The 108,952-nt window shown below is 70.5% G+C and carries 116 protein-coding genes, 2 tRNA genes and 2 riboswitches (2 of these 120 only partly in view); of the genes, 33 read left to right on the top strand and 85 right to left on the bottom strand.

The window, feature by feature from the left end:
• The 4 genes from J2X36_RS11565 to J2X36_RS11550 all read left to right on the top strand — a co-directional run.
• Positions 1–219 carry the end of a HAMP domain-containing sensor histidine kinase gene (locus J2X36_RS11565; protein ID WP_310349807.1) on the top strand. 1,170 nt of this gene lie to the left of the window's left edge, so 219 of the gene's 1,389 nt are visible here — the last part of the coding sequence; the start codon falls outside the window, past its left edge; the stop codon is at positions 217–219.
• 161 nt (positions 220–380) lie between these two features.
• Positions 381–2,045, top strand: coding sequence for a Na/Pi cotransporter family protein (locus J2X36_RS11560; protein ID WP_310349805.1), 1,665 nt, complete (start codon positions 381–383; stop codon positions 2,043–2,045).
• A 169-nt stretch (positions 2,046–2,214) separates the two neighbouring features.
• Entirely contained in the window at positions 2,215–2,442 is a 228-nt protein-coding gene (locus J2X36_RS11555; protein WP_310349803.1) for a hypothetical protein, read from the top strand.
• A 173-nt stretch (positions 2,443–2,615) separates the two neighbouring features.
• Positions 2,616–2,948 carry a hypothetical protein gene (locus J2X36_RS11550; protein WP_310349801.1) on the top strand — a complete coding sequence of 111 codons (333 nt, stop codon included), beginning with the start codon at positions 2,616–2,618 and terminating at the stop codon, positions 2,946–2,948.
• On the opposite strand, the gene J2X36_RS11545 is transcribed toward J2X36_RS11550, so the two are convergent.
• The 4 genes from J2X36_RS11545 to J2X36_RS11530 all read right to left on the bottom strand — a co-directional run bounded on the left by J2X36_RS11545 (position 2,912) and on the right by J2X36_RS11530 (position 4,670).
• Positions 2,912–3,154 carry a hypothetical protein gene (locus J2X36_RS11545; RefSeq protein ID WP_310349799.1) on the bottom strand — a complete coding sequence of 81 codons (243 nt, stop codon included), beginning with the start codon at positions 3,152–3,154 and terminating at the stop codon, positions 2,912–2,914. The two genes, J2X36_RS11550 and J2X36_RS11545, sit on opposite strands and share 37 nt — an antisense overlap.
• A 145-nt stretch (positions 3,155–3,299) precedes the next feature.
• Positions 3,300–3,374, bottom strand: a tRNA-Gly gene (locus tag J2X36_RS11540).
• 119 nt (positions 3,375–3,493) lie between these two features.
• Complete coding sequence (locus tag J2X36_RS11535) at positions 3,494–3,964, bottom strand: NUDIX domain-containing protein (RefSeq protein WP_310349797.1); 471 nt, start codon at positions 3,962–3,964, stop codon at positions 3,494–3,496.
• A gap of 7 nt (positions 3,965–3,971) precedes the next feature.
• Positions 3,972–4,670 carry a fumarylacetoacetate hydrolase family protein gene (locus J2X36_RS11530; RefSeq protein ID WP_310349795.1) on the bottom strand — a complete coding sequence of 233 codons (699 nt, stop codon included), beginning with the start codon at positions 4,668–4,670 and terminating at the stop codon, positions 3,972–3,974.
• 165 nt (positions 4,671–4,835) lie between these two features.
• Here J2X36_RS11530 and J2X36_RS11525 point away from each other — a divergent pair, with 165 nt between their 5' ends.
• The 3 genes from J2X36_RS11525 to J2X36_RS11515 all read left to right on the top strand — a co-directional run bounded on the left by J2X36_RS11525 (position 4,836) and on the right by J2X36_RS11515 (position 8,192).
• Positions 4,836–6,302, top strand: coding sequence for an FAD-binding oxidoreductase (locus J2X36_RS11525; protein WP_310349844.1), 1,467 nt, complete (start codon positions 4,836–4,838; stop codon positions 6,300–6,302).
• 273 nt (positions 6,303–6,575) lie between these two features.
• The gene (locus tag J2X36_RS11520) at positions 6,576–6,869 is read left to right on the top strand and encodes a DUF2218 domain-containing protein (protein WP_132255744.1); all 294 of its coding nucleotides are present in this window, start codon (positions 6,576–6,578) and stop codon (positions 6,867–6,869) included.
• A gap of 60 nt (positions 6,870–6,929) precedes the next feature.
• The gene (locus J2X36_RS11515; protein WP_132255743.1) at positions 6,930–8,192 is read left to right on the top strand and encodes an aminopeptidase; all 1,263 of its coding nucleotides are present in this window, start codon (positions 6,930–6,932) and stop codon (positions 8,190–8,192) included.
• Between the two features lie 11 nt (positions 8,193–8,203).
• Here the strand turns inward: J2X36_RS11515 and J2X36_RS11510 are convergent, their stop codons facing one another.
• The 12 genes from J2X36_RS11510 to J2X36_RS11455 all read right to left on the bottom strand — a co-directional run bounded on the left by J2X36_RS11510 (position 8,204) and on the right by J2X36_RS11455 (position 16,822).
• The gene (locus J2X36_RS11510; RefSeq protein WP_310349791.1) at positions 8,204–8,962 is read right to left on the bottom strand and encodes a DUF1223 domain-containing protein; all 759 of its coding nucleotides are present in this window, start codon (positions 8,960–8,962) and stop codon (positions 8,204–8,206) included.
• 1 nt (position 8,963) lies between these two features.
• Entirely contained in the window at positions 8,964–9,989 is a 1,026-nt protein-coding gene (locus J2X36_RS11505; RefSeq protein WP_310349790.1) for a lipid A biosynthesis lauroyl acyltransferase, read from the bottom strand.
• A gap of 93 nt (positions 9,990–10,082) precedes the next feature.
• Positions 10,083–11,105, bottom strand: a complete 1,023-nt coding sequence (locus J2X36_RS11500) for a zinc-binding dehydrogenase (RefSeq protein ID WP_310349842.1) — start codon at positions 11,103–11,105, stop codon at positions 10,083–10,085.
• Positions 11,105–11,497 (bottom strand): type II toxin-antitoxin system PemK/MazF family toxin, encoded by a 393-nt coding sequence (locus J2X36_RS11495; protein ID WP_310349789.1) that lies wholly within the window; start codon positions 11,495–11,497, stop codon positions 11,105–11,107. The genes J2X36_RS11500 and J2X36_RS11495 overlap by 1 nt, the downstream gene beginning before the upstream one ends.
• Complete coding sequence (locus tag J2X36_RS11490; RefSeq protein WP_132255635.1) at positions 11,484–11,837, bottom strand: hypothetical protein; 354 nt, start codon at positions 11,835–11,837, stop codon at positions 11,484–11,486. The genes J2X36_RS11495 and J2X36_RS11490 overlap by 14 nt, the downstream gene beginning before the upstream one ends.
• A gap of 53 nt (positions 11,838–11,890) precedes the next feature.
• The gene (locus J2X36_RS11485; protein WP_132255634.1) at positions 11,891–12,175 is read right to left on the bottom strand and encodes an SH3 domain-containing protein; all 285 of its coding nucleotides are present in this window, start codon (positions 12,173–12,175) and stop codon (positions 11,891–11,893) included.
• Between the two features lie 8 nt (positions 12,176–12,183).
• Positions 12,184–12,978: an SDR family oxidoreductase gene (locus tag J2X36_RS11480; protein ID WP_310349785.1), complete on the bottom strand. Its 795-nt coding sequence runs from the start codon at positions 12,976–12,978 to the stop codon at positions 12,184–12,186.
• Positions 12,975–14,258 (bottom strand): beta-ketoacyl-ACP synthase, encoded by a 1,284-nt coding sequence (locus J2X36_RS11475; RefSeq protein WP_310349783.1) that lies wholly within the window; start codon positions 14,256–14,258, stop codon positions 12,975–12,977. Before J2X36_RS11475 ends, J2X36_RS11480 begins: the two co-directional genes overlap by 4 nt.
• A gap of 89 nt (positions 14,259–14,347) precedes the next feature.
• Positions 14,348–15,484, bottom strand: coding sequence for a beta-ketoacyl-ACP synthase (locus tag J2X36_RS11470; RefSeq protein WP_310349781.1), 1,137 nt, complete (start codon positions 15,482–15,484; stop codon positions 14,348–14,350).
• Positions 15,481–15,957 (bottom strand): 3-hydroxyacyl-ACP dehydratase FabZ family protein, encoded by a 477-nt coding sequence (locus J2X36_RS11465; RefSeq protein WP_132255630.1) that lies wholly within the window; start codon positions 15,955–15,957, stop codon positions 15,481–15,483. The genes J2X36_RS11470 and J2X36_RS11465 overlap by 4 nt, the downstream gene beginning before the upstream one ends.
• 41 nt (positions 15,958–15,998) lie before the next feature.
• Positions 15,999–16,310, bottom strand: a complete 312-nt coding sequence (locus J2X36_RS11460; protein ID WP_109895472.1) for an acyl carrier protein — start codon at positions 16,308–16,310, stop codon at positions 15,999–16,001.
• Positions 16,311–16,504: 194 nt separating this feature from the next.
• Positions 16,505–16,822, bottom strand: coding sequence for a hypothetical protein (locus J2X36_RS11455; RefSeq protein WP_310349780.1), 318 nt, complete (start codon positions 16,820–16,822; stop codon positions 16,505–16,507).
• A 369-nt stretch (positions 16,823–17,191) separates the two neighbouring features.
• On the opposite strand from J2X36_RS11455, the gene J2X36_RS11450 reads away from it, so the two are divergent.
• Positions 17,192–18,319, top strand: a complete 1,128-nt coding sequence (locus J2X36_RS11450) for an AI-2E family transporter (protein ID WP_310349778.1) — start codon at positions 17,192–17,194, stop codon at positions 18,317–18,319.
• A gap of 42 nt (positions 18,320–18,361) precedes the next feature.
• Here the strand turns inward: J2X36_RS11450 and J2X36_RS11445 are convergent, their stop codons facing one another.
• Both J2X36_RS11445 and acnA read right to left on the bottom strand, forming a co-directional pair.
• The gene (locus tag J2X36_RS11445; protein WP_310349776.1) at positions 18,362–19,054 is read right to left on the bottom strand and encodes a metal ABC transporter permease; all 693 of its coding nucleotides are present in this window, start codon (positions 19,052–19,054) and stop codon (positions 18,362–18,364) included.
• A gap of 208 nt (positions 19,055–19,262) precedes the next feature.
• Positions 19,263–21,962, bottom strand: a complete 2,700-nt coding sequence (gene acnA / locus J2X36_RS11440) for an aconitate hydratase AcnA (RefSeq protein ID WP_132255626.1) — start codon at positions 21,960–21,962, stop codon at positions 19,263–19,265.
• A 305-nt stretch (positions 21,963–22,267) separates the two neighbouring features.
• Here acnA and J2X36_RS11435 point away from each other — a divergent pair, with 305 nt between their 5' ends.
• The 7 genes from J2X36_RS11435 to J2X36_RS11405 are packed head-to-tail and all read left to right on the top strand — an operon-like array spanning position 22,268 to position 25,709.
• Entirely contained in the window at positions 22,268–22,492 is a 225-nt protein-coding gene (locus J2X36_RS11435) for a ribbon-helix-helix protein, CopG family (RefSeq protein ID WP_132255625.1), read from the top strand.
• Positions 22,476–22,745: a type II toxin-antitoxin system RelE/ParE family toxin gene (locus J2X36_RS11430; protein ID WP_132255624.1), complete on the top strand. Its 270-nt coding sequence runs from the start codon at positions 22,476–22,478 to the stop codon at positions 22,743–22,745. The genes J2X36_RS11435 and J2X36_RS11430 overlap by 17 nt, the downstream gene beginning before the upstream one ends.
• Positions 22,746–22,774: 29 nt before the next feature.
• Positions 22,775–23,410: a heme ABC exporter ATP-binding protein CcmA gene (gene ccmA / locus J2X36_RS11425; protein WP_132255623.1), complete on the top strand. Its 636-nt coding sequence runs from the start codon at positions 22,775–22,777 to the stop codon at positions 23,408–23,410.
• Entirely contained in the window at positions 23,407–24,075 is a 669-nt protein-coding gene (ccmB, locus tag J2X36_RS11420; protein ID WP_132255622.1) for a heme exporter protein CcmB, read from the top strand. Before ccmA ends, ccmB begins: the two co-directional genes overlap by 4 nt.
• A gap of 58 nt (positions 24,076–24,133) precedes the next feature.
• Positions 24,134–24,943 carry a heme ABC transporter permease gene (locus J2X36_RS11415; RefSeq protein WP_310349770.1) on the top strand — a complete coding sequence of 270 codons (810 nt, stop codon included), beginning with the start codon at positions 24,134–24,136 and terminating at the stop codon, positions 24,941–24,943.
• A gap of 8 nt (positions 24,944–24,951) precedes the next feature.
• The gene (ccmD, locus tag J2X36_RS11410; RefSeq protein WP_132255618.1) at positions 24,952–25,101 is read left to right on the top strand and encodes a heme exporter protein CcmD; all 150 of its coding nucleotides are present in this window, start codon (positions 24,952–24,954) and stop codon (positions 25,099–25,101) included.
• A complete protein-coding gene (locus J2X36_RS11405; protein WP_310349768.1) occupies positions 25,098–25,709 on the top strand; it encodes a DsbE family thiol:disulfide interchange protein in 612 nt (203 codons plus the stop codon). Before ccmD ends, J2X36_RS11405 begins: the two co-directional genes overlap by 4 nt.
• A 4-nt stretch (positions 25,710–25,713) precedes the next feature.
• Here J2X36_RS11405 and J2X36_RS11400 read toward each other — a convergent pair whose 3' ends face one another.
• Entirely contained in the window at positions 25,714–26,343 is a 630-nt protein-coding gene (locus J2X36_RS11400; RefSeq protein WP_132255616.1) for a septation protein A, read from the bottom strand.
• Between the two features lie 324 nt (positions 26,344–26,667).
• A complete protein-coding gene (gene ftsY, locus J2X36_RS11395; RefSeq protein ID WP_310349765.1) occupies positions 26,668–28,113 on the bottom strand; it encodes a signal recognition particle-docking protein FtsY in 1,446 nt (481 codons plus the stop codon).
• Positions 28,114–28,171: 58 nt separating this feature from the next.
• On the opposite strand from ftsY, the gene J2X36_RS11390 reads away from it, so the two are divergent.
• Complete coding sequence (locus tag J2X36_RS11390) at positions 28,172–28,861, top strand: RluA family pseudouridine synthase (RefSeq protein ID WP_310349764.1); 690 nt, start codon at positions 28,172–28,174, stop codon at positions 28,859–28,861.
• Between the two features lie 64 nt (positions 28,862–28,925).
• On the opposite strand, the gene mtaB is transcribed toward J2X36_RS11390, so the two are convergent.
• Positions 28,926–30,146 carry a tRNA (N(6)-L-threonylcarbamoyladenosine(37)-C(2))-methylthiotransferase MtaB gene (gene mtaB, locus J2X36_RS11385; protein WP_310349762.1) on the bottom strand — a complete coding sequence of 407 codons (1,221 nt, stop codon included), beginning with the start codon at positions 30,144–30,146 and terminating at the stop codon, positions 28,926–28,928.
• Positions 30,146–31,033, bottom strand: a complete 888-nt coding sequence (dapF, locus tag J2X36_RS11380; protein WP_310349760.1) for a diaminopimelate epimerase — start codon at positions 31,031–31,033, stop codon at positions 30,146–30,148. Before dapF ends, mtaB begins: the two co-directional genes overlap by 1 nt.
• 208 nt (positions 31,034–31,241) lie before the next feature.
• Here dapF and J2X36_RS11375 point away from each other — a divergent pair, with 208 nt between their 5' ends.
• From J2X36_RS11375 to trpS, 5 genes are all read left to right on the top strand, one after another.
• On the top strand, positions 31,242–31,997 hold the full coding sequence (locus J2X36_RS11375; RefSeq protein ID WP_207919286.1) for a GyrI-like domain-containing protein: 756 nt from the start codon (positions 31,242–31,244) through the stop codon (positions 31,995–31,997).
• A 67-nt stretch (positions 31,998–32,064) separates the two neighbouring features.
• Positions 32,065–32,304: a DUF1902 domain-containing protein gene (locus J2X36_RS11370; RefSeq protein WP_310349758.1), complete on the top strand. Its 240-nt coding sequence runs from the start codon at positions 32,065–32,067 to the stop codon at positions 32,302–32,304.
• Complete coding sequence (locus J2X36_RS11365) at positions 32,305–32,502, top strand: type II toxin-antitoxin system HicA family toxin (protein ID WP_310349756.1); 198 nt, start codon at positions 32,305–32,307, stop codon at positions 32,500–32,502.
• A gap of 47 nt (positions 32,503–32,549) precedes the next feature.
• Positions 32,550–33,314, top strand: coding sequence for a Fe-S cluster assembly protein HesB (gene nth, locus J2X36_RS11360; protein WP_310349755.1), 765 nt, complete (start codon positions 32,550–32,552; stop codon positions 33,312–33,314).
• Between the two features lie 119 nt (positions 33,315–33,433).
• Entirely contained in the window at positions 33,434–34,477 is a 1,044-nt protein-coding gene (gene trpS / locus J2X36_RS11355) for a tryptophan--tRNA ligase (protein WP_310349753.1), read from the top strand.
• Positions 34,478–34,567: 90 nt separating this feature from the next.
• Here the strand turns inward: trpS and J2X36_RS11350 are convergent, their stop codons facing one another.
• The 8 genes from J2X36_RS11350 to J2X36_RS11315 form a co-directional block, all read right to left on the bottom strand.
• The gene (locus J2X36_RS11350; protein WP_132256591.1) at positions 34,568–35,221 is read right to left on the bottom strand and encodes a pyridoxamine 5'-phosphate oxidase family protein; all 654 of its coding nucleotides are present in this window, start codon (positions 35,219–35,221) and stop codon (positions 34,568–34,570) included.
• 139 nt (positions 35,222–35,360) lie between these two features.
• The gene (locus J2X36_RS11345) at positions 35,361–36,557 is read right to left on the bottom strand and encodes an ATP-binding protein (RefSeq protein ID WP_132256594.1); all 1,197 of its coding nucleotides are present in this window, start codon (positions 36,555–36,557) and stop codon (positions 35,361–35,363) included.
• Positions 36,558–36,718: 161 nt separating this feature from the next.
• A complete protein-coding gene (gene ilvC / locus J2X36_RS11340; RefSeq protein WP_132256596.1) occupies positions 36,719–37,738 on the bottom strand; it encodes a ketol-acid reductoisomerase in 1,020 nt (339 codons plus the stop codon).
• Positions 37,739–37,894: 156 nt separating this feature from the next.
• On the bottom strand, positions 37,895–38,539 hold the full coding sequence (locus tag J2X36_RS11335) for a glutathione S-transferase (protein ID WP_310349750.1): 645 nt from the start codon (positions 38,537–38,539) through the stop codon (positions 37,895–37,897).
• Complete coding sequence (locus J2X36_RS11330) at positions 38,539–38,913, bottom strand: type II toxin-antitoxin system PemK/MazF family toxin (RefSeq protein WP_310349748.1); 375 nt, start codon at positions 38,911–38,913, stop codon at positions 38,539–38,541. Before J2X36_RS11330 ends, J2X36_RS11335 begins: the two co-directional genes overlap by 1 nt.
• Positions 38,906–39,193 (bottom strand): MazF family transcriptional regulator, encoded by a 288-nt coding sequence (locus tag J2X36_RS11325; protein WP_310349746.1) that lies wholly within the window; start codon positions 39,191–39,193, stop codon positions 38,906–38,908. Before J2X36_RS11325 ends, J2X36_RS11330 begins: the two co-directional genes overlap by 8 nt.
• 59 nt (positions 39,194–39,252) lie before the next feature.
• Positions 39,253–39,795, bottom strand: coding sequence for an acetolactate synthase small subunit (gene ilvN / locus J2X36_RS11320; RefSeq protein WP_132256794.1), 543 nt, complete (start codon positions 39,793–39,795; stop codon positions 39,253–39,255).
• A gap of 22 nt (positions 39,796–39,817) precedes the next feature.
• On the bottom strand, positions 39,818–41,593 hold the full coding sequence (locus J2X36_RS11315) for an acetolactate synthase 3 large subunit (RefSeq protein ID WP_132256791.1): 1,776 nt from the start codon (positions 41,591–41,593) through the stop codon (positions 39,818–39,820).
• Between the two features lie 369 nt (positions 41,594–41,962).
• Between J2X36_RS11315 and J2X36_RS11310 the strand changes: the two genes are divergently transcribed.
• The 8 genes from J2X36_RS11310 to J2X36_RS11275 are packed head-to-tail and all read left to right on the top strand — an operon-like array spanning position 41,963 to position 53,263.
• Positions 41,963–42,472, top strand: coding sequence for a chemotaxis protein CheW (locus J2X36_RS11310; protein ID WP_245516748.1), 510 nt, complete (start codon positions 41,963–41,965; stop codon positions 42,470–42,472).
• 5 nt (positions 42,473–42,477) lie between these two features.
• The gene (locus tag J2X36_RS11305) at positions 42,478–44,004 is read left to right on the top strand and encodes a protein-glutamate O-methyltransferase CheR (protein WP_310349742.1); all 1,527 of its coding nucleotides are present in this window, start codon (positions 42,478–42,480) and stop codon (positions 44,002–44,004) included.
• Positions 44,005–44,034: 30 nt separating this feature from the next.
• Positions 44,035–44,589 carry a chemotaxis protein CheW gene (locus tag J2X36_RS11300; protein ID WP_310349741.1) on the top strand — a complete coding sequence of 185 codons (555 nt, stop codon included), beginning with the start codon at positions 44,035–44,037 and terminating at the stop codon, positions 44,587–44,589.
• A 51-nt stretch (positions 44,590–44,640) separates the two neighbouring features.
• On the top strand, positions 44,641–46,308 hold the full coding sequence (locus tag J2X36_RS11295; RefSeq protein ID WP_310349740.1) for a methyl-accepting chemotaxis protein: 1,668 nt from the start codon (positions 44,641–44,643) through the stop codon (positions 46,306–46,308).
• Between the two features lie 16 nt (positions 46,309–46,324).
• Positions 46,325–48,622 (top strand): response regulator, encoded by a 2,298-nt coding sequence (locus J2X36_RS11290; RefSeq protein ID WP_310349739.1) that lies wholly within the window; start codon positions 46,325–46,327, stop codon positions 48,620–48,622.
• 35 nt (positions 48,623–48,657) lie between these two features.
• Positions 48,658–49,704 carry a chemotaxis-specific protein-glutamate methyltransferase CheB gene (gene cheB / locus J2X36_RS11285; protein WP_310349841.1) on the top strand — a complete coding sequence of 349 codons (1,047 nt, stop codon included), beginning with the start codon at positions 48,658–48,660 and terminating at the stop codon, positions 49,702–49,704.
• Positions 49,701–51,404: a response regulator gene (locus J2X36_RS11280; RefSeq protein ID WP_310349737.1), complete on the top strand. Its 1,704-nt coding sequence runs from the start codon at positions 49,701–49,703 to the stop codon at positions 51,402–51,404. The genes cheB and J2X36_RS11280 overlap by 4 nt, the downstream gene beginning before the upstream one ends.
• The gene (locus J2X36_RS11275) at positions 51,401–53,263 is read left to right on the top strand and encodes a response regulator (RefSeq protein ID WP_310349734.1); all 1,863 of its coding nucleotides are present in this window, start codon (positions 51,401–51,403) and stop codon (positions 53,261–53,263) included. The genes J2X36_RS11280 and J2X36_RS11275 overlap by 4 nt, the downstream gene beginning before the upstream one ends.
• Positions 53,264–53,292: 29 nt before the next feature.
• On the opposite strand, the gene J2X36_RS11270 is transcribed toward J2X36_RS11275, so the two are convergent.
• The 48 genes from J2X36_RS11270 to gcvT form a co-directional block, all read right to left on the bottom strand.
• The gene (locus tag J2X36_RS11270; RefSeq protein ID WP_165937929.1) at positions 53,293–53,442 is read right to left on the bottom strand and encodes a hypothetical protein; all 150 of its coding nucleotides are present in this window, start codon (positions 53,440–53,442) and stop codon (positions 53,293–53,295) included.
• Between the two features lie 131 nt (positions 53,443–53,573).
• A complete protein-coding gene (gene rplQ / locus J2X36_RS11265; protein WP_132255584.1) occupies positions 53,574–53,990 on the bottom strand; it encodes a 50S ribosomal protein L17 in 417 nt (138 codons plus the stop codon).
• A 160-nt stretch (positions 53,991–54,150) separates the two neighbouring features.
• Positions 54,151–55,188 (bottom strand): DNA-directed RNA polymerase subunit alpha, encoded by a 1,038-nt coding sequence (locus tag J2X36_RS11260; protein WP_405029772.1) that lies wholly within the window; start codon positions 55,186–55,188, stop codon positions 54,151–54,153.
• 79 nt (positions 55,189–55,267) lie between these two features.
• A complete protein-coding gene (locus J2X36_RS11255) occupies positions 55,268–56,143 on the bottom strand; it encodes an MBL fold metallo-hydrolase (protein ID WP_132255582.1) in 876 nt (291 codons plus the stop codon).
• 39 nt (positions 56,144–56,182) lie between these two features.
• A complete protein-coding gene (gene rpsK, locus J2X36_RS11250; protein ID WP_109895534.1) occupies positions 56,183–56,572 on the bottom strand; it encodes a 30S ribosomal protein S11 in 390 nt (129 codons plus the stop codon).
• 166 nt (positions 56,573–56,738) lie between these two features.
• Positions 56,739–57,107 carry a 30S ribosomal protein S13 gene (gene rpsM / locus J2X36_RS11245; RefSeq protein ID WP_132255581.1) on the bottom strand — a complete coding sequence of 123 codons (369 nt, stop codon included), beginning with the start codon at positions 57,105–57,107 and terminating at the stop codon, positions 56,739–56,741.
• A gap of 203 nt (positions 57,108–57,310) precedes the next feature.
• Positions 57,311–57,913, bottom strand: a complete 603-nt coding sequence (locus J2X36_RS11240; protein ID WP_310349723.1) for an adenylate kinase — start codon at positions 57,911–57,913, stop codon at positions 57,311–57,313.
• A 164-nt stretch (positions 57,914–58,077) separates the two neighbouring features.
• The gene (gene secY, locus J2X36_RS11235) at positions 58,078–59,424 is read right to left on the bottom strand and encodes a preprotein translocase subunit SecY (protein WP_132255579.1); all 1,347 of its coding nucleotides are present in this window, start codon (positions 59,422–59,424) and stop codon (positions 58,078–58,080) included.
• A gap of 138 nt (positions 59,425–59,562) precedes the next feature.
• The gene (gene rplO / locus J2X36_RS11230; RefSeq protein ID WP_132255578.1) at positions 59,563–60,063 is read right to left on the bottom strand and encodes a 50S ribosomal protein L15; all 501 of its coding nucleotides are present in this window, start codon (positions 60,061–60,063) and stop codon (positions 59,563–59,565) included.
• A 10-nt stretch (positions 60,064–60,073) separates the two neighbouring features.
• Positions 60,074–60,265 carry a 50S ribosomal protein L30 gene (gene rpmD, locus J2X36_RS11225; RefSeq protein WP_132255577.1) on the bottom strand — a complete coding sequence of 64 codons (192 nt, stop codon included), beginning with the start codon at positions 60,263–60,265 and terminating at the stop codon, positions 60,074–60,076.
• A 12-nt stretch (positions 60,266–60,277) separates the two neighbouring features.
• Positions 60,278–60,865 carry a 30S ribosomal protein S5 gene (gene rpsE, locus J2X36_RS11220; protein WP_132255576.1) on the bottom strand — a complete coding sequence of 196 codons (588 nt, stop codon included), beginning with the start codon at positions 60,863–60,865 and terminating at the stop codon, positions 60,278–60,280.
• A 93-nt stretch (positions 60,866–60,958) separates the two neighbouring features.
• Positions 60,959–61,321 carry a 50S ribosomal protein L18 gene (rplR, locus tag J2X36_RS11215; protein ID WP_132255575.1) on the bottom strand — a complete coding sequence of 121 codons (363 nt, stop codon included), beginning with the start codon at positions 61,319–61,321 and terminating at the stop codon, positions 60,959–60,961.
• Positions 61,322–61,333: 12 nt separating this feature from the next.
• Positions 61,334–61,867 carry a 50S ribosomal protein L6 gene (gene rplF / locus J2X36_RS11210; RefSeq protein ID WP_310349718.1) on the bottom strand — a complete coding sequence of 178 codons (534 nt, stop codon included), beginning with the start codon at positions 61,865–61,867 and terminating at the stop codon, positions 61,334–61,336.
• A gap of 22 nt (positions 61,868–61,889) precedes the next feature.
• Positions 61,890–62,285 carry a 30S ribosomal protein S8 gene (gene rpsH, locus J2X36_RS11205; RefSeq protein WP_132255573.1) on the bottom strand — a complete coding sequence of 132 codons (396 nt, stop codon included), beginning with the start codon at positions 62,283–62,285 and terminating at the stop codon, positions 61,890–61,892.
• Between the two features lie 13 nt (positions 62,286–62,298).
• A complete protein-coding gene (gene rpsN / locus J2X36_RS11200) occupies positions 62,299–62,604 on the bottom strand; it encodes a 30S ribosomal protein S14 (RefSeq protein ID WP_132255572.1) in 306 nt (101 codons plus the stop codon).
• 42 nt (positions 62,605–62,646) lie between these two features.
• Positions 62,647–63,213: a 50S ribosomal protein L5 gene (gene rplE / locus J2X36_RS11195; protein WP_310349713.1), complete on the bottom strand. Its 567-nt coding sequence runs from the start codon at positions 63,211–63,213 to the stop codon at positions 62,647–62,649.
• Positions 63,206–63,523 carry a 50S ribosomal protein L24 gene (gene rplX, locus J2X36_RS11190; RefSeq protein WP_109895556.1) on the bottom strand — a complete coding sequence of 106 codons (318 nt, stop codon included), beginning with the start codon at positions 63,521–63,523 and terminating at the stop codon, positions 63,206–63,208. The genes rplE and rplX overlap by 8 nt, the downstream gene beginning before the upstream one ends.
• On the bottom strand, positions 63,523–63,891 hold the full coding sequence (gene rplN / locus J2X36_RS11185; RefSeq protein ID WP_109895558.1) for a 50S ribosomal protein L14: 369 nt from the start codon (positions 63,889–63,891) through the stop codon (positions 63,523–63,525). Before rplN ends, rplX begins: the two co-directional genes overlap by 1 nt.
• 241 nt (positions 63,892–64,132) lie before the next feature.
• On the bottom strand, positions 64,133–64,384 hold the full coding sequence (gene rpsQ, locus J2X36_RS11180; RefSeq protein WP_132255570.1) for a 30S ribosomal protein S17: 252 nt from the start codon (positions 64,382–64,384) through the stop codon (positions 64,133–64,135).
• 10 nt (positions 64,385–64,394) lie between these two features.
• Positions 64,395–64,610: a 50S ribosomal protein L29 gene (gene rpmC, locus J2X36_RS11175; protein WP_109895562.1), complete on the bottom strand. Its 216-nt coding sequence runs from the start codon at positions 64,608–64,610 to the stop codon at positions 64,395–64,397.
• An 11-nt stretch (positions 64,611–64,621) separates the two neighbouring features.
• Entirely contained in the window at positions 64,622–65,035 is a 414-nt protein-coding gene (gene rplP, locus J2X36_RS11170; RefSeq protein ID WP_132255569.1) for a 50S ribosomal protein L16, read from the bottom strand.
• 38 nt (positions 65,036–65,073) lie between these two features.
• Entirely contained in the window at positions 65,074–65,820 is a 747-nt protein-coding gene (gene rpsC / locus J2X36_RS11165; protein WP_132255568.1) for a 30S ribosomal protein S3, read from the bottom strand.
• A 10-nt stretch (positions 65,821–65,830) separates the two neighbouring features.
• Entirely contained in the window at positions 65,831–66,217 is a 387-nt protein-coding gene (gene rplV, locus J2X36_RS11160; protein ID WP_109895568.1) for a 50S ribosomal protein L22, read from the bottom strand.
• A gap of 1 nt (position 66,218) precedes the next feature.
• Positions 66,219–66,497, bottom strand: a complete 279-nt coding sequence (rpsS, locus tag J2X36_RS11155; RefSeq protein ID WP_109895570.1) for a 30S ribosomal protein S19 — start codon at positions 66,495–66,497, stop codon at positions 66,219–66,221.
• Between the two features lie 5 nt (positions 66,498–66,502).
• The gene (rplB, locus tag J2X36_RS11150; protein ID WP_132255567.1) at positions 66,503–67,339 is read right to left on the bottom strand and encodes a 50S ribosomal protein L2; all 837 of its coding nucleotides are present in this window, start codon (positions 67,337–67,339) and stop codon (positions 66,503–66,505) included.
• Positions 67,340–67,366: 27 nt separating this feature from the next.
• Positions 67,367–67,663, bottom strand: a complete 297-nt coding sequence (locus J2X36_RS11145; RefSeq protein WP_132255566.1) for a 50S ribosomal protein L23 — start codon at positions 67,661–67,663, stop codon at positions 67,367–67,369.
• Entirely contained in the window at positions 67,660–68,280 is a 621-nt protein-coding gene (gene rplD, locus J2X36_RS11140; protein ID WP_310349692.1) for a 50S ribosomal protein L4, read from the bottom strand. Before rplD ends, J2X36_RS11145 begins: the two co-directional genes overlap by 4 nt.
• Complete coding sequence (gene rplC, locus J2X36_RS11135) at positions 68,280–69,005, bottom strand: 50S ribosomal protein L3 (RefSeq protein WP_132255565.1); 726 nt, start codon at positions 69,003–69,005, stop codon at positions 68,280–68,282. The genes rplD and rplC overlap by 1 nt, the downstream gene beginning before the upstream one ends.
• A 48-nt stretch (positions 69,006–69,053) precedes the next feature.
• Entirely contained in the window at positions 69,054–69,362 is a 309-nt protein-coding gene (gene rpsJ, locus J2X36_RS11130; protein WP_109895582.1) for a 30S ribosomal protein S10, read from the bottom strand.
• Between the two features lie 87 nt (positions 69,363–69,449).
• Positions 69,450–70,640 carry an elongation factor Tu gene (gene tuf, locus J2X36_RS11125; RefSeq protein ID WP_310349662.1) on the bottom strand — a complete coding sequence of 397 codons (1,191 nt, stop codon included), beginning with the start codon at positions 70,638–70,640 and terminating at the stop codon, positions 69,450–69,452.
• Positions 70,641–70,763: 123 nt separating this feature from the next.
• Positions 70,764–72,839, bottom strand: a complete 2,076-nt coding sequence (fusA, locus tag J2X36_RS11120; RefSeq protein WP_132255853.1) for an elongation factor G — start codon at positions 72,837–72,839, stop codon at positions 70,764–70,766.
• Between the two features lie 30 nt (positions 72,840–72,869).
• Positions 72,870–73,340, bottom strand: a complete 471-nt coding sequence (gene rpsG / locus J2X36_RS11115) for a 30S ribosomal protein S7 (protein WP_132255854.1) — start codon at positions 73,338–73,340, stop codon at positions 72,870–72,872.
• A 103-nt stretch (positions 73,341–73,443) separates the two neighbouring features.
• Complete coding sequence (gene rpsL, locus J2X36_RS11110) at positions 73,444–73,815, bottom strand: 30S ribosomal protein S12 (RefSeq protein WP_109895591.1); 372 nt, start codon at positions 73,813–73,815, stop codon at positions 73,444–73,446.
• A gap of 532 nt (positions 73,816–74,347) precedes the next feature.
• Positions 74,348–78,553, bottom strand: coding sequence for a DNA-directed RNA polymerase subunit beta' (gene rpoC, locus J2X36_RS11105; protein ID WP_132255855.1), 4,206 nt, complete (start codon positions 78,551–78,553; stop codon positions 74,348–74,350).
• A 218-nt stretch (positions 78,554–78,771) separates the two neighbouring features.
• Positions 78,772–82,899 (bottom strand): DNA-directed RNA polymerase subunit beta, encoded by a 4,128-nt coding sequence (gene rpoB / locus J2X36_RS11100; protein WP_310349674.1) that lies wholly within the window; start codon positions 82,897–82,899, stop codon positions 78,772–78,774.
• A gap of 247 nt (positions 82,900–83,146) precedes the next feature.
• Positions 83,147–83,524: a 50S ribosomal protein L7/L12 gene (gene rplL / locus J2X36_RS11095; RefSeq protein ID WP_132255857.1), complete on the bottom strand. Its 378-nt coding sequence runs from the start codon at positions 83,522–83,524 to the stop codon at positions 83,147–83,149.
• 60 nt (positions 83,525–83,584) lie between these two features.
• Positions 83,585–84,103, bottom strand: coding sequence for a 50S ribosomal protein L10 (gene rplJ / locus J2X36_RS11090; RefSeq protein WP_132255858.1), 519 nt, complete (start codon positions 84,101–84,103; stop codon positions 83,585–83,587).
• Positions 84,104–84,733: 630 nt separating this feature from the next.
• The gene (locus tag J2X36_RS11085; protein ID WP_132255859.1) at positions 84,734–86,362 is read right to left on the bottom strand and encodes a B12-binding domain-containing radical SAM protein; all 1,629 of its coding nucleotides are present in this window, start codon (positions 86,360–86,362) and stop codon (positions 84,734–84,736) included.
• A 223-nt stretch (positions 86,363–86,585) separates the two neighbouring features.
• Positions 86,586–87,284, bottom strand: a complete 699-nt coding sequence (rplA, locus tag J2X36_RS11080) for a 50S ribosomal protein L1 (protein ID WP_132255860.1) — start codon at positions 87,282–87,284, stop codon at positions 86,586–86,588.
• A gap of 12 nt (positions 87,285–87,296) precedes the next feature.
• Positions 87,297–87,746: a 50S ribosomal protein L11 gene (rplK, locus tag J2X36_RS11075; protein ID WP_109895603.1), complete on the bottom strand. Its 450-nt coding sequence runs from the start codon at positions 87,744–87,746 to the stop codon at positions 87,297–87,299.
• 150 nt (positions 87,747–87,896) lie between these two features.
• Positions 87,897–88,430 carry a transcription termination/antitermination protein NusG gene (gene nusG, locus J2X36_RS11070; RefSeq protein WP_109896990.1) on the bottom strand — a complete coding sequence of 178 codons (534 nt, stop codon included), beginning with the start codon at positions 88,428–88,430 and terminating at the stop codon, positions 87,897–87,899.
• Between the two features lie 65 nt (positions 88,431–88,495).
• Positions 88,496–88,792, bottom strand: a complete 297-nt coding sequence (gene secE / locus J2X36_RS11065) for a preprotein translocase subunit SecE (RefSeq protein WP_132255862.1) — start codon at positions 88,790–88,792, stop codon at positions 88,496–88,498.
• 173 nt (positions 88,793–88,965) lie between these two features.
• Positions 88,966–89,042, bottom strand: a tRNA-Trp gene (locus J2X36_RS11060).
• 65 nt (positions 89,043–89,107) lie between these two features.
• Positions 89,108–89,998 carry a DUF1444 family protein gene (locus tag J2X36_RS11055; RefSeq protein ID WP_310349665.1) on the bottom strand — a complete coding sequence of 297 codons (891 nt, stop codon included), beginning with the start codon at positions 89,996–89,998 and terminating at the stop codon, positions 89,108–89,110.
• 165 nt (positions 89,999–90,163) lie between these two features.
• A complete protein-coding gene (gene tuf, locus J2X36_RS11050) occupies positions 90,164–91,354 on the bottom strand; it encodes an elongation factor Tu (RefSeq protein ID WP_310349662.1) in 1,191 nt (396 codons plus the stop codon).
• Positions 91,355–91,519: 165 nt separating this feature from the next.
• The gene (gene gcvP, locus J2X36_RS11045) at positions 91,520–94,366 is read right to left on the bottom strand and encodes an aminomethyl-transferring glycine dehydrogenase (protein ID WP_310349659.1); all 2,847 of its coding nucleotides are present in this window, start codon (positions 94,364–94,366) and stop codon (positions 91,520–91,522) included.
• 45 nt (positions 94,367–94,411) lie between these two features.
• Positions 94,412–94,774, bottom strand: a complete 363-nt coding sequence (gene gcvH / locus J2X36_RS11040; RefSeq protein WP_310349657.1) for a glycine cleavage system protein GcvH — start codon at positions 94,772–94,774, stop codon at positions 94,412–94,414.
• Positions 94,775–94,799: 25 nt separating this feature from the next.
• On the bottom strand, positions 94,800–95,978 hold the full coding sequence (gcvT, locus tag J2X36_RS11035; protein ID WP_310349655.1) for a glycine cleavage system aminomethyltransferase GcvT: 1,179 nt from the start codon (positions 95,976–95,978) through the stop codon (positions 94,800–94,802).
• Between the two features lie 57 nt (positions 95,979–96,035).
• Positions 96,036–96,130, bottom strand: a riboswitch (glycine riboswitch).
• Between the two features lies 1 nt (position 96,131).
• Positions 96,132–96,231: riboswitch (glycine riboswitch) on the bottom strand.
• A 224-nt stretch (positions 96,232–96,455) separates the two neighbouring features.
• Here gcvT and J2X36_RS11030 point away from each other — a divergent pair.
• Positions 96,456–97,307, top strand: coding sequence for a porin family protein (locus J2X36_RS11030; protein ID WP_310349653.1), 852 nt, complete (start codon positions 96,456–96,458; stop codon positions 97,305–97,307).
• A gap of 127 nt (positions 97,308–97,434) precedes the next feature.
• Here J2X36_RS11030 and J2X36_RS11025 read toward each other — a convergent pair whose 3' ends face one another.
• The 3 genes from J2X36_RS11025 to J2X36_RS11015 all read right to left on the bottom strand — a co-directional run bounded on the left by J2X36_RS11025 (position 97,435) and on the right by J2X36_RS11015 (position 100,590).
• Positions 97,435–98,808, bottom strand: coding sequence for a TAXI family TRAP transporter solute-binding subunit (locus J2X36_RS11025; RefSeq protein ID WP_310349651.1), 1,374 nt, complete (start codon positions 98,806–98,808; stop codon positions 97,435–97,437).
• A gap of 474 nt (positions 98,809–99,282) precedes the next feature.
• Complete coding sequence (locus J2X36_RS11020) at positions 99,283–100,170, bottom strand: LysR family transcriptional regulator (RefSeq protein ID WP_310349648.1); 888 nt, start codon at positions 100,168–100,170, stop codon at positions 99,283–99,285.
• A 207-nt stretch (positions 100,171–100,377) separates the two neighbouring features.
• On the bottom strand, positions 100,378–100,590 hold the full coding sequence (locus tag J2X36_RS11015) for a tautomerase family protein (protein ID WP_132255134.1): 213 nt from the start codon (positions 100,588–100,590) through the stop codon (positions 100,378–100,380).
• A 167-nt stretch (positions 100,591–100,757) separates the two neighbouring features.
• Here J2X36_RS11015 and J2X36_RS11010 point away from each other — a divergent pair, with 167 nt between their 5' ends.
• Both J2X36_RS11010 and J2X36_RS11005 read left to right on the top strand, forming a co-directional pair.
• Positions 100,758–102,326, top strand: coding sequence for a winged helix-turn-helix domain-containing protein (locus tag J2X36_RS11010; protein ID WP_310349644.1), 1,569 nt, complete (start codon positions 100,758–100,760; stop codon positions 102,324–102,326).
• A 202-nt stretch (positions 102,327–102,528) separates the two neighbouring features.
• Positions 102,529–103,857: an alpha-amylase family protein gene (locus J2X36_RS11005; RefSeq protein WP_310349642.1), complete on the top strand. Its 1,329-nt coding sequence runs from the start codon at positions 102,529–102,531 to the stop codon at positions 103,855–103,857.
• Positions 103,858–103,904: 47 nt separating this feature from the next.
• On the opposite strand, the gene J2X36_RS11000 is transcribed toward J2X36_RS11005, so the two are convergent.
• From J2X36_RS11000 to J2X36_RS10985, 4 genes are all read right to left on the bottom strand, one after another.
• A complete protein-coding gene (locus J2X36_RS11000; RefSeq protein ID WP_310349639.1) occupies positions 103,905–104,846 on the bottom strand; it encodes an HlyD family secretion protein in 942 nt (313 codons plus the stop codon).
• Between the two features lie 61 nt (positions 104,847–104,907).
• Positions 104,908–105,117 (bottom strand): DUF1656 domain-containing protein, encoded by a 210-nt coding sequence (locus J2X36_RS10995; protein ID WP_310349637.1) that lies wholly within the window; start codon positions 105,115–105,117, stop codon positions 104,908–104,910.
• Positions 105,114–107,183, bottom strand: coding sequence for an FUSC family protein (locus J2X36_RS10990; protein ID WP_310349634.1), 2,070 nt, complete (start codon positions 107,181–107,183; stop codon positions 105,114–105,116). The genes J2X36_RS10995 and J2X36_RS10990 overlap by 4 nt, the downstream gene beginning before the upstream one ends.
• Positions 107,180–107,674, bottom strand: coding sequence for a MarR family transcriptional regulator (locus J2X36_RS10985; protein WP_310349631.1), 495 nt, complete (start codon positions 107,672–107,674; stop codon positions 107,180–107,182). The genes J2X36_RS10990 and J2X36_RS10985 overlap by 4 nt, the downstream gene beginning before the upstream one ends.
• A 217-nt stretch (positions 107,675–107,891) precedes the next feature.
• Here J2X36_RS10985 and J2X36_RS10980 point away from each other — a divergent pair, with 217 nt between their 5' ends.
• Positions 107,892–108,952, top strand: the 5' portion of a protein-coding gene (locus J2X36_RS10980) for an amidase family protein (protein WP_310349628.1). 487 nt of this gene lie beyond the right edge of the window; the window shows 1,061 of its 1,548 coding nt (coding positions 1–1,061); the start codon lies at positions 107,892–107,894; the stop codon falls past the right edge of the window.

The following is a 108,952-nucleotide window of genomic DNA, read 5'->3' as shown; positions in this document are numbered from 1 at the left end:
GCCGAGGTCGTCGTGCGGGTCGCCGATGACGGGCCGGGCCTCGACGGCGAGGCCGCGGAGGCCGTGCTGAAGCGGGGGCGGCGCCTCGACGAGAGCCAGCCCGGAAACGGCTTCGGGCTGCCCATCGCCCTGGAGCTCGCCGAGCTCTACGGCGGCTCCCTCGCGCTCGGCCCCTCCGACCTCGGCGGCCTCGAGGTGCGCCTCACCCTGCCGGCCTGACCGGGAGGCTCCCGGTTGCCGGGGCCGCACGGTTCGGTGCAAGCTGTGTTAGCTGGCTAATCAGCCGGCCCGGCCTCCTTCCGTCGCAGCGCGACGCGGGCGGGACCGGACGTCTCGGCTGCCGGGCGCCGCGCGCCCCGCTGAAGGGAGGGCGCTGACGCATGGGCGTCTCGTTCACGCTGATCGACCTCGCGGGCGCCATCGCGCTGCTCCTGTGGGGCACGCACATGGTGCAGACAGGCATCCAGCGCGCCTTCGGCGCGAATCTGCGCGCCATCCTCGGCAGCGCCCTGCGCAACCGCGCCTCGGCCTTCCTCGCCGGGATCGGCGTCACGGCGCTGCTCCAGAGCAGCACCGCGACCGGGCTGATGATCGCCGGCTTCGCGGCCGGCGGCCTGGTCGAGCTGGTGCCGGCGCTCGCGGTGATGCTCGGGGCGAATGTCGGCACGACCATCATCGTCCAGGCCCTCTCCTTCGACGTGGCCGCCCTCTCGCCCGCCCTCATCCTGCTCGGCGTGATGCTGTTCCGGCGCGATTCCAGCACGCGGGCGCACGACCTGGGGCGGGTCTTCATCGGCCTCGGGCTGATGCTGCTCGCCCTCCACCAGCTCCTCGCCCTGATGGAGGCCTACGAGGATGCGCCGGCCCTGCGCCTCCTCCTCAGGACCGTCTCCGCGACGCCCCTGCTCGACGTCTGCCTCGCCGCGGCCCTCACCTGGGCGGCCCATTCCAGCGTCGCGGTCGTGCTCCTCGTGATGTCCCTGGCGTCGAAGGGCGTCATCGCGCCGGACGCGGCCTTCGCCCTGGTGCTCGGCGCGAATCTCGGCACCGCGATCAACCCGGTGCTCGAAGGGCCCTCGGGCGACGATCCGGCCGCCAGGCGCCTGCCCATCGGCAATTTCCTGACCCGCGTGACGGGCGTCCTCGCGGCGCTCGCGGCGCTCCCCCTCGTCGGCCCGCTCCTGACGCGGCTCGAGCCCGACCCCGCCCGCGCGGTGGCCGACTTCCACACCCTGTTCAACCTGACGCTGGCGGCGGCCTTCCTGCCCCTGCTGACGCCCTACGCCGCCCTGCTCCGGCGCTGGCTGCCGCAGCGCGTCGACCCGGCCGATCCCGCGCGGCCGCTCTATCTCGACCCCGCCGCCCGGGAGACGCCGATCGTCGCCCTCGGGGCCGCCGCCCGCGAGGCCCTGCGCCTCGCCGACGTCCTCGGCGAGATGCTGAACGGCGCCCGGGCGGCGCTCGAGACGGGCGACCGGCGCCTCATCGCCGGGACGCGCCGCCTCGACGAGGTGCTCGACCACCTGAACACCGCCATCAAGGCCTATCTCACCTCCCTCGACCCCGACGAGCTCGGCGAGAGCGACCACCGGCGCCTCAACGAGATCCTGGCCTTCGCGATGAACCTCGAACAGGCCGGCGACATCGTCGACCGCAACCTGCTGCCGCATGCGAGCAAGAAGCTGAAGCGCGGGCTGAGCTTCGCGAAGGAGGATCAGGCCGAGGTGATCGCGCTCATCGAGCGCCTGTCGGTCAACCTGCGGACGGCCGCGTCGCTGTTCGTCACCACCGACCTGCGCACGGCCCGCCTCCTCGCGGACGAGAAGGTGGCCTTCCGGGACGCGGAGGCGCAGGCCACGACGCAGCATGTCGAGCGCCTGCGCGACGGGCGCCTCGAGGCCGCCCAGACCAGCGCGCTCCACCTCGACCTGCTGCGGGACATCAAGCTGATCAACTCCCACCTCGTCGCCGCCGCGGCCTACCCGATGCTGGAGCGGAGCGGCGAGTTGCTGCCGAGCCGGATCTCGCGCCAGGACGCGTCCTGAGGCCCCGGCGGCGGTTGATCGCGATCAACGCCGCAGGGGCGCGAAACGTGATCGCTCGCTGCATCCCGTCACTGCGCGGTGCAGCCCCGCCGGCGCCGCCGAAAGTCACGCACCGCGCCGGAACCTAACCCAGGTTAAGGCCGATTCCGTCACGACGCGGAGGCGTATCGTGATGCGAACCCAGCCGGACAGGACCCTCGTCAGCGCGCGCGAGCGCGTGCGCGCGGCCCGGCATTCCTGGAGCGACACCACCGAGCGTCTGGCGCGCTCGCGGGAACGGCTGGCCCAGTCCCAAGCCCTGCTGAAGAGGACCGAGCGGCCGTTCCCCAGCGGCACCGCCCGCGTCGTCGAAGCCGGGCATCCGGTCAGCCCCTCAGGACTTGATTTCGCAGGGTGACGGGCTCGTGACGGCGGGGGCCCGGAGCCCGAGCGGCCCGGGCGGGAGCGGTCGCGGGACCGGCTCCGCAGCCGAAGGGCTGCGCCGCGGCAGGATCATTCGGCAATCCGCTAGGGAGCATCTCGCAGAAAAGTGCGTTCCAAAAAAACGCAAACTCGACCTATGTACGGTCTATGACACTGCTCGTCGTCGCGCAGACGGATGGCCGCCCGATCCGCGAGGTCTTCGTGACCGTCGGGGACGCCCTCGCGCGGGCTCTGGAACTCAGCGACGCGCGCTGTGCCGTGCAGATCCGGGAGCCGGATGGCCGCCACTACGTGCCCGAGGAATTCGCCCGCAAATGGCAGGTTTCCTGGGCGAGCAGCCGGTCGGCGCGCGGAGACAAGCCGCCGCGGAATTCCGGTCCGGCTCCGGCCCTGGCACGGGGCGCCGCCCTCGGCGTGCCCGGCCTCTCGATCCGGACGCCGTTCTACGCGCCGGGCGTCCAGTCGATCTTCGGCCGCTGAGCCAGGATCCGGTCGAAGTACTCGGCCACGGCCTGCGCGCCGCCGGCGTGCATCATGGCGACCGGGTGCGCGAGATAGGCCCGCGCGAGATCGACGGGAATCTCACCGGCCTGGAGCGCGGCGAGCACCTCGTCGATGAAGGCGTCGTTGGCCTCGTTGAAGTCGTTCGAGAGCTTCTTGCGGTCGTTGAGCGCCTTGATGGGCATCCCGGATCTCCGACTGGGTTTGGCGTCCTTCCGGACCCTGAGGCATCGGGCACGAACGCGACGATGGACACGGACCGCGTACCGACCGGAAACGACTAAGGCCGCCCGAAGGCGGCCTTTAAGTCATTCGGTCGGTTGGGAAATTTGGAGCGGGCGAAGGGATTCGAACCCTCGACCCCAACCTTGGCAAGGTTGTGCTCTACCCCTGAGCTACACCCGCTCGCTGCCTGGCGCTTCGGAGCCGGTGGCCCCGGCGGCGCCGGACGGCGTCTCTAAACACCATTCCGCCGGGTGTTGCAAGCGCTGAGTTTCGCCGGCTTGGCGGAAAGCGCGGCCGCCTCACCAGAGGGCGGCGGGGGGCGTGCCGTCACGGATCTCGCCGAGCCGCGCGCGGGTCGCCCGCGTCGTGCCCTCGGGCAGCGCGTCGAGGGGGAAGAAGCCGCAGGCCGCGATCTCGCGGTCGGGCGCCTTCTCCCGCTCCACCGTGAAGGCGGGGGCGACGAAGAGGGCGACGTGGTCGCGCCCCGCGGCCGCCGCGTTCCGGTAGAGCCCGTGCAGGCGCAGGGCCACCGCCGGATCGGGCCGGATCTCGGCCTCCTCCCGGAACTCGCGCAGCATCGCGTCGAGCGCCGTCTCGCCCGGCTCGACGCCGCCGCCCGGCAGGTGCCAGCCCGCGATGTAGGTGTGGCGCACGAGGCAGACCCGGCCCGACGCGTCGATCGCCGCGCCGCGGACGCCGAGGGTCATGCCGCGGGTGGCGAGCGCACCGAGGTGGAACAGGCGCCGCAGGAGCGGCCGATCGAGGAGCATGCCGCCGTCAGACCACCCGGAGGGCGATCTCGCCGAGACCCTCGACGCTGGCCCGCATGGTCTGCCCGCGCTCGACCGCGCCGACGCCCGCCGGCGTGCCCGTGAAGATCAGGTCCCCCGGCTGCAGCTCGAAATAGGTGGAGAGCAGCGAGACCTGCTCGGCGACCGACCAGATCATCTCAGACAGGTTGCCGGACTGGCGCGGCGCGCCGTCGACCGAGAGGCCGATCAGACCCTGGTCCGGGTGGCCCACGATCTCGGCCCGGTGCAGGGGCCCCATCGGGGCGGAGGCGTCCGCCGCCTTGCCGAGGTCCCAGGGGCGGGCCATGCGCTTGGCCTCGTCCTGGAGGTCGCGCCGGGTCATGTCGAGGCCGATCGCGTAGCCGTAGACGTGGTCGAGGGCGCTCTCGACCGGAATGTCGCGACCGCCCTTCCCGATGGCGGCCACCATCTCGACCTCGAAATGATACTTGCCCGTGCGCGGCGGATAGGGGTGATCCGTCGGCTCCGGGCCGGCCGCCACCTGCACCGCGTCGGCGGGTTTCATGAAGAAGAAGGGCGGCTCGCGCTCGGGGTCGGCTCCCATCTCGCGGGCATGGGCCTCGTAGTTGCGGCCCACGCAGTAGAGGCGCCGCACCGGGAACTGGTCCTCGCTGCCGACGATCGGCAGGGTGATGCGCGGCGGGTTCGGGATGACGGAGAGCATGGACATCGCCTCGTGAGCTTCGGCCGGCCCCGCATGCCATCCTGCAAAGAGCCGGCCGTGCCGCTATCTAAGGCATCCTGCGCCGAAGTGTCCCGCTGCGGCGAGAAGATTGACGCGCCCCGGATCCGGGTCCGCATCGAGCCCGCCCCGGACGCCGCCGACGCCATGACCGAGCCCGCCCCCGCCCTCGCCGAACCTCCGGCCGACGCCCTCCTCGGCCGCCTGCGCGCGCGGCTCGGGACCCGGCACGTGCTGACGGAGGACGAGGACGTCGCGCCGCACCTCCGGGAAGCGCGCGGGCTCTATCGCGGCCGGGCGCTCGCCGTCCTGCGCCCGGCCGACACCGCCGAGGTCGCCTTCGCGGTCCGGGCCTGCGCCGAGGCCCGCGTGCCGGTCGTGGCCCAGGGCGGCAATACCGGGCTCGTCGGGGGCGGCGTGCCGCACGGGGGCGTCGTGCTCTCCCTGGCGCGCCTGTCCCGTATCCGCGACGTCGACCCCGTCAACGCGACGATGACCGTGGAGGCCGGCGCCATCCTCGCCGACGTGCAGGCGGCCGCCGAGGCGGCCGGGATGCTGTTCCCCCTCTCGCTCGCGGCGGAGGGGTCCTGCCGGATCGGCGGCAACCTCGCGACGAATGCCGGCGGCACGGCCGTGCTCGCCTACGGCAACGCCCGCGACCTCGTGCTCGGCCTCGAGGTGGTGCTGGCGGACGGGCGGGTCTGGAACGGGCTCAAGGCGCTGCGCAAGAACAACGCGGGCTACGACCTCAAGCACCTGTTCGTGGGCTCCGAGGGCACCCTCGGCATCATCACCGCGGCGGTGCTCAAGCTGTTTCCCCGCCCCGCCTCCCGGGCGGTCGGCTTCGTCGGCCTTGCCTCGCCGCGCGCGGCGCTCTCCCTGTTCGAGCGCCTGCGCCGTGCGGCCGGGCCGGACCTGACCGCCTTTGAGGTGATGCCGCGCTTCGGCCTCGCGATCGTGCTGCGCCACGTCCCGGGCGCGCAGCGCCCGCTCGCTGATGAGCACGACACCTACGCCCTCGTCGAGTTCGCGAGCCCGCGGCCCGAAGCCGACATGGCGGCCGAACTGGAGGCGGCCCTCGCGGCGGCGCTCGAGGAGGGCCTCGCCGAGGACGCGACGATCGGGACGAGCGAGGCGCGGAACGCCGCCCTCTGGCGCCTGCGCGAGAGCCTGCCCGAGGCGCAGACGCGCGAGGGCGGCTCGATCAAGCACGACGTCTCGGTGCCGCTCTCGAAGCTGCCCGAGTTCCTGGACCGGGCGGTGGCCGCCTGCTGCGCCGCGATGCCGGGCCTGCGCCCCTGCCCCTTCGGCCATTTCGGCGACGGCAACATCCATTTCAACCTCAGCCAGCCCGAGGGCATGGACAAGGCGGCCTTCCTCGCCGAATGGACCCGCTTCAACCGGATCGTTCACGATGTGGTGCGCGATCTCGACGGATCGATCGCCGCCGAGCACGGCGTCGGCCTGATCAAGCGCGACGAACTGCAGCATTACGGCGACCCGGTCGGCCTCGACCTGATGCGCCGTCTCAAGGGCGCCCTCGACCCACACGACATCCTCAACCCCGGCAAGGTCGTGGCGCTCTCGGACGACCCGCCTCCCGCCCTCCCCTGAGGGGGCCGCACGCTCCCGCCTTGGAGGAATGGGGGATTGTGCGATGCAACAATTCGGGTCAGGATCGCGTTCTGCATTGCGCCATGGCCGGGCTCGCACCCGGCGTCGGGGCGGTCGCGGATCGGAGCGGCGGGACCTTGCGTTATCGGACCCTTAACGGCTTCGGCGGGATTCTCGGGAGTGCGGTGCCGCGCCCGCGCGGCGCCCCGTCCGCCCGAACCGCGCCGCGCCTCCGCCGCTTCGCCCGACCGATCGAGACGAGGAGTTGAGACGATGCCCACCTCACAGGCCCGGGTTCCCACCGCGGAGGCGAGCCGTTACCTGCAGCAGCTCTGCCGGCACTGGAGCCATAAGTTCCCGGTCGAGAGCACGCCCTCCCACGGGCGGGTCCCCTTCGGCGAGGATCGCGTCTGCATCTTCGACGCGGAGCCCGACGCCCTGGTGATGCGCGTCGCCACCGCCGACCCGGGCGGGCTGACGCGCTTGGAGAACGTCGTCTCCGACCACCTCCTGCGCTTCGCCTTCCGCGAGCATCTGGGCGAGATCACCTGGTCGCGCGCCGCTTGATTCCGGCGCCCGCGCACCGATCTTGGCGCTCAGCGACGTGAGCGCGGCGGAGGGTAGCGGATGACGGTTCAGGCGCAGATCGGCCCGGCGGGCCTGCCCTTCGCGGAGCGGCTCGACCGGCTGGCCGAGGTCGCGGTCCGTGTCGGGCTCAACCTGCAGCCCGGCCAGGAACTCGTGATGACGGCGCCCCTCGACGCGGTGCCCCTCGCCCGGGCGATCACGGTCCAGGCCTACAAGGCCGGCGCCTCCCTCGTGACCACCCTTCTCGGCGACGACGCGGCGACGCTGGCCCGCTTCGCCCACGCCCCGGACGCCGCCTTCGACACGGCCGCGGGCTGGCTCTACGGCGGCATGGCGGAGGCCTTCCGCAACGGGGCCGCCCGCCTCGCCATCAGCGGCGACGATCCCTCGCTGCTCGCCGGACAGGATCCCGAGAAGGTGGCGCGCGCCAACCGGGCTCGCTCAAAGGCCTACGTGCCGGCCCTCGAACTCATCGCCAACTTCGCGACGAACTGGACGATCGTCTCGGCCGCGACCCCGGCCTGGGCCCGCACCGTCTTCCCCGACCTGCCGGAGGAGGCGGCGATCGCCCGCCTGTGGGACGCGATCTTCGCGGCCTCCCGCGTCGACGTGCCGGACCCGGTGGCGGCCTGGACGGCCCACAACGCGGATCTCGCCACCCGAACGGCGTGGCTGAACGGGCAGCGCTTCGCCGCGCTCCGCTTCCGCGGCCCCGGCACCGACCTGATTGTGGGCCTCGCCGACGACCACGAATGGTGCGGCGGCGCCTCGACCTCGCGCAGCGGCATCCTGTGCAACGCCAACATCCCGACCGAGGAGGTCTTCACCACGCCCCACCGGGCGCGGGTGGACGGCCATGTGGCCAGCACGAAACCCCTCTCCTACCAGGGCACCCTGATCGACGGCATCCGCGTGCGCTTCGAGGGCGGCCGGATCGTCGAGTCGACGGCCCGGACCGGCGCCGAGGTGCTCGCCCGGGTGCTCGACACCGACGAGGGCGCCGCCCGCCTCGGCGAGGTCGCCCTGGTGCCGGCGAGTTCCGCGATCTCGGCTTCCGGCCTCCTGTTCTACAACACCCTCTACGACGAGAACGCGGCGAGCCACATCGCGCTCGGCCAAGCCTACAGCAAGTGCTTCCGCGGCGGCGGCGCGAGCTTCAGCGAGGCGGACCTCGCCGAGCGCGGCGCCAACCGCTCCCTGATCCACATCGACTGGATGATCGGCTCGGCCGAGATCGACGTGGACGGCATCGCGCCGGACGGCCGCGCGGTGCCGGTGATGCGCCGGGGCGAGTGGGTCTAGGGCTTAGGCCCTCACAGCCCCGGCCCCTTCGCCGCGCCCCAGATCCGTCCCGGCTGCCCGCCCAGGGCCCCCTGGACGAGGATGGCGTAGCTGTCCGCCTCGCCGACCTGGATGGCCGAGCGGGGCGCCTCGAAGCGGGCGGCCTGGCCGGTCCAGGCGCCGAGGCGGTAGAGCCCGCGCACCACGTTCACGTAGGTCGCGACCCGGCCCCGGTTCTCGCCGCGCTCGACCGCCACGGCGCGGCTGCGCAGGAGGGGGACGAGCCAGACGTCGGCCCGGCCCGGCGGGTTCGGGTCGGCGCCGACCTCGACGACGATTCGGTCGCCCTGCTCCTCGGTGCGGACCGGCACCCGGAGGCCCCCCGCCCGCGTCTCCTGCATGATCGTCTCGATGCCGGCCCGGTTCGCCCCGGCGAGCGCGGCGCCGCCATTGATCACGAGGGCCGGGGTGTAGATCCGGACCTCGCCGTGGGCCGTGGCGTAGGCGCGCTGGCGGTCGGTGAAGAGGCTGTGGCCGAGCGTGTCCTTCCAGCCGAGGTAATCCCAGTAGGTCACGGGAAAGGTCAGGGCGAGGAGGCCGGGGCGGCGGGCGAGGTCGCCGAACAGGTGCTCGGCGGGCGGGCAGACGGCGCAGCCCTGGCTCGTGTAGAGTTCGAGGACGGCGCGGAGCGGCTCGGCGGCCGCCGGCAGGCAGCCCGCGAGCAGGCCCGGAATCAGGCTGGCCAGGAGCGCCGCGATCCGAGCACGCGGCCGGGTTGCATCCGACATCATCTCATGAGAGCGCGGGTGCGGAAGGCTGGGAAGTCACGTTGGCTTGAGCGGCGTCGCCCCCGGGGGCCGCCTCCGGCATGCCCCGCGGCTGCTTCGGCTTGGGCAGCATGGAGGGGCGCCAGCGCCGGTGCATCCAGAGCCACTGCCCCGGCTCCTCGCGCACCCATTCCTCCAGCACCCGGGTCATCGCCTGCATGGCGCCCTGCACGTCGATGGCGCCGCTCGCGTCGCGGGGCAGGTCGAGGGGCGGGGTCAGTTCCAGGCGGAAGCGTACGCCCTCCCGCCGCACCACGCGGGCCCCGTGGACCGGGCACTCGTAGTGCCGGGCGAGCTTGGCGAGCAGTGGGTTGACGAGGCAGGGCCGCCCGAAGAACTCCACCACCACGCCGCGGGTGAAGTGCTGGTCGATCAGCTGACCGAGATGGCCGCCCCGCTCCACCACGCCCTGCATGGCGAAGGCGGCGCCGGGGCCGGACGCGGCGAGGCCGCCCATCGTGGCGCGGCGCACCTCCTGAACGAGGCGGGCGGCGGCCGGGTTGTTCGGCGGCCGGAACACGGCGGTCGTCTCGAGCCCGAACTTCTGGGCGCAGATCGCGGGCAGTTCCCAGTTCGCGAGGTGCGAGGCGAAGACGAGGCCGGGCCGGCCATCGTCCCGCAGGGCGTAGAAATGGTCGATCCCCTCGACCTCCATCCGCTGCGTCGCCGGGTCGGCCGGGTCGTAGTCGAACAGCCGGTCGAGATGGGCGTATTCCGCGCCCGTGCGGCCGAGATTCTCCCAGGCGTCGCGGGCGATCCGCCGGAGCTCTGCCTCGTCGCGCCCGGGGAAGGCGGCGCGCAGGTTCGCCAGCGCCGTGCGGTGGGCGGGCAGCCGGGGGCCGATCAGCCGGAACAGCGCCCCGCCGATGGCGCTCGCCCGCTCCGGCCCGAGGGCGCGGGCGAGCAGGAAGAGCCCCCGGATCAGGGGGATCATGGCGAGCCCGGCCATCCGGGGCAGGTGCCGGTTCAGCATGAAGGCGAGGCGCAGCAACGGATCTCTCGTGGGGGCGGCGTCTCGGCAACGCGGGCGGGATGCGACCCGCTTAGAGGATTCCGGGCTGCAAGTGGAGTGGGGCTCGCCCGGTCACAAGGTCACGAGGATCTTGCCGAAGACCTTGCGCGATTCGAGCCGCTCTAGGCCCTGCCCGAAATCGGCGAGGGGGTAGACCGTGTCGATCACCGGCATGATCCCGTCGGCCATCTTGGAGAGCGACTCGCGGATGTTGCGGATCGAGCAGCCGAACGAGCCGGTGATGCGGTATTGCTGCTGGAAGAGCTGCATCAGGTTCATCGTGGTCGAGACGCCCGACGTCGAGCCGCAGGTCACGAGCCGGCCGCCGCGCTTCAGGCACAGGAGCGAGCCGTTCCAGGTGTCGGGGCCGACATGCTCGAACACGACGTCGACGCCCTTGCGCTTCGTCAGCCGCCGCACCTCGCCCTCGAAGCGCTCGGTCCGGTAGTTGACGACGTGGTCGGCCCCGAGCTCGGCGGCCTTCGCGCCCTTCTCGTCGTCGCCGACCGTCGTGAAGACGGTGCAGCCGATCGCCTTCGCCATCCTGATCGCGGCGGTGCCGATGCCGGAGCCGCCGGCATGGACGAGGATGCTCTCGCCGGGCTCCAGCCGCGCGTTGTCGAACAGCATGTGCTGCACCGTGCCGAAGGCGATCGGTGCGCAGGCGGCCTCGACGTGGCTCACGCCCGCCGGCACCTTGACGACGAGGCGGGCCGGCATCGTCACGAAGTCGCGGGCGAAGCCGTCGATGTGGAAGCCCATCACGCCGCCGACCTCCTCGCAGAGGTTGTCGCGGCCCTCCCGGCAGGCCCGGCAGCAGCCGCAGGTCTGCGCCCCATACATCACGACGGGCTCGCCCGCGGCGAAACCCTCCACGCCCTCGCCGATCTCCGCGATCTCGCCCGCGGCCTCGGCGCCGACGGTGAGCGGCAGCTTGCGCTTGGCGAAGGCCATGCCGCGAAAGCCCCAGACGTCGATGAAGTTGAGGCCGACCGCCCGGACCCGCACCCGGACCTCGCCGGGCCCCGGCGGTGGCGCATCCTCGACCTCGGTCAGGCGCAGGTCGCGGTCGCCGAAGAGCTGGAGGGCTTGCATCATCGTTCTTCCGGTTGCGCGCGCTCGGAGATGCCCCGAGCGACTGCCTCGGGGGCTCCGTACAGGATCGCGTCGAGGCGCGCACGCACGGCATCCCGGTCGGCCCCGCACAGGCGGCCGATCGGCCGGCCGATCTCGCCGAAGCCGAGCGTGAACAGCTTCCAGCGGACGACGGACCGGTGTTTCAGGCCCGCTGCCGCAAGATCGCTGATCGGATAGTCGCTCGGCCAGCGGCTCCCCGCGCCCGTGGTGATCATCGCCGCGATCAGGTGTCCGTGCGCGGCGTTGAACGCGCCGTCCGAGAGAACGAGGATCGGGCGCGGCTTGCGCTGGGGAATGTCGAGGAAGGGAAACAGGGCCGTCAGGACGTCGAAGCGGTCAAAGCTCATCATAGGCCGCCGCGTCCTCGGGACTGTTCCACTCGCTCAAGGTGGCGGAAAGGGACAGGAGATAGGGATCGACCGAGCCGGCTTCCGGCTCCACCGTGACCATCGCGCCGCGCCGCGCCACCAGGGTTCTCCAGAACGCCGCGTCGGCGGGTTCCGGCCGCACGCCCTCCGTCGGGCGCCCGTCGCGCCCATCGCGCATCTTGCGGAAACGGACGGGGCGGCCCTCGATGCGCAGGACGATCGCGTCGTCCGCCGGCAGGGTCCGGATCGTCCGCGCCAGTTCGGGGTCGCCCTCGATATGCCGGGCCCACAGCACATCGTCCCGGATGATCATCGTCGCCATCGCGCGGCCTCCGATCGATACCTACGCAGGGACGGGCCGGCCTTCAACATCCCTCACTCGGGTGCCAGATAGCGCCGCCGGGCCCAGCCCACGCTGCGGCCGAACTTGACGCGGCACCACGTGGTGCGGCTCGGCGTGTCGTTGGTGCAGCCGAAGCCGAGGAGACGGCGGCCGGCCGGGATCTCGCCGACGATCTCGGCGGCCGCGTCCGGCTCCGCGCGGATGCTCAGGGCCTCGCCGCGAGGCAGGCCGTCGACCCGGAACGGTTCCGGCTCGGCGCGGGCCGGCCCGGCAGCCAGCAGGGCGAGGGCGAGGGCCGGGAGGAGGCGGAGGCGCATCGTCGGTCTCAGGAGCGGTGCACGCCCATCATGGCGGTGAGCCCGCCGTCGACGGGCAGGACGGCGCCCGTGATATAGCCGGCCCCCTCCCCCATCAGGAAGGTCGCCAGTGCCGCAACCTCGGCGGGCTGCGCGAAGCGCCCGGCCGGGATCTGCCGCTCCATCCCCTCGCGGTGGGCGGCGTAGGGCGCCATCATGTCGGTGTCGATGAAGCCCGGCGCGATCACGTTGACGGTGACCCCGCGCTTGGCCGACTCGATCGCGAGCGTGCGGCAATACGAGATCAAGGCGCCCTTCGAGGCGGCATAGGCGGCGTTGCCGGCATTGGCCTGGAGCGCCGCCACCGAGCCGATCGCGACGATCCGGCCCCGGCGCACCCGGATCATGCCGCGCACCAGCGCCTTGGCGAGCCGCGTCAGCGACCAGAAATTGACCTGCATCGCGGCCTCGGCGCGGTCCTGCGCCAGCATCGCGGCGAGCGCGTCGGCCGATTGCCCGGCATTGTGGACGAGCCCGTGCCAGCTCTCGCCCTCGATCGCCTCGCAGAACGCGTCGAGGGCGGCGCGGTCCGAGAGGTCGAGGGCGTGGGCCGTGACGCGCCGGTCCGGGTGCGTGCGGCCGAGTTCGGAGAGAAGCGCCTCCGCCCTGTCGCCCGAGCTGCGGTAGGTGAAGGCGACGTCGTGGCCCGACGCCGCCAGCGCGCGCACGATCGCGGCGCCGAGCCCGGAGGCGCCGCCGGTGACGAGGACGCGGCCCGCTCCGCTCGCCCCGGCGCTCGGTCCGGTGCTCGGTCCGGTGCTCATGCGGGCTCCGAGCCGAGCACGAGGCAGGTGTTCTGCCCGCCGAAGCCGAAGGAGTTCGACAGCACCCGCTCCACCCGCGCGTCGCGGGCCTCGGCCACCACGTCCAGCGGAATGGCCGGGTCGGGCACCGCGTAGTTGATGGTCGGCGGGATGCGCCCGTTCCGGATCGTCAGCAGCGAGATCACCGCCTCGATGGCGCCCGCCGCCGTGAGCGTGTGGCCGATCATCGACTTGTTCGAGGAGATCGGCACGGCGCCCATGCGCTCGCCGAACACGGCCATGAGGCCCAGCGCCTCCATCTTGTCGTTCTCGGGCGTCGAGGTGCCGTGGGCGTTGATCGTGTCGATGCCGTCCGGCCCCACGCCCGCATCGTCGAGGGAGGCGCGGATCGCCGCGATGATCGGGGCGCCGTCCGGGCTCGAGCGGGTGCGGTGGAAGCCGTCCCCCTTCTCGCCGCAGCCGAGGACGTAGCCGAGGATCCGGGCGCCGCGGGCCTGGGCCGCCTCCGCATCCTCCAGCACGAGGGCGGCGGCGCCCTCGCCCATCACGAAGCCGTCGCGGTTCTTCGAGAAGGGCTTCGACGCCGCCTCCGGCACCGCGTTCTGGGTCGAGAGGGCGGAGAGGAGCGAGAAGCGGATCAGGGATTCGGGGTTCACCGAGCCGTCCGTGCCGATGCAGAGGGCGGCCGTCATCTCGCCCCGGCGGATCGCCTCGACGCCGAGCTGGATCGCGGTGGCACCCGACGAGCAGGCGGTCGAGAGCGAGATCGGCGAGCCCTTGGTGCCGAAGCGGTCCGCGATCCGGTCGGCCACGGTCCCGAAGATGAAGAGGTCGTGCCACGCGTCGAAGCGGCGGGTTGCGGCCGCCCGCTGCAGGCCCGCATAGGTCACCGCCTCGTTCCCGGCGCCGGCCTCGGCGAGCGCCTGCCGCTGCGGCCATTCCATCTCGACCGGCGGCACCGCGATGAAGAGCGCGCCCGGGAAATCGCCCGCGCGCCCGATTCCCGCCTGGGTGACCGCCTCCTCGGCGGCGGTGGCCGCGAAGCGCTCGGAGAGGGCGGGCGCCACCAGCGGGTCGGTGTCGAGGAAATCGACCGTGCCGGCGATGGTGGTGCGCAGGCCCTCGGTGGGGAACCGCGCGATCGCGTGGATGCCGGAGCGCCCGGCGGTCAGCGCCGCCCAGTTCTCGGCCTGGCCCTGCCCGAGGGAGGTGACGAGGCCGATGCCGGTGACGGCGACGAGGGGCCGGCCTCTCGCGTCGCGATGGGGGTGAGCTGTCATGGGGTCGTCTTACAGCAAGTCTCGCGCGTGAGTCTTGGGCGCCGGCATGGCCGCAGCGTGACAGGGAAGGCGTTGTTCCGGATGCGGTCCTACGCGGCCAGCACCCGCACGACGCCCTCGCCGCGCCGGTGGCCGACCGTGGTGACGGCGACCTCCGAGAGGCCCGTCTCGGCGACGAGGGCGGCGGCGAGCGCCGCGCCGAAGGGCGCCGCCACCTCGAGCCCGTGGCCGATCAGGTCGCCGAGCGCGGTCAGCGTCGCGCCGGGCGCGAGCTCCGCGAGCGCCGCCCGCTCCTCTGCGGTGATCGGCGCGACGCCCGTCGCCCCCGAGATCACGGCGCCCGCGCGCCCGATTCCTGCCCGGCCCCAGAGCGCGGCGAGGCTGCCGGCAAGGCTCCCGGGCTCGCGCCGGCTGCGGTCGCTCGCGACCGCGTCGATCCGGGCGAGCGCGCGGGCGCCCCGGGCGGCGGCGGAATCCTCCGCCTCCAGCACCAGGAAGGCGGCGCAGCTGCCGAGGATGAAGCCGTCCTCGCCCTGCCCGGTCCGCTCGAAGACGGGCCGGTAATCGGGCTTCCGCAGGAAGCCGCCCATCTCGTGGATGACCATCACGTCCGGCCGCTCGGCGCTGTAGGAGCCCCCGACCAGCATGGCGTCGATTTGGTTCGAGGCGATCCGCGCCTGCGCGATGCGCAGCGCATCGATGCCCGCCGCCTCCTCGCCCATGAAGGTGCGGGACGCCCCCGTGACGCCGTGCACGATGGCGATGTTGCCGGCCAGCAGGTTCGAGAGCTGCGCCAGGAACAGAGTCGGGCGCAGGTCGTTCTGCAGGCGCTCGTTGAGGTAGGCGCCCGGATCGGACGCCTCGCGCAGGCCCGTCAGGATCGCCCCGTCGACCGCGTAGTCGCGCTCGCCCCCGCCCGCCGCGACGACGAGGTGGAGGTTCTCCTTGAAGGACGCATCGCCCTTCACGCCCGCGGAATCGAGGGCGAGGCCCGCCGCGTAGACGCCGAGGCGCTGCCACGCCTCCATCTGGCGCTGGTCGGATTTCTTCGGGATCTGCCCGTCGAGCGTGAGGGCGGGCGCCGGGTGAACCGGGTAGGGCGCGAAGGTCTCGGCATCCGTGCGCGGGGGCGCGCCCGCGGCGAGCGCGTCGAGATGCGCCGCGAGCCCCTCGCCCGCGCAGGAGACGAGGCCGATGCCGGTGACGACGACGGCGCGCCCGCTCACGGCAGGGCTCCGGGCTCGGCCCCGATCGCGAGCCCGATCCGGCGCGCCCGCTCGCGCATCGGCGCGTCGAGGCCCGGGGGGAAGGGCATGGTGCGGAAGCGCAGCTCCGCGTCGGCCAGCGGCTTGCCCGCGTGGCGGATCGCGGCCTTCGTCACCGCGTAGCCCGAGCCGTCATGGACGAGGCTCGCCTCGATGCTGAGCTCGGCGCCCGGCCCCACGAAGGAGCGGAAGCGCGCCTTGTCGACCGCCATCAGGAAGGGCATCTGCGCGAAGTCGAGATGGGCGAGCACGAGGTAGCCGGAGGCCTGCGCCATGGTCTCCGTCAGCAGAACGCCCGGCACCAGCGGGTGGCCGGGGAAATGCCCCTCGAAGACGGGGCTCTCGTCGGGCACGCGGGCCAGAGCCTCGATCCGGCCCGCCTCGCGGTCGAGGTGCACGACGGAATCGATCATCTCGAAATATTCGAGGCGCATGGTCGCTTCGGATCGGCGGCGTCGGTGCGGGCGTCGGTGGATTAAGCCTTGGCGGCCTTCTCGGCGACCAGCGCGTCGATGCGGGCGCAGAGGTTCTTGAGGACGAAATACTCCTCGGCCGGCACCTTGCCCTCGTTGACCTCCTGGGTCCAGCGCTCCAGCGGCAGCTTGATGCCGAAGGCCTTGTCCACCGCGAAGGCGATGTCGAGGAAGGCCAGCGAATCGATGCCGAGATCGTCGATGGCGTGGCTCTCGGGGGTGATCTTGTCCCGCGGGATGTCGGCGGTGTCCGCGATGATGTCGGCAACCCGGTCGAAGGTCGCGCTCGTGGCGGTGATGGGCTGGTCAGACATGCGTTCTCGCCGTGTTCCTGAAGTCGTCGCCGGGCGGGAAGAGCCCTTCCCGCACCGGGCGCAGGCGACCCGGCGCCCCCCGGGACCATGCGCGCGTCGGCGGACCGCCGCGGGCGGTCCTCACGTTGGCGGCGACCTCTACACGAGGGGTCTCGGGCGGGCAACCGTGCCGGCTTCGGGGCCATGCCGCGGTCTCAGGCGCGGATGTCGGTGAAGAGACCCCTGGCCGGAGTCTCAAGCGTCCCCGTCAGCGAATCCTTGATCCGCGCCTTGATCGTGTCCTCGATCTTCCTGCGCTCCTCCGCCCCGAGGTTGCGCAGGCTCTCCTCCGTCAGCCCCATCTTGCCGAGGAGCGCGGCCCGCATGCGCTCGGCGGGCGTCATCTTCATCAGCTCGCGGAACGACTCGACGGCCGCGGCAGGCTCGCCGGCGGCCGCGCCGGTGCCTTTCCCCCGCGTCGGCGCGGCGAGCGCCCGCATCGTGGCTGTCGACCCGATCGATCCCACCGACATGCTGCCTTCCCCCCTCAGCGAGGGGAAAAGCACGGGCCGTGCAAGAGCCCCCGCCCAAGAAAACAGTCCTGATTTCCGTGGCTTGCCGGACCGTCGTCCCAGGCTCTCCTCCGCCGGCCCGGCAGACGCTGCCGGTTCCGCGTGTCGCGGTCGGCAGGTTCTGCCGGCTCCCGGGCGCCTCGGCCTCGACGCATCGGGCGCAGGTCCCCTCTCCCGTTCGGGAGTGGGACGCAGGTCTGTCCGGACAGGTCGCGCCCGCGCACGAAGTCCGGAGCGGCGGGATCCGCGGGGGCCATCCCGGCCTCGACGCCCTACATGGCTGCCCAGGAGCAGGCCCGGAGGCCGCGCCCAGCGGAGACCCCCTGTCCGATGGACCATCGCCCGACCCCGCTCCCGCAGCCCGCACCGCCCCCCGCTCCCGCCCCGGACCGCGCTGAAGAGACCCTCCGCTCGCAGGGTGCCGCCCGGATCGCCCTGGTGCTGGCGCTCTCGGCCCTCGGGCTCTGGATCCTGCACGCGTTCCTGCCGGCGCTCGTCTGGGCGGTGATCCTGGCGATCGCCCTCGGGCCCCTCTACCGCCGGGCCGAGCGGCGCTGGCCGCCGGGGCGGCACAACATCCTCCTGCCGGCGCTCGCGACGCTCCTCGTCGCCCTCGTCGTCCTCGCGCCCCTCGGCGTTCTCGGCGTGCAGGCGGCGCGGGAGGCGCACGACGCCCTCGATCTCGTGCGCTCGGCCGAGCGCACCGGCATCCCCGTGCCGGATGTCCTGCAGCGCCTGCCCTTCGGCGCGGCCCAGGCCACGCGCTGGTGGAGCGACACCCTGAGCCATCCGGAGGCGGGCTCCGAGATCCTGCACCGGCTCGACAACGCCTCGGTGATCGGCCTCTCGCGCAATCTCGGCCGCGAGGTCGTGCGCCGCAGCGTGCTGTTCGGCTTCACCCTGGTGGCCCTGTTCTTCCTGTTCCGGGACGGGCGGGCGCTGGCGGCCCAGGTGCTCACCGCCTGCAACCGCCTGTTCGGCCCCCGCGGCGAGCGGGTCGCCCGGCAGATGGTCGCCTCCGTGCACGGCACGGTGGACGGGCTCGTGCTGGTCGGGCTCGGCGAGGGCGTGCTCCTCGGGATCGTCTACGTCTTCGCCGGGGTTCCGCACCCGGTCCTGCTCGGGGCGCTCACCGCCGTGGCGGCGATGATCCCCTTCGGGGCGCCGCTCGTCTTCGGCCTCGCCTCCCTGCTCCTCGTCGCCAAGGGCGCGGTCGTCCCGGCGATCGTCGTCGCCGCCTCGGGCCTCGTCGTCACCTTCGTCGCCGACCATTTCGTGCGGCCCGCGCTGATCGGCGGCACGACGCAATTGCCCTTCCTCTGGGTGCTGCTGGGCATCCTCGGCGGCGTCGAGACCTTCGGCCTGCTCGGCCTGTTCCTCGGCCCCGCCGTGATGGCCGCGCTCGTGCTGCTGTGGCGGGACTTCACGGAGGGGCCGGCGCAGCGCCCGGTGGCGTGAGGGCGATCCCGGCGGCCGGCCCCGGCCGCCGGGAGGCCGGGATCACATCGGCGGGGTCAGGCCGTCCTTGCCGACCGCGACCAGCTTGCCGTCGAGCTTCCCCCCGTCCTTGGCCGCGACCACGAAGATCTTGGAGCCGGGCTTGAGGATCGCGGGGTCGGCCGGCTCGAAGGCGACGATCGGGGCCTGGGGCGGCACCACGATCTGCTTCGAGCCCTCCTTGTCGTAGGTCACCGTCAGCGTCCTCTCGCCGCCCGCGCCGCCACCGGCGCCGCCGCTCTTGGCGACCGTGCCGTTGGTCATGGCGCTCTTCACCTTCGGGGCGCCGGCTTGCTCCGCCTTCACGGTGCCGTTGGTCATGGCGCTCTTCACCTTGGCGTCGCCGGCGGCGGTGTGGTCGGTGATCGCGTCCCAGGCGTAGTGGCCCTCGCCCGTGCCGCGCATCGATTCGGGGAAGATCACGACCTCGAGCGCCGTCAGCGGATTCTCGCCCTTGGTGGCGGTGCCGATGAAGACGCCGTCCTTGACCGCGTCGAGGCTGGATTTCGCCACCCAGACGACCTTGGCGCCGCCGAGCTGCACGGTCTCCGTGCCGCCCTCGTTCGTCTTGACGGTGACCGTGCCGGCGTCGGCCGACTCGATCGTGCCGCGCACGCGCTGCAGCTCCGGGGCGGCCTGGGCGGCGCCGGTCAGCGCGAGGAGGCCCGCGAGGGCGGTGGTCGTGATGCGGTTCATGGCGATCTCCCGTGTTCGAGGTTCCGGGAGAGATGGGGCGGTGCCGGCCGGAGCCAAGATTGCGCCCAATTATTTGACGCGCCACATTGTTCGCGCAGGCCAGGACGATCCGGCAAGGCAGGGCTCGCGCGGCGGCCCCCCCTCAGGGCCGACAAAAAAGGCCCCTCCGTGCGGGAGGGGCCTCTCGATCACGTTTCTGCGAGTGCGCTCAGGCCGCGAGCGAGCGCAGGACGTAGGGAAGGATGCCGCCGTTGCGGAAGTATTCCAGCTCGTCGAGCGTATCGATCCGGCAGGTGAGCGGCACGTCCTGACGCGAGCCGTCGGCCGAGGTGATCTCGGCGACCAGGGTCTGGCGCGGCTTGAGCTCGCCCGCGAGTCCCTTGATCGTGACGGTCTCGTCGCCCTTGAGCCCGAGGGAGGCCCAGGAGGTGTCGCCCTGGAAGACGAGCGGCACCACGCCCATGCCGACGAGGTTCGAGCGATGGATGCGCTCGAAGCTCTCGGCGATCACGGCGCGCACCCCGAGGAGCTTCGTGCCCTTGGCCGCCCAGTCGCGGGACGAGCCGGTGCCGTATTCCTTGCCCGCGAAGACGACGAGCGGCGTGCCGGTCTCGGCGTATCGCTGCGCGGCGTCGTAGATGAACATCTTCTCGCCCGTGGGCTGCAGCAGCGTCCAGCCGCCCTCGACCACGTTGCCGCTCGCGTCCCGCACCATCTGGTTCTTGATGCGGATGTTGGCGAAGGTGCCCCGCATCATCACCTCGTGGTTGCCGCGGCGCGTGCCGTACTGGTTGAAGTCCTGCACGCGGACCTGGTGCTCCTGCAGGTAGGCGCCGGCGGGCGAGGCCGCGCGGATGTTGCCGGCGGGCGAGATGTGGTCCGTCGTGATCGAGTCGAGGAACAGGCCGAGGATGCGGGCCCCCTCGATGTCGGTGACGGGGGCCGGCACCTTCTGCATGCCCTCGAAATAGGGCGGGTTCTGCACGTAGGTGGAGCCCGAATCCCAGGCGAAGGTCTCGGCCTCGGTCACCTCGACGGCCTTCCAGTAATGGTCGCCGCCGAACACGTCGGCGTAGCGCGACTTGAACAGGGCCGAGCTGATGTTCTTCTCGATGAACGCCTGGACCTCGGACGACGAGGGCCAGATGTCGGCGAGGTAGACGGGCTTGCCGTCCGAGCCGGTGCCGAGCGGGTCCTTGGTGAGGTCGATCTGCATGGAGCCGGCGAGCGCGTAGGCGACGACGAGCGGCGGCGAGGCGAGGTAGTTCGCCCGGACATCCGGGTTCACCCGGCCCTCGAAGTTGCGGTTGCCCGAGAGCACGGCCGCGGCCACCACGTCGTTGTCGTTGATCGCCTTCGAGATCGGCGCGGGCAGCGGGCCCGAATTGCCGATGCAGGTGGTGCAGCCGAAGCCGACGAGGTTGAAGCCGAGGGCATCGAGCGGCTTCTGCAGGCCGGCGCTCTCCAGGTACTCGGCGACGACCTGGGAGCCGGGCGCCAGCGAGGTCTTCACCCAGGGTTTCGAGGTGAGGCCCTTGGCGACCGCGTTGCGAGCCAGGAGCCCCGCGCCGATCATCACGCTCGGGTTCGAGGTGTTGGTGCAGCTCGTGATCGCGGCGATCACCACGTCGCCGTGGCCGATGTCGAAGTTCGAGCCCTCGACCGGGTAGCGCTTGGCGATCTCGGCGGCCTTGCGGAACTCGGTCTCCATCGCGCCGGAAAAGCCCGTCTTGGCGGCGTCGAGCAGCACCCGGTCCTGCGGGCGCTTCGGCCCGGCGAGCGAGGGGCGCACGTCGCCCATGTCGAGGGCGAGCGTGTCGGTGAAGACGGGGTCCGGGGTCTGCGCGTCCCGCCACATCCCCTGCGCCTTGGCATAGGCCTCGACCAAGGCGATGCGCTCGTCCGAGCGGCCGGTGACGCGCAGGAAGTCGATCGTCTTCTGGTCGACGGGGAAGAAGCCGCAGGTGGCGCCATATTCGGGCGCCATGTTGGAGATCGTGGCGCGGTCGGCCACCGCCATGTCGTCGAGGCCGGGGCCGTAGAATTCCACGAACTTGCCGACGACGCCCTTCTTGCGCAGCATCTGCGTGACGGTGAGCACGAGGTCGGTCGCCGTGGTGCCCTCGGGCAGACGCCCCGAGAGCTTGAACCCGACGACCTCGGGGATCAGCATCGAGAGCGGCTGGCCGAGCATGGCGGCTTCCGCCTCGATGCCGCCGACGCCCCAGCCGAGGACGGCGAGGCCATTGACCATGGTCGTGTGCGAATCGGTGCCGACGAGGCTGTCCGGATAGGCGACCTCGGAGCCTCCCTCCGAGCGGGTCCACACGGTCTGCGACAGGTACTCGAGGTTCACCTGGTGGCAGATGCCGGTGCCGGGCGGCACGACGGAGAAATTGTCGAAGGCCGACTGGCCCCATTTCAGGAAGGTGTAGCGCTCGCCGTTGCGCTCGTATTCGAGCGCGACGTTGTCGGCCAGCGCCTTGGGCGTGCCGAACTCGTCCACGATCACCGAGTGGTCGATCACGAGGTCGACGGGCACCAGCGGGTTGATCTTCTGCGGGTCGCCGCCGAGCGCCACCATGGCGTCGCGCATGGCCGCCAGATCGACGACCGCCGGCACGCCGGTGAAGTCCTGCATCAGCACCCGCGACGGGCGGAAGGCGATCTCCGTCTCCTCCTTGCCGCGGTTGCCGAGCCACGCCACCGTGGCCTCGATGTCCGCCCGGCGGACCGAACGGTCGTCCTCGTAGCGGAGGAGGTTCTCGAGGAGCACCTTCATGGAGAAGGGCAGGGCCGCTGCGTCGGCGAGCCCGTTCTTCGAGGCCTCGGGAATGGAGTAGTAGGTGTAGGTCCTGCCCCCGACGTCGAGCGTCTGGCGGGACTTGAAGCTGTCGAGCGATGCCACGGCTAGTCTGATCCTCGCTGGCGTTTGTCGAACACGCGCAGGCATAACCTGCGCCACGAATCAGTGTTCGGCTGAACTCGCGCCGTTGCCGGCGCGCGCCGCCCCGGGGGTGCCCGGGCAGGATGATGCGCGAGGGGCGAATTGGACGCCCGATGGGTCGCGCGGCGCAGCCTGCGGCCCGTATAGAACAGTTCGAAACTCGCCGCTACGGGGCCTCGATGACAGTGGCGTGCAGGTGTCCGCGCTCGCGGCGGGGCGGTGGACGGAGCGTGGGCCGATCCCTATTCTGATGTGCGGAGATTCCCATGCTCGCCCTCGACCTGCCAGCCGACCTGGAACGGCGCCTCGATGCTCTCGCGCGGCGCACCGGGCTCAGCGCGAGCGAGCATGTCCGCGAGGCCCTGCGCGAGCACCTCGACAATCTCGACGACATCGAACTGGCCGAGCGCCGGCTCGGCGCCCTGCGCCGCGGTGAGAGCGGGACGACGTCCCTCGACGCGTTGATCGCGCGCTATGGCCTGGAAGATTGAATTCGATCGTTCGGCAGAGCGCGAACTCGACCGCCTCGGCCCCGACGCCGCACGGCGGATCCTGCGCTTCCTCCGCGATCGGGTCTCGCCACTCGACGATCCCCGTGCCATTGGCGAGGCGCTGAAAGGCGCCAAGCTCGGCAGCCTCTGGAAATATCGGGTCGGGGATTATCGCGTGATCGCCTCCATCGAGGACGGATGCCTGCGCATCGTGGTCTTGCGCGTCGGGCACCGCCGCGAGGTCTACCGTTGACCCGCCCGTCCTGAGATCGGGTCGATCCCGTGCGCCTCACCGTCACCGGCCTCGCCGTCCGCCGCTCCGGGCGCCGCATCTTCGCGGGCCTCTCCTTCGCCCTCGGCCCCGGCGAGGCGCTGATGGTCACGGGCCGCAACGGCGCCGGCAAGTCGACGCTACTCGCCGTCCTCGCCGGGCGCCTCAAGCCCGATGCCGGCGCGGTCCGGGCGGACGATGTCGGCGAGGCGAGCCTGCCCGAATGCCTGCACGTCGTCGGCCATCGGGACGGGCTGAAGAGCGCGCTGACGGCGGAGGAGAACCTCGCCTTCGCCCGCGACCTGCTCGGTGATCCGGCCCTGACGCCCGGCGCGGCGCTGGCGGAACTCGGCCTCGCCCACGCGCTGAAGCTGCCGGTCGCCTACCTCTCGGCGGGGCAGCGGCGGCGGGTGGCGCTCGCCCGGCTCCTCGTCTGCCGGAGGCCGCTCTGGCTCCTCGACGAGCCGACGGCCGCCCTCGACACGGCCTCGCAGGGCGTTCTCGCCGCGCTCATGGCCCGGCACCGGGCGGGCGGCGGCCTCGTCGTGGCGGCGACCCACCAGGCGCTCGGCCTCGCGGATGCGCGGGAATTGCGCATCGAGCGCCCGCCCCTGCCGGCCGAGGATTCGGCGGAGGCCTTCGCGTGATCCGCGCCTTCCGCGCCCTCGTCGCCCGCGACCTGACGCTCGCCGCCCGCGTCGGCGGCTCGGGCACGCTCTCCCTCGTCTTCTTCCTGATGATCGTGGCGCTGGTGCCCTTCGCGCTCGGGCCCGACCTCAACCTCCTGTCGCGGATCGGCCCCGCCATCCTCTGGCTCGCCGCGGTGCTCGCCACCCTGATCGGCCTCGACCGCCTGTTCCAGGCCGACGAGGAGGACGGCTCCCTCGACCTGATGACGGGGGCGCCCGCGCCCCTCGAACTCGTGGTGCTGGCCAAGGTCGCGGCGCATTGGCTGACCACGGGCCTGCCCCTGGCACTGGCCTCCCCCCTGTTCGGCCTGCTCGTGGCGCTCGACGGCACCGCCATGGCCGCGACCGCGCTCACCCTTCTCGTCGGCACCCCGGCGCTGACCTTCGTCGGCGCGGTCGGGGCGGCGCTCACCGCCTCGATCCGCCGCGGCGGCCTGATCCTCGCCGTGCTGGTCCTGCCGCTGATGATCCCGACCCTGATCTTCGGCGTCTCGGCCGCGCAGTCGGCGCTCGGTGGCACGGTGCCCTTCGCGACGCCGCTGACGATCCTCGCGGCCCTCAGCCTGATCGCGGCGGTGATCGGCACCTTCGCGGCGGCGGCGGCCCTGCGCTGGTCGGAGTGAGGGGATGCGCCCCTCCCCCGCATTGCCGCTGCACCGCACGCCGCGCTAAAGCGGGAGCATGTCGGCCTCGCCCTCGCTCTGGACCCGCCTGTCCAATCCCGGCCACTTCCTGCGCTGGTCGGGCGCCCTCATGCCCTGGCTCGTCGCGGTGTCGCTGCTGGCGCTCGGCCTCGGCCTCTCCCTGTCCTGGTTCGTGGCCCCGCCCGATTACCAGCAGGGCGAGACGGTGCGGATCATGTTCATCCACGTGCCCGCGGCTTGGCTCGGGGTGTTCTTCTACGGCTCCATGGCGCTCTCGGCCATCGGGACGCTGGTCTGGCGCCATCCGCTGGCCGACGTGGCGCAGCGGGCGGCCGCGCCCATCGGGGCAGCCTTCACCATCATCTGCCTCGTCACCGGCTCGCTGTGGGGCAAGCCGATGTGGGGCACCTACTGGGTCTGGGACGCGCGGCTCACCTCGATGCTCGTCCTGTTCCTGATCTATTGCGGCATCATCGCCCTCTGGCGCACGATGGAGGATCCGAACCGGGCCGCCCGTGCGGTGGCGATCCTGACGCTCGTCGGCGCCGTGAACCTGCCGATCATCAAGTTCTCCGTGAACTGGTGGTCGACGCTGCACCAGCCTGCCTCGATCCTGCGCATGGGCGGCTCGACCATCGACCCCTCGATGCTCTACCCGCTCCTGATCATGATCGCCGCCGCGACGCTCCTCGGCGTCACGCTCCACCTCTACGCGATGCGCACCGAGATCCTGCGGCGGCGGGTGCGCACGCTGACGATCCGCGAGGCCGAGCGACTCGATGCCGGCGCTCCCGCCCTCGTCCCGGGGCCGCCCGCCGGCGCCGCACCCCTCGGCCAGGCCCTGTGAGGGAGCCCATGCTCGGTCTCGGACCCCATGCCGACTTCATCCTCGGCGCCTACGCCTTCACCGGCCTCGTGATGGCCGGCCTCGTCCTCAACGCGATCCGGGACCGCCGGGCGCAGGAGCGCGCGCTCGCAGATCTGCAGCGCCGGGAGCGCCCGTGAGCGAGCCACACGCCTCCGCCCCGGAGCCGGTGCGCCGCTCCCTCCTCCTGATCGTACCGCTCGTCGCCTTCGCGGTGCTGGCGGGCCTGTTCTTCCTGCGCCTGCGCTCCGGGATCGACCCGGCCGCGATCCCGTCCGTGCTGATCGGCAAGCCGGTGCCGGCCTTCGAGCTTCCGGCGGTTCCGGGTCTCGAGGCCGACGGCAAGCCCGTGCCCGGCCTCTCCAGCGCCGACCTCAAGGGCGGCGTGACGCTCGTGAACTTCTGGGCCTCGTGGTGCGCGCCCTGTCAGGTCGAGCACCCGATGCTGATGCGGCTTGCCCGCGAGCCGGGCCTGCGCCTCGTCGGCATCGATTACAAGGATGCGCCGGAGAACGGCCGCCGCTTCCTCGCCCGGAACGGGGTGCCCTTCTCTCAGGTCGGGCTCGACGCGAGCGGGCGCGTCGGCATCGATTTCGGCGTCTACGGCGTGCCCGAGACCTTCATCGTGGGGCCGGACGGGATCATCCGCGACAAGCTCGTGGGCATCGTCACGCCGGAGAACCTGAACGGCGTCCTCGCCAAGATCCGGGCGGCGGCCCAGGCCGGCGGCCAGGCCGCGGCCCGCTGACGGATCAGGCGGCCTTCGCCGGATCCTCGGCGCGCCCGTCCTTGCGCTCGTGGCGGGCGAGCAGCGGCGTCTGGGCCAGCGCGAACAGGATGGTCAGCGGCATGATGCCGAAGACCTTGAAGCTGACCCAGAAATCCTCCGTCTGCGTGCGCCAGACGACCTCGTTGAGGGCTGCGAGCGCCAGGAAGAACAGCCCCCAGCGGAAGGTGAGCTTGCGCCAGCCCTCGTCGGTGAGCGCGAACACGCTGTCCAGCACCACCGAGAGCAGCGACTTGCCGAAGGCGAGGCCCCCGAGCAGCACGAGGCCGAACAGGGTGTTCACGATGGTGGGCTTGACCATGATGAAGGTCTTGTCCTGCAGCACCAGGGTCAGGCCGCCGAACACCACCACCACGACGCCCGAGACGAGGGGCATGATCGGCAGGCGCCGCACCAGCGCGTAGTGGATCGTGAGCGCGACCACGGTCGCCGCGATGAACAGGCCGGTGGCCGCGAACAGCTTCTGGTCGGCCGCCACGCCGAAGCGCTCCGCGTAGGCATTGCCGAGGAAGAACAGCACCAGCGGCCCGAGTTCGAGCGCGAGCTTCGGCAGCGGGGCGAGGTGGCGTTGCGGGGGGACGGATTCGATCTGCATCAACGGGTCCGGCTCACGTGGCGGGCGGAGTCCGGGAGCGGGTTTCCGGCGCCGCCGCGGACCCCGATGTAAGCTATGCCCCCGCCGTTTCCTACCGGAGCCGCCCCGACCATGACGATCCGGATCGACCGCGAGGAGACCGACGCCTGCTTGCGGACCTCGCGCGCCGCGCAGCCGACGCCTTCGCCCAGTATGGCAAGGGCCGCCATCCGGCGGCGCTCGATTTCGGCGATGGCTTCGCCTCTGCGCTCGCCCGTTCCCTCGAGGCGCCGCTCCTGTTCAAGGCGAGGATTTCGCCCGCACCGACGTGGCGCGAGCGGGCCTCTAAGCCTTCTCCAGCCCCGCGATCGCCCGCGCGAAGTCGCGCGCGGCGAAGGGCTCCAAATCCTCCACCCCCTCGCCGACGCCGATGAAATGCACCGGCAGGCCGAACTTCGCCGCGAGCGCCACGAGGATGCCGCCGCGTGCCGTGCCGTCGAGCTTCGTCATCACGAGGCCGCTGACGGGCGCCGCCTGCGAGAACAGCTCCACTTGGCTCAGCGCGTTCTGGCCGACCGTGGCGTCGAGGACGAGGAGCGTGGCGTGGGGAGCCTCGGCGTCGAGCTTGCGCATCACGCGCACGATCTTCTCCAGCTCTGCCATCAGGCCGGCCTTGTTCTGCAGGCGCCCGGCGGTGTCGATGAGGAGCACGTCGGTGCCCTGGCGCCTGGCTTCCTGCAATGCGTCGAAGGCGAGGCCCGCCGCGTCCGCCCCCTGCGCGCGGGTGACGACGGGCGTGCCCGTGCGCTCGCCCCAGACCTTCAGCTGCTCCACCGCCGCGGCGCGGAATGTGTCGCCGGCCGCGAGCATCACGCTGCGCCCCTCCGCCTTGAGCTTCAGGGCGAGCTTGCCGATCGTAGTGGTCTTGCCGGCGCCGTTCACCCCGACCGTCAGGATCACGAAGGGCTTGCGCGCAGCCTCGATCCGCAGGGGCTCGGCGACGGGATCGAGCGCCCGCTCGACCTCGGCAGCGAGGATTTCCCGCACCTCGTCGGGTGAGATCCCCTTCTCGTAGCGGCCCTTGCCGACCGCCTCGGAGACGCGCGTCGCGGTCTCCACGCCGAAATCGGCCTGGATCAGGGCGTCCTCCAGATCCTCCAGCGTCGTCGCGTCGAGCTTGCGCTTGGTGAAGAGCCCCGTCACCCGGTCCGACAGGGAGGTCGAGGTCCGCTTCATGCCGGCGGTGAGGCGCCCCCACCAGCCGCGCTTGCCCGGGGCGTCCGCGAGGTCGAAATCCTTGGCCGCATCGGTGGCCAAAGCGGCCGCCGTGTCGACGGGCTGAATGTCGGGGTCGGGGGCCGGCGCGCCGGTTTCCAGGGCGGAGGGCGACGGCTCGGCCGGTTCGGGCGCAGCCGATCGGGCTTCGGCCGGCTCGGGTTCGGCCGGCTCGGGCTCGAAGGCCCGGGAGGTCGTATCCGCCGGCTCCGCCCCGCGCGCGGGCGCGTCGCCGGCCGTGCCGGCGGGCGGGCGCTCGGTGTCTCCCTCGATCGGCTGGAGGTCCGCGCCCTCGATCTCGTCGGGCACCGCGTTCTTGCCCGCCTCCTCGGGCGCGGGCTCGGAGGGCGGCAGCGGCACGTGGCTGACGTCGTCGGCGCCGGTGGCGAAGTCGGGCTGGCCCTCGGAGGCCGAGGCGGGCGAGTCCGGCGGCGGGACCGGGCTCTCCTCCGCGGCCGGCATGCCCTTGCGCCCGAACAGGCGGCCGAACCAGCCCGGCTTCTCGTCTTGACTCATGCGTCCCTGCTCCCGCAGGCCGGGCTCTTCGCGCCGGCCTACCACTCGCGTATCACCGATGATCCTGCCTGACATAGGCGCCCGCCTGCTCTACCGCGATGCCCTGCTGCTCGTCATCGACAAGCCGGCGGGCCTGCCGGTGCATCCCGGCCCGAAGGGCGGCGAGACCCTGACCGACCATCTCGACGCGCTCCGCTTCGGCCTGCCGCGGCGCCCCGAGGTGGTGCACCGGCTCGATCGCGACACGTCGGGCTGCCTCGCGCTCGGGCGCCACGCCAAGGCGCTTGCCCGCCTCAACCGCCTGTTCGCGACCGCCTCCGCCGAGAAGGTCTACTGGGCCCTCGTGGAGGGCGGCCCCGTGGGGGAGGCGACCAGCATCGATCTCCCCCTCGCCCGGCGCTCGAACGATCCGCGCAGCTGGTGGATGAAGGCGGACCCGGCGGGCGAGACGGCGCTGACCCATGTCCGGGTGATGGGCCGCAGCCCGGACGGGGCGCGGAGCTGGCTGGAATTGCGGCCCGTCACCGGCCGCACGCATCAGCTGCGCGTCCATTGCGCCGCATCGGGATTCCCGATCGTCGGGGACGCGATCTACGGCAGCGCCCCGCGCTCCGGCGGCCCCGGCTTGCAGCTCCACGCCCGCGCCCTCACCCTGCCGCTCTACCCGAAGAAGCCGCCGGTGCGCGCCGAGGCGCCGGTTCCTGAGCACATGCGGGTGGGCCTCGAAGCCTGCGGCCACCGGTCCTGAGGGAACCGCGCGGCGCATCTCCCGTCCGGGAGAGGCTTGGGGCGAGGCGGGAGCGCCTGCGCCCTCACGCCGCGATCAGCGCGCGCCCGTCATGCCCGGCGATCCGCACGCTCCGGATCTCACCGGGCTCCGCGACAAGCCGCACCGGCGTGAAGCCCTCGGTGCGGCCGGTGCCGCCGCGCTCGGCCAGGACGAGGCGGGTCTGCCCCACCTCCGCGTCGAGGTGCCGCCGGAGCGCCGCCGCCCCGGCCTCGCGCAGCCGCGCGGCGCGCTCGCGAACGAGGCCGGGATCGACCGGCGGCATCCGGGCGGCCGGCGTGCCGGGCCGGGGCGAGTAGGGAAAGACGTGCAGGTGCGTGAGCCCGCACGCCTCCACGAGATCGAGGGTGCGGGCGAATTGCGCCTCGGTCTCGGTCGGGAAGCCGGCGATCAGGTCCGCCCCGAACACGGCGCCGGGGCGAAGCCCGCGGATGCGCTCGCAGAAGCGGATCGCGTCGGCGCGGGCGTGGCGGCGCTTCATCCGCTTGAGGATCAGGTCGTCGCCCGCCTGGAGCGAGAGGTGGAGATGCGGCATCAGCCGCGCCTCCTCGGCGAGGGCGGCGACGAGCTCCTCGTCGGCCTCGATCGAGTCGATCGAGGAGAGCCGCAGCCGCGCGAGGCCCGGCACGCCCGCCAGGATCGCCCGGACGAGTCGGCCGAGCCCCCCGCCCTGAGCCAAGTCGCGTCCGTAGGCGGTGAGGTCGACGCCGGTCAGCACCACCTCGCGGCCGCCATGCTCCACGATGCGGGCGACCTGTTCGACGACGGCCGCCTCCGGCACCGAGCGCGAGCGGCCGCGGCCGAACGGGATGATGCAGAAGGTGCAGGCGTGGTCGCAGCCGTTCTGCACCGGGACGAAGGCGCGGGTATGCCCGGCGACCCCGGTGATCGCGGTCGGCGCGAGCGTGCGCGCCTGCATGACCGTGCCGGGCGGCGTCGGCTCCCGCCAAGCCCGCGCCGCGAGCTTGTCCGCGTTGCCGACGAGGCGGGCGACCTCGGGCATGGCGGCGTAGAGGCCGGTCTCCACCTCGGCGCCGCAGCCCGTCACCACGATCTCGGCCTCCGGACGCTCCCGGGCGAGGCGACGGATCGCCTTGCGGGCCTGCCGCCCGGCCTCCGCCGTCACCGCGCAGGTGTTGACGACGACGCGCGCCCGCGCGCCCGCCTCGGGCCGTGCGGCGGCGCGCATCACCTCGGACTCGACGATGTTGAGGCGGCAGCCGAAGGTGAGGGTCTCGACGTCCATCACGGTGCCGGCCCGAACAGCTCCGGCGCGAAGCTGCCCTCCCCCTCGAGGAAGACGGGGCCCGTCATCAGGACATGGTCGTCGGCGCGCCACTCGATCACGAGCTCGCCCCCGGGCAGGCTCACCGCGGCGCCGCGCCCGATCATGCGCAGGCGCGAGGCCGCCACCACCGCGGCGCAGGCGGCCGTGCCGCAGGCGAGGGTCAGCCCGGCGCCCCGCTCCCAGACCCGGAGCTTGATCGCCTCGCGGCCCGTCACCCGGGCCACCGAGATGTTCGCCCGTTCGGGGAAGATCGGGTGGTTCTCCAGCATCGGCCCGATCCGGGCGAGATCGTAGCTGTCCGGGTCGCGGTCGACGAAGAAGATCGCGTGCGGGTTGCCCATGCTGACGGCCGCGGGGGAGTGCAGGATCGGATCGTCGATCGGGCCGATCTGCAGCTCGATGCGGCGGGTGTCGGGGAAGGGATCGCGCAGGGGGATCTCGTTCCAGGCGAGCCGCGGCTGGCCCATGTCGACGGTGAAGGAGCGGTCCGCCACCCGCTTCACCTCGACGAGGCCGGCCTTGGTTTCCAGGGTCAGCCGGCCGCTCTCGGCGGGCCGGGCCATGGCGGGGTCGTCGAACATCGCGAAGGCGACGCAGCGGGTGCCGTTGCCGCAGGCGCCGGATTCCGAGCCGTCGGTGTTGTAGATGCGCAGGAAGGCATCGGTGCCGGGGGTCGCGGGATCGTGCACGACCATGAGCTGGTCGAAGGCCGAGTGCGGGTCGGCCGCGATCGCCCGCGCCTCCTCCGGACGCACGCGGATCTCCGTGCCGCGCAGGTCGAGGACCACGATCGCGTTGCCCGCGCCGTGCATCTTCAGGAATCTTCGGTTGCTGAGCGCGCTCATGCTGTCCGGCGGTTCGAAGGGCCCGTCCGGGGCCGGGACCGCTATATGGCAAAGTGCGCAACGGCGCGCGACCCCGCCGGAAGCGGGGCTGCGATCCCGGTTCCGCGAGGACCGGCCCTCGCAGGCGGCCCGCTTCGTCACTAGTTTCCCCGGGCCTTCACCGCCGGGCGCCCGATTCGGCGCGCCGGCCCCTCGCCGGAGCGACACCGTGACCCGCCTTCGTTCCCTGCTGTCCGCCGGTCTCCTCGCCCTCGCGCCCGGCTCCGGCCTCGCGCAGGAAGCGGCGCCCCCGCCGGCCTCGAACGCGCCCCCGCCCGCGGTGACGAGCCCGCTGCCGACGACGACCGTGCCCGACACCGGCAAGCCCGACCCGAACCGGACGACCGCGCCCCAGCCCGAGAAGGCCCTCGGCCCCCCGGCCGGGTCGCCCGCGCCCTCCGCCGCGCCCGCGCCCCGCAAGACCCTGGTCGAGACGCCCGGCGACGCCAACGACGTCGACGAGGTCTCGCTGCCGCCGAGGCCCGCCGCCATCCTGTCGGGCAAGGCGAAGTGGGAGGAGGCGGTGCCGAGCCTCAAGGCCGCCTTCGCGCGGATCGAGGCCGAGCTGTCCAGGGCCGGCGTCCCGCCGACGGGCCGCCCGATCGCGGTCTTCGCCAAGACCGACGACGACGGCTTCCAGTACGAGGCGATGGTGCCGGTGGCCGAGATCCCGGCGGGCAAGGCCGCCGAGAAGCCGGCCGACGGCGAGGGCATCCGCTTCGGCACCACGCCGAGCGGCAAGGCCCTCCGCTTCCCCCACAAGGGCTCCTACGACGAGATCGACGGCACCTACGAGACGCTGACCGCCTATCTCGACGCCAAGGACATCGTGGTGCAGGACCGCTTCATCGAGGAATACGTCACCGACCTGAACGACCGTGCCGACGAGAAGCTCGACGTGAACATCTACGCGCTTGTGAAATGAGGCGGTTGATTTCGCTCCCGGCGGCTGATCTCATTTTGAAGCCCGATCCATCGGCTCCGGAGCAGCCATGCCGCTGACCGTCACCGTCCGCTACGATCCCGAGGAACCGGTCTGGTACGTGCACGACTCCGAGGTGCCCGGCCTGCACGCAGAGGCGCAGACGCTCGACGCCTTGGTCGGGGTTATCGGCGACCTCGTGCCCGACCTCGCGGCGGTGAATCTGCCGCAGGAGAACGCGGGAGGCGGACGGGAGATCGCGGTCTGCATCCAGCACCTTATGAGCGCTAAGCCGGCACATGCCTGCTGAATGGGCTCGAACCTCTGCCCGGAATTGGTTCGCTTGCTTCGCGAAGCCGGTTGCACGTTCGTGCGCCAGGGAAAGGGCTCGCACGAGATCTGGCAGAGCCCGATCATGGGGCGTCGCATCGCGGTTCCCCGCAACACGGTGATGAAGCGGACCGCCAACGGCATTCTTCGGGACGCAGAGCTGCCCAGGGCCTTCTGACACGGTGGCCGAGGGAACCCCCGCCGCGCCTCGCGGATTCGCGCCTCATGCCCATCGCATCCGGACATGAGCGCCCCGCCCCGCGTCCCCGCCGCCTCGGCACCCAGGCGGCCCCCGCCGATCCCGATCTCGCCGCACGGGCCCTCGAGATCCACCGCCGGCTCTGCCCGGTCTATGGCTGCCCGATCCCCTACTTCCACAGCCTCGACCCGTTGAGCGAGCTCGTCTCCTCGCTCCTCTCGCACCGGACCCGCAACGCCGATTCGGGCCGTGCCTTCAAGGCGTTGCGCGCCCGCTACCCGGACTGGGCGCAGGTCCTCGACGCGCCCACGGCCGAGATCGAGGCGACGATCGCCGGGGTGACGTGGCCCGAACTGAAGGCGCCGCGGATCCAGGCGGTGCTGCGGGCGGTCGCGGAGCGGCGGGGCGCGCTCGATCTCGGCTTCCTGAAGGACTTGGAGGTCGATGCCGCCCGCGCCTGGCTCGAGGCGATCCCCGGGATCGGGCCGAAGACGAGCGCGGCGGTGCTCTCCTTCTCGGTCCTGCGGATGCCGGCGCTGCCCGTCGACAGCCACCACCACCGGGTGGCGCAGCGCCTTGGCCTCGTCGGGGCTCGGGTCGATGTCGGGCCGGCCCACCCGGTGCTGCGCGCTCAATTGCCGCCCGATTGGAGTGCCCAGGACCTCTACGACAATCACGAGATCCTGATGCTGCACGGCCAGCAGGTCTGCCACCACCGGAACCCGGCCTGCGGCCGATGCGTCCTCCTCGATCTCTGCCCGACGGGACAGGCCCGGCGCGCCTCCCTGTGAGGCCGTACCCGCTCCCTTGACCGGTCCCGGCCGCCGGTCCAGAACCGCGCGCCTGCGCGGAGGAGCCGTTCCGACGCGGGATCCGCAAGTCGGGCAAGACGTCGGGGGGAGACGCAGCGATGGCCGCGTTCAAGGAACTCGTGTTTTCGGGCGTTCAGCCGACCGGAAACCTGCATCTCGGCAATTATCTCGGCGCCATCAAGCGCTTCGTGGAGATGCAGGAGCGGGCCGATTGCCTCTACTGCGTCGTCGACCTGCACGCGATCACGCTCTGGCAGAACCCGGCCGAATTGCGGACGCAGATCCGCGAGGTCACGGCGGCCTTCATCGCGGCCGGCATCGACCCGAAGCGCTCCATCGTCTTCAACCAGAGCCAGGTGCCGCAGCACGCGGAACTCGCCTGGATCTTCAACTGCGTCGCCCGGCTCGGCTGGCTCAACCGCATGACGCAGTTCAAGGACAAGGCCGGCAAGGACCGCGAGAACGCGAGCGTCGGCCTCTACGATTATCCCGTCCTGATGGCGGCCGACATCCTGGCCTACCGGGCGACGCACGTGCCCGTCGGCGAGGACCAGAAGCAGCACCTCGAACTGACCCGCGACATCGCCCAGAAGTTCAACACCGACTTCGCGGAGTCGATCGAGGCGCACGGCCACGGCGAGGGCTTCTTTCCCATCACCGAGCCGCTGATCGGCGGGCCGGCCGCCCGCGTCATGAGCCTGCGCGACGGCACCAAGAAGATGTCGAAATCCGACCCGTCGGACTATTCGCGCATCAACCTCACGGACGATGCCGACGCCATCGCCCAGAAGGTGCGCAAGGCCAAGACCGACCCGGAGCCCCTGCCCTCGGAGGCGGCGGGCCTCAACGGGCGCCCCGAGGCCGACAACCTCGTCGGCATCTTCGCGGCGTTGCGAGGCTCGACCCGGGAGGCGGTGCTCGCCGAGTACGGCGGCGCCCAGTTCTCGGCCTTCAAGGGCGCGCTGGTGGAACTCGCCGTCGAGTCGCTCAGCCCCCTGAGCGCCGAGATGAAGCGGCTCGTGGCCGACCCGGCCCATATCGACGCGGTCCTCGCCGACGGCTCGGAGCGCGCCGCGGCGATCGCCGCCCCGACGCTCGATGCGGTGAAGGACATCGTCGGCTTCGTGCGGCGGGGTCGCTGACGGAGGCGTGGGCCGCCTCGCGCGGCTCGACGAAACGGGGGATGCGGACAGCGCGGGCCTCCTCCCGGACGGGAGCGGGGCCCGTCCGCGTCAGGCCTCTCCGCGGGCGACGAGCGACTCGTACTCGGACACCTCCAGGCGGCCCTCCTTCGCCACCCGTGCCCGGTCCTCGTCGCTGATCACGTCGCTGGCGAGGTCGAGGCGCTTCCAGGAGGCGAGCGGCGTCTCCCGGTCGGGCGTCGGCACGTACTTGTTCTGCGCCACCTTCTGGTACTTGTGGATGTAGCGCGGGCAGTTGACCCAGATCTTCGTCACGTCGACGCGCACGAGGTACTTGGCCTCTTTGTACTCCGCCATCAGCGGGTCGTCGCGCAGGAGCGTCGCGTGCCCCTGGACGCGGACGCGGTGCGGCGTCTCAAAATCGATGAAGAGCAGGCCGACCTTGGCCTGCCCCTCGATGTTGCCCATCGAGTAGAACATGCCGTTGCCGTCGAAGCCGGGGAAGACGAGGCTGCTCTCGCCCGTCACCTTCACGAAGCCCGGGCTGCCGCCCTTGTAGGAGACGGTCGGCATGCCGTCCGGATCGACCGTCGAGAGGAAGAACATGTCGCGGCTGCCGATGAAGGCGGCCTCGTCCTCCCGGATCGTCTCGTGCACCCAGTCCGTGTCCAGGCGGTTGGCGAGCTTGACGGTGCCGAACTCTTCCTGGAGCGCGCGGTGCGCGTCGAAATAGAGCGATGCCATGGGTGTCCTCCGCGGCAGCCTTCTCCGGGCCTGCCGGCGCGCATGAAACCCGCATTCGAGCGTGGCCGCAACTGCCGCAGTCGACCCTGGCGGATGAGGTCGCGCGGACGGGAGAGCAGGCGGCACACCGCTGGAACGATCACCCTTCCTCGCTCAGGGAGACCTGCGGCATGGCGCGACGCATGTACTCGTCGAAGAGGGGGACGGTGAAGGCTGTGTCCCCGTGTGACGGCGAGTAGATCATGCCTTTCCTGATGAGGGCACTGCGTGTCGGGGCGGCGGAGGTCACCTTGAGGCCGAGCTTGTCGGCGATGTCGCCGGAACGGTGCTTGCCCCGTCCAAACTCGGCCAAGGCCCGCATGTACCGTCGTTCTGCTGGACTGCATCGATCGAGCCGCACCTTGAAGAAGCTTTGATCGAGTTCTCTGATCGCAGCTTCGCTGGCGCGCTCGATGACGGGCAGATCAATCGTTTCATGTTCGGCGGCATTCCAGGCTTCGTAGGCCCATTGCTGCAGAAAGTACGGGTACTTTTCGGTGACGCTGATGATCCTCTCGACGGCGTCTGTCGTGAATGTTACGCCTTCGCTGTTGGCAGGTCGCTCGACGGCGCGGATTGCATCCTCCGTGCTGAGCGCGCCGATTTCCGGATAGCGAAACAATCGTTCGGAATAGGATTTCGAATTTCCGGCGAGGGCGCGAATCTGCGGAAGACCAGCGCCGATCAGGATCAGCGGCAGGGATCGTTGATTGACTCGGTGCACGGCCATGATGAGCGCGCTGAACTCCGACTCGCTCAGGTATTGCAGTTCATCGAGAAAGATCGCGATCGGACGGTTGGCCGCCTTGGCAGCCTCTGCAATGACGAGGACGAGTTCCGGAAGATCGTTCTCGATGCGTCCGCTATCGGCCAAGCCGGTCTCAGGGTCCATGCTCAGCCCGAACTCGATATCATTGATGGAGACGTTCAGGCCTCCGAGAAATCCTTTGAGACCGCGCAAGCCGCGGCGTGCCTTCTCCTTCGCGCCTTCGATCACGCTTAAGCTGTGAAGGATGCTTCGCAGGCTTGGTGCGATCAACTCGGGGAGCGTCTTTCCCTCGTGCGCCTCAATGAAAACCGCCTTGAACCGCTGCGTCTCCGCTTCCTCGTGCAGCCGATTGAGAAGCACTGTTTTTCCCACGCCGCGGAGCCCGACCAATATCAGGCTCTGGGTTGCCTTGCCGATGGCGACACGCTGCAGCGCAGTCGTCCCGGCAGCCAGCACGTCGGAGCGGCCGGCGAGCTCCGGCGGAGGTGTTCCTGCCCCAGGTGCGTAGGGGTTTCTGACAGGATCCATATTGAGCGATCTTAGGGAGTTATAGCGAAAAATCGCTATAACTCCCTAAGATCCATATATCAAGGCCATATTCCTATCATCGGAATGCATGCCGAGCTTTGAAAGCGCCATCGCGCGGGCCGGGTTGGATCAGGTGCCGCCCGGCCCGCACTCCCAAACGATCAGTTGCGGGACTTGTCGACCAGCGCCTTCTCGGAGATCCACGGCATCATGCCGCGCAGGCGCGCGCCGACCTCCTCGATCGGGTGGGCGGCGAGCTTGGCGCGCGTCGCCTTGAACGAGGTCTGGCCGACCTTGTTCTCCAGCATCCAGTTGCGGGTGAAGATGCCCGACTGGATGTCGTTGAGGACGCGCTTCATCTCGGCCTTCGTCTCCGGCGTCACGATGCGCGGGCCGGTGACGTACTCGCCGTACTCGGCGGTGTTCGAGATCGAGTAGTTCATGTTGGCGATGCCGCCCTCGTAGATGAGGTCGACGATGAGCTTCACCTCGTGCAGGCACTCGAAATAGGCCATCTCGGGGGCGTAGCCCGCCTCGACCAGGGTCTCGAAGCCGGCCTTGATCAGCTCGACGAGGCCGCCGCAGAGCACGGCCTGCTCGCCGAAGAGATCGGTCTCGCACTCCTCCTTGAAGGTCGTCTCGATGATGCCGGCGCGGCCGCCGCCATTGGCCGAGGCGTAGGACAGGCCGAGATCGTGCGCGTTGCCGGAGGCGTCCTGCGCGATCGCGATGAGGGTCGGCACGCCGCCGCCCTTCAGGTACTCGCCCCGCACCGTGTGGCCGGGGCCCTTCGGGGCGACCATCAGCACGTCGAGGTCCTTGCGGGGCTCGATCAGGTTGAAGTGGACGTTGAGGCCGTGGGCGAAGAGGAGCGCGGCGCCCTCCTTGAGGTTCTTCTCCAGGGATTCCTTGTAGATGTCGCCCTGCAGCTCGTCGGGGGTGAGCATCATCACCACATCGCCCCACTTGGCGGCGTCGGCGACCGACATCACCTTGAAGCCCTCGCCTTCCGCCTTCTTGGCGGTGGCCGAGCCCTCGCGGAGCGCGATCACGATCTCCTTCACGCCGGAATCGCGCAGGTTCAGCGCGTGGGCGTGGCCCTGGCTGCCGTAACCGACGATGACGACCTTCTTGCCCTTGATCAGGTTCAGGTCTGCGTCGCGATCGTAATAGACCCGCATGGCGGCTTGTCCTTTTCGTGAGGTGTCGATGAGTGCGCTCCGGCGCCCTCGTTCGCGCGGCCGTGCGATGGCGGCGCTTTTAGCGAGGCGATCCCCTTGACGAAAGGGGAAATCGCCGCATGGCAGCCCTCGCGGGCCGACAGTCCCGCCCCGCCGTCAGACCGGCAGCGGAAGCCCCTCCCGCGCGAAGGCCCGCTGCACGGCCGGGCGCCCGGCCATGGCGCGGGCATGCGCCGTCCAGGCCGGGAAGCGCTCGGCCATGTCAAAGCCGAGAGCCGGCCCGCGGCCCCAGGTCCAGAACAGCAGGAGGTAGGGATCGACCACGCTGTAGCGCCCGCCCACCGCCCATCCGCCGTTCGAGAGCCGCACCTCCGTCATGGTGCAGAGGTCGCCGAACGTGTCGGCGCCCTTGGCGCGGATGCCGGGATGGGCCGCCTCGTCGGCGCTGTAGCGCTCGGCCCGGCGGATATGGGCGTAGGCGGGGTGGTGGTTGGTGGAGAGCCAGCCGAGCCACTCGTCGGCGAGGGCCTGGTCGCGGGGGCTCTCGGGCCAGAGCCCGGCCTCCGGATGCGCGCGCGCGATGTGGCGCAGGAGCGCGGTGTTCTCGGTGAGCACCCAGCCCCCCTCGTCGAGGGCCGGCACGCGGCCGCGCTCGTTGACCGCGAGGTATTCGGGGGCGCGCTGGTCGCCGGCCTGCAGGTTGAGGCGCACGGTCTCGAAGGGCGCCCCGGTCTCCTCCAGCGCGATGTGCGAGGCGAGCGAGCAGGCGCCGGGGGCATAGTAGAGGGTGCGGGCGGTCATCAGGCGTCTTTCCGGCTCGGCACGTCGGCGGCGATCCCGAGCACTTCCGCCAGGTTCAGGCGGATCTTGAGAAGGATGTGGTCCGGCACGGAGCCCACGCGCCGGAAGCCGCGCGAGGCTCGATCGACGCATCGGACTTGGTCAACGAGCACTGCCCCCGCCACCGCGAGGCCGTCGGGCAACAAAACCTTCGTTGGCCACGGGTTCACGTTGCGCGTGATGGGGCAGACGATGGCCGTCTCGTTCTGCCGATGGAAGATGAAGTCCGACAGCACGATCGCGGGGCGGACGCCGCTCTGCTCCCGGCCGAGCGTCGGGCGGAGATCGACCCAGACGATGTCTCCTGCACGCGGAAGGTCGGCATCGTCAGTCATCACGAATGATTTCCGCGCCGACGTCCGGCCCCCAATCCACCAGTTCGGGGCGGTGGGATGGACCGAGCCGCTCCATCTCCGCGACCATCTCGGCCAGAGTCAGGATCGGCTCGCCGTCGACAAAACGACGAGGGGGCATTGCCCCTCTCTCCGTTTCGCTGTGACGCGCCTTCAGCACCACGGTCAGCGTCTGCCCCTCGCTGATCCCGAGTTGTTCGGCTTCATCGGCCGGCAGTTCCACGGCGAGATCATGGCCCCGCCGAATGATCCTGGCTTCCATGGCCCTGTCTCCGGAGACGTGTGGCCGTCCAGTCTACCATTTCAGGAGGCGAAGACCGATCACAACGGCTCGGCGCCCCGCCCCATCGCGGCGATGCCGGTGCGGCAGATCTCGACGAGGCCGATCACGCTCATCAGGCGGATGAAGCGGTCGATCTCCTCCGTCGTGCCGGTGAGCTCGAACACGAAGGAATTAAGCGTCGCGTCGAGCGTCCTGGCGCCGAAGGCGGCGGCGAGCCGCAGGGCCTCGCTGCGGTGCTCGCCCTGGCCCACCACCTTCACGAGGCAGATCTCGCGCTCCAGCGCGTTGCCCTGGAGCGTCAGGTCCACCACCCGGTGCACCGGCACGAGCCGGTCGAGCTGCGCCTTGATCTGCTCGATCACGGCGTTGGTGCCCGTCGTCACGATGGTGATGCGGGAGAGGTGGCGCGCCTCCTCCGTCTCGGACACCGTCAGGCTCTCGATGTTGTAGCCCCGCCCCGAGAACATGCCCGAGATCCGGGCGAGCGCGCCCGGCTCGTTGTCCACGATCACCGCGAGGGTGTGCCGGTTGACGGTCTCGACCCGGACCGGCTCGGGGTAGTGCGTGTTCATCGCGTTCATCGTCCTGCTCCCGCCCGCTCCCTCAGACCAGCATCTTGCCTTCCTCGGAGATCACGTCGCCGAGCTCGACGCCGGTCTCGCCGAGATAGTCGGAGAGCAGCATCTCGTTGTGCGCCTTGCCCGAGGGGATCATCGGGAAGCAGTTCTCGGTCTTGTCGACGACGCAGTCGAAGATGACCGGCCCGTCATAGTCGAGCATCTCCTTGATCGCCGCGTCGAGGTCGCCCGGCTTGTCGCAGCGGATGCCCTTGGCGCCGTAGGCCTCGGCGAGCTTCACGAAGTCCGGCAGGCTCTCCGAGTAGCTCTGCGAGTAGCGCGACCCGTGCAGCAATTCCTGCCACTGGCGGACCATGCCCATGTACTCGTTGTTCAGGATGAAGATCTTGACCGGCAGGCGGTACTGCACCGCGGTCGAGAGCTCCTGGATGTTCATCAGGATCGAGGCCTCGCCCGCGATGTCGATGACGAGCCCGTCCCGGTGGGCGAGCTGCACGCCGATCGCCGCGGGCAGGCCGTAGCCCATCGTGCCGAGGCCCCCGGAGGTCATCCAGCGGTTCGGCTCCTCGAACTTGAAGTACTGGGCCGCCCACATCTGGTGCTGGCCGACCTCGGTCGTGATGTAGGTCTCGCGGTCCTTGCAGGCCTCGTAGAGCCGCTGCACCGCGTATTGCGGCTTGATGATCGTGCCCGACGGCCAGTAGGCGAGGCATTCGCGCGCGCGCCAGGTGCGGATCTTGCCGAACCACGCCTCGAGGCGGCCCTTGTCGGGGTCGGACGGCAGGGCGGCCCACGCCTCCAGCATGTCCGCGAGCACCGAGGCGCAATCGCCGAGGATGCCGATATCGACCTTGACGACCTTGTTGATCGAGGAGGCGTCGACGTCGACGTGGATCTTCTTCGAGTAGGGCGCGAAGGCGTCGAGGCGGCCCGTGATGCGGTCGTCGAAGCGCGCCCCGATGCAGACCATCACGTCGCACTCGTGCATCGCGAGGTTGGCCTCGTAGGTCCCGTGCATGCCGAGCATGCCGAGGAACTTGTCGTCCGAGGCCGGGAAGGCGCCGAGCCCCATCAGGGTCGAGGTGACGGGGAAGCCCGTCGCCGCGACGAGATCGCGCAGGAGCCGCGAGGCCTCCGGGCCCGAGTTGATGACGCCGCCGCCGGTGTAGAAGACCGGCCGGCGCGCGGAGGCCATCAGCTCGATCGCCGCGCGGATCTTGTCGGCATCGCCCTTCACGACCGGGCGATAGGTCTTGTGCCCCTCGAAGCTCGGGCGCTCGTAGAGCCCGCTCGCGAACTGGATGTCCTTCGGCAGGTCGACGACGACGGGGCCGGGCCGGCCGTGGCTCGCGACGTAGAACGCCTCGTGCAGGATGCGCGGCAGGTCGTCGATCGATTTGACGAGGTAATTGTGCTTCGTGCAGTGGCGCGTGATGCCGACCGTGTCGCATTCCTGGAACGCGTCCGTGCCGATCAGGTGCGTCGGCACCTGCCCCGTGATGCAGACGAGCGGGATCGAATCCATCATCGCGTCGGTGAGGCCGGTGATGATGTTGGTGGCGCCGGGTCCCGAGGTGACGAGGACGCAGCCGACCTTGCCCGAGGAGCGGGCGTAGCCCTCCGCCGCGTGGACGGCGCCCTGCTCGTGGCGCACGAGCACGTGCTGGATCGCGTCCTGATGGAAGAGCGCGTCGTAGATCGGCAGCACCGCGCCGCCCGGATACCCGAACAGCGTCTCGACACCCTGATCCCGGAACGCCCGGATGACCATTTCGGCCCCGGTCATGACCTCGCCGCTCATCGTCTTCCTCCTTGAACCCGTTCTCGAACTCCGTTGCGCTTCAACCCGGCCGCGGGCAACAAAAAAGGGCCCCGATCGGGACCCTGCATGCGCCACCGCCCGGATCGCGGCCCTGGCTTCAGGGCCGCCCCGTCAGTGGCGCTTTCGTTACGATAAGGATGTGACGCATCGGGGTGACGTCTCGAACCCTGTTCGACCCGCCTCGGCAGCGGAGTCGCGGAAAAGTGTCGGGTCTCATAGCGGAGGGACCCTGTCGGGTCAACGGCGCGCGCGGCGAAACCTGCACGCCCGCATTGCCGGGCTCCCGGTCGCGCCCTATTGGGACAGTCCAGGACTTCCCATCCCACCACCAGCAAGGCGACGACGCCCGTGGCGCTGCCCGAGACGGCCTCGAACCGGGCCTCCTCCTATCTCCTCCTCGACGTCGCGGGCCAGACCTGCGCCCTCCCCCGCGAGGCGGTGCGCGAGGTGCTGCCGCTGCCCGACCTGTTCCAGCCGCCGAGCGGGGGCTCCTGGCTCGCGGGCTTCCTCAATCTCGGCGGGAACCCGGTGCCGGTCATCGATCTCGCCCGCCTGTTCGGGCTGCGCGCGGGCCGCGCCGACCCCGGCCTCTACGCCCATCTCGTCCTCGCTGCGGACGGCTCGCGCGCCCTCCTCGTCGACCGGGCGAGCGACCTCGTCGGCGTGCCGGCCGAGGCGGTGCGCGCGGTCGAGCCGGGCCAGACGCTCAACGGCTGTGTCGAGGCGGAGATCACGGTGCGGGGCCGCCTCGTCCACGCCCTCAGCCTCGCCCGCATCCTGACGGAGGAGGAGGGCGGCCGCGTCGAGGCCCTGGCCGTCGCCGCGCGCGCGCGCCTCGCCGACCTGCCGGCGGCCTGAGCCCCTTGGCCCGCGAGCCTTCCCGCGAGCCTTCCCGCGAGGAGCCCGCCGCGCGGCGGCCGGAGCCGCGCGACCCGTTCGCCGATCCGGGCTACGCGGACCTCAAGGCCGAGATCATCGCCCGGACCGGCCACCAATACTACGCCGACAAGGACGGCCTGCTGTTCGACCGGCTCCGCCGCCGCTTCCGCGCGGCCGGGATGGCCGACGCCACGGCCTACCGCGCGCTCCTCGCGCAGGGCCAGGACGGCGCCAGCGAATGGGCCGCGCTCGAGGCCGAGATCACCATCGGGGAAACCTTCTTCTTCCGCTACGCGGAGCAGTTCGAGGCGCTGCGCGAGACCATCCTGCCGGGCCTGATCGCGGCGCGCGGCCCCGAGCAGAGCCTCAAGGTCTGGAGCGCGGGCTGCTCGACCGGGGCGGAGGCCTACTCGGTGGCGATCCTCCTGCGCGAGATCCTCGGCGAGTCGCTGCCCGAGTGGCACGTGGCGATCACGGGAACCGACATCAGCGTCGCCGCGCTCGCGACCGCGCGGGCCGCACATTACGGGCGCTGGGCGCTGCGCACGATGCCGGCCGAGGCGCGCAACCTCTATTTCCGGCGCCTGCCCGCGGAGCCCGGTGCCGCCCGCGAGGGCGGCTACGCCCTGCGCCCCGAATTCCGCCGCATGGTCCGGTTCGAGCGGCAGAACCTGCTCGCCCTCATCGACGGAACGGCGCCCGCGCGCTTCGCGGAGTTCGACCTCATCCTCTGCCGCAACGTGCTGATCTATTTCAGCGCCGAGACCGTGGCGGGGATCGTGCGGGCGCTCGGGCGCCGGCTGCGGCCGGGCGGCTGGCTGTTGATCGGCCATGCCGAGCCGAACCCGGCCTTCGCCGACTGGCTCACGCCGGTGAACCTGCCCGGCACCGTCGCCTATCGCCGCCTCGACGAGGCCGCGCCGTCGCCGCCGGATCGGCTGCCGCCGCCCCCGGCGCCTGCCCCGCCCGTGTTCCCCGCTATCGTCCCGCCGCCGCCGTTGCCGCCGCGCCCGCCCGCGGACCCGCCTCCGCCGCCCGAGGAGGAGGCGCCCGTCGCCCTGCCGGTGCAGGTCGGCCCCGATCCGCGCGGCGAGGTGCCGCCGCCCGAGGAGGTGCTCGCGCGGGTCCGCTCGCTCGCCGACGCGGGCGAGACGGCCGAGGCGTGGCGCGGCGCCCGCGCGGCCCTGCAGGCCGGACAGCGCGACCCGCGGCTCCTCCTCTACGAGGGTCTGCTCGGGCTCGGGCTCGGGCGCGAGGCGGAGGCCGAGCGGTCCCTGCGCGGCGCGCTCTACCTCGATCCCGGTTTCGTGATGGCCCATTACCATCTCGGCCTCCTGCTCGCCGCCCTCGGGCGGCCGGGGCCGGCGCGGCGGGCCCTCGACAATGCCGCCCGGCTGAGCGAAGCGCTTGCCCCGGACGCCGTGCTGCCGGAGGGCGACGGTGCGACCGCCCGCGAGATCGCCGCGAGCGCCCGGCTGGCCAGCGCCCGCATCGGTGCCCGGACGCGCTGATGGGCGAGCGCAGGGAGGGAGGAGGCCCGCGTGAGCGCGAACGGACACCGACAGGACGAGGCCGCCCGGGCCCGAACCTTGCGCGAGGCGCGCACGCTGGCGCTCGCCCGCCGGGGCGAGGCGGTCCGCGCCGGGGCCGAGGGCCGCGCCTTCCTCGTCTGCGCCTGCGGCCCCGAGCGCTACGGCCTGCCGCTCGCCGAGGTGGCGCAGGTGGTCCCCGCCCGCCCCTGCACGGCCCTGCCCGCGGCGAGCCCCGCCCTGCTGGGCCTCGTCGCGCTCTCGGGCGGCATCGTCAGCGTGCTCGACCTCGCCCGGGCACTCGGGCGCGGCGGCACCCCCGCCGAGGAGGGGCATCTCGTCGTCCTGCGCGGCACCTCCGTCCCCGTCGCGCTCGCCGTCGACCGGGTGCTCGGCACGGCCCGCCTCGACGGCGAGGCGCCGGACGCGCCGGAGGGCGACGCCCCCGCGCTGGCCCTCGGCTTGGGCAGCGAGGCCGTTTCGGGCTATGCCCCCGCCGGTCCCTCCGGGACGGGAGATTTCGCCCTCGTCGATCTGCCGCGCCTGCTGCGGCGCTACCTGCCTTGAGCGCGGCCATCGGGGTGCCCGTCCCGCCGCCGGTTTTCGGAGCCTGAACGCGTGTCGCTCTCGATCGGAAAACGGATCCTGCTCGGCTTCGTCGCCGTGACGCTGGTGATCGTCGCCCTCGGCCTCTACGCGCTCGACCGGATCGGCGCGGTGCGGGACACCACGGACGCCATCGTCACCCGCGACCTCGCCGTCGCCCGCAAGCTCGACGACCTCGCCAGCCGGGCCCGCGACATGGGCATCCTGCGCCGCAACGCGGTGATCTTCGCGCTGACGGGCCGGCGGGCTGCCGACACGGAGGACCCGGCGCTCGCCTGGCGCCGGGCCGCCGGCGAGACGGAGGCCGTCCTCGCCGGCCTCGCGCGCGCGGCCGACGAGTTCCGGGCCACCGCGATCTCGCCGGAGCGATCGGCCGTCTGGCGGCGGATGAACGAGGCGGCCCTTGAGGCGGCCGGGGCCTTCCGGCAGCTGCGCAGCGGCAGCGAGGCCCAGCTCGCGGCCGTCTCCGAGAAGAAGATCGAGGCGGTGGAGGCGCGCAACGACGACCTCAACCGCACCCAGGAGGTGTTCCTCCGCAGCATCGACCGGACCCGCGACATCCTCGACGAGGGCATCGCCGCCGGCCAGCGCGGGGTGCGCGACATCTACGAGCGCAGCCGCATCTCGGTCGGCCTCACGCTCGCCGCCGCGATCCTGCTCGCGATCCTCGTCACGGTCCTGATCAGCCGCGCGGTGGTGCGCCCGCTGGAGACGGTGATGGCCTTCGCCGAGCGGGTCGGCTCGGGCGACCTGTCCCAAACCCTCGAGGCGCGCGGCCACGACGAGATCGGGAGGCTGGGGCGCAGCCTCAACGGCATGGTGGCCGGGCTCGCCGACCTCGCCCGCACCAACCGCGCCGCCACCGCCGACCTGAACGCCGCCGCCGCCCAGATCCGTGCCTCCGCCCAGGAGCAGGCGGCCTCCGTCGAGGAGCAGTTCGCCGCCGTCCAGGAGACCGCCGCAACCGTCGACGAGATCACCCATTCGGGCGCCCAGATCGGAAAGCGCGCGAGCGAGGTCATCGCCACCGCCCAGGCCACCGCCCAGACCTCGAAGGCGGGGCTGCGGGCAGTCGCCGACACGGCCCGGGCGATGGACGCGATCCGCGAGCAGGCGGAGGCGGTGGCCGGCAACATCGTGGCGCTCTCCGAGAAGACGCAGACGATCGGCGAGATCATCACCACCGTGAACGACATCTCGGAGCGCACGCATCTCCTGGCGCTCAATGCCGCCATCGAGGCGGCCGCCGCCGGCGAGAGCGGGCGCAGCTTCGCCGTCGTCGCCGCCGAGATGAAGCTTCTGGCCGACCAGGCCAAGGCCGCGACCGTTCAGGTCCGCGCGATCCTCGGCGAGATCCAGCGAGGCATCAACACCTCGGTGATGCTGACCGAGGAGGCGGTGAAGCGGGCGGCCGCCGGCAAGTCGCGCTCCGACACGACCCAGCGCACCATCGAGGAGATCACCGCCCGCGTGGAGGAGAGCGTGCAGACCTTCCAGCAGATCGTGGCCTCCACGAACCAGCAGCAGCTCGGCATCGAGCAGGTGATGGGCGCGCTCCAGAACATCCGGCAGGCGAGCCAGCAGACGGCAGCGGGCACGCGCGAGGTGGAGGCGGCCTCGGCCAACCTCACCGAGCTCGCCCAGGCCCTGATCGCGCTCGCCGAGCGCTACCGGCACTAGGATCCCCGGCGCCCCGATGGACATCCGCCAGCAGCTCCTCGCCGCCTTCGAGGTCGAGCATCGCGAGCACATCGACGCGATCCGCGCGGCGCTCGCCGGCGGCGCCGAGGGGCGCCAGCCCGACTGGAACGACATCTTCCGGCGCGCCCACAGCCTGAAAGGGGCGGCCCGCGCCGTCGACCTGCCCGCGGTCGAGGCCGTGGCCCACCGCCTGGAGGCCCTGTTCGAGCGCATCGTGGCGGGATCGACCGCCCTCGACCGGGAGGCGACGGGCGCGACCCACCTCGCCCTCGACCGGATCGAGGCCTTCGTCGCCGGGCTGAAGGGCGCGGAGGCCCCCGGGATGCCGGACGACGCCATCGCCGCCCTCGACCGGCGGCTCGGCACGCCGGGCCTTGCGGCGCCGCCCCCGTCTCCGCCGCTGCCCGCCGCGAAGCCGACAGCCGCCCCCGAGCCGGCGCCCGCCCCCAAGCCGGCGCCGGCCCCGAAGACGCCGTCCGAGGCCGAGGCGGCCCAGGCGCTCCTGCGGGTCCCGGCGGACGCCGTCGAGGCGCTGACGCGGGCGACGCACGACCTGACCACGAGCCTCGGCGGCGAGGCGATGGTGGGCGACGGGCTCGCGCGCATCGCCCGCAGCGCCGCGGCCCTGCGCCGCCGGGCCGAGAGCGGCCGGGCGGGCGGCGCGCTGGCCCGCCTCGCGGGTCCGGGGCGCGGGCTCGATCCGGACGCGCTCTCGGCCGCCCTCGACGCCCTGCGCACGGATCTGCGCGGCATCGAGGCGGGCCTCGCGGCGCTGGCCCGGGAGGCGAGCGATCTCGCCCGCCGGCAGGCCGGGGCCGCGAGCGCGATCGACGCGGCGGCGGCGCGGGTGCGGACCCAGGCCGAGCGCCTCGCCCTGGTGCCGGCCGAGACCGTGTTCGGCGGCTTCGCGCGCTCGCTGCGCGAGACCGCCCGCGAGCAGGGCCGCGAGATCGACCTCACCGTCACGGGCCTCGACCTGCCCCTCGACCGGGGTCTCCTGCAGATCCTGAAGGACCCGGTCCTGCACGCGCTGCGCAACGCCCTGAGCCACGGCGCCGAGCCGCCGGAGGCCCGCCGCCGCGCCGGCAAGCCGCCGGCGCTCGCGATCCACTTCGAGATCGGCCTGCGCGGCGGGCGTCTCCACATCGGCGTCCACGACGACGGGGCGGGCCCGAACCTCCCGGCGATCGAGGCCAATGCCCGCCGCCGGGGCCTGCTCTCCCCCGGCGAGGCGGCCGAGCCCGACGCCCTCCTCGGCCTCGTCTTCGAGGCCGGCTTCTCGACGGCGCAGGCGGTCGACACCCTGTCGGGCCGGGGCTTCGGGCTGTCGGTCGTCGCCGACGCGGTGCGCTCCCTGCGCGGCAGCGTGCGGCTCGAGCCGCGCGAGCCCTGGGGCACATCCCTCGTGATGAGCCTGCCGCTCTCGGCCTCCCGCCGCACCCTGCTCCTCGTCGAGGCGGGCGGCGCGGTCTACGCCCTGCCCGGCGCGTCGGTGGAGCGCCTGCTGCGCCACGAGCGCGCGCGCCTCGGCCGCGCCCTCGGGCGGCCGGTCCTGTCGATCGAGGGCGACGGCGCGGAGCGGACCCTGCCGGTCTACACCCTGTCCGAGCTCGTCGGTGCGCCCTCGGCCGAGCCGGCGGAGGGGGCGAGCCTCACGGCCGTGCTGCTGCGGTCCGCCGGCGGCTTCGTGCTCGCGGTCGAGGCCCTTCGCGACGTGCGCACCCTGCTCGTCCTGCCCGCGCCTCCGATCGGGGCCGACGCGGCGATCGTGTCGGGCACCGTGATCCTGCCCGGCGACGTGCCGGCCCTCGTTCTCGACCCGGAGGGGCTTGCCGCGCGGGCCGCCGAGGCCAGATCAGCCGGCATCGCGGGCGGCGCGGCGGAATCGCGCGCCGACCCGGGCGGAACGGGCGCTGCGGCGCCACGTTCGACGATTCTCGTCGTGGACGATTCCATCACCACGCGGACTTTGGAGAAGGGGATCTTGGAAGCGGCCGGGTACCGCGTGGTCGTCTGCGTCGACGGGCAGGACGCTCTCGACCGGCTGCGCGCCGATATCGAGAGGGTCGACCTCGTCGTCGCGGACGTGGAGATGCCCCGCCTCGACGGGTTCGGCCTCCTCAAGGCGCTGCGCGCCGACGAGGCCTTCGCACGCCTGCCGGTGATCCTGATGACCTCCCGGGGCGACGCCGAGGACGTGAACCGCGGGCTGGAACTCGGCGCGGACGCCTATCTGACCAAGCAGAAGTTCGACCAGCGCCAGCTCCTCGACACGATCGGGCAGCTGCTGTGAACGGGGGCGGCGCGTCGGATGGCCCGGTCCGGGTGATGCTCGTCGAGGACAGCCTCGTCGTGCGCCACCTCCTGACGCACATCGTCGGGCGCGACCCGCGCCTCCTCCTCGTCGCGGCGGTGGCCTCGGGCGAGGAGGCGCTGAAGCAGATCGCCGCCGTGCGGCCCGACGTGATCTCCATGGACATCCGCCTGCCCGGCATCGACGGCCTGGAGACGACCCGCCGCATCATGGCCGAGCATCCGACCCCGATCGTCGTGGTGGCGGATTCGGTCGAGGATGCCTCGCTTCGCATCTCCATGAACGCCCTGCGCGCCGGCGCCCTCTCGGTGGTCGAGAAGCCGGTCGCCACGACTCATTCCGGCTATGACGCGGTGGCCGGCGAGATCTGCACGCAATTGCGCATCATGGCCCAGGTGCCGGTGATCCGGCGCCGGCCGATCGGCTCCGAATGGGCCGGGCGCCGCCCCGCCCCCCAGGCCGCGCCGGACGCCGACCCGCCGGACCGGCCGACGATCCTCGCCATCGCGGCCTCGACCGGTGGCCCGCCGGCGCTCGCCCGCGTCATCGGCGCCCTGCCGGAGGATTTCCCCCTCCCCGTCCTCGTCGTCCAGCACATGGGCGCGGCCTTCATGGAGGGCTTCGCCGCCTGGCTCAACGGCGTGGTGCCGCTGCCCGTGGCCCTCGCCCGGGACGGCGAGCGGGCCGAGGGCGGCCGCGTCTACGTGGCGCCGGGCGACCGGCACCTCGAACTCGGCCCGAACGGCATCCTGCGCATCCTCGACTCGGCCCCCGTGGGCGGCCAGAGGCCGGCCGCCACCGTTCTGTTCCGGTCGCTCGCGCGCCACGCCGGGAACCGGGGCATCGGGGTGCTCCTCACTGGCATGGGCGAGGACGGCGCGCTCGGCCTCCTCGACATGCGCCGGGCTGGCGCCGAGACCATCGCCGAGCACGAGAGCACGGCGGTCGTCTACGGGATGCCGGCCGCCGCCGTGCGCCTCTCCGCCGCCCGCGGCGTGCTCCCCCTCGACCGCGTGGCCGGGCAGATCCTGCGGGCCATCCAGCCGGATCCGCAGCCGTGAGCGAGGGGCCACGCCCGCGCCTCCTGCTGGTGGAGGATTCGGAGACGCAGGCCCTGGAGCTGCGCCTGCTCCTCGAGAGCCGCGGCTTCGCGGTGGAGCGCTGCCCCACGGCGGAGGCCGCGCTCGATCACCTCAACACCAGCCTCCCCGACCTCGTGGTCGCCGACCACCACCTGCCCGGCATGAACGGGGACGAGTTCACGCGGCAGCTGCGCCTGTCGCTGCGCACCCGCGCCCTGCCCCTCCTGATGCTGACGGGCGCCCGCGACGGGGAGCGCCAGGGCCTGGAGAGCGGGGCCGACGCCTACGTGGCGAAGTCGGCCGACCGCGACCTCCTGATCCTGCGCATCCGCGCGCTGCTGCGCGAGCGCAAGGGCGGTTCGTCCGCCGAGGGGCCGGGCGTCGCCGCCTTCCGGCGCGGGCGCGTCCTCGTGATCGACGGCAGCGCCACCTACCGCACCTTCCTCGCCGGGCTCCTCACCCAGGAGGGCCACGCGGTCACCGCCGCGGACGGGCCCGAGGCGGCGCTCGCCGCCCTCGACGCGCCGGGCGCCACCTTCGACTGCGTGACGCTCGACCTCCTCGGGCCGGCCTATGACGGGCTCGACCTGTGCCGGGCGATCGATGCGCGGCGCGCCTCCGCCGAGGGGGCCGCGCCCTTCCACCTCGTCGGCATCGCCGGGAGCGCGCCCGCCAAGGATTTCCTCGTCGCCGCCTTCGCGGCCGGTGCCGACGACGTGGTCTCGAAGGCGGACGGCGACGTCCTCGTGATGCGGGTGCGCGGCCTCGTCCGCCGCCGCCTGCTGGAGGAGGACAACCGCCGCATCGCGGGCGAGTTCGGCGACCGGGAGCGGGAGCTGGAGCGGGCCCGCGCCGAGGCCGAGGCGGCTGAGGCTCGCGCCAAGCTCGCGGGCGCCCTGGAACAGGCGAACCGGGACCTCGCGGACGCCAACCGCAAGCTCACGGAGGCGCAGGCGAAGCTCGTCCAGGCCGCCAAGATGGCCTCGCTCGGCGAGCTCGTGGCCGGCATCGCCCACGAGATCAACAACCCCCTCGCCTTCATCCTGGCGCATCAGGGCACCGTCGAGCGCCTCCTCGGCGAGGTGCCGGCACCCCCCGGCGACGCCCTGGCCGAGCGCTCGCTCGCCAAGGCGCGGGATCGCATCGGCTCGATGCGGATGGGGCTCACCCGCATCCAGGACCTCGTGCTGAACCTGCGCAAGTTCTCCCGCCTCGACGAGGGCGAGCGCTCCCGGGTGCACGTGCCCGAGGCGATCGAGACGGTGCTGGCGCTGATCCAGCACAAGCTCGGCGGCCGCATCGCGGTGGAGCGGGACTTCTCCGGCCGCCCCGAGATCCACTGCACCCCCGCCCTCCTCAATCAGGTCGTGATGAACATCCTCGGCAACGCCGCCGACGCGATGCCCGAGGGCGGCACGATCCGCATCGTGACCGAGAGCAGCGCCGAGACCGACGTCATCCGCATCAGCGACACGGGGCCCGGCATCTCCGAGGATCTGCGGGAAAAGATCTTCGAGCCCTTCTTCACGACGAAGCCCGTGGGCTCCGGGACCGGCCTCGGGCTCGCGATTGCATACAGCGTCGTTCAGGCGCATAGCGGCTCGCTCACCGTCGAGACGGCGTCAGGAGGTGGAGCCTGCTTCGTGATCGGCATCCCACGGCAGGCGGACAGCGCATGACGAGAGGCACGATCCTAGCCGTCGACGACGAGCCGGACATCCTGATCGCCCTCGAGGACCTGTTCGAGGAGACCTACCGCGTCGTCACCACGACGAAGCCCGCCCAGGCGCTGGCGATGCTCGTCGAGGATCCGGACATCGCCGTGATCCTCTCCGACCAGCGCATGCCCGACATGACCGGCGACGCCATGCTGGCGGAGGCGCGCAGCTTCCACGAGGCGCAGGCGATCCTGCTGACGGGCTACGCGGATATCAGCGCGGTCATCGCAGCGCTCAACCGGGGCGGGATTACCGGCTACGTCACGAAACCGTGGGATGCGGCGCTGCTGCGCCACACGGTCGGCAACGCGTTCGACCGGCACCGGCTCGGGCGCGAGCTCGCCACGGAGCGCGCCCTGCTGCGGGGGCTCCTGGAGCATTCCGACGACGCGATCTCGTTCAAGGACGCGCGCGCGCGCTTCGTGCGCCTCAACGCCCGCAAGGCGGCTCTGCTCGGCAGCGATGCCGGATCCTGCCTCGGGCGGACGGAGGCCGAGGTGGCGGGGGAACGCGGTGCGGCCGCGGAGCGGGCGGACGCCGCCGCGATGGCCTCCGGCGAGGCGGTCGAGAGCCTCGACGCGGAGGGGCCGGCCGGCGCCGAGCGCTGGAGCCAGGTGACGCGGGTGCCGATCCGCGACCCCTCCGGCACGATCGCGCATCTCGCCACGATCGAGCGCGACGTCACCGAGCAGAAGTCGCTGGAGGCGCGGCTGCGCCAATCGGACAAGATGCAGGCGCTCGGCACGCTCGCGGGCGGCATCGCGCACGATTTCAACAACCTGCTCACCGCCATCCTCGGGAGCCTGGAACTTGCCGGGCCGAAGGTCGGCGACCAGCCGCGGGTGCGCCGCCTGATCGACAACGCCACCCAGGCCGCGCAGCGCGGCGCCTCCCTCACGAAGCGCCTCCTCAGCTTCAGCCGCTCGCACGACCTGCAGGCCCGCTCGACGGACGTGAACGCCCTGATCGAGGGCATGGACGCCCTGCTCGGACGCAGCCTCGGCGGGCTCGTCACGGTGACGACGCGGCTCGGGCCGGACCTGCCCGCGGCCCTCGTCGACCCGGACCAGCTCGAACTCGCGATCCTCAACCTCTGCATCAACGCCCGCGACGCGATGCCGGAGGGCGGCACCATCACCATCGCCACCGGCCTCGTGCGCGTCGCCGACGACCCGGAACTGCCCGCCGGCAGCTACCTCGCCGTCAGCGTCGCGGATATGGGCACCGGCATCCCGCCGGAGATCCTGCAGCGGGTCTGCGAGCCGTTCTTCACCACCAAGGCGGTCGGCCAGGGGACCGGTCTCGGCCTCGCCATGGTGTTCGGCCTCGCCCAGCAATCGAAGGGGCGGCTGCGCATCGACAGCGCGGTCGGGCGCGGCACCCTGGTGGAGCTGTTGCTGCCGCCGGCCGAGACGGCGGCGGAGGCCGAGGCCACCCCGGCCGCGGAGGCGCCCGTCGCCGCGCGGCCCGCCCGCATCCTCGTCGTCGACGACGACGAGGAGGTCCGGCACGTCACCGCCTCCTTCCTCAGCGATTTCGGCTACCGGGAGACCGAGGCGCCGGACGGGGCCGCGGCCATCGCCCTCCTGGAGGAGAGCCGCTTCGATCTCGTCGTGGCCGACCTCGCCATGCCCGGCATCACGGGCGTGGACCTCGCCGCGACCGTCCGCGAGCGCTGGCCGGACCTGCCCGTGCTGATCCTGACGGGCCACGCCGAGGCGATGCAGATCCCGGAGGACGTGCCGGTCCTCAAGAAGCCGTTCGGCTCGGGCGACCTCGCGGCGCGGGTCTCGAAGCTGCTGGAGGGCGGGGCCGGATAGGCCGCCGGGGGGCACCGGCCGCGCCCGCCTCAGCCGCAGGTGGTGAGCTGGTGGGCGCAGGTGCGGGGCATCCAGCCCCGGTGGACTGCCCCGGAAGGCATCCGCACGTCCATCGCGATCCAGCGGCCGAGGCAGCCGCGCAGGAGCTGCGCCCGGCCCGCGCCGGGATTGTCGGTCACCGCGAGGTCGTAGCGCCGAGCTCCGGCGCCCGCATCAGGACACGCGCGGCCTTCGGGCTCGTTGCGGCCGGCAACGAAAAAGGGGCGGCCTCTCGGCCGCCCCTCTCGTCTGATCGCCTGATCGCTGCGGCTCAGGCCGCGGCGGCCTCGCCGCCCTGGGCCGGGCCCGAATCCTTGCCGCGGGCGTCGACGTCCCGGTCCACGAACTCGATGACCGCCATCGGGGCGTTGTCGCCGTAGCGGAAGCCGGCCTTCATGATGCGGCAATAGCCGCCCGGGCGGGCGTTGTAGCGCGGGCCGAGCACGGCGAAGAGCTTCTTCACCATCGCCTCGTCGCGCAGCTGCGACATGGCGAGGCGCCGGGCATGGACGCTGTCGGTCTTGCCGAGCGTGATCAGCTTCTCGACGACCGGACGCAGGTCCTTCGCCTTCGGCAGGGTGGTGATGATCTGCTCGTGCTTGATCAGCGCGGCGGACATGTTGGCGAACATCGCCTTGCGGTGCTCGACCGTGCGGTTGAAGCGGCGACCGCGGAAACCGTGACGCATGATTGGCTGTCCTTCGTTCTATGGCCGCCGTGCCACGGTACGGCCAGGCGCCTCGGGAGCGAGGCTGTTCGTTCCGCTTGACCCCGCGGCGGGATGTCTCGGCGAAGAGCCCGGCGACGATGCGCCGGGTCCCGATCGACGTCTCGGGTCGGCGAGCGCCTCAGTAATGCTCCTCGAAGCGCTTGGCGAGATCCTCGATGTTCTCCGGCGGCCAGCCCGGCACGTCCATGCCGAGGTGCAGGCCCATGCCGGCGAGCACTTCCTTGATCTCGTTGAGCGACTTGCGGCCGAAGTTCGGGGTGCGCAGCATCTCACCCTCCGACTTCTGGATGAGGTCGCCGATATAGACGATGTTGTCGTTCTTCAGGCAGTTCGCCGAACGGACCGACAGCTCGAGCTCGTCCACCTTCTTGAGCAGCGCCGGGTTGAAGGGGAGCTGCGGCGCGAGCGGCGCGGCCTCCTCCTTGCGGGGCTCCTCGAAGTTCACGAAGACCTGCAGCTGGTCCTGGATGATGCGCGCGGCGTAGGCCAGCGCATCCTCCGGCGAGACCGCGCCGTTGGTCTCGACCGTCATGGTCAGCTTGTCCTTGTCGAGGTCCTGGCCCTCGCGGGTCGTCTCGACGCGGTAGGAGACCTTGGTCACCGGCGAGAACAGGGCGTCGACCGGGATGAGGCCGATCGGGGCGTCCTCGGGACGGTTGCGCTCGGCCGGGACGTAGCCCTTGCCGGTGGCGACCGTGAACTCCATGCGGATCTCCGCCCCGTCGTCGAGGGTGCAGATCGCGAGGTCGGGGTTCAGGATCTGGATGTCGCCGACGACGCCGATGTCGCCCGCCGTCACGACGCCGGGTCCGGTCTTGCGCAGGGTCATGCGCTTCGGCTGGTCGGTCTGCGAGCGGATCGCGATGGTCTTGATGTTGAGGACGATGTCGGTGACGTCCTCGCGCACGCCCGGGATCGAGGAGAACTCGTGCAGCACGCCGTCGATCTGCACCGAGGTCACGGCCGCGCCCTGGAGCGAGGACAGCAGCACCCGGCGCAGCGAGTTGCCGAGGGTCGTGCCGAAGCCGCGCTCGAGCGGCTCGGCCACGACGGTGGCGACGCGCTTCGGGTCGTCCCCGGTCGTCACCTGGAGCTTGTTCGGCTTGATGAGCTCTTGCCAGTTCTTCTGAATGACCACGATCCTACCTCTCGCAATACGGGCGCGGTCCGCTCGCGTGGTCCGCGCGGGATGCCGGTCCCTTCACCCCCGCCGGGACCGGCGTCCGAATGGTTGCCTAATGTGCCGCGACCCAGAGCTCCGGCACGAAGCTGTATCCGGCGCCCTCACGCACGACGTAGCCGAGCGCCGGGAATTCGAGATGCGAGCCCCCGATGAAGCTGCGGCTGCCCGCCACCTCGTCGAGGATCCGCTTGCGGGTGGAGCGGGCCTGATCCCCGTCCACGTCGAAGCTGACGCCGGCCTCCGGCTGCTTGAACTGGATCGCGGGCAGGTGCACCACGTCCGTCCACATCATCAGCGTCCTGTCCCCGGACGTGATCCGGAAGCCCGTATGGCCCGGCGTGTGGCCGGGCAGGTGCACGGCGGTGACGCCCGGCACCACCTCCTCGCCCCCGCCGATCGTCCGGGTGCGGCCGGCATAGGGTGCGGTCGCCTTGGCGGCGATCTCGAAATAGGGCTTGGCCCCCTCCGGCGCACGGGCGAGCGCGCCCTCGCCGAGCCAGTGCGCCTGCTCGTCGGCGTGGAGCACGATCTCGGCGTTCGGATAGGCCGCCTTCCCCCCCGCGAGCAGCCCGCCCGCGTGGTCGGGGTGAAGGTGGGTGAGGAGAACGGTCTCGATCTCCTCCGGCTTCACCCCTGCATGGGCGAGGGCCGCCGGCACGCGCCCCAGGGTGTCGCCGCCGAAGCCACCGAAGCCCGTGTCGATCAGCACCGGCTTGCGGCCGGGACCGGTGATCAGGAAGGCGTTCAGCGTGATCCGGGGGGCCTCAGCACGAAAGCCGGCCGCCTGTAGCGCGCCGGCCTCCGCCTTGGAGATGCCCGTGACGAGGTCGATGGAGCCCTGCAGGTAACCGTCGTTGAGGACGGTGACCGTCAGATCGCCGAGCTGCCAGCGCAGGGCGCCCGGGAGCGGCTTCGAACCTTCCGCCACGAATATCCCTCCGTGTTCCGATGCCTCGCCGAGCCCCGCTCAGACGCGGCGGCGCTTGCGCGGGCGGCAGCCGTTATGCGGGATCGACGTGACGTCGCGGATCGAGGTCACGGTGAAGCCCGCCGCCTGCAGCGCGCGGAGCGCCGACTCGCGGCCGGAGCCCGGACCCGACACCTCGACCTCGAGGGTGCGCATGCCGTGCTCGGACGCCTTGCGGGCGGCATCCTCGGCGGCGACCTGCGCGGCGTAGGGGGTCGACTTCCGCGAGCCCTTGAAGCCCATCGCGCCGGCCGACGACCACGAGATCGTGTTGCCCTGCGCGTCCGTGATCGTGATCATCGTGTTGTTGAACGACGCGTTCACGTGGGCGACGCCCGAGACGATGTTCTTGCGTTCGCGCCGGCGGACGCGGGTCGGTTCCTTGGCCATATCTCTCGCTCACTTCCTTCAGGCACGCCCGTAACACCAGGCGCTCGGGATTTTTCTTGGGGATCGGGCGGCGCCGCCTCGCAGGGCCGTGCCGCCTCGTTGCCGACGCCGGAGCGCCCGGCGCGACGGGCAGGGAGGCCGCGCGGCGGCCTCCCAAGCCGAAACCTTACTTCTTCTTGCCGGCGATCGGCTTCGCCTTGCCCTTGCGGGTGCGGGCGTTGGTGTGCGTGCGCTGGCCGCGGACGGGCAGGCTGCGGCGATGGCGCAGGCCGCGGTAGCAGCCGAGATCCATCAGGCGCTTGATGTTCATCGAGACTTCGCGGCGCAGATCGCCCTCAACGAGGTAGTCGCGGTCGATCGTCTCGCGGATCTGGAGCACCTCGGCGTCCGTGAGCTGGTTCACGCGGCGCTCGGCCGGGATGCCGACCTTCTCGGTGATCTCCTCGGCCTTCTTGGAGCCGATGCCGTGGATGTATTGAAGCGCGATGACGACGCGCTTGTTCGTCGGGATGTTGACGCCTGCGATACGGGCCAAGGTGCTGCTCCATATGGCCCCGCGCCTGCGGCGGGGGCTCTACTCGGGTGTCGCGCGCGTCCGGTGGAGTCCGGCCCCTGCGCGCCGCTAACGACAAATCGGCCCGCGGCCGCCCCGTACGGGACGCCCCGGACCAACTTCCGTCTGGACGAAGATCGGCCTGCTAGCGCGGGCCGGGTGTCTTGTCAACCGCATGGTGCGGCTCAGGAGACGGCTTTCTCCGCGTGGCGCTCCAGCAGGGTGAAGAGATCCTGCGTCACCGCGTCGATCGGCTTCATGCCGTCGACCGTCTCCAGCATGCCGGTCCCGGAATAATGGTCGGAGAGCGGAGCGGTCTGGCGGCGATAGGCGTCGAAACGGGTCTTGAACACCTCCGGCGTGTCGTCCTTGCGGACCGGCAGGCCCTTGGCGGCGGTCTCCTCGGCGCGCTTGGCGATGCGCCCGACGAGGGCGTCCTCGTCCACCTTCAGCTCGATCACCGTCGAGAGGGACAGCCCCTTCTCGGCGAGCATCGCGTCGAGGGCCTTCGCCTGCTCGACCGTCCGCGGGAAGCCGTCGAGGATGAAGCCGCGCTTGGCATCCGCCTCCTCGATCCGGTCCGCCACGATGCCGACCACGACCGAGTCGGGCACGAGGCCCCCGCTCTCCATCACCGCCTTCGCCTCGAGGCCGACCGGCGTGCCGGCGGCGACCGCCGCGCGCAGCATGTCCCCGGTGGAGAGCTGCGGTATGCCGAACCGCTCGACGATCCGCTCGGATTGGGTTCCCTTGCCCGCCCCGGGGGGCCCGAGCAGAATGATCCGCATGGCGTCTGTCCTCGTCCATTGCCCGCATTCGGGCTTGCAGGGCGTCTACCCGGCGAAGCTTCCCCGGCATCGCCGCCGTCCGACACGTTCTAGCGGTTTTCGGCCCCCCGTGGAGTCGGAGAAAGGGCCAACGCTGACGTGTCGGCGGGGTTTGTTTCCCGCGCTCAGCGCCGCCGGGTCGTCGTCGAGGCGCCGCGCAGCTTCGCCTTCTTCACGAGACCCTCGTACTGGTGCGCCATCAGGTGCCCGTGGATCTGCGCGACCGTGTCCATCGTCACCGAGACGACGATGAGGAGCGAGGTACCGCCGAAGCCCAGGCTCGCCGAGGCGTAGGAGGCCAGGATCTCCGGCACGAGGCAGACGAAGGTGAGGTAGAGCGCGCCGATCGCCGTGATGCGGGTCAGCACCTTGTCGATGAAGGTGGCGGTGCGCTCGCCCGGGCGGATGCCGGGGATGAAGCCGCCATGCTTCTTCAGGTTGTCTGCCGTCTCCTGCGGGTTGAACACCACGGCCGTGTAGAAGAAGGCGAAGAAGATGATCAGGGCGGCGTAGAGCAGCATGTAGAGCGGCCGCCCGTGCCCGAGATAGGTCGTCAGCGTGCCGAGGATCCCCGTCGAGCCCTGGTTGGCCGAGAAGCTCGCCACCGTCGCCGGCAGCAGCAGCAGGGAGGAGGCGAAGATCGGCGGGATCACGCCCGAGGTGTTGAGCTTGAGCGGCAGGAACGAGGTCTGGCCCTCGTACATGCGGTTGCCGACCTGGCGCTTCGGGTAGTTGATCAGGAGCCGGCGCTGGGCGCGCTCCATGAACACGATGAAGTAGACGAGCCCCACCGCCGCGACGCCGACGCCGAGGATCACGGCCGAGGAGAGCGCGCCCGTGCGGCCGAGTTCCAGCGCGCCGATGATGGCGGTGGGCAGGTGGGCGACGATGCCGGCGAAGATGATCAGCGAGGAGCCGTTGCCGATGCCGCGCGAGGTGATCTGCTCGCCGATCCACATCAGGAACAGGGTGCCGCCGGTGAGCGTGATCACCGTGGAGAGCAGGAAGAACGGACCGGGGTCGATCGCCGCGCTCGAGCTCTGCAGGCCGACGGCGATGCCCCAGGACTGGACGAGCGCCAGGAGCACCGTGAGGTAGCGCGTGTACTGGTTGATGACCTTGCGGCCGGACTCGCCCTCCTTTTTCAGCGTCTCCAGGCTCGGGATCACCGAGGTGAGGAGCTGGATGATGATCGAGGCCGAGATGTAGGGCATGATGTTGAGCGCGAAGATCGCCATGCGCTCCACCGCCCCGCCCGAGAACATGTTGAACAGGCCGAGCACGCCGCCCGCCTGCTGCTGGAAGTTCCGCGCGAACTGCTCCGGGTCGATGCCCGGGATCGGGATGTAGGTGCCCAGCCGGAACACCACGAGCGCGCCGAGCGTGAACCAGATGCGCTTCTTGAGCTCATCGGCCTTCGCGATCGCCCCGAAATTGAGGTTGGCGGCAAGCTGCTCGGCGGCTGAGGCCATGGCCGGATTCCTGAGATCGGATGGTGCGGGGCTCCGGGGAGCACCCGTGAAAACGAAGCGGCGGCCACGCGCGAGGTCGCACGGGCCGCCGCTCAGCGCTTCGACTTAAGGGCTGTCCAAACCCGGCGCAACTGCCCGTCAGGCCGTCGCCGCGGCCGAGCCCCGGGTCGACACGCCGGAGGCGTAGACGACCGTGACGCTGCCGCCAGCCTTCTCGACCGCCTCGATGGCGGACTTGGAGGCGCGGGTGACCTCGAAGGCGAGCTTGGTGCTGAGCTCGCCGACGCCGAGGAGCTTCACGCCGTCGCGGGGACGGGCGATGATGCCGGCCTCGACGAGCGCCTCGACCGTGACGGTCGCGCCCTTGTCGAGCCGGCCCGCCTCGATCGCCTCCTGGACCCGGCCGAGATTCACCTCGTTCAGGTCGGCGGCGTGGATGTTGTTGAAGCCGCGCTTCGGCAGGCGACGATGCAGCGGCATCTGACCGCCCTCGAAGCCCTTGATGGACACACCGGTCCGGGCCTTCTGGCCCTTCACGCCGCGTCCCGCGGTCTTGCCCTTGCCGGAGCCGATGCCCCGGCCGACGCGCATCCGGTTCTTGGTCGCGCCGTCGTTGTCGCGGATCTCGTTGAGCTTCATCTCGCCCTCCTCAAGCCGCGCCGTCGAGGACGCGCACGAGGTGATGCACCTTGCGGATCATGCCGCGCACCGAGGGAGTGTCCTCGAGCTCGGAGATCCGGTGCAGCTTGTTCAGCTTGAGGCCGATCAGCGTCGCGCGCTGAGAGGCCTCACGGCGGATCGGCGAGCCGATCTGCTGGACGCGGACAGTCTTGGTAGCCATGCTGTCCTCCCCTTACGCCACGGCCGCTTCGGACATGTCGGACGGGTCGGCATCGCGGCGCCGGGCCTGGAGGGCCGACACCTTGAGGCCGCGGCGCGCGGCGACCGCGCGCGGGCTGTCCTCGTTCTTGAGCGCCTCGAAGGTGGCGCGCACGAGGTTGTAGGGGTTCGAAGAGCCGAGGCTCTTCGCCACAACGTCCTGCATGCCGAGCGTCTCGAAGACGGCGCGCATCGGGCCGCCCGCGATGATGCCGGTGCCCTGGGGCGCGGCGCGCAGGATGACCTTGCCGGCGCCGTGGCGGCCGTGCACGTCGTGGTGCAGGGTCCGGCCCTCGCGCAGCGAGACGCGGATCAGGCCGCGCTTGGCCGCCTCGGTCGCCTTGCGGATCGCCTCCGGCACCTCGCGGGCCTTGCCGTGGCCGAAGCCGACGCGGCCCTTCTGGTCGCCGACGACGACGAGGGCCGCGAAGCCGAAGCGACGGCCGCCCTTCACCACCTTGGCGACGCGGTTGATGTGGACGAGCTTGTCCACGAACTCGCTGTCGCGCTCCTCGCGCTCGTCGCGGCGGCCGCGGCCACCGCCTTCACGTTCACGTGCCATCTTGTACCTTGTCTCTCTCACTGACGCGGGCGGCGGGCCCGCTCGCTTGATGCCGTCCGTCTCGGGGGCGGCGGGCCGCCCCCTCACCGCCGATCAGAAGTCGAGGCCACCCTCGCGGGCGGCGTCGGCGAGCGCCTTGATGCGCCCGTGGAAGATGTAGCCCGAGCGATCGAAGATCACCTGCGTGACCCCGGCCGCCTTGGCGCGCTCGGCGACGAGCTTGCCGACGGCGGAGGCCGCCGCGACGTCCGCGCCGGTCTTCAGGCTCGCCTTCAGATCCTTCTCCAGCGACGAGGCGGAGGCCAGGGTGCGGCCCTGCGCATCGTCGATGACCTGGACGTAGATCTGCTTCGAGGAGCGGAACACCGAGAGCCGGGGCCGCCCGTTGGCCGCCGCCCGCAGCGCGCGGCGCACACGCGCCTTGCGGCGGTCGAGTGCTTCGTTCTTGCGTGACATGGTGGCGGGTCCTTACTTCTTCTTGCCTTCCTTGCGGAAGATGAACTCGCCCGCATACTTCACGCCCTTGCCCTTGTAGGGCTCGGGGCCGCGATAGTCGCGGATCTCGGCGGCGACCTGGCCGACACGCTGCCGGTCGATCCCGGAGATCACGATCTCCGTGGGCTTGGGCGTCACGATCGTGATGCCGGCCGGGATCTCGTACTCGATGTCGTGGCTGTAGCCGAGCGACAGCTTGAGGGCCTTGCCGGCCATCGCGGCGCGGTAGCCGACGCCGGTGATCTCGAGCTTCTTCTCGAAGCCCTTCGACACGCCCTCGACGAGGTTCGCGACCTGCGCCCGGGAGGTGCCCCACAGCGAGCGGGCCTCCTTGGACTGGTTCTTCGGCGTGACCGAGATCGCGCCGTCCTCCAGGGCGACATCGACGAGGCTCGGCACGACGAACTGCAGCTCGCCCTTGGAACCCTTCATCTTCACCGTCTGGCCCGTCACCGTGGCCGTCACGCCGGACGGGACGGACACGGGCTTCTTGCCTACGCGAGACATAGCCTTCTCCTCTCGCCTGCGATCAGAACACCTTGCAGAGCAACTCGCCGCCGACGTTGCGCTCGCGCGCCTCGTGGTCGGCCATGACGCCCTGCGGGGTGGACACGATGGTGATGCCGAGACCGTCGGCGACGCGGGGCAGCTCGCCGACCGACGAGTAGACCCGGCGGCCGGGCTTCGACACGCGCTGGATCGAGCGGATGACGGGCTTGCCGTCGTAGTATTTCAGCTCGATCGCGAACTCGGTGCGCCCGTTGCCGAGGTCCGTGGTCGCGTAGTCGCGGATGTAGCCCTCGGACTTGAGGACGTCGAGAACGCTGGCGCGAAGGCGCGAGCCGGGCGTCTGGACGACGTTGCGGCGGCGCTGCTGACCGTTGCGGATGCGGGTGAGCATATCACCCACGGGATCGTTGACCATGGTGACTGCCTCCTTACCAGCTCGACTTGACGAGACCGGGGATCAGGCCCCGGTTGCCGAGCTCACGCAACGCGACGCGCGAGATGCCCATCTTGCGATAGAAGGCGCGCGGACGGCCGGTCATCTCGCAGCGGTTGCGGATGCGCGTGGCCGACGAGTTGCGGGGCAGCTCCGCGAGCTTGAGGCGCGCCTCGAAGCGCTCCTCCATCTCGAGGGACTCGTTGTTGGCGGTCGCGAGCAGCGCCTTGCGCTTCTCGGCGAAGCGCTTCACCAGCGCCTTGCGGTGGTTGTTCTTCTCGACTGAGCTTTTCTTAGCCATGCTGTCTCTCTCCAGTGTCCGCGTCTAAGAGCGTCGCCGCTCTTACTGCCGGAACGGGAAGCGGAAATGCTTGAGGAGGGCGCGGGCCTCCTCGTCGGTCTTGGCCGTCGTGGTGACCACGATGTCCATGCCCCACATCTGCTCGGCCTTGTCGTACGAGATCTCCGGGAACACGAGGTGCTCCTTGAGGCCGAGGGCGAAATTGCCGCGCCCGTCGAACGACTTCGGGTTCAGGCCGCGGAAGTCGCGGACGCGCGGGAGCGCGATCGTGATCAGCCGGTCCATGAACTCGTACATGCGCGTCTTGCGCAGGGTGACCTTGCAGCCGATCGGCATGCCCTCGCGGACCTTGAAGGTCGCGATCGCCTTGCGGGCCCGGGTGATGACCGGCTTCTGGCCGGCGATCAGCGCGAGGTCTCCCGCGGCGACCGTGGCCTTCTTCGAATCAGCGGTCGACTCGCCGACGCCCATGTTGATGACGATCTTCTCGATCTGCGGCACCTGCATGGGGTTCTTGTAGCCGAACTCCTCGATCAGCTTCTGCCGAACCACCTCGTCGTAATGCTTGCGCAGACGCGGGGTGTAGGCGTCCTTGTTTGCCTCAGCCATCGATCAGATCCCCCGAGCGCTTGGCGAACCGAACCTTGCGGCCGTCCTCGAGAATGCGGAAACCCACACGCGTCGCCTTGCCGTCCTTGGGATCGGCGACCGCGATGTTGGACAGGTGAATGGCGGCCTCCTTCGAGATGATGCCGCCCTCCTGGCTCTGCGTCTGGCGCTGGTGGCGCTTGACGAGGTTGATACCGCGCACGAGGGCCCGGTTCTCCTTCGGCAGGACCTGGATGACCTCCCCGGAGCGACCCGCGTCGCGGCCGGTGAGGACGACGACCGTGTCGCCCTTCTTGATCTTGGCAGCCATCACAGCACCTCAGGAGCCAGCGAGATGATCTTCATGTGGTTGCGTGCGCGCAGTTCCCGCGGCACGGGCCCGAAGATGCGGGTGCCGATCGGCTCCTTCTGATTGTTGATCAGGACGGCGGCGTTCTTGTCGAAGCGGATGACCGAGCCGTCGGGACGCTTCACGTCCTTGGCGGTGCGGACGACGACCGCCTTCATGACGTCGCCCTTCTTCACGCGGCCGCGCGGGATGGCCTCCTTCACGGAGACCACGATGATGTCGCCGACGCCGGCGTACTTGCGCTTCGACCCGCCGAGCACCTTGATGCACATCACGCGGCGTGCACCAGAATTGTCGGCGACGTCCAGATTCGTCTGCATCTGGATCACGGGAGTGACCTTTCCTTGTTTCAGGCGGGTTTCCGCACGCGGGCGGTATTGCCCGGCGGACGACGCCTGATGGGGATCTGATGTCCCCGGCTCATATGACAGACCGCGCTATCGGCGCTTGGTGGCACCGGCGCGGTCACCGCAGTCGACGGGGGATGCCAGGCATCCCCTCTGAACTTTCGCGAAGGCCGGTCGGTTACACCGTCCGGGCGATTCGCGCAAGGGTGTCTTCGCGAGCGCCTCAGGCGCTCGCGGCGACCTCGTTGCCCTCGACGAGCTTCCAGGTCTTGGTCTTGGAGAAGGGGCGGCACTCCTCGATGAACACCGTCTGCCCGACCTTGGCGGCATTCGCCTCGTCATGGGCATGGTAGTTCTTCGAGCGGCGGACGGTCTTCTTCATCACCGGATGGGTGAAGCGGCGCTCCACCTTCACGACGATGGTCTTCTCGCCCTTGTCGCTGACGACGACGCCCTGCAATACGCGCTTCGGCATGGTGGACTCCTCAGGCCTGCGTCGAGGCCAGCGTCTTCTGACGCTGCAGCGTGCGGACACGGGCGATGTCGCGACGGACCTCGCGGACGCGGGCGACGTTCTCGAGCTGGCCGGTGGCCCCCTGGAAGCGCAGGTTGAACTGCTCCTTCTTGAGGTTCAGCAACTCGTCGTTCAGCTGATCCGCGGACAAGGCCTTCAGATCAGACAGTCTCTGGGACGACTTCATGATCTCCCTCCTCAATCTGCGATGCGGGCGACGACGCGGGTCCGCACGGGGAGCTTGGCCGCGCCGAGGCGCAGGGCCTCACGGGCGATATCCTCGGCGACGCCGTCGACCTCGAACATGATGCGGCCGGGATGGACGCGGGCGGCCCAGTAATCCGGCGCGCCCTTGCCGGAGCCCATGCGGACCTCGGTGGGCTTGGACGACACGGGGACGTCCGGGAACACGCGGATCCAGACGCGGCCCTGGCGTTTCATCTCGCGGGTGATCGCGCGGCGGGCCGCCTCGATCTGCCGCGCGGTGACGCGCTCGGGCTCCACGGCCTTCAGGCCGAACTGGCCGAAGTTCAGGTCGAAGCCGCCCTTGGCCGTCCCGTGGATGCGGCCCTTGAACTGCTTGCGGAACTTCGTCTTCTTGGGTTGCAGCATGGCAGCCTCTCAAACCTTCCTGTCGCGCGGAGCGCCGATCACGCGTTGGCGTGATCGCGCCGGCCGCGCTCGCGGCCACCCTCACCGTCGCGCTCACGACGGCCGCCGGACCGGCCACCCTCGTCCTGCGCCTTCTTGTCCTGCGCCATCGGGTCGTGCTCGAGGATCTCGCCCTTGAACACCCACACCTTGATGCCGCACGTCCCGTAGGTCGTGAAGGCGGTGGCCGTGCCGTAATCGACGTCGGCGCGCAGCGTGTGCAGGGGCACGCGGCCCTCGCGGTACCACTCGGTCCGGGCGATCTCGGCGCCGCCGAGACGGCCCGAGCAGGTGATGCGGATACCCTCGGCGCCGAGGCGCATCGCCGACTGCACGGCGCGCTTCATGGCGCGACGGAAGGCGACGCGGCGCTCGAGCTGCTGGGCGATCGAGTCGGCCACGAGCGTGGCGTCGATCTCGGGCTTGCGCACCTCGACGATGTTGATCGTCACGTCGGCCTTGGTCATCGTGCCGACGAGCTTGCGCAGCTTCTCGATGTCCGCGCCCTTCTTGCCGATCACCACGCCCGGGCGGCCCGAGTGGATGGTGACGCGGCACTTCCGGTGCGGCCGCTCGATGACGATCTTCGAGACCGCGGCCTGCTTGAGCTGCTTCATGAGGGCGGCGCGGATCGCGACGTCCTCGTGCATCAGCCTGGCGTACTCGCCCTTCTGGGCGAACCAGCGGGAATCCCACGTCCGGTTGATGCCGAGACGCAGACCGATCGGATTGACTTTCTGGCCCATCAGATCCTCCTCACGCCGCTTCGGCGGACGGGACTTCGCGAACCACGATGGTGAGGTTCGAGAAGGGCTTCAGGATGCGGGCGCCGCGGCCACGCGCACGGGCGTGGAACCGCTTCAGGACGAGCGCCTTGCCGACGAAGGCCTGGGAGACGACGAGATCGTCGACGTCCAGGTCGTGGTTGTTCTCGGCGTTGGCGATCGCGCTCTCGAGGCACTTCTTGACCTCGCGGGCGATCCGCTTGCGGGAGAATTCGAGGTCGGCGAGCGCCGACTCGACCTTCTTGCCGCGAATGAGCTGCGCGACGAGATTCAGCTTCTGGGGGCTGACGCGGAGCATCCGCGCGACCGCCTTGGCCTCGTTCTCGGGGAGCGCGCGGGGGGTTGCGGGCTTGCCCATATCAGCGCCTCTTCGCCTTCTTGTCGGCCGCGTGACCGTGGAAGGTGCGGGTCGGCGAGAACTCGCCGAACTTGTGACCGACCATCTCCTCGGACACGTAGACCGGGATGTGCTTCTGCCCGTTGTGCACACCGAAGGTGAGCCCGACGAACTGCGGCAGGATCGTGGAGCGGCGGCTCCAGATCTTGATGACTTCGTTGCGGCTGGATCCGCGCGCGGTCTCAGCCTTCTTGAGGAGGTAGCCGTCGACGAACGGCCCCTTCCAGAGGGAGCGTGCCATGGTGGTTACTTCTTGCGGTTGTGGCGGCTGGACAGGATGAAGGTGTCGGTCCGCTTGTTGGACCGGGTCTTCTTCCCCTTCGTGGGCACGCCCCACGGCGTGACCGGGTTACGGCCGCCCGAGGTGCGTCCCTCGCCGCCGCCGTGCGGGTGGTCGACCGGGTTCATCGCGACGCCGCGGTTGTGCGGGCGCTTGCCGAGCCAGCGGTTGCGGCCGGCCTTGCCGAGCGAGATGTTCATGTGGTCGGGGTTCGAGACCGCGCCCACGCTCGCGAAGCACTGGCCGTGCACGAGGCGCTGCTCGCCCGAGTTCAGGCGCAGCGTCACGTAGCCCTGGTCGCGGCCGACGATCTGGGCGTAGTTGCCCGCGGACCGGGCGATCGCGCCGCCCTTGCCGATCTTCAGCTCGACATTGTGGACGATCGTGCCCACCGGCATGTTGCCGATCGGGCCGGCATTGCCCGGCTTGATGTCGACCTGCTCGGCCGCCACCACCTTGTCCCCGGCCTGCAGGCGCTGGGGAGCCAGGATGTAGCTCTGCTTGCCGTCCGGGTAGTTGATCAGCGCGATGAACGCCGTGCGGTTCGGATCGTACTCGATCCGCTCGACCGTCGCCGTCACGCCGAGCTGGTCGCGACGCTTGAAGTCGACGTTGCGCAGGGCGCGCTTGTGACCGCCGCCGCGGAAGCGGACGGTGATGCGACCGAGATTGTTGCGGCCGCCCGTGGACGACTTGCCCTCGGTCAGCGCCTTCACCGGCTTGCCCTTGTAGAGCTCACGGCGGTCGACCAGCACGAGCTGGCGCAGGCTCGGCGTGACCGGTTTGAATGTCTTCAAGGCCATCGGCTTGGTTCCCTAAACCCGGTCGTCTCAGAGGCCCGTCGTGACGTCGATCGAATCGCCCTCGGCGAGGGTGACGATCGCCTTCTTCACGTCCGAACGCTGTCCGCGCAACCCGCGGAAGACCTTCTTCTTGCCCTTCGTCACGAGCGTGTTCACCGCCGTGACCTTGACGTCGAACAGCTTCTCGACCGCTTCCTTGATCTGCGGCTTCGAGGCCTTCGGCGCGACGCGGAACACGACCTTGTTCTGCTCGGTCAGGTTCGTCGCCTTCTCGGTGATCACGGGCGAGACGATCACGTCGTAGTGGCGCGGATCGGCACTCATTTGAAACGCGCCTCCAGCGCATCGACCGCCGCGCGGGTGAGAACGAGCTTCTCACGGCGCAGGATGTCGTAGACGTTGATGCCCTGCACCGGCAGGACGTCGATCTGCGGCAGGTTGCGGGCGGCGCGACCGAAATTCGCGTCGATCTCCGCGCCGCCGATGATGAGGGCGCTCGACAGGCCGAGCTTGCCGAAGCGCTCGGACAGGACCTTGGTCTTGCCCTCGTCGAGCTTGACGTCGTCGATGACGATCAGCGTCTCGCTCTTGGCCTTGGACGAGAGGGCGTGGCGCAGCGCCAGCGCGCGGACCTTCTTGGGAAGGTCGTGGCCGTGGTCGCGCACCACCGGGCCGAAAGCCCGGCCGCCGCCGCGGAACTGGGGCGCGGAGGCCGCGCCGTGGCGGGCGTTGCCGGTGCCCTTCTGCTTGTAGAGCTTCTTGCGCGTCCGGTTCACGTCCGAGCGGTTCTGCACGGCGTGGGTGCCGGCGCGGCGCTTGGCGAGCTGCCAGCGGACCATGCGCTGCAGCAGGTCGGCGCGGGGCTCGAGGCCGAAGATGGCCTCGTCGAGCTCGACCGAGCCGGCGCCTTCGCCTTCGAGCGTGGTGATATCGAGCTTCATCACGCGTTCTCCTCGGAAGCGGGAGCCTCGGGAGCCGTGGCAGCGTTGCCGTTCTCACGGAACTTGCCCGGCAGCGGAACATCGGCGGGGAGCTTGCGCTTCACCGCGTCGCGGACCTGGATCCAGCCGCCGGCGACGCCCGGCACCGCACCCTCGACGAGGATGAGGCCGCGCTCGGGGTCGGTGCGCACGACGCGCAGGTTCTGGGTGGTCACGCGCTCGACGCCGAGATGGCCCGGCATCTTCTTGTTCTTGAAGGTCTTGCCCGGATCCTGACGGCCGCCGGTCGAACCGATCGAGCGGTGCGAGATCGACACGCCGTGCGTGGCGCGCAGGCCGCCGAAGTTCCAGCGCTTCATGCCGCCGGCGAAGCCCTTACCCGTGGTCGTGCCCGTGACGTCCACGAACTGGCCGGGGATGAAGTGGTCCGCGGTGATCTCGGCGCCGACCGGGATCAGCGAATCCTCGCTGACGCGGAACTCGGCGAGCTTCTGCTTCGGCTCGACCTTGGCGACGGAGAAGCGGCCGCGCTCGGCGCGGGACACATTCTTGACCTTGGCCTTGCCGACGCCGACCTGCAGCGCGACGTAGCCGTTCTTCTCGACGGTGCGGTGGGCAACCACCTGGCATTGATCGATCTTGAGCACGGTGACGGGGACATGCTCCCCCGCATCCGTGAAGATGCGGGTCATGCCGACCTTCTGTGCAATGACGCCTGAGCGCATAGGTGTCTCCCTCGCGCGATGAAACGGTAAGCTCTAAGCCTCAGCGGCTCAGAGCTTGATCTCCACGTCCACGCCAGCGGCGAGGTCGAGCTTCATCAGCGCGTCCACGGTCTGGGGGGTCGGATCGACGATATCGAGCACCCGCTTGTGCGTGCGCATCTCGAACTGCTCGCGCGACTTCTTGTCGATGTGGGGCGAGCGGTTGACCGTGAACTTCTCGATATGCGTCGGCAGCGGAATCGGGCCGCGGATCTGGGCGCCGGTGCGCTTGGCGGTGGAGACGATCTCGCGGGTCGAGGCATCGAGGATGCGATGATCGAACGCCTTGAGGCGGATGCGGATATTCTGACCGTTCATGACCTGAAACCTCGGCGGGAATGTCGAAGGGCGGGCGCGAGGGCCCACCCCTCGATCTGTCCCTGCGGGAGTTGCTCGCGCTGCTGCTTACTCGTTGATGGCTGCGACGACGCCTGCGCCGACGGTTCGGCCGCCCTCGCGGATGGCGAAGCGCAGCTTCTCCTCCATGGCGACGGGCACGATCAGCGCGACGTCCATGGTCACGTTGTCGCCCGGCATCACCATCTCGGTGCCCTCCGGCAGGGTGCACACGCCCGTCACGTCCGTGGTGCGGAAGTAGAATTGCGGGCGGTAGTTGGTGAAGAACGGCGTGTGGCGCCCGCCCTCCTCCTTGGTCAGGATGTAGGCCTCGGCCTTGAACTTGGTGTGCGGCTTCACCGAACCCGGCTTGCACACGACCTGGCCGCGCTCCACGTCCTCGCGCTTGGTGCCGCGCAGCAGCACGCCGACGTTGTCGCCCGCCTGGCCCTGGTCGAGCAGCTTGCGGAACATCTCGACGCCGGTCACCGTGGTGGTCTGGGTGGCGCGGATGCCCACGATCTCCACCGTCTCGCCGACCTTGATGATGCCGCGCTCCACCCGACCCGTCACCACCGTGCCGCGGCCCGAGATCGAGAACACGTCCTCGATCGGCATCAGGAACGGCATGTCGATCGGACGCTCCGGCTGCGGGATGTAGCTGTCGACCGTCGCCATCAGCGCCAGCACCGCCTCCTTGCCGATCTTGGGCTCCTTGTCCTCCAGCGCCATCAGCGCCGAGCCCTTGGTGATCGGGATGTCGTCGCCGGGGAAGTCGTACTTCGAGAGAAGCTCGCGCACCTCAAGCTCCACCAGCTCGAGAAGCTCCTCGTCGTCGACCATGTCGACCTTGTTGAGGAACACCACCAGCGCCGGCACGCCGACCTGGCGGGCCAGCAGGATGTGCTCGCGCGTCTGCGGCATCGGGCCGTCGGCGGCCGAGACCACCAGGATGGCGCCGTCCATCTGGGCGGCACCCGTGATCATGTTCTTCACGTAATCCGCGTGGCCGGGGCAGTCGACGTGCGCGTAGTGCCGGTTCGTGGTCTCGTACTCCACGTGCGCCGTCGAGATCGTGATGCCGCGCGCCTTCTCCTCCGGCGCCTTGTCGATCTGGTCGTAGGCCGTGAAGGTCGCCCCGCCCGACTCCGCCAGAACCTTCGTGATCGCCGCCGTCAGGGACGTCTTGCCATGGTCGACGTGGCCGATCGTCCCAATGTTGCAGTGCGGCTTCGTGCGCGAAAACTTCTCTTTGGCCATGGTCGCCTCCGTCGGGTTCGTAGGGGTGCGGCAGGCCGGCAATCCGGCGCCGCATCGGGTTGAGGTGCCGGCCCCCGTGGGCCGGCGGAAGATCGGGAGGAGCCTTGGAGGCCCCTCGGGCCGTCAGGCGTACTTGGCGATCACCTTGTCCGCCTCGCCGCGCGGCACTTCCTCGTAATGGTCGAACTGCATCGTGAAGTTCGCGCGGCCCTGGGACATCGAGCGCAGGTTGTTCACGTAGCCGAACATGTTGGCGAGCGGCACCATCGCGTTGATGACGTTGGCGTTGCCGCGCATGTCCTGGCCCTGGATCTGGCCGCGCCGCGAGTTCAGGTCGCCGATGACCGAGCCCGTGTAATCCTCGGGGCTCACGACCTCGACCTTCATCACCGGCTCGAGCAGCACCGAGCCGCCCTTCTGCAGGGCCTCGCGAAGCGCCGCGCGGGACGCGATCTCGAAGGCGAGAGCCGAGGAGTCGACGTCGTGGTAGGCGCCGTCGATCAGCTCAACCTTGATGTCGACCACGGGGAAGCCCGCCAGGATGCCGGCGCCGAGGACCGAGTTGAGGCCCTTCTCGACGCCCGGGATGTACTCCTTGGGCACCGCGCCGCCGACGATCTTCGACTCGAACTCGAAGCCCTTGCCCGGCTCGTTCGGCTCGACGACGAACTTCACGCGGGCGAACTGGCCGGTTCCGCCGGTCTGCTTCTTGTGCGTGTAGTCGATCTCGGTGCGGCGGGTCAGCTTCTCGCGGTAGGCGACTTGCGGCTGGCCGATATTCGCGTCGACCTTGTAGGTGCGGCGCAGGATGTCGACCTTGATGTCGAGGTGCAGCTCGCCCATCCCCTTGAGGATGGTCTGGCCGGATTCCTGGTCGGTCGAGACGCGGAAGGAGGGGTCCTCGGCGGCGAGCTTCGAGAGCGCGATGCCGAGCTTCTCCTGGTCGGCCTTCGACTTCGGCTCGACGGCGATCTCGATGACGGGCTCCGGGAACTCCATGCGCTCCAGGATCACGGCCTTGATCGGGTCGCACAGGGTGTCGCCGGTGCGGGTGTCCTTGAGGCCGGCCAGCGCCACGATGTCGCCGGCGAAGGCTTCCTTGATGTCCTCGCGGTTGTTCGCGTGCATCAGGAGCATCCGCCCCACCCGCTCCTTCTTGTCGCGGGTCGAGTTGATCACGTTGGCGCCGGAATCGACCTTGCCCGAATAGACGCGGCAGAAGGTGATCGTGCCGACATGGGGATCGTCCATGATCTTGAAGGCGAGCATGGAGAAGGGATCGGCGTCGGTCGGGTGGCGGACCACCTCTTCCTCGGTCTTGTAGTCGATGCCCTTGATCTCGCCGCGGTCGGCGGGCGAGGGCAGGTAGTCGACGACGGCGTCGAGGAGCGGCTGCACGCCCTTGTTCTTGAAGGCCGAGCCGCAGAGCACCGGGTGGAAGGCGCGCAGCTGCACGGCCTTGCGCACGAGCCGGCGCATCGTCTCCTCGTCCGGCTCCTGGCCGTCGAGGTAGGCGGTCATGGCGTCGTCGTCGAGCTCGACGCAGGCCTCGATCAGCTTGGTGCGGTACTCGACGGCCTGATCCTGGAGGTCAGCCGGGATCTCGGTCTCGTTGAAGTTCGCGCCGAGCGCCTCGCCCGACCAGACGATCGCCTTCATCTTGATGAGGTCGATCACGCCCTGGAAGTTCGACTCGGAGCCGATCGGCAGCTGCAGGCAGACGGGCTTGCCGGCGACGCGGTCGATGATGTCGGCGACGCACTTGAAGAAGTCGGCGCCGATCTTGTCCATCTTGTTGACGAAAACGACGCGCGGCACGTCGTACTTGTCGGCCTGGCGCCACACGGTCTCGGTCTGGGGCTCGACGCCCTGGTTGCCGTCGAGCACGCAGACAGCGCCGTCGAGCACGCGGAGCGAGCGCTCCACCTCGATCGTGAAGTCGACGTGGCCGGGCGTGTCGATGATGTTCAGGCGCTTCTCGCGCCAGAAGCAGGTCGTCGCAGCCGAGGTGATCGTGATGCCACGCTCCTGCTCCTGCTCCATCCAGTCCATCGTCGCGGCGCCCTCGTGGACCTCGCCGATCTTATGGGACTTGCCGGTGTAGTAGAGGATCCGCTCGGTCGTCGTGGTCTTGCCGGCATCGATGTGGGCCATGATGCCGAAGTTGCGGTAGTCCTCGATCGCGTGCGTGCGGGGCATCGGGGTGACTCCGAAGAAGGGGTGAGCCGCTTACCAGCGGTAGTGCGAGAAGGCGCGGTTGGCCTCGGCCATCCGGTGCGTGTCTTCCCGCTTCTTGACGGCGTTGCCGCGGTTGTTGGCGGCGTCGAGGAGCTCGGCCGAGAGGCGCTCGACCATGGTGCGGTCGTTGCGGGCCCGGGCGGCCTGGATCAGCCAGCGGATCGCGAGGGCCTGGCGGCGCTCGGTGCGGACCTCGACGGGGACCTGGTAGGTCGCGCCGCCGACGCGGCGGGAGCGGACCTCGATCATCGGAGCGACGTTGTCGAGCGCGGCGCGGAACACCTCGATCGGGTTGGCGCGGGCGCGGTTCTCGACGATGTCGAAGGCGCCGTACACGATCGACTCCGCGACCGACTTCTTGCCCTCGTACATGATCGAATTCATGAACTTGGTCAGCACGATGTCGCCGTACTTGGCGTCGGGGATGATCTCACGCTTCTCGGCACTGTGGCGGCGGGACATGCGCGCGCTCCGTTCGGTCTTCTCTTGCCATCAAACCATCCCGCGCAGGCCGCCTTGAGCTTCCGGTGAAGCCGGCGACATCCTTACGGGATGCGCGAAAGTCTTACTTCGGACGCTTGGCGCCGTACTTGGAGCGGCGCTGCTTGCGGTTCTTGACGCCCTGCGTGTCGAGCACGCCGCGCAGGATGTGGTAGCGCACGCCCGGAAGGTCCTTCACGCGGCCGCCGCGGATCATGACCACGGAATGCTCCTGAAGGTTGTGGCCCTCGCCGGGGATGTAGCCGATCACCTCGAAGCCGTTGGTGAGACGGACCTTCGCGACCTTGCGGAGCGCCGAGTTCGGCTTCTTCGGGGTCGTGGTATAGACGCGGGTGCAGACGCCGCGCTTCTGCGGGCAGGCATCGAGGGCCGGCACCTTGTTGCGGGCCTTCTGCGCCTTACGCGGCTGGGCGATCAGCTGGTTGATCGTCGGCATTCTCTGCCCTCTTCCTCAGGCCCGGTGACGGGGCCGCAAAACGAATATGCGCCAGGGGTCGGTCAGGACCCGTGGCGCGCTGTCGGCAGAGGAACACGTCCCTTAGCAGGCGCGCTCGTACCTACTGATCTGACTGGCGTCAGGCGATGTGAGCCTCAGGTCGGCATGGCGACGGTGGGAAGCGTGAAACTTCGACCCGTCTGCGGCGTGCGATCGACCGGAGTGGCGCGCTTCTACGCGCGCTGGGGCCGGACGTCAACCGGTCTGGGCCAGCTTCTTCCGGTGCGCAGGCGTTAATGTCGGGTGAGCACGGCGCGATCTCGATCGTCGCGGCTGTCCGGCGCGTCCGCGTTCGCGGGCGGACCGGGTCATGGAGCCGGATGCTCCCCCGGGGAGGGCGGGCACGGAGAGGCCCGCATCGATTCGGGGAACGCGGAATCCGGGACCTGTCCGCGCGGTCGAGCCCTGTCCGGAACGAGAAAGGGCGGCCCTTGCGGACCGCCCTCCCCCCCGCATCTTTCCGCTGGGCCGCTCACTCGGCCGCGGGCAGTTCCCCGACCGCCATCGCGCCGCTCTCGGCCGCGCGCTGCTGCAGGATGAGGGTGTCGCGGCGGCGCGCCACGGCGCGGATGTCCGCCGCGAGCGAGCCCGTGCCCGCCGGGATCAGCGAGCCCACGATCACGTTTTCCTTCAGGCCTTCCAGCGTGTCGACCTTGCCGTTGACTGCCGCCTCCGTGAGGACGCGGGTGGTCTCCTGGAACGAGGCCGCCGAGATGAACGACTTCGTCTGCAGCGAGGCCTTGGTGATGCCGAGCAGGACGGGGACGCCCTGGACCGGCTTCTTGCCCTCCGCGATCAGCTTGTCGTTGATCTCCGCGAACTCCGTCCGGTCGATCTGGTCGCCCGTCAGGATCTCCGAATCGCCGCCGTCGGTGATCTCCACCTTCTGCAGCATCTGCCGGACGATGACCTCGATGTGCTTGTCGTTGATCGACACGCCCTGGAGCCGGTAGACCTCCTGGATCTCGTTGACGAGGTAGGCGGCGAGTTCCTCGACGCCCTTGATCGCCAGGATGTCGTGCGGCGCCGGGTTGCCGTCGACGATGTAGTCGCCGAGCTCCACCACGTCCCCGTCCTGCAGGTGGATGTGCTTGCCCTTGGGGATCAGGTACTCGACCGCGTCCGTCCCGTCATGGGGCGTCAGCGTCAGGCGGCGCTTGTTCTTGTAGTCCCGCCCGAAGGCGATCGTGCCCGACTTCTCGGCGATGATCGCCGCGTCCTTCGGGCGACGCGCCTCGAACAGCTCCGCCACCCGCGGCAGACCGCCGGTGATGTCGCGGGTCTTGGCCGAGTCCGTGGAGACGCGGGCGAGGATGTCGCCGGCCTTCACCTTCGCGCCGGGATCGAAGCCGATGATGGCGTCGACGGGCAGGAAGTAGCGGGCCTCGGAGCCCCGCGGCAGCTTGATCGGCTTGCCGGTGTCGTCGTGGATCACCATCGCGGGCTTGAGGTCGGCCGTGCGGGCCGAGCCGCGCCAGTCGATGACGACGCGCTTGGCGATGCCGGTCGACTCGTCGGTGGTCTCGGTGATGGACTGGCCATCGTAGAGATCCTCGTAGGCCACGACGCCGTCGCTCTCCGTGAGGATCGGACGGGTGTAGGGGTCCCACTCCGCGATGCGCTGGCCGCGCTTGACCTTGTCGCCCTCGTCGATCCGCACCTTGGCGCCGTACTGGAGACGGTGCACGGCGCGCTCGGTCCCGTCGGAGCCGACGATCACCACGGCCACGTTGCGGCCGGTGGCGATGAGGTCGCCGTCCGAGTTCCGGGCGAGCGCCCGGTTGCGGATCTTGATCGTGCCCTCGAAGCTCGACTCGATGAAGGACGAGTCCGCGATCTGGGCCGCACCGCCGATGTGGAAGGTGCGCATCGTGAGCTGCGTGCCCGGCTCGCCGATCGACTGCGCCGCGATGACGCCGACGGCCTCGCCCATGTTGACGGGCGTGCCGCGGGCGAGGTCGCGCCCGTAGCAGGTGGCGCAGACGCCGCTCTTCGTCGCGCAGACGAGCACGGAGCGGATCTTCACCTCCTGGATGCCGGCGGCGGTGATCGCCGGCAGGTGCCGCTCCTCGATGGTCTCGCCGGTGGCCACGATCACGGTGCCGTCGGCGGCCACGAGGTCCTCCGCCGCCGCGCGGCCGAGGATGCGGGTGGCGAGCGGGGCCACGACCTGGCCCGCATCGATGATCGCCCGCATGCGGATGCCGTTCTCGGTGCCGCAATCCTTCTCGCGGATCACGGCGTCCTGGGCGACGTCGACGAGGCGGCGGGTCAGGTAGCCCGAGTTCGCGGTCTTCAGCGCCGTGTCCGCGAGACCCTTGCGGGCGCCGTGGGTGGAGTTGAAGTATTCGAGAACGTCGAGGCCCTCCTTGAAGTTCGAGATGATCGGCGTCTCGATGATCTCGCCGGAGGGCTTGGCCATCAGGCCGCGCATCGCCGCGAGCTGCTTCATCTGAGCCGGCGAGCCGCGGGCGCCCGAGTGGCTCATCATGTAGATCGAGTTGACCTGCTTGTCGGCGCCGTTCTCGTCCTTCTGGACGGAGGAGATCCGGCCCATCATCTCGGCGGCCAGCTTGTCCGAGCACTTCGCCCAGGCGTCGACGACCTTGTTGTACTTCTCGCCCTGGGTGATCAGGCCGTCATTGTACTGCTGCTCGTAATCCTTCACGAGCGTGCGGGTATCCTCGACGATCGACCACTTGTTGTCCGGCACGACCATGTCGTCCTTGCCGAACGAGATGCCGGCCTTGAACGCGTGGCTGAAGCCGAGCGCCATGATCCGGTCGCAGAAGATCACCGACTCCTTCTGACCGCAATGGCGGTAGACGGTGTCGATCATCGCGGAGATCTCCTTCTTCGTCATCAGCTTGTTGACGACGTCGAAGGGGACCTTCCGGTGCAGCGGCAGCACGCCGGAGAGGATCACGCGGCCGGGCGTGGTGTCGTAGGTCTTGGTCAGGGGCTCGCCGTCGGGGCCGATGCCCTTCCAGCGCCACTTGATCTTGGAGTGCAGCGAGACGGCCTTGGCCGCGAGCGCGTGCTCCAGTTCGCCGATATTGCCGTAGACGCCCTGCATCGGGTTCTGGGTGTTGCCCGGCTTGAACTCGCCCGGCGCGCCCTCGGCGACGATCGACAGGTAGTAGAGGCCGAGAACGATGTCCTGGCTCGGCACGATGATCGGCTGACCGTTGGCCGGGTGCAGGATGTTGTTCGTCGACATCATGAGGACGCGCGCCTCCAGCTGAGCCTCGAGGCTCAGGGGGACGTGCACGGCCATCTGGTCGCCGTCGAAGTCGGCGTTGAACGCCGCGCAGACGAGCGGGTGCAGCTGGATCGCCTTGCCCTCGATCAGCTTCGGCTCGAAGGCCTGGATGCCGAGGCGGTGGAGCGTCGGGGCGCGGTTGAGCATCACGGGATGCTCGCGGATCACCTCGTCGAGGATGTCCCAGACCTCGGGCTTCTCCTTCTCGACGAGCTTCTTCGCCTGCTTGACGGTGGCGGAGAAGCCCTTGGCGTCGAGGCGCGCGTAGATGAAGGGCTTGAACAGCTCGAGCGCCATCTTCTTGGGCAGGCCGCACTGGTGCAGCTTCAGCTCCGGGCCGACCACGATGACCGAGCGGCCCGAATAGTCGACGCGCTTGCCCAGCAGGTTCTGGCGGAAGCGGCCCTGCTTGCCCTTCAGCATGTCGGCGAGCGACTTCAGCGGGCGCTTGTTGGCGCCCGTGATGACGCGGCCGCGGCGGCCGTTGTCGAACAGCGCGTCAACCGCCTCCTGCAGCATCCGCTTCTCGTTGCGGATGATGATGTCGGGCGCGCGCAGCTCGATCAGCCGCTTGAGGCGGTTGTTGCGGTTGATGACGCGCCGGTACAGGTCGTTGAGATCGGACGTGGCGAAGCGGCCGCCGTCGAGGGGGACGAGCGGGCGCAGGTCCGGCGGGATCACCGGCACCACGGTCAGGATCATCCATTCGGGCTTGTTGCCCGACATCTGGAAGGCCTCGATGATCTTGAGGCGCTTGAGGAGCTTCTTGGGCTTCAACTCGGAGGTGGTGGTGGCGATCTCCTCGCGCAGGTCGCCCGCGATCTTGTCGAGGTCGAGCTCCTGCAGGATGCGCCGGATCGCCTCCGCGCCGATCATCGCGGTGAAGGAATCCTCGCCGTACTCCTCCTGCGCGCGCAGGTATTCCTCCTCCGACAGGAGCTGGCGCTCCTTGAGGGGGGTGAGGCCCGGCTCGATGACGCAGTAGGATTCGAAGTAGAGGATCCGCTCGAGGTCCTTCAGCGCCATGTCGAGCAGGAGGCCGATGCGGCTCGGCAGCGACTTCAGGAACCAGATATGGGCGACGGGGGCGGCCAGCTCGATATGGCCCATCCGGTCGCGCCGGACGCGCGCGAGGGTGACCTCGACGCCGCACTTCTCGCAGATGACGCCCTTGTACTTCATGCGCTTGTACTTGCCGCACAAGCACTCGTAGTCCTTGATCGGCCCGAAGATGCGCGCGCAGAACAGGCCGTCACGCTCGGGCTTGAACGTCCGGTAGTTGATTGTCTCGGGCTTCTTGATCTCGCCGTAGGACCAGGAGAGGATCTTCTCGGGCGACGAGATCGAAATCTTGATCTGGTCGAAGCTCTGCGGCTGGGCCTGCTGGTTGAAAAGATTCATGACCTCTTGGTTCATGATCTACTCCTTGATGAGCGCCGCCCCGCGCCCGGGAAGCCGCGCCTTGAAACAAGCGGCGCAGCGCCCTGCCGGGGCGCCGCTGGCCGTGAACATCGTCGGGAGGCCCCGCCCCTCCCCGCTCGGACCGTGCCGGTCTCGCCGGCACGGGAGGTGTCGTGGACCGTGCCCGACTCGGGCCGTGCCCTCCTTGGGCCGTGCCCTCCTTGGGCCGTGCCCTACTCGGCGGCGTCCGCCGGCGGCTCGATCTGGTCGTTGGCCGCGTCGCGCTTCGAGGAGGTGAGCTCGACGTTGAGGCCGAGCGAGCGCATCTCCTTGACGAGCACGTTGAACGATTCGGGGATGCCCGCCTCGAACGTGTCGTCCCCGCGGACGATCGCCTCGTAGACCTTGGTGCGGCCGGCCACGTCGTCCGACTTCACCGTGAGCATCTCCTGCAGCGTGTAGGCCGCGCCGTAGGCCTCCAGCGCCCAGACCTCCATCTCGCCGAAGCGCTGGCCGCCGAACTGCGCCTTGCCGCCGAGCGGCTGCTGAGTCACCAGCGAGTAGGGGCCGATCGAGCGGGCGTGGATCTTGTCGTCCACGAGGTGGTGCAGCTTCAGCATGTAGATGTAGCCCATCGTCACCTTGCGGTCGAAAGGCTCGCCCGTGCGCCCGTCATAGAGGGTCGACTGGCCGGACCGGTCGAGACCGGCCATCTCCAGCATCGCCTCGATGTCGGCCTCCTTGGCGCCGTTGAAGACCGGGGTCGCCATCGGCACGCCGCGCCGGAGGTTGTGGCCGACCTCCGCCAGATCCTCGTCGGACAGGCCCTCGAGCTCGGAGGGCGAGTAGATGCTCTTCATCTCCTCGCGCAGGGGCTCGATGTCCTGGCTCTTGAGGTAGGCGTCGACCGCCTTGGCCACCTTGCGGCCCAGGCCCGCGGCGGCCCAGCCCAGATGCGTCTCCAGGATCTGGCCGACATTCATGCGGCTCGGCACGCCGAGCGGGTTCAGCACTATGTCGGCATGCGTCCCGTCCTCCAGGAATGGCATGTCCTCGATCGGCACGATGCGCGACACGACGCCCTTGTTGCCGTGGCGGCCGGCCATCTTGTCGCCGGGCTGGATCTTGCGCTTCACCGCCACGAAGACCTTGACCATCTTCATGACGCCGGGCGGAAGCTCGTCGCCCCGCTGCAGCTTCTCGACCTTGTCGAGGAAGCGCTGCTCGAGGCGCTTCTTCGACTCGTCGTACTGCTTCTGCATCGCCTCCATCTCGGTCATGAGACGGTCGTCGATGACGGCGAATTGCCACCATTGCGAGCGCGGGTAGTCGGTCAGCCCCTCGCGGGTGAGGGTGGTGTCCTTCTTGAAGCCCTTCGGCCCCGCGATCGGCGACTGGCCGATCAGGACGTCGGCGAGGCGCGCGTAGGTGTTGCGGTCGAGGATGGCCTGCTCGTCGTCCCGGTCCTTGGCGAGGCGCTCGATCTCCTCGCGCTCGATGGCCTGGGCGCGCTCGTCCTTGTCGACGCCGTGCCGGTTGAACACCCGCACCTCGACGATGGTGCCGGTGACGCCCGGGGGCACGCGCAGCGAGGTGTCGCGGACGTCCGAGGCCTTCTCGCCGAAGATGGCGCGCAGGAGCTTCTCCTCCGGCGTCATCGGGCTCTCGCCCTTCGGCGTGATCTTGCCGACGAGGATGTCGCCCGCATGGACCTCGGCGCCGATATAGACGATGCCGGCCTCGTCGAGGTTCTTGAGCGCCTCCTCCGAGACGTTCGGGATGTCGCGGGTGATCTCCTCCGGCCCGAGCTTGGTGTCGCGGGCCATCACCTCGAATTCCTCGATGTGGATCGAGGTGAACACGTCATCCTTCACGATCCGCTCGGAGAGCAGGATCGAGTCCTCGAAGTTGTAGCCGTTCCAGGGCATGAACGCGACGAGCACGTTCCGGCCGAGCGCGAGCTCGCCGAACTCGGTGGACGGGCCGTCGGCGATGATCTCGCCCTTCCGGACCGGCTCGCCGACGCGCACCAGCGGCTTCTGCGTGATGCAGGTCGACTGGTTGGAGCGCTGGAACTTCTGCAGGCGGTAGATGTCGACGCCGGGCTTCGTCGCGTCCGTCTCCTCGGTGGCGCGGATGACGATGCGGGTGGCGTCCACCTGATCGACGATGCCGGCGCGGCGCGCGGCGATGGCCGCACCCGAATCGCGGGCGACGACGGCCTCCATGCCGGTGCCGACGAAGGGCGCGTCGGCGCGCACCAGCGGCACCGCCTGGCGCTGCATGTTCGAGCCCATCAGGGCGCGGTTGGCGTCGTCGTTCTCGAGGAACGGGATCAGGGCGGCGGCGACCGAGACGAGCTGCTTCGGGCTCACGTCCATGAGGTCGACGCGCTCGGGCCCGACGACGATGACCTCGCCGGCGCGGCGGCAGACCACGAGGTCCTCCGTCAGCTTGCGGTTCTCGTCCATCACGGCGTTGGCCTGCGCGACGTAGTACTTCGCCTCCTCCATGGCGGAGAGGTAGGCGACCTCGTCGGTGACGACCCCGTCCTTCACGCGGCGGAAAGGCGTCTCGATGAAGCCGTACTTGTTCACCCGCGCGAAGGTGGCGAGCGAGTTGATCAGGCCGATATTCGGGCCTTCCGGCGTCTCGATCGGGCAGATGCGGCCGTAATGCGTCGGGTGCACGTCGCGCACCTCGAAGCCCGCGCGCTCGCGGGTCAGGCCGCCCGGGCCGAGCGCCGAGAGGCGGCGCTTGTGCGTCACCTCGGAGAGCGGGTTCGTCTGGTCCATGAACTGCGAGAGCTGCGAGGAGCCGAAGAACTCGCGCACGGCGGCGGCCGCGGGCTTGGCGTTGATCAGGTCCTGCGGCATCACGGTGTCGATGTCGACGGACGACATCCGCTCCTTGATGGCGCGCTCCATGCGCAGGAGGCCCAGCCGGTACTGGTTCTCCATGAGCTCGCCGACCGAGCGCACCCGGCGGTTGCCGAGGTGGTCGATGTCGTCGATCTCGCCCTTGCCGTCGCGGAGATCCACGAGCGCCTTGACGACCGCGAGCATGTCCTCCTTGCGGAGCGTGCGCACGGTGTCGGCGGCGTCGAGGTCGAGGCGCATGTTCATCTTCACGCGGCCGACCGCGGAGAGGTCGTAGCGCTCGGCGTCGAAGAACAGCGAGTGGAACATCGCCTCCGCGGTGTCGAGCGTCGGCGGCTCGCCGGGGCGCATGACGCGGTAGATGTCGAACAGCGCGCCCTCGCGGGCCGAGTTCTTGTCGACGGCGAGCGTGTTGCGGATGTAGGGGCCGACATTGACGTGGTCGATGTCGAGCACGGGCAGCTCGGTGACGCCGACATCCTCCAGACTCTTGAGCAGCTTGTCGGAGATCTCGTCGCCCGCCTCGGCCCAGATCTCGCCCGTCTTCCGGTTGACGAGGTCCTCGGCGATGTACTGGCCGACGAGGTCCTCGTCGGTCGCCTTGAGGAACTTGGTGCCCTTCTCGCCGATCAGGCGCGCGTTGCGGGCGTTGAGCTTCTTGCCCGCCTCCAGCACCACCTCGCCGGACTCGGCGTCGACGAGGTCGACGGTCGCCTTGAAGCCCTTCAGGCGGTCGGCGTCGAACGGCACGCGCCAATCCGCCCCGTCACGGACGTAGCTGACCTGGTTGTAGAAGGTCGCGAGGATCTCCTCGCCGTCGAGGCCGAGCGCGAACAGCAGCGAGGTGACCGGCAGCTTCCGCTTCCGGTCGATGCGCACGTACACGATGTCCTTGGCGTCGAACTCGACGTCGAGCCACGAGCCCCGGTAGGGGATGATGCGGGCGGCGAACAGGAGCTTGCCCGAGGAATGGGTCTTGCCCTTGTCGTGGTCGAAGAACACGCCCGGCGAGCGGTGCATCTGGGAGACGATGACGCGCTCGGTGCCGTTGACGATGAAGGTGCCGTTCTCCGTCATCAGGGGCATGTCGCCCATGTAGACGTCCTGCTCCTTGATGTCCTTGACGGACTTGGCGCCGGTGTCGGGATCCACGTCGAACACGATCAGCCGCAGCGTCACCTTCAGCGGGGCCGCGAAGGTGATGCCGCGCTGGCGGCACTCGTCGACGTCGTATTTCGGGGCCTCGAACGTGTACTTCACGAATTCGAGCAGCGCCGTCGACGAGAAGTCGGAGATCGGGAACACCGACTTGAAGACGCTCTGCAGGCCCTCGTCGCCCCGGCCGCCCTCCGGCTCGTCGACCATCAGGAACTGGTCGTAGGACGCCTTCTGGACCTCGATGAGGTTCGGCATCTCGGCGACTTCCCGGATTTTGCCGAAGAACTTGCGAATGCGCTTGCGACCGACCAGCGTATTGGCCATGTGACCTCGCTCCACCATCTTCCGCGTCCTGGTTGCCCGGGGAAAGCCTCGCTTCCCGCGCCGGGCCGTGACGCGCGCCCCGCCGGACCGCGCCACCCGAACTGAATTCCTGCCGGGCCGTTTCAGGACCCACCGGTCGCCCGAAGCGACCTTAGCCCGCGGGTGGGGTCACCCGCGGGCTCGGTCGCGGAAGGCCGGATCCGGCCTTCCGCGCGTGAGGACGGGCCGGAGACGGCCCATCGGGGTCTTACTTGAGCTCGACCTTGGCGCCGGCCTTCTCGAGCTGGGCCTTGATCTTCTCGGCCTCGTCCTTGGCCACCGACTCCTTGACGGGCTTCGGCGCGCCCTCGACGAGGTCCTTCGCCTCCTTGAGGCCGAGGCCGGTGATCGCGCGGACCTCCTTGATGACCTCGATCTTCTTGTCGCCGGCCGAGGCGAGCACGACCGTGAACTCGGTCTGCTCCTCGACGGGGGCGGCGGCGGCACCGCCAGCCGGGCCGGCGGCCACGGCGACGGCGGCGGCAGCCGAGACGCCCCACTTCTCTTCGAGCATCTTGGCGAGGTCGGCGGCCTCGAGGACGGTCAGCGACGAGAGGTCGTCGACGAGCTTGGCAAGATCAGCCATGTTTGAGTTCCCTTACGATATCGGTTTGAACGGTTGGTTTTGAAAGGGGTGAACCGACCCTCAGGCCGCTTCGTCCTTCTTGGCATAGGCTCCGAACACGCGGGCGAGCTTGGCCGCCGGCGCGTTGACGACCTGGGCGATCTTGGTCGCGGGAGCCTGCACGAGGCCCACGATCTTGGCGCGCAATTCGTCGAGGGACGGGAGCGAGGCGAGGGCCTTCACGCCGTCCGGGTTCAGAGCGGTCGTACCCATGGCGCCGCCGAGGATCACGAGCTTGTCGTTACCCTTGGCGAAATCCACCGCCACCTTGGCGGCCGCGACCGGATCGCTCGAATAGGCGAGCAGGGTCGGACCCTTCAGGAGGGGCTTGATGGAGGCGACGTCCGTGCCATCGAGAGCGATGTTGGCGAGGCGGTTCTTGGCGACCTTCACGGTGGCGCCGGCCTGCTTCATCTGCGAACGCAGCTTCTGCATCTCGGCGACCGTGAGGCCCTTGTAGTGGGCCACGACGACGACGGCGGTGTCGCTGAACACCCCGTTGAGCGTCGAGACGAGATCAGCTTTTGCTGTCCGGTCCACTGGGGCTCTCTCCGGTTGGCGGAACCCGGGTTCGGGTCCGCCGGTTGCACTTGCCGCCCGGGACGGATCTCGGCCATTTTCACAGCCGGAACGTCCACGGACGACGCTTCACGGCCCTGTCCCCCGGCGCCCGCCCGGATGGGCGGCCGACGTGGGTTGAGAAGGTTCAAACCGATGCCTCCTCCGCCCGCGAGGCGGCCGGACGAGGGTCTTGGAATTCGGTCTTCCCCGTCTGTGCAGGCTGGGGGATTAAGCCGGTCGCCCGGCGCCTGCAGTCTCGGACAGGACATGGCCGGACACGGCCCTGAGGAGGTTTCACGCCCCGCAGGTCCTTCCGGCCATCGCCGCCCGGTCACCCAGGCGGCATCTCGAACGGAACCGGCCGATCGGACGGCTCCCATACCTCAACGTGAATTCGTGGAGCGCGGTGTATAGAGCCTAGCAAGCCGCCTGCCAAGACCTCACGCGCGACATTTCCGTCGCAGGCAAGCGTTCCGCGCCCGGTCCCGGGCGGCGGCCTGCCGCGTCCTCGCCTCTTGCCCGGCCCTTCGGCCTCGCCCCTCGGCCCCGCCCGAGCCCCGAACGCGCGCTCGTCCACCCCCCCGGGCCCGGAATGCGCCCCCTCCCCCGTCAGGTCGGCAGGAAGCGGCGCGCGGCCTGCCACCAGGGGCGGTTGCGGTCCCGCTCCCGCTGCTCGGCCTTGGCCGCGTAGAAGGAGGCGTTGTGCTCGCCGCGCAGCGCCTCGCGGGTGAAGCGAATCAGGTGGTGGGCGACGAAGCCCATGTTGAACACCGCCTCGATCTGCCCCTTGCGCAGGGCGTGGACCGCCGCCTGCCAGAAGGGCCGCCGGTAATCCGAGAGGATGCCGACGCGGGTGATGATGTTGAAGCCGAGGATCAGGCCGCGCCGCAGGTTCGTGACGGTCAGCTTGCCCTTGGTCGGCGTGACGATGCGATTTCCGTAGGTGACGTCGCACTGGTGCTTGAAGCGCTCGAAGATCTTCTCCGGCGCGTAGGCGTGGCTGATCGCCCGCCGCCAGCTCGCCACCACGTCGTCGTGGGGCCGCTTGAACAGCACGTTCGACTCGAGCGCCGCGTCGTGGACGAGGCGGTTCTCCCGCTCCAGCCGGTCCCAGAGAGGGGTCTTGGGCAGGGCCTGGAGCAGGTTGATGGTCAGGACCGGGATCGCCGAGCGGTCGATGAACTCGATCAGGTTGTCCTCGGACTTGTCGGTGTCCGAGTCGAGGCCGAGGATGATGCCCGAGGTCACCTCCAGCCCGTAGCTGTTCAGCGTCTCGATCGCCTCGTACATCGGCACGGCGGCGTTGTGCTTCTTGTCGATCCCCGCGAGCGCCTCCTCCTCCGGCGTCTCGATGCCGACGAAGACGGTCATGAAGTTCGCCTGCCGCATCAGCTCGAGGATCTCGGGCTGCTTGGCCATGTTGAGCGTCGCCTCGCAGGCGAATTGCAGCGGGTAATCGTTCCGCTTCTGCCAGTCCACGAGGTGGGGGAGCATGTCCCGCGTCGCCTTGCGGTTGCCGATGAAATTGTCGTCGACGAAGTAGACCACGGCCGGGTGGCCGGGCTGGGCGATGATGGCGTCGAGCTCGGCGCACATCTGCTCGGGGCTCTTGAGCCGGGGCTGGCGCCCGTAGAGCTGCGGGATGTCGCAGAACTCGCAGCGATACGGGCAGCCCGACGAGAATTGCAGCGAGCCGATCAGGTAGCGCTTGAGCGGCACCGCCTCGTAGGCGGGGGCCGGGAAATCGGCGAGCGCCAGCCGGTCGAGGGTCTCGAGGCGGACCTGCTCGGGCGGGCGCGCCAGGTCCCGGTCGAGGATGCCGACCAAACGGTCGGTGGCGTCGCCGATCTCGCCGAGATGCAGGTAGTCGAAATCGGGGTACTTCTCGGGCGAGCCCGAGACCGAGGGGCCGCCGAGGACGGTGACCTTGCCGGCCGCGTGCGCCCGGGCGTTGATCTCGTGGATCTGCGGCGCCTGGATGTGCATGCCGGAGACGAAGACGGCGTCGGCCCAGGCGAATTCCTCAGGGGTGGCCCGACGGATGTTCTCGTCGATGAACCGGCACTCCCAGCTCTCCGGCATGTAGGCCGCGATCAGCAGGAGCCCCTGGGGCGGCATGAACGCCTTCACGCCCCCCATCAGGGGATAGGCGTGTGAGAAGGTGCCGAAGGAGGGCGTGTAGGCGGGGAAGACGCAGAGGATGCGTCGGCGGGACGAGACCGTGAGGGAGCATCGCATGGCCCCGTATCTAGCACAGGCTGGGCCGATGGCGCCCCCTCCTCGCGCCGATGTGCAGGCCGTTTTCGCCGGGACACGGTGCCGCTCGCGCCGCCCGGCCCCTGGATGATCGCGATCTACGCCGCGGGGCGTCGAAACGTGATCGCGCATGCGTGCGCCCGACACGAAAAACGCCCGGCCGTTTCCGGCCGGGCGCGTCCCGAATCGGTCCGGTTGTGCCGGATCAGGCCGTGAGCACGCTCGACGGCTCGACCTTCACGCCCGGGCCCATCGTCGAGGTGACGGCGATGCGCTGGATGTAGGTGCCCTTGGCCCCCGTCGGCTTGGCCTTGGCCACCGCATCCGCGAAGGCCTTGATGTTCTCGACGAGCTTCTGCGCGTCGAAGGACACCTTGCCGACGCCGGCATGGACGATGCCCGCCTTCTCGACGCGGAACTCGACCGAGCCGCCCTTGGCGCCCGCGACGGCGCTCTTCACGTCCATCGTGACGGTGCCGACCTTCGGGTTCGGCATCAGGCCGCGCGGGCCCAGCACCTTGCCGAGACGGCCGACGAGCGGCATCAGGTCCGGGGTCGCGATGCAGCGGTCGAACTCGATCTTGCCGCCCTGGACGATCTCGAGGAGGTCCTCGGCGCCCACGATGTCGGCGCCCGCCGCCTTGGCCTCGTCGGCCTTGGCGCCGCGGGCGAAGACCGCCACGCGGACCGTGCGGCCGGAGCCGTTCGGCAGGTTGCAGACGCCGCGGACCATCTGGTCGGCGTGGCGCGGGTCGACGCCGAGATTCATCGAGACCTCGACGGTCTCGTCGAACTTGGCGTTGGCCTTGGCCTTCACGAGCTCGATCGCCTCGTCGAGGCCGTAGAGCTTCTGCGGCTCGATGCCCTCGCGGGCGGCGCGGATGCGCTTACCTTCACGTGCCATGCTGCCCTCCCCTTACGCGACGACGTCGAGGCCCATGGCCCGCGCGGAGCCACGGATCATCGCGACGGCGGCGTCGACCGAGTCGCAGTTCAGGTCGGGCATCTTCCTCTCCGCGATCTCGCGGAGCTGGGCCTCGGTGACCTTGCCGACCTTCGGGCCCTTGCCCGGGGTCTTGGAGCCGGAGGCCGGCTTCTTGCCGAGCTTCAAGCCCGCTGCCTTCTTCAGGAAAAAGGTGACCGGGGGCTGCTTCATCTCGAAGGTGAAGGACCGGTCCTGATACGCGGTGATGATCACCGGGATCGGGGTGCCCTTCTCCATCTGCGCGGTCTTCGCGTTGAAGGCCTTGCAGAATTCCATGATGTTGAGGCCGCGCTGACCGAGCGCGGGGCCGATCGGCGGCGACGGGTTGGCGGCGCCGGCCGGGACCTGAAGCTTCACGTAGCCCGTGATCTTCTTCGCCATGGGACTGCTCCCAAATGTTGCCCGCGGCCGGGCTGCCTGGGGCACCGGCGGGACGGGCGGTTGCAGGTCGCGGTGCGGCCCGTGGCTCCCGGCGGCGAACCGGGCGGACCTCCCGCGGATGATCGGGCGGCCGGAGCCGGCCCGCTACGGTCAGGCCTTCTCGACCTGCGCGTATTCGAGTTCTACCGGGGTGGCGCGCCCGAAGATCGAGACGGCGACCTTGAGGCGGGAGCGGCTCTCGTCGATCTCCTCGACGGTGCCGTTGAAGCTGGCGAAGGGGCCGTCGGCGACGCGCACCGTCTCGCCGATCTCGAAGGAGATCGAGGGCTTCGGCCGGTCGACGCCCTCGGCGACCTGGCCCTTGATGCGCTCGGCCTCGGCGTCCGGGATCGGCACCGGCTTCGACTTGTCGGCGCCGAGGAAGCCCGTGACCTTGGGCGTGTTCTTGATCAGGTGGTAGACCTCGTCCGTGAGGTCGCACTTCACCAGCACGTAGCCGGGGAAGAACTTGCGCTCGGCGTCGACCTTCCGGCCCCGCCGGACTTCCGTGACCTTCTCGGTCGGCACCATCACCTCGTCGAAGAGGTCGGTCAGCCCGCGCTGGGCCGCCTGGTCCTTGATGGACTGGGCGACCTTGTTCTCGAAGTTCGAGTAGGCGTGGACGATGTACCAGCGCTTCGACACGGTTCTCATCAACTCCGGACGTCCGCGGACCCCGTGATGCGGGGCCCGGAATTCTGCTTCAGGCGTCAGACCCCGAGGATCACGCCGACGAGGTAGCGCAGGGCCTGATCCACCACGGTGAAGAACAGGCTCGCGGCGACCACCATGATGAACACCATGACGGTCGTGATGGTGGTCTCCTTGCGGGACGGCCACGTGACCTTGCGGCCCTCGTCGCGGACCTGCTGGATGAATTCCAGCGGGCCCGTGCGCTTCGGCGCGGGCCGCGCCGGGGGCGTCTGGCGCGGCGGCGTCGGCGTCGACGATCCGCGCGGTGTGCCACGCGTCAGGTCCATCTTCTTCGTCGCTTCGTTCGATGCCATGGCGCCGTAACCGGGGAGACTCGTGTCCGGGAAAGAGGAGGCGCGGCGCCTTGGGCTCTGGGGAAGCCCGCACCGACGGCCATCATCGATCTCGGAGTGCGCCCGCTCTAGCGCAAGTCCGCCGCCTTGTCGACAGGCAGCGACCGTGCAGGTGGCAGGCTGGCGAAGGGGACTGGCAGGAGTGGAGGGACTCGAACCCGCAACCTCCGGTTTTGGAGACCGGCGCTCTGACCAGTTGAGCTACACTCCTAGGCGCCACGCTCCATGCCCCATCGCAGGCCGCCGCGCAAGGGGGGCGACCGGGCCCGCGGGGCCTCAACGCCCGTGGTCGGCGAGTTCGGCAGCGGTCAGGGGGCGGAGGCCTGCTGGGTCGGAGTGGAACAGCTCGTCGCTGCGGCTGTAGGGTCCCTTGTGGAAGGAGGCGCGGACGACCTTGGCGATCCGTGCCCGGGCTTCGCTGTCGGGGGTCCACGCGATGATGAACTCGCGCGTCGGGGCGGCCACGATGATCCCGGGCGTACCGAGCGCCTTCCGGACGCGCTCCATGAAGCCGGGCAGCAGCAGGCGGCTCGCGGCGTAGCCGTCCTCGGTCGCGGAGGTGGCGAAGCGCCCGGTGGCGCCCGTCGGCGATGCCTCGATCGAGACCTGCCTCGCCTCGGCCTCGGAATTGCGTCGGGCTGGCTCGTCGAGCACCCCGGCCTCGATGCCCCAGGCCGTCAGCATCGGCATCGTGATCAACTGGTAGCGGTTCGGCTCGTCGAGGGCGTAGGCGACAAGCAGCCGCTTCGAGAAGGGCCGGGTCACGAGGTCGGGGGTCCGCGTGGCGTAATCGGGCGGGACGAGCTGGATGCGCAGCCGGGCCCGCGCCGCCGCGAAGGGCTCCGTCCGGGCGGGCGGGGGCGAATCCTTCGGGTAGGGCCCGCCCGGCATCGTGCGCGTCAGGAACGCCAGGATGCGGCGCTGCCGCTCGGCCTCGCTCCTGCCGCGCAGGTCGCCGTGGAGATTGCCGAGGTAGAGCGTGTAGGCCTCGACATGGACCTGCTCCGGGTCGTCGTCGGTCGAGATCGTCGCCGCGGGGTACAGGCCGCGGAGGATCGTGACGATCTCGTCGCGGAAGCGTCCGTCCTTCAGGTCGTCGGCGCGGGTCGGGGACGGGCAGGCGAGCAGGGCTCCGTATCCCAGCAGGGCTCGGCGCGTCGGCTGCATCGGAGGGCCTCGTCGCGGGCGAAGTCCGTCCGGAAGACGATTTCGCCCGGCCATCGTCAAGACGAGGGCCGGGCGAAGCTTGGGTCTTCACGATCTTGTCAGGTCGCCGTCCATCGTTCTGCGGACTTTCGATTGCAAAACCAGGCGATCTGGCGACCGGAAGCTTTACTCGTTGATGGCTGCGACGACGCCTGCGCCGACGGTTCGGCCGCCCTCGCGGATGGCGAAGCGCAGCTTCTCCTCCATGGCGACGGGCACGATCAGCGCGACGTCCATGGTCACGTTGTCGCCCGGCATCACCATCTCGGTGCCCTCCGGCAGGGTGCACACGCCCGTCACGTCCGTGGTGCGGAAGTAGAATTGCGGGCGGTAGTTGGTGAAGAACGGCGTGTGGCGCCCGCCCTCCTCCTTGGTCAGGATGTAGGCCTCGGCCTTGAACTTGGTGTGCGGCTTCACCGAACCCGGCTTGCACACGACCTGGCCGCGCTCCACGTCCTCGCGCTTGGTGCCGCGCAGCAGCACGCCGACGTTGTCGCCCGCCTGGCCCTGGTCGAGCAGCTTGCGGAACATCTCGACGCCGGTCACCGTGGTGGTCTGGGTGGCGCGGATGCCCACGATCTCCACCGTCTCGCCGACCTTGATGATGCCGCGCTCCACCCGACCCGTCACCACCGTGCCGCGGCCCGAGATCGAGAACACGTCCTCGATCGGCATCAGGAACGGCATGTCGATCGGACGCTCCGGCTGCGGGATGTAGCTGTCGACCGTCGCCATCAGCGCCAGCACCGCCTCCTTGCCGATCTTGGGCTCCTTGTCCTCCAGCGCCATCAGCGCCGAGCCCTTGGTGATCGGGATGTCGTCGCCGGGGAAGTCGTACTTCGAGAGAAGCTCGCGCACCTCAAGCTCCACCAGCTCGAGAAGCTCCTCGTCGTCGACCATGTCGACCTTGTTGAGGAACACCACCAGCGCCGGCACGCCGACCTGGCGGGCCAGCAGGATGTGCTCGCGCGTCTGCGGCATCGGGCCGTCGGCGGCCGAGACCACCAGGATGGCGCCGTCCATCTGGGCGGCACCCGTGATCATGTTCTTCACGTAATCCGCGTGGCCGGGGCAGTCGACGTGCGCGTAGTGCCGGTTCGTGGTCTCGTACTCCACGTGCGCCGTCGAGATCGTGATGCCGCGCGCCTTCTCCTCCGGCGCCTTGTCGATCTGGTCGTAGGCCGTGAAGGTCGCCCCGCCCGACTCCGCCAGAACCTTCGTGATCGCCGCCGTCAGGGACGTCTTGCCATGGTCGACGTGGCCGATCGTCCCAATGTTGCAGTGCGGCTTCGTGCGCGAAAACTTCTCTTTGGCCATCGTCTCTTTCCTGCGGCAAGGCCCGCGCTCGCGCGGGCCTGAACGGTCGCCCTCAAGTCTGCGAGCCGGGCGAAAGGCGCGGACCGCTTAGAGGCAACCCGTCCTTTGATCAAGTGCCGGGCCCGGAGGGACGCCGGAGACCGTGAAGCGTCCGACCGGAACCGGTCATTCCGCCGCCTCCCCGTAGGCTTCCGGCGGCGGGCAGGAGCACATCAGGTTGCGGTCGCCGTAGGCATTGTCGACGCGGTTGACCGGCGGCCAGTACTTGTCGATGCCGAGCGTGCCCGCCGGGAAGCAGGCGGCCTCCCGCGAGTAGGGCCGCTCCCAGGGGCCGATCAGGTCCTGCACCGTGTGGGGCGCGTTCTTGAGCGGGTTGTTCCGGGGGTCGCTCCGCCCCTCCTCGATCGCCCGGATCTCCTCACGGATCGCCAGCATCGCGTCGCAGAACCGGTCGATCTCCGCCTTGGTCTCCGATTCGGTCGGCTCGATCATCAGGGTGCCGGCCACCGGCCAGCTCATCGTCGGCGGGTGGAAGCCGCAATCGATCAGGCGCTTGGCGATGTCGTCGACGCTGATGCCGGCGCTCTTCTGGAAGGGGCGCACGTCGACGATGCACTCGTGCGCGACCCGCCCGTTCCGGCCGGCATAGAGGATCGGGTAGGCCCCCGAGAGGCGGCGGGCGATGTAGTTGGCGTTGAGGATCGCCACCCGCGTCGCCTGGGTCAGCCCGCGCCCGCCCATCAGCAGGCAGTAGCTCCACGAGATCGGCAGGATCGAGGCCGAGCCGTAGGGCGCGGCCGAGACGGCGCCCGCCTCGCCGCTGCGCGGATCGCCGGGCAGGAACGGGATCAGGTGCGCCTTGACGCCGATCGGCCCCATGCCCGGGCCGCCGCCCCCGTGCGGGATGCAAAACGTCTTGTGCAGGTTGAGGTGGCTGACATCGGCGCCGATGTCGCCGGGACGGGCGAGGCCGACGAGGGCGTTGAGATTCGCCCCGTCGAGGTAGACCTGCCCACCCTGCCCGTGGACGATCTCGCAGATCTCCCGCACCCGCTCCTCGAAGACGCCGTGGGTCGAGGGATAGGTGATCATGCAGGCGGCGAGCTCCGCCCCGTGCCGCTCGGCCTTCGCCCGGAAATCGTCGAGGTCGATGTTGCCGTCGGCATCCGCCCCGACCACCACCACGCTCATGCCGCACATCTGCGCCGAGGCCGGGTTGGTGCCGTGGGCGGAGGACGGGATCAGGCAGACCTTGCGGTGCCCCTCCCCGCGGGAGAGATGGTAGCCGCGGATGGCGAGAAGCCCCGCATACTCGCCCTGCGCCCCCGAATTCGGCTGCATCGAGATCGCGTCGTAGCCCGTGATCGCGCAGAGCTTGTCCGAGAGATCGCCGATCAGATGCCGGTAGCCCTCCGCCTGATCCTCCGGGACGAAGGGGTGGATCTCGGAGAATTCGGGCCAGGAGATCGGCAGCATCTCGGCCGTGGCGTTGAGCTTCATCGTGCAGGAGCCCAGCGGGATCATGGCCCGGTCCAGCGCGAGGTCGCGGTCGGCGAGGCGGCGCATGTAGCGCGTCATCTCGCTCTCGGCCCGGTTCATGTGGAAGATCGGGTGCGTCAGGTATTCGGACGTGCGCAGCAGCGCCTGCGGCAGCCGCGTCTCGGGCCAGCCCTCGTCGTAGGCGAGGTCGGTGCCGCCGAAGGCGTGCCAGACCGCCTGGACGATGTCGGGCCGGGTGCGCTCGTCCACCGTGATGCCGATCCGATCGGTCCCGACCCGGCGCAGGTTCACTCCGTTGGCCAGGGCGTTCTGCAGGATCACGCCCTGGAAGGGGCCGACCTCGACCGTGATCGTGTCGAAGAAGCTCTGAGGGCGAACCGTGAAGCCGAGCCGCTCCAGGCCCGCGGCGAGGCGCACCGCGTCCCGGTGCACCCGGTCGGCGATCGCCTTGAGGCCGCGGGGCCCGTGATAGACCGCGTACATCGAGGCGATGACGGCGAGCAGCACCTGGCTCGTGCAGATGTTCGAGGTCGCCTTCTCGCGGCGGATGTGCTGCTCGCGGGTCTGCAGGGCGAGGCGGTAGGCGCGGTTGCCGTTCGCGTCGACCGAGACGCCGACGAGGCGGCCGGGCAGCGCCCGCTTGTGGGCCTCGCGGGTCGCCATGTAGGCGGCGTGCGGGCCGCCGTAGCCCATCGGCACGCCGTAGCGCTGCATCGAGCCGATGGCGATGTCGGCCCCCATCTCGCCGGGCGGCCTGAGGAGCGTCAGCGCCAGCGGGTCGGCGGCGACCGCGGCGATGGCGCCCGCCGCGTGGAGCGCCGCGATCGGCCCGGACACGTCGTGGATATCGCCGCAGACGCCCGGATACTGGAACAGCGCGCCGAACACGGCCGCCGGGTCGAGATCCGTGAAGGGGTCGCCCACGACGATGCGCCAGCCGAGCGGCGCGGCACGGGTCTTCAGCACCGCGATGGTCTGCGGCAGGCATTCCTGATCGACGAAGAAGGTGTCCGCCTTCGCGGTCGCGACGCGGTGGGCCATGCCCATCGCCTCGGCGGCGGCGGTCGCCTCGTCGAGGAGCGAGGCGTTCGCCACGTCGAGCCCGGTCAGGTCGCAGACGAGGGTCTGGAAGTTGAGGAGCGCCTCGAGCCGCCCCTGGCTGATCTCCGGCTGGTAGGGCGAGTAGGCCGTGTACCAGGCCGGGTTCTCGAAGATGTTGCGCTGGATCGCGGGCGGCATCGTGGTGCCGTGGTAGCCCTGGCCGATCAGCGAGACGAGGACCCGGTTCCTGTCGGCGACCGAGCGGATATGCTCGAGCACCCGGCGCTCGCTCAGCGAGCGGCCGAAATCGATGCGCTCGGCCTGCCGGATACCCGCCGGCACGGTCTCGTCCACGAGGGTGTGGAGGTCGGGCGCGCGGACGACGGCGAGCATCGCGGCGATCTCCGCCTGGCTCGGGCCGATGTGGCGGCGGTTGGCGAAATCGTAAGGGTCGTAGCGGTCAGCGCTCATGGGATACCCCCGGAAATGGTGGAGCGGGCCGGCGGAAGGCGCGGGCTATTTCGGCATCGCCGCGTAGGCGGCCTCGTCCATCAGCCCCTCGAGGGCGGCAGGATCGTCGAGGCGGATCCGGTAGAGCCAGCCGGAACCCTGCGGATCGGCCGCGACCGAGCCCGGATCGTCGACCGCCGCCGGGTTGATCTCGGTCACCTCGCCGGAAACCGGGGCGTAGACGTCGGAGGCCGCCTTGACGGACTCGACCACCGCCGCGGCATCGCCCTTCTTCAGCCGCGCGCCGATCTTCGGCAGCTCGATGAAGACGAGGTCGCCGAGCTGCTCAGCGGCGTGGGCGGTGATGCCCACCGTGGCGACGTCGCCCTCGCGCATCAGCCATTCGTGATCCTCGGTGAATCTCAGCATGGTTCGCTCCTGTCGAAAGAGAGGCTCAGCCGCGCTTGAAGCGGGCCGGGACGAAGGGCAGGCGGGCGATGGCGAGGGCCAAGCGCTGGCCGCGCAGCTCCGCGAAGACGGTCCGGCCGGGCTCGGCGAGCGACGCGGGCAGGTAGCCCATGGCGACGGGCGCCCCGAGGCTCGGGCCGAACCCGCCCGAGGTGACATGCCCGACGGGCTCGCCGCCCGCCTCCGCGGCGTAGAGGGGGGCGCCGGCCCGGACTGGGGCGCGCCCCTGCGGCAGCAGGCCGACGCGGCGGCGCTCCGGCCCCCGCTCAAGCGCCCCGAGAATACGCTCCGCGCCCGGAAAACCGCCCTCCCGCACCCCGCCGCGCCGACGGGCCGGCGGGATCGCGAAGGCGAGCCCGGCCTCGACCGGATCGGTGTCGCGGTCGATGTCGGCGCCGTGCAGGCAGAGGCCCGCTTCGAGCCGCAGGGAATCGCGGGCGCCGAGGCCCACCGGCAGGACGTCGGGATCGGCGAGCAGGGCTTCGGCGACCGGCTCCGCTTCGTCCGCCGGCAGCGCGATCTCGAATCCGTCCTCGCCCGTGTATCCGGAGCGGGACACGGTCGCCGGCGCACCGAGGATCCGCGTCTCGCGCACCTCCATGAAGCGTAGCGCCGCGACGTCCGGCGCGAGTCGCGCCAGGCTCGCCTCGGCCCGCGGCCCCTGCAGCGCGAGGAGCGCCCCGGGCAGCTCGGCGGCGCGGACGCCGCCGGGGAGGTTCGCGCGCAGGTGCGCAAGATCAGCCGCCTTGTTGGCGGCATTGACGACGAGGATCAGCCGGTCGTCGAGGCGCGCGACCATCAGGTCGTCGCGGATGCCGCCGGCCTCGTCCGTCAGGAATCCGTAGCGCTGACGGCCCTGCGGAAGGCCCAGGATGTCGATCGGGATCAGCCGTTCCAGCGCCGCGGCGGCCTCCGCGCCGGACCCGGCCGTGACGACGATCCGGCCCATATGCGAGACGTCGAACAGGCCGGCCGCCTCCCGCGCGCGCAGGTGCTCCTTGAGGACGCCGGCCGGATAGTGGAGCGGCATCGCGTGGCCCGCGAAGGGCACCATCCGGGCGCCGAGGCGCAGGTGGAGCGCGTGGAGCGGCGTCTCGATCGGGGGTGGAGATGCGTGGGCCGGAGCGTCGCGCTCGACGGCGGGGTGGGGCGATTCTGGAGGCATCCGCTCTCTCCGCGACAGACAGCATCGGCAGAATCCGAGCGGATCCTGCCCCTGCCCCCATCTGTCGCGGTTACCTGAGAGCTTCTCTCAACCGCCGGGGCGGCCGAGATTTCTCCTTCGGTGGACGCCGTGCGGCGCCTCTCTCCAGATTGTCCAACGAGTGCGGTGATTGTGCCTGAGAGTTTCCGGGGGTGGTTGCTCCGTCGGCGCCATGCCCGGCTCGCACCGGACTGGGCTCTCCCGCGTCGTCTGTTTCGGACGGTCCCAGCCTGTCACGATGCGAAGCTTGCCGCAAGCGCCGCGAGCGCGCTGAAATGCAGCAATGCAAGAGGCTTAGAGGTACGTTTCTGCTCTTTTCTGCGGCAGGGAGCGCGAAACGGGGCGATTTCGGGGCCTGTGTGGCAAGACTGGCATAGGGGCGCTGCAGCATACGGCCTAGTCTCGCCCGGACTGCCATTCGTTTCGGGATCTCGCCCCATGATCAAGACGCTTCTCCTGGCGAGCGCCGCCTCCGCGCTCCTCGCGGGCGCCGCCTCCGCCGCCGACCTGCCCCGCCGCGCCGCGCCGCCGCCGGTCTTCACCGCCGTGCCCGTCTTCACCTGGAGCGGCTTCTACATCGGCACGCAGACCGGCTACGTGATCACCGACAACGGACCGATCCGCACGCAGGGCAACGATTTCCTCACGCGGGGCAACGTGCAGCAGGGCTTCCGTCCCGCTCAGATCCGCTCCGACGTCGACGGGCTGACGAGCCTCGGCGGCGGCATCGGCTACAATTATCAGTTCACGCCGGGCGCGGGCTTCGTGGTCGGCTTCGAGGCCGATGCGACCTGGACCGACATCTCGAAGCGTCCCGTTTACTTCAGCCAGCGGCAGGATCCGGCCGCATTCCAGCAGACGCTCGATTGGCTCGGCACCGTGCGCGGCCGCCTCGGCTACGCCTTCGACCGCCTCTTCGTCTACGGCACCGGCGGCTTCGCCTACGGTAACGTGCTCTACCGCGCGAACTTCTTCAGCTTCACCCCGCCCAATCCCCTCGCCTATACAGGTCGCTTCGACGGCATCGAGACAGGCTTCGTCTACGGCGGCGGCATCGAGTACGCCATCCCGACGGACAGCTTCCTCAACCGGTTCAACTTCATCGGCTCGTTCCTGAAGGCCGACGCCGTGACGCTGAAGGCGGAGTACCTCCACTACGACCTCGGCAGCCGCAACGTCCTCGTGGCCGGCGGCCTGCTGCCCGCGGCGACGGGCTCCTACACGTCCCGCTTCCGCACCGAGGGCGACCTGATCCGCGCTGGCTTCAACTACAAGTTCAGCGGATTCTGATCGAGAACGCCGGCATCGCCGGCCTTCGCGCCAGTCTCGGGGCCGGGTCCGCTCAGTGCGGATCCGGCCTCGCCGTTTGAGGGGGCCGAATTCCGAGCACCCGCCCCGCGAGCCGCCGACTTCCGGGTCAATCCACCGCCCGCAGGCCCGGTTTCGTCCCCGGCTGCGGGCGTGCCGCCTCCGCCGCCCGCCGCACGGTCGAGCGGGCCGCGTCCACGGCCATGGCCGCCGCGCTCATCGTGCGCGGCTCGGTCGGCCGGTCGACCGCGTGGCGCACGATCTCGGCGGCGAGGTCGTCGATCTCGCCGGCGAGCGCCTGGAGGCGGCCCGCATCCCCCGGCCGGCGCGCCTCCGCCTGGATCTCGAGAAGCCGCTCGGTGGCGACCTCGACCCGCTCGCGCCGCAGGCGGGACAGGCGCTGGCGCAGCCATGCCAAGCCGGATCCGACACCGCCGCCGAGGAAGGCGACGAGGTAGATCCAGGTCTCGTAGCGCTCGATGAAGCTCTCCTGCTCACGCTCGTAATAGTCGATCGCGCCCGGGTGGATCGGCAGCCGCGCGCTCGTCGCGCCCGCGGTGGCCTCGTAGCTGGGGGCATGGATGGCGTTGGCCGCGGGCAGGGTATCGGCGAGGGCGTTGCGCATCTCGAACAGGTATTGCGTCACCTCCGCGGCCGTGCTTCGCGAGAGATCGGACCGCGCCATCAGCCGGTAGGAGGCGCCCACCGTGGCGACGTCCTCCTCCGGCAGCTTCGGGCGGCCGCCGAACAAGCCTGCCGGCACGGAGACCGCCTGGAGCCGCGGGAACCGCTCGATCAGGGCCGGCCCCTCCGTCACGCCGAACAGGGCAATCTTCCGGTTGCGCGCCGCCGCCTGGACGAGGCCGACGATCCGGCGCGCGGCCGGCGTCGTCGGCGTCGTGACGAGGGCAACGGCGTCGATCCGCTTCTCGGCCAGCGCCTGCGCGAGATCGTCCTCCGCCACGGCGACGAGGGCGACGCTGCCCGCCGCAACGGGGCCGGGCTCGGTCTGGAGCTTGAGCCCGTAATGGTCCACCGCGTCGCCGATCAGGGTCCGGTCGGCGCTCCGCTCGGCGATCATGCCGAGGCGCTTGCGTGCGAGGTCGGGGAAGGCGCGAACGCCCGCGCCGTCCGGGGCCACCACGATGAGCGCCTGCTCCCGCAGGATCGCGAGCGTGAGCGCGTTCGGAGGCAGGGCCACGTCCGGACGCACGACCGCGAGGTCCACCTCTCCCCGGGCCAGCGCCTCGGCACTCTCGCGCACGCCGTCGAAGGGCCGGATCGTCAGGCGAACGCCCTTCCGCCGGGCCGCGAGCCCGTCCGCGTAGGCTTTGAGAAGGGTGGGTTCGGTGCCGCCGCTCGGCGCCACGGCGACGGTCAGGGTGCTGGCCCGCGACCAGTAGAGGGCGGCGCCCGCGGCGAGCGACAGCAGCACCGCGACCACGAGGAACACCATTTCCCGACTGACGGGCATCCTCCGCATCCTGTGGCCCCCGCCCGCCGCCCCAGCGGCGACCCGACGATGCGCAACACCGCGATCACCGATATGGTTGCGCCGGCCACGATCCCGGATGCCGACGCGCCGCCTCGACCGAGCAGGCGGCGATCACCCTCCCCGGGGCCTCGGGGAGCCACTTCCCGATCCCGCACCGCAGGGCGAACTCAAATTTCGAAATCCAGGGGCGCGATTCGCGGGACGGCGCGGCGCTCTGCCCCAAGCACGACTCATTGCGGCACCCGGGGCCAAGAAAAAACCCCGCGAACAGGGTTCACGGGGTCAGGTAATTCCACGGGGCGTCCCTAACGGGCCACTGGCATACTGAATACCATCTATGCGCGCGGCGCAAGGGGCGGCATACTGATTCTGCGGATTTTTGTTTCCCTATGCCGAATAGCCTACTTGCGCGGCGCCCCGCGAGCCTCGCTCACCAGGGGCCGTCGCAGGTCCGGCCGACAGTCAGGACAGAGCGTCCCGCTCGGCCTCGAGGAGCCGCACGAGCCGCTCGGCGAGGCGGCTCGGCGGTTTGCCCGCGGGCTGCAGCAGCATCGTCTCGATCGGCAAGTCCGGCCGGAATGGCCGCAGGGCGATGGGCAACCCCGAGAGCTCGCGTGCCGGTACGGGATCGACGATCGCGAGCCCCAATCCCTCGGCGACGAGGCCGCACCTCGCGGCGGTGTACTGCGCCATGTGGGCGAAGCGCGGCTCGACGCCGGACCGGGCGAAGGCCTCCTCGATGGCCGTCTGAAAGGCGCCCGCGCCTCCCGAGATCAGGGGCTCGCCCGCGAGGTCCTGGGCCGAGACGGCGCGCCTGCCGGCCAGGGGATGCCGGCGGGGCATGGCGCAGACGGCCCCGACCGTCAGGAAGCGTTCTGCCTCGACGCCGGTGTAGCCGGATCGCGGCCGAGCCAGCCCGATGTCGCATTGGCCCGAGGCGGCCCAGGACCAGATCGTGTCCGGGCTCGGAACGTGAACCGAGACGCGCGCACCGGGGCATTCCGCGCTCAGGTTCCGGATCGCGCGCGGCAACAGCCGGGAGGCCAGGGAAGGCTGGCAGGCGACGCGCAGCGAGCCGCTGCCGCGCTCCCGGATCTGACGAGCCGCGTGGCCCAGGTGCTCGAGGCCGGCATAGGTCCGCTCGACCTCCTGCGCGAACGCCTCCCCCTCTCGGGTCGGCACGGCGCTTCCGTGCCCCCGCACGAAGAGGGGGAAGCCGAGCTCGGCCTCGAGGTGCGCGATGGCGCGGCTGATATGGGGCTGCCCCACGCCGAGCGCGGCCGCGGCCCTCGTCATGCCGCCATGCCGCAGGACGGCCCGGAACAGGTCGAGATGGGCCGGATTGATCATGCCTCATCTGCATCGGAAGGCGAGATAGGGGCATGGGGCGCCATGAGGGGCGGCCGGTTGTCAAGCCGCGCGGGCCGCAGGCCGAGCCCAAATGCGCCGCTTCGCTCATCCTCGCCGGGTGCGTCAGCCCCCGGGGCGCATGCGGTCTCGGCCCGCGATTCCCGACGCCCGGAGATGCGGAGCCGCGTACGGCTCCGCATCGTCCCGTCAGGATCGCAGGGCCTTCACGTCCTCGGTCGTCAGACCCTTGCCGCCGATGCCCCAGTCACCGCTGCGCAGTTCCTGCACGCGCACCCAGGTCACGCCGCGCATGGCTTCGCCCTCGATCGCGACCATGGCATCCGTGACCTTCGCGATCATGTCCCGCTTCTGAGCCGGGGTGAAAACGCCTTCGATGAGCTGAATGTCGACGAGCGGCATGGTGATGCTCCCTTGGGTCCGGCCCGGGACGATCCCGGCGCCTGCGAGCCCCGTCCTAGCCGCCCTGCTCCGACCCGGCTTGAAGGCGGCCTGCAGAGGTCGGGGAGATTTCCTGGAGATGTGCTAGGATTCCGGCACCGCATGCGCTCGTCCCCGGAGAGCCGGCGATGCTCTACCACTTCGACGCGTTCGAACTCGACGCCGATCAGGTCGAGCTTCGCCGGAGCGGGGTCGTCATCCCGGTCGAGCGGCAGGTCTTCGCGGTGCTGCGCCTCCTCGTGGAGAACCGGGACCGCATGGTCTCCAGGGAGGAGGTCGTCGAGAAGGTCTGGAACGGGCGGTTCATCTCCGATGCCGCCATCTCGAGCCGCATCAAGTCGGCCCGCCGCATCCTCGGGGACGACGGGAAGGCGCAGCGCTTCATCCGCACCCTGCACGGCCAGGGCTTCCGTTTCGTGGCCGAGGTTCGGACGCGCGCCCCGCAACCGGCCCCGGTGCCGGCCCGGACGAAGGAGGGCCCGGCCGAGCCCAGCGACCTCAGCGAGCCGGGCAGGCCGTCGATCGCGATCCTGCCCTTCCGCCTCGCCGGGGCCTCGGCCCTGCACCCGGCCATCGGAGAGGCGATTGCCCACGATCTCATCACTGCGCTAGCCCGGTTGCGATGGCTGTTCGTGATCGCCCGCGGGTCGTCGTTCCGCCTGCCGGCGCAGGGCTGCGATGCGGCCCGCATCGGGCAGGTGCTCAACGTCCGCTACGCCCTCTCCGGGTTCATCGAGGCCTTCGCGAGCCGGGTGACGATCAGCGTCGAACTCACGGAGACGCGCACGGGCGGCGTCCTCTGGGGTGACCGCCTCTGCGGCGGGATCGACGACATTCACGACCTGCGCGCGCGCATCGCCGCGAGCATCGTCGCCGCCCTCGAGATCCGGGTGCCCCTGAACGAGGCGGCCCGGGCGTCGCTCGCCGTGCCGAACAGCCTGGACGCGTGGTCCGCCTATCACCTCGGCCTCCGGCACCTCTACCGCTTCAACCGCGACGACAACGCGACGGCGGCCGGCCTGTTCGAGCGTGCCGTCGCCCTGGAGCCCGGGTTCGCACGGGCCAATGCCGGATTGTCCGCGACGCATTTCCAGAGCGCCTTCCTGCGCTACTCCGACGATCCGGACCGCGATGCGGGGGCCGCGCGCCTCTTCGCCGAGCGAAGCGTGGAGCTCGATCCGCTCGATCCCTTCGCCAACGTCACGCTGGGGCGCGCCTTCTGGCTGACGGGCGACGTCGATCGCAGCCTGCCGTGGCTGGACCGCTCGACGCAGCTCAGCCCGAGCTACGCGCACGGCTTCTACGCCCGGGCATGGGCCGACATGGTCTGCGAGCGCGACCGGGACGGGAGCGAGAACGTCGAGACCGCGATCGCGCTCAGCCCGCTCGACCCGTTCCTCTACGCCATGCTGGCCACCCGTGCCCTGACCTGCCTGATGCACGGCGACACCGGGCAGGCCGCTTCCTGGGCCGACCGGGCGGCACGCTCGCCCGGCGCCCACGTGATGATCGCGCTCATCGCCGTGATCGCCCACACCCTCAACGCGGATCCGGAGCGCGCGGCGATCTGGGCCGCCGACGTCCGCCGACGCCGCGGCGCCGTCTCCCAGGCGCATTTCTTCGCATCCTTCCCCTTCCGGGAGGGTGATCTGCGGCGCCGGATCGCGAGGGCGCTGACCGATAGCGGCATTCATTGAGGGCACGGCGTCCCGGCCGCCGGGGCAGGCCAGCGCCCGCCGGTGCTGCCATTCGGGCGTGCGGTCTCGCCGAGGGCCGAGCTGCTGGTGTCCGGGCGGAAGCGGGGAGCGAGGAACAAGGCGGGGCGGCGGGAGGTTGGGTGCGGACTTTGCCGGCGGGGCGTTCCGCTGGCGCGGACCCTGCGAGCCCGGGACGGAATCGGTGTCGGCCTGGATCGAACATGCTGTCTGGTGGCAGATCTTTCCCCTCGGCTTCGTCGGCGCCGAGCCCGAGGCCCGTCGCGAGACGGCCGTCACGCATCGGCTGACCCATCTGCAGGCCTGGCTCGACTACGCGGCCGAACTCGGCGTCTCGGGCATCGCGCTCGGGCCGATCTTCGCGGCCTCGACGCACGGCTACGACACGACGGACCCGTTCCGGATCGACCCGCGCCTCGGCGACGAGGCCGATTTCGACGCGCTGATCGAGGCCGCTCGCAGCCGCCATCTGCGCATCCTGCTCGACGGCGTGTTCCATCATGTCGGGCGCGCCCATCCCGCCTTCCGGGAGGTCCTCGATCGCGGCCCTCAGGCGGAGCGCGCCCATTGGTTCAGGCTGTCCTGGCCGCGCGGCACCGCGCCCGGGACGGAGCCGGACTATGCCTGCTTCGAGGGACATCGGCAGCTCGTCACCCTCAACCACGACGAGCCCGAGGTCGCCGACCACGTCGCCGCGATCATGAACCACTGGCTCGCCCGCGGCGCCGACGGCTGGCGGCTCGACGCGGCCTACGCCGTCCCGAGACGGTTCTGGGCCGGCGTGCTGCCGCGGGTGCGCGCCGCCCATCCGGACGCCTACATCGTCGGCGAGGTCATCCACGGCGACTACGCCGGGTTTGTCCAGGATACCGGCCTCGATGCGGTGACCCAGTACGAGCTCTGGAAGGCGATCTGGAGCGCCCTCAACGACCGCAACCTGTTCGAACTCGCCCACGCGCTGGAGCGCCACAACGGCTATCTCGACAGCTTCGTGCCGCTGACCTTCGTGGGCAATCACGACGTGACGCGCATCGCCAGCCGCCTCGGGGACGAGCGCCACCTGCCCCACGCGCTCGCGATCCTGTTCGCCTGCGGCGGCACCCCCTCGATCTACGCCGGCGACGAGCAGGCCTTCCGCGGCGTGAAGGAAGAGCGTGTCGGTGGCGACGACGCGATCCGCCCTGCCTTTCCCCCCTCGCCCGCCGGGCTCGCCCCCTATGGCTGGCCGATCTATCGGCTGCACCAGACCCTGATCGCGCTCCGCCGACGCCATCCCTGGCTGCACCGCGCCCGTGCGCGGAAGGTTCACCTGACCAACGAGCAGCTCGTGCTGACGATGAACGAGGGCACCCGGCGCCTCCTGCTCGCCCTGAACCTCGCCGACGGGCCTGCGACGCTGCCGGCGCCGGACGCGCGTCACGTCGAAGCGGGAGACGGTGACCTCGTCTCGCCGGGCGGACGCGCGGGGCAGGTGAGCCTCCCGCCGCACGGCTGGGCGATCCTCTCCGCCTGATCCTCGGCGGGGAGCGGCCCACTCAGGTCGGGCCGTCCGGCCTCCGGTCACGCAACGCGGCGCAAGGCCTCGGACAGCATCCGCCGACAGAGCCCGAGCAGGTCGAAGCGCCCGGCCTCGCCCAGGGGTTCGACCGCGACCGTCGCGGTGCGGCCGGAGACCATCCGCACGCCCTGAGGAACGGCGTCGAGCTTGATCCGGACCGGGACCCGCTGAGCGAGCCGAACCCAGGCGAAGGTCGGGTTGACGCTGGCGAGCAGGTTCGAGCCCGCCGTGCGCTCCCGGTCCTCGACTCCGCCCGCCACGCTCTCGACCTGCCCGGCTAGAATGGCCCGGTCTCCCATCAGCCGGATGCTCGCCCGGTCGCCGACATGGATGCGCGCCAGCTTCGTCTCCTCGAAATATCCCTCCACCCGCAGGGTGTCGTCGTCGATGAGCGCCATCACGCCGCGCCCCGTGGTGACGTAGGTCCCGGGCCGGAGCTCCATGTTGCTGATCCGCCCGTTGACGGCGGCCCGCACGGCCGAGCGTTCGAGGTTGAGCTTGGCGAGGTCGCGGTCGGCGAGCGCTTGGTCGTAGGCCGCCCTCGCCTCCAGATCGGCGGCCCGGGCGGCCTCGACCTTCTGCTGCGAAACGGCCGCGTCGCTCAGCTTGCTGTAGCGCGCGTAATCCGCCGCGGCCTGATCGGCGCCGGCCCGCCTGCCCTCAACGGTCGCCTCGGCCTGACGCAGGGCCAGGGCGAAGCGCTCGGGGTCGATCCGGAGCAGGACGTCGCCGCGCTTGACGACCTGATTGTCGGCGACGGCGACCTCCGTGACGAGGCCCGAGACGTCGGGCGCCACGGCCACGACGTCGGCCCGGACCCGGCCATCCCGGGTCCAGGGTGCCTCCATGTAGTAATCCCACAGGGCCAGTCCGACGAGTGCGGCGAGCGCCACCGTCGCCAGGGTGACGACGAGGCGGAACGAGAGGGCGATGAGCCGTGTCATGCGATGAGCCGGACGAGCGAGAACGGGGGCGGGGCGGGCCGAGGGTAACGGTCGCCCCGCGTCACGAGGTCAGCGGGATCGCGACCGAGACGACGAGGCCCAGCACCACGACGTAGAGGGCGAGATCGAAGAGCGGCCGATGCCAGACCAACCGGTAGAATCCGGCCCAGGCCAGGGATCGCCGGGCGACCAGGCAGATGAGGAAGGCGACGAGCATCCAGGCGGCGAGGCTCGGGATGAAGACGCCGTAAAGGTCGAGATCACTGCTCATGCCGCGAGGTCCGGTCCGGAATGGGCGGCGTGGGCCGGCCGGTAGGGCGCTGCCTCGGGACCGAGACCCCGGCGAATGCCGACGAGGCCCATGAGGGCGGCGCGGTGGGCGGGACGCCGCGCCTCCTCCTCTGCCGCATCCAGGGCCGCGTCGATCAGGGGAAGGAGGTCGGCGGCCCGGTCCGCGTCGCCGCGATAATGCCGCGCCAGGGCGGACAGGAGGCGTTCGGCCGCGTCCCTGGCCGCTCCGGAGAGCTGCCGGCGGTCGCGCCGCAGCTCGACGATGTTGATCCCGACCCGCACCTCGGCGAGGAGGTCCGCCACCCGCTCGGCCTCGTCCGGCGGCAAGGCGGCGAGCCGCGGGGCGATTAACCCCACCCTGTCGAGCATGAGGGCGGCCAGTTCCAGGCCGTTCTGCGCGCCCTGGCGCCCGGCGGCCCGGGCGAGGCTCCGCCGGTTCACGGCCCGCAGGCGCCGCACGGTCCAGGCGGCGCCGACCGAGCGAACCAGTCGCGTCACGATCGCGGCCACCCACATCCCGGCGATCACGGCGATCGAGGAATTGGTGAACGCCGCGAAGTCGCCCGTGTAGCTGCCCTGGAGCGCGATCAGGGCCGAGCCGTTGGCCGCCGCCCCCAGTGCCAGCGGCGCCGTCCGCGGCTGGGTCATGAAGACGCCGCAGAGGAGGAGACCGGGCGCCAGTGCCAGGGCCAGCATCTCGAAGCTCGTGGCGAAGGGCAGGACCCCGAACAGGTAGATCCCGGCGCCGATCGCCCCGACGACGGCCGAGTTGGCGAAGCCGACGATGGAGGGCGCGGGATCGTCCTGCGCGGCGAAGAAGCAGCAGCCGACCGCCGCCATCATCGGGGCGCCGGCCCCGTCCGGCCAGCCGGTCGCGATCCAGATCGTGCAGGTCAGCACGATCGAGAGGAAGACGCCGACGGCGGAGAGAAGGGCCAGGCCGTGGTCCCGGTGGCGGATCGTCCGCGCCTCGGCCGTGTAGCGGAAGGCGAGATCTTCGATGACGGGGGTTCCGTCAGCGACGTGACGCTGCAGCAGGCGGGTGTCCTGGCGCAGGTCGATGAGGTCGCGCAGGCGTGCCAGGAGGCTCGCCAGGACGAGGTCGGTCCAGGCGGGGCGCTCCGGCAGGGCAGGATCCGCCGCCTCCGCCCTCTCCCGCAGGCGCGCCGCCTCGGCCGGGTCGGTCGTGCCGGCGGCGAGCCAGGCGGCCATGTCGCCGAGGAGCGTGCGGACACGCTCGGGCAGCGCCCGCGACCGCTCCAGCGCCTCGATCCGGTCCGAGACCGCGGACACGATGGGCAGGACCATGAGCATGTGCTGGCGCAGCATCGCCATGGCTTGGGTCGATCGTTCCGCGCCCGTCCTGTCGTAGCGCAACGGCGTCGCCAGGGCGTCGAAGGCGATGGCGTCGGAGGCGAGCCGCAGCCGCCTGGCCTGCGTGTCCTGGGTCTGAACCTCCTCGGCCCACGCATCCTTCGCCGCGCCGGCCCGGCCGAGAACGTCCACGGCCCAGCCGCGCGCGTCGTGCAGCCAGCCCTCCAGCCGGCCCGCGATCACGGGCGCCACGGACTGGGGCAGCACGACCGACGAGACGAGGCCGGCGCACAGGATCCCGAGCGTGATCTCCTCGGCCCGCGCCACCGCCGTGTCGAACATCGTCCCCGGCTCGGCTACGGCCGGAAACCCGATCAGGGCAGCGGTGTAGCCGCCGAGCATCATCAGGTAGCTGCGCGGGGTCCGGTCGAGGAGGGAGACGTAGAGGCAGACGGCGACCCAGAGCGCGATGGCGAGCGTCAGGAGTTCCGGCGCGTTGACGAGGTTCGGCACCAGAATGACGGCCACGCTGGCACCGAGGATGGTCCCGAGCACCCGGTAAAGCGCCTTCGAGCGCGTGGCGCCCGCCAGCACCTGGCTCGTGATGTAGACGGTACCCAGGGCCCAGTAGGGTCGCGGCAGGTCGATCCACAGGGCGAGGTACAGGGCCAGCATGGCGGCCCCATAGGTCTTGGTCGCGAAGGCCCAGTCGCGCCAGCCCGGAAGGGTCATGCCGCGGGCTCCCCCTCGGACGGCTCGCTGAGATGGCCGGAGCCTGCTTCCGCATCGCGGCCGACTTCGTGGAGCGCCCGGAACACCCGCAAACTGGCCTCGATGTCGGCGGCGCTCACGGCGACGAACACCGATTCCCGCAGAGTGTGAAGATCGGCTTCCATCCTCGCCACCACCGCCCTGCCCGCCTTCGTGAGGCTCAGCACCTTGGCGCGCCGGTCGGTCGGATCCTCCTTGCGGACGACCAAGTCCGCCGCGCCGAGCTGATCGAGCAGGCGCACCAGGGAGGGGCCCTCGATACCGATCGCGTCGGCGAGGGCGTTCTGGCGCGGCTCGCCCTCCATGCGCCCGATCATCACGAGGGGGAGCGCCGTCGCGTCCGAGATCCCGTGCGCCCGCGCCGCCGCGTCCGCGCACCGGCGCCACTGGCGGCCGGCGAGGAGCAGGGCCTGGGTGTAGGCTTGGCGCAGCTGCTTGAGATCGTCCTGCATCCGGCCCCCGCGAACATGACCGGAAGGTCGCCGGTGTCGTTAGATAGTAAGCTATCTATTCAACTGCAACGCGCGGTTGCACGATCTTGAACGCGCGCCGCAGTTGCGTGCCCGACGTGAGACGCGGGAGGGTATGCTGCGCACGCATCCCTGTCGCGGAACTCTGGCCTGGCCTATGCCTCCGAAGCCCGTTCCGTCACCGCAACCAGCAGGATTCATGTTCAAACCCCGTACCACTCTCAGCACCGTTGCCCTGCTCGCCCTCCTCGGCGCCCCCGCACAGGCGCAGGAGCGCTTCGCCGTCGAGGAGGCGACGATCGCCGGCGTCCACGACGCCCTCGCCGCCGGGACGATCACCTGCCGCAGCCTCGTGCAGACCTATCTCGATCGGATCGCCGCCTACGATCAGGCCGGCCCGAAGCTCGCGGCGATCCGGGAGGTCAACCGGCAGGCCCTCGGGCAAGCCGAGGCGTTCGACCGGAACCGCAATCGCCTGGCCTCGGAGCCCCTCGCCTGCGTGCCGCTCGTCCTCAAGGACAATTACAACACCGCCGAACTGCCCACGACCGGCGGCTCGGCCTCCCTGGCCGGGGCGCAGCCGGGCAAGGACGCGTTCGCGGTGGCCAAGTTGCGCAAGGCGGGAGCCATCGTCCTGGCCAAGACGAACCTGCAGGAATTCGCCCAAGGCGGCGTCTCGGTCAGTTCCCTCGGCGGCCAGGTGCGCAACCCCTACGACCTGACCCGCACGCCGGGCGGCTCGAGCGGCGGCACCGGAGCGGCGGTGGCGGCGAACCTCGCGCTCGCCGGAACGGGCACCGACACCGTCAACTCGATCCGGTCGCCGGCCTCGGCCAACAACCTCGTCGGCCTGCGCGCGACGCAGGGGCTGATCAGCCTGAGCGGCATCATGCCCGTCTCGAAGACGCAGGATGCGATCGGCCCCATCACCCGCACGGTTGCGGACGCGGCAGCGCTCCTGCAGGTGATGGCCGGACCCGACCTCGACGATCCGCTCACATCCCCGTCGGCCGGCAAGGTGCCGGAGAGCTACGCGGCCTTCCTGAAGCCCGACGCGCTCAAGGGCGCGCGCCTGGGCGTCGTCAAGGCGCTGTTCGGAACGAAGCCCGAGCATGCCGAGGTCAACCGGGTGATGCAGGAGGCCCTGGACGCCTTCGAGAAAGCCGGCGCCACCCTGGTCCCGATCGAGGATCCGGCGTTCGAGGCCAACGCGCTCAACGCCGAGAACGACGTCCAGACCTACGAGTTCAAGGCGCTGTT

Origin of the sequence: Methylobacterium sp. BE186, from assembly GCF_031457035.1 — a bacterium.
GTDB lineage: Bacteria > Pseudomonadota > Alphaproteobacteria > Rhizobiales > Beijerinckiaceae > Methylobacterium > Methylobacterium segetis.
The sequence above is the reverse complement of the archived record's forward strand: the minus strand, read 5'-3'. Positions and strand labels throughout refer to the sequence as shown.

What these genes read in the sequence shown, in the direction of transcription:
- J2X36_RS10985 (WP_310349631.1), bottom strand. Translation starts at nt 107,674, where the DNA reads ATGCAGGACGATCTCAAGCAGCTGCGCCAAGCCTACACCCAGGCCCTG.
- J2X36_RS11350 (WP_132256591.1), bottom strand. Translation starts at nt 35,221, where the DNA reads ATGGCATCGCTCTATTTCGACGCGCACCGCGCGCTCCAGGAAGAGTTC.
- rpsS (WP_109895570.1), bottom strand. Translation starts at nt 66,497, where the DNA reads ATGGCACGCTCCCTCTGGAAGGGGCCGTTCGTCGACGGCTACCTCCTC.
- J2X36_RS11495 (WP_310349789.1), bottom strand. Translation starts at nt 11,497, where the DNA reads ATGATGAGCTTTGACCGCTTCGACGTCCTGACGGCCCTGTTTCCCTTC.
- nth (WP_310349755.1), top strand. Translation starts at nt 32,550, where the DNA reads ATGCCCATCGCATCCGGACATGAGCGCCCCGCCCCGCGTCCCCGCCGC.
- rplL (WP_132255857.1), bottom strand. Translation starts at nt 83,524, where the DNA reads ATGGCTGATCTTGCCAAGCTCGTCGACGACCTCTCGTCGCTGACCGTC.
- gcvH (WP_310349657.1), bottom strand. Translation starts at nt 94,774, where the DNA reads ATGCTGAGATTCACCGAGGATCACGAATGGCTGATGCGCGAGGGCGAC.
- secY (WP_132255579.1), bottom strand. Translation starts at nt 59,424, where the DNA reads ATGGCCTCAGCCGCCGAGCAGCTTGCCGCCAACCTCAATTTCGGGGCG.
- gcvP (WP_310349659.1), bottom strand. Translation starts at nt 94,366, where the DNA reads ATGAGCGCTGACCGCTACGACCCTTACGATTTCGCCAACCGCCGCCAC.
- J2X36_RS11525 (WP_310349844.1), top strand. Translation starts at nt 4,836, where the DNA reads ATGACCGAGCCCGCCCCCGCCCTCGCCGAACCTCCGGCCGACGCCCTC.
- J2X36_RS11430 (WP_132255624.1), top strand. Translation starts at nt 22,476, where the DNA reads ATGGCCTGGAAGATTGAATTCGATCGTTCGGCAGAGCGCGAACTCGAC.
- tuf (WP_310349662.1), bottom strand. Translation starts at nt 91,354, where the DNA reads ATGGCCAAAGAGAAGTTTTCGCGCACGAAGCCGCACTGCAACATTGGG.
- J2X36_RS11490 (WP_132255635.1), bottom strand. Translation starts at nt 11,837, where the DNA reads ATGGCGACGATGATCATCCGGGACGATGTGCTGTGGGCCCGGCATATC.
- J2X36_RS11010 (WP_310349644.1), top strand. Translation starts at nt 100,758, where the DNA reads ATGCTCTACCACTTCGACGCGTTCGAACTCGACGCCGATCAGGTCGAG.
- J2X36_RS11240 (WP_310349723.1), bottom strand. Translation starts at nt 57,913, where the DNA reads ATGCGGATCATTCTGCTCGGGCCCCCCGGGGCGGGCAAGGGAACCCAA.
- J2X36_RS11000 (WP_310349639.1), bottom strand. Translation starts at nt 104,846, where the DNA reads ATGACACGGCTCATCGCCCTCTCGTTCCGCCTCGTCGTCACCCTGGCG.
- J2X36_RS10995 (WP_310349637.1), bottom strand. Translation starts at nt 105,117, where the DNA reads ATGAGCAGTGATCTCGACCTTTACGGCGTCTTCATCCCGAGCCTCGCC.
- J2X36_RS11530 (WP_310349795.1), bottom strand. Translation starts at nt 4,670, where the DNA reads ATGCTCTCCGTCATCCCGAACCCGCCGCGCATCACCCTGCCGATCGTC.
- rplE (WP_310349713.1), bottom strand. Translation starts at nt 63,213, where the DNA reads ATGGCTGAGGCAAACAAGGACGCCTACACCCCGCGTCTGCGCAAGCAT.
- gcvT (WP_310349655.1), bottom strand. Translation starts at nt 95,978, where the DNA reads ATGCCTCCAGAATCGCCCCACCCCGCCGTCGAGCGCGACGCTCCGGCC.
- J2X36_RS11515 (WP_132255743.1), top strand. Translation starts at nt 6,930, where the DNA reads ATGACGGTTCAGGCGCAGATCGGCCCGGCGGGCCTGCCCTTCGCGGAG.
- J2X36_RS11510 (WP_310349791.1), bottom strand. Translation starts at nt 8,962, where the DNA reads ATGATGTCGGATGCAACCCGGCCGCGTGCTCGGATCGCGGCGCTCCTG.
- rpsH (WP_132255573.1), bottom strand. Translation starts at nt 62,285, where the DNA reads ATGGTCAACGATCCCGTGGGTGATATGCTCACCCGCATCCGCAACGGT.
- rplC (WP_132255565.1), bottom strand. Translation starts at nt 69,005, where the DNA reads ATGCGCTCAGGCGTCATTGCACAGAAGGTCGGCATGACCCGCATCTTC.
- ftsY (WP_310349765.1), bottom strand. Translation starts at nt 28,113, where the DNA reads ATGAGTCAAGACGAGAAGCCGGGCTGGTTCGGCCGCCTGTTCGGGCGC.
- J2X36_RS11325 (WP_310349746.1), bottom strand. Translation starts at nt 39,193, where the DNA reads ATGGAAGCCAGGATCATTCGGCGGGGCCATGATCTCGCCGTGGAACTG.
- J2X36_RS11520 (WP_132255744.1), top strand. Translation starts at nt 6,576, where the DNA reads ATGCCCACCTCACAGGCCCGGGTTCCCACCGCGGAGGCGAGCCGTTAC.
- J2X36_RS11450 (WP_310349778.1), top strand. Translation starts at nt 17,192, where the DNA reads ATGGACCATCGCCCGACCCCGCTCCCGCAGCCCGCACCGCCCCCCGCT.
- rpsK (WP_109895534.1), bottom strand. Translation starts at nt 56,572, where the DNA reads ATGGCCAAGGAACCGACCCGCGTCCGCCGGCGCGAACGCAAGAACATC.
- rplA (WP_132255860.1), bottom strand. Translation starts at nt 87,284, where the DNA reads ATGGCACGTGAAGGTAAGCGCATCCGCGCCGCCCGCGAGGGCATCGAG.
- J2X36_RS11480 (WP_310349785.1), bottom strand. Translation starts at nt 12,978, where the DNA reads ATGAGCACCGGACCGAGCACCGGACCGAGCGCCGGGGCGAGCGGAGCG.
- J2X36_RS11445 (WP_310349776.1), bottom strand. Translation starts at nt 19,054, where the DNA reads ATGAACCGCATCACGACCACCGCCCTCGCGGGCCTCCTCGCGCTGACC.
- rpmC (WP_109895562.1), bottom strand. Translation starts at nt 64,610, where the DNA reads ATGAAGTCGTCCCAGAGACTGTCTGATCTGAAGGCCTTGTCCGCGGAT.
- J2X36_RS11435 (WP_132255625.1), top strand. Translation starts at nt 22,268, where the DNA reads ATGCTCGCCCTCGACCTGCCAGCCGACCTGGAACGGCGCCTCGATGCT.
- rplK (WP_109895603.1), bottom strand. Translation starts at nt 87,746, where the DNA reads ATGGCGAAGAAGATCACGGGCTACGTGAAGCTTCAGGTCCCGGCCGGC.
- rpsC (WP_132255568.1), bottom strand. Translation starts at nt 65,820, where the DNA reads ATGGGCCAGAAAGTCAATCCGATCGGTCTGCGTCTCGGCATCAACCGG.
- rplF (WP_310349718.1), bottom strand. Translation starts at nt 61,867, where the DNA reads ATGTCTCGCGTAGGCAAGAAGCCCGTGTCCGTCCCGTCCGGCGTGACG.
- J2X36_RS11335 (WP_310349750.1), bottom strand. Translation starts at nt 38,539, where the DNA reads ATGACCGCCCGCACCCTCTACTATGCCCCCGGCGCCTGCTCGCTCGCC.
- ilvC (WP_132256596.1), bottom strand. Translation starts at nt 37,738, where the DNA reads ATGCGGGTCTATTACGATCGCGACGCAGACCTGAACCTGATCAAGGGC.
- rpsQ (WP_132255570.1), bottom strand. Translation starts at nt 64,384, where the DNA reads ATGCCGAAGCGCGTATTGCAGGGCGTCGTCGTCAGCGACAAGGGCGAG.
- rplO (WP_132255578.1), bottom strand. Translation starts at nt 60,063, where the DNA reads ATGAAGCTCAACGAGATCCGCGACAACGACGGCGCGACCAAGAACCGG.
- J2X36_RS11390 (WP_310349764.1), top strand. Translation starts at nt 28,172, where the DNA reads ATGATCCTGCCTGACATAGGCGCCCGCCTGCTCTACCGCGATGCCCTG.
- J2X36_RS11500 (WP_310349842.1), bottom strand. Translation starts at nt 11,105, where the DNA reads ATGCAAGCCCTCCAGCTCTTCGGCGACCGCGACCTGCGCCTGACCGAG.
- rplX (WP_109895556.1), bottom strand. Translation starts at nt 63,523, where the DNA reads ATGGCTGCCAAGATCAAGAAGGGCGACACGGTCGTCGTCCTCACCGGC.
- J2X36_RS11460 (WP_109895472.1), bottom strand. Translation starts at nt 16,310, where the DNA reads ATGTCTGACCAGCCCATCACCGCCACGAGCGCGACCTTCGACCGGGTT.
- rpsJ (WP_109895582.1), bottom strand. Translation starts at nt 69,362, where the DNA reads ATGAACGGTCAGAATATCCGCATCCGCCTCAAGGCGTTCGATCATCGC.
- mtaB (WP_310349762.1), bottom strand. Translation starts at nt 30,146, where the DNA reads ATGGACGTCGAGACCCTCACCTTCGGCTGCCGCCTCAACATCGTCGAG.
- rplP (WP_132255569.1), bottom strand. Translation starts at nt 65,035, where the DNA reads ATGCTGCAACCCAAGAAGACGAAGTTCCGCAAGCAGTTCAAGGGCCGC.
- J2X36_RS11545 (WP_310349799.1), bottom strand. Translation starts at nt 3,154, where the DNA reads ATGCCCATCAAGGCGCTCAACGACCGCAAGAAGCTCTCGAACGACTTC.
- rpsG (WP_132255854.1), bottom strand. Translation starts at nt 73,340, where the DNA reads ATGTCCCGCCGCCACAGTGCCGAGAAGCGTGAGATCATCCCCGACGCC.
- J2X36_RS11560 (WP_310349805.1), top strand. Translation starts at nt 381, where the DNA reads ATGGGCGTCTCGTTCACGCTGATCGACCTCGCGGGCGCCATCGCGCTG.
- ccmD (WP_132255618.1), top strand. Translation starts at nt 24,952, where the DNA reads ATGCTCGGTCTCGGACCCCATGCCGACTTCATCCTCGGCGCCTACGCC.
- J2X36_RS11015 (WP_132255134.1), bottom strand. Translation starts at nt 100,590, where the DNA reads ATGCCGCTCGTCGACATTCAGCTCATCGAAGGCGTTTTCACCCCGGCT.
- J2X36_RS11465 (WP_132255630.1), bottom strand. Translation starts at nt 15,957, where the DNA reads ATGCGCCTCGAATATTTCGAGATGATCGATTCCGTCGTGCACCTCGAC.
- ilvN (WP_132256794.1), bottom strand. Translation starts at nt 39,795, where the DNA reads ATGAACGCGATGAACACGCACTACCCCGAGCCGGTCCGGGTCGAGACC.
- rplB (WP_132255567.1), bottom strand. Translation starts at nt 67,339, where the DNA reads ATGGCCTTGAAGACATTCAAACCGGTCACGCCGAGCCTGCGCCAGCTC.
- J2X36_RS11365 (WP_310349756.1), top strand. Translation starts at nt 32,305, where the DNA reads ATGGGCTCGAACCTCTGCCCGGAATTGGTTCGCTTGCTTCGCGAAGCC.
- trpS (WP_310349753.1), top strand. Translation starts at nt 33,434, where the DNA reads ATGGCCGCGTTCAAGGAACTCGTGTTTTCGGGCGTTCAGCCGACCGGA.
- J2X36_RS11145 (WP_132255566.1), bottom strand. Translation starts at nt 67,663, where the DNA reads ATGAGTGCCGATCCGCGCCACTACGACGTGATCGTCTCGCCCGTGATC.
- J2X36_RS11055 (WP_310349665.1), bottom strand. Translation starts at nt 89,998, where the DNA reads ATGCAGCCGACGCGCCGAGCCCTGCTGGGATACGGAGCCCTGCTCGCC.
- J2X36_RS11020 (WP_310349648.1), bottom strand. Translation starts at nt 100,170, where the DNA reads ATGATCAATCCGGCCCATCTCGACCTGTTCCGGGCCGTCCTGCGGCAT.
- J2X36_RS11475 (WP_310349783.1), bottom strand. Translation starts at nt 14,258, where the DNA reads ATGACAGCTCACCCCCATCGCGACGCGAGAGGCCGGCCCCTCGTCGCC.
- J2X36_RS11415 (WP_310349770.1), top strand. Translation starts at nt 24,134, where the DNA reads ATGTCGGCCTCGCCCTCGCTCTGGACCCGCCTGTCCAATCCCGGCCAC.
- J2X36_RS11550 (WP_310349801.1), top strand. Translation starts at nt 2,616, where the DNA reads ATGACACTGCTCGTCGTCGCGCAGACGGATGGCCGCCCGATCCGCGAG.
- rplV (WP_109895568.1), bottom strand. Translation starts at nt 66,217, where the DNA reads ATGGGCAAGCCCGCAACCCCCCGCGCGCTCCCCGAGAACGAGGCCAAG.
- J2X36_RS11085 (WP_132255859.1), bottom strand. Translation starts at nt 86,362, where the DNA reads ATGCGATGCTCCCTCACGGTCTCGTCCCGCCGACGCATCCTCTGCGTC.
- tuf (WP_310349662.1), bottom strand. Translation starts at nt 70,640, where the DNA reads ATGGCCAAAGAGAAGTTTTCGCGCACGAAGCCGCACTGCAACATTGGG.
- rplQ (WP_132255584.1), bottom strand. Translation starts at nt 53,990, where the DNA reads ATGCGTCACGGTTTCCGCGGTCGCCGCTTCAACCGCACGGTCGAGCAC.
- J2X36_RS11290 (WP_310349739.1), top strand. Translation starts at nt 46,325, where the DNA reads ATGGACATCCGCCAGCAGCTCCTCGCCGCCTTCGAGGTCGAGCATCGC.
- rplR (WP_132255575.1), bottom strand. Translation starts at nt 61,321, where the DNA reads ATGTCACGCAAGAACGAAGCACTCGACCGCCGCAAGGCGCGTGTGCGC.
- rpoB (WP_310349674.1), bottom strand. Translation starts at nt 82,899, where the DNA reads ATGGCCAATACGCTGGTCGGTCGCAAGCGCATTCGCAAGTTCTTCGGC.
- J2X36_RS11485 (WP_132255634.1), bottom strand. Translation starts at nt 12,175, where the DNA reads ATGCGCCTCCGCCTCCTCCCGGCCCTCGCCCTCGCCCTGCTGGCTGCC.
- J2X36_RS11330 (WP_310349748.1), bottom strand. Translation starts at nt 38,913, where the DNA reads ATGACTGACGATGCCGACCTTCCGCGTGCAGGAGACATCGTCTGGGTC.
- rplD (WP_310349692.1), bottom strand. Translation starts at nt 68,280, where the DNA reads ATGAAGCTCGATATCACCACGCTCGAAGGCGAAGGCGCCGGCTCGGTC.
- J2X36_RS11025 (WP_310349651.1), bottom strand. Translation starts at nt 98,808, where the DNA reads ATGCGGAGGATGCCCGTCAGTCGGGAAATGGTGTTCCTCGTGGTCGCG.
- J2X36_RS11535 (WP_310349797.1), bottom strand. Translation starts at nt 3,964, where the DNA reads ATGCTCCTCGATCGGCCGCTCCTGCGGCGCCTGTTCCACCTCGGTGCG.
- J2X36_RS11400 (WP_132255616.1), bottom strand. Translation starts at nt 26,343, where the DNA reads ATGCAGATCGAATCCGTCCCCCCGCAACGCCACCTCGCCCCGCTGCCG.
- rpoC (WP_132255855.1), bottom strand. Translation starts at nt 78,553, where the DNA reads ATGAACCAAGAGGTCATGAATCTTTTCAACCAGCAGGCCCAGCCGCAG.
- J2X36_RS11315 (WP_132256791.1), bottom strand. Translation starts at nt 41,593, where the DNA reads ATGAGCGGCGAGGTCATGACCGGGGCCGAAATGGTCATCCGGGCGTTC.
- cheB (WP_310349841.1), top strand. Translation starts at nt 48,658, where the DNA reads ATGCTCGTCGAGGACAGCCTCGTCGTGCGCCACCTCCTGACGCACATC.
- J2X36_RS10990 (WP_310349634.1), bottom strand. Translation starts at nt 107,183, where the DNA reads ATGACCCTTCCGGGCTGGCGCGACTGGGCCTTCGCGACCAAGACCTAT.
- J2X36_RS11275 (WP_310349734.1), top strand. Translation starts at nt 51,401, where the DNA reads ATGACGAGAGGCACGATCCTAGCCGTCGACGACGAGCCGGACATCCTG.
- fusA (WP_132255853.1), bottom strand. Translation starts at nt 72,839, where the DNA reads ATGCCCCGCACGCACGCGATCGAGGACTACCGCAACTTCGGCATCATG.
- J2X36_RS11370 (WP_310349758.1), top strand. Translation starts at nt 32,065, where the DNA reads ATGCCGCTGACCGTCACCGTCCGCTACGATCCCGAGGAACCGGTCTGG.
- rpsL (WP_109895591.1), bottom strand. Translation starts at nt 73,815, where the DNA reads ATGCCGACGATCAACCAGCTGATCGCCCAGCCGCGTAAGGCGCAGAAG.
- rpsE (WP_132255576.1), bottom strand. Translation starts at nt 60,865, where the DNA reads ATGGCACGTGAACGTGAAGGCGGTGGCCGCGGCCGCCGCGACGAGCGC.
- rpmD (WP_132255577.1), bottom strand. Translation starts at nt 60,265, where the DNA reads ATGGCTACCAAGACTGTCCGCGTCCAGCAGATCGGCTCGCCGATCCGC.
- secE (WP_132255862.1), bottom strand. Translation starts at nt 88,792, where the DNA reads ATGGCATCGAACGAAGCGACGAAGAAGATGGACCTGACGCGTGGCACA.
- J2X36_RS11030 (WP_310349653.1), top strand. Translation starts at nt 96,456, where the DNA reads ATGATCAAGACGCTTCTCCTGGCGAGCGCCGCCTCCGCGCTCCTCGCG.
- J2X36_RS11345 (WP_132256594.1), bottom strand. Translation starts at nt 36,557, where the DNA reads ATGGATCCTGTCAGAAACCCCTACGCACCTGGGGCAGGAACACCTCCG.
- dapF (WP_310349760.1), bottom strand. Translation starts at nt 31,033, where the DNA reads ATGAGCGCGCTCAGCAACCGAAGATTCCTGAAGATGCACGGCGCGGGC.
- J2X36_RS11455 (WP_310349780.1), bottom strand. Translation starts at nt 16,822, where the DNA reads ATGTCGGTGGGATCGATCGGGTCGACAGCCACGATGCGGGCGCTCGCC.
- rpsN (WP_132255572.1), bottom strand. Translation starts at nt 62,604, where the DNA reads ATGGCTAAGAAAAGCTCAGTCGAGAAGAACAACCACCGCAAGGCGCTG.